This window comes from Paenibacillus sp. NFR01 (genome assembly GCF_900111565.1).
Classification (GTDB): domain Bacteria; phylum Bacillota; class Bacilli; order Paenibacillales; family Paenibacillaceae; genus Paenibacillus_AQ.
Genome location: NZ_FOIK01000005.1, coordinates 1 through 115,343, shown reverse-complemented (window position 1 = coordinate 115,343; position 115,343 = coordinate 1). Strand labels below are relative to the sequence as shown.

General features: G+C 55.1%; 97 protein-coding genes, 10 tRNA genes, 1 rRNA gene and 1 other RNA gene (1 of these 109 running past the window's edge). 28 read left to right on the top strand and 81 right to left on the bottom strand.

Translation table 11 applies throughout. The annotated features are described in order from the left end of the window. The 4 genes from BMW84_RS19825 to BMW84_RS19805 all read right to left on the bottom strand — a co-directional run. Positions 1-2,536 carry the 5' portion of a galactose-binding domain-containing protein gene (locus BMW84_RS19825; protein WP_091071366.1) on the bottom strand. Its footprint begins 188 nt before the window's first position, so 2,536 of the gene's 2,724 nt are visible here — the first part of the coding sequence; the start codon lies at positions 2,534-2,536; the stop codon falls past the left edge of the window. Positions 2,537-2,730: 194 nt separating this feature from the next. Further along, complete coding sequence (locus tag BMW84_RS19815; protein WP_091071362.1) at positions 2,731-3,990, bottom strand: PucR family transcriptional regulator; 1,260 nt, start codon at positions 3,988-3,990, stop codon at positions 2,731-2,733. Positions 3,991-4,239: 249 nt separating this feature from the next. Next, a complete protein-coding gene (ald, locus tag BMW84_RS19810) occupies positions 4,240-5,373 on the bottom strand; it encodes an alanine dehydrogenase (RefSeq protein WP_091071361.1) in 1,134 nt (377 codons plus the stop codon). 297 nt (positions 5,374-5,670) lie between these two features. Continuing rightward, a complete protein-coding gene (locus tag BMW84_RS19805) occupies positions 5,671-6,897 on the bottom strand; it encodes a Zn-dependent hydrolase (protein ID WP_091071359.1) in 1,227 nt (408 codons plus the stop codon). A 139-nt stretch (positions 6,898-7,036) separates the two neighbouring features. Between BMW84_RS19805 and BMW84_RS19800 the strand changes: the two genes are divergently transcribed. From BMW84_RS19800 to udk, 8 genes are all read left to right on the top strand, one after another. Further along, positions 7,037-7,909: an aldose 1-epimerase family protein gene (locus tag BMW84_RS19800; RefSeq protein ID WP_091071358.1), complete on the top strand. Its 873-nt coding sequence runs from the start codon at positions 7,037-7,039 to the stop codon at positions 7,907-7,909. Positions 7,910-8,037: 128 nt separating this feature from the next. After that, entirely contained in the window at positions 8,038-8,943 is a 906-nt protein-coding gene (locus BMW84_RS19795) for a glycosyltransferase family A protein (protein WP_091071356.1), read from the top strand. A 35-nt stretch (positions 8,944-8,978) separates the two neighbouring features. Further along, positions 8,979-10,034 (top strand): glycosyltransferase family 2 protein, encoded by a 1,056-nt coding sequence (locus BMW84_RS19790; protein ID WP_091071355.1) that lies wholly within the window; start codon positions 8,979-8,981, stop codon positions 10,032-10,034. Continuing rightward, positions 10,031-11,161, top strand: a complete 1,131-nt coding sequence (locus tag BMW84_RS19785) for a polysaccharide pyruvyl transferase family protein (RefSeq protein ID WP_175498922.1) — start codon at positions 10,031-10,033, stop codon at positions 11,159-11,161. The genes BMW84_RS19790 and BMW84_RS19785 overlap by 4 nt, the downstream gene beginning before the upstream one ends. Next, on the top strand, positions 11,151-12,680 hold the full coding sequence (locus BMW84_RS19780; protein ID WP_091071352.1) for a lipopolysaccharide biosynthesis protein: 1,530 nt from the start codon (positions 11,151-11,153) through the stop codon (positions 12,678-12,680). The genes BMW84_RS19785 and BMW84_RS19780 overlap by 11 nt, the downstream gene beginning before the upstream one ends. A 43-nt stretch (positions 12,681-12,723) precedes the next feature. Next, positions 12,724-14,043 carry a glycosyltransferase family 2 protein gene (locus tag BMW84_RS19775; RefSeq protein ID WP_175498920.1) on the top strand — a complete coding sequence of 440 codons (1,320 nt, stop codon included), beginning with the start codon at positions 12,724-12,726 and terminating at the stop codon, positions 14,041-14,043. 210 nt (positions 14,044-14,253) lie between these two features. Then, the gene (locus tag BMW84_RS19770) at positions 14,254-15,237 is read left to right on the top strand and encodes a glycoside hydrolase family 43 protein (protein ID WP_091071348.1); all 984 of its coding nucleotides are present in this window, start codon (positions 14,254-14,256) and stop codon (positions 15,235-15,237) included. Between the two features lie 234 nt (positions 15,238-15,471). Continuing rightward, positions 15,472-16,116 carry a uridine kinase gene (udk, locus tag BMW84_RS19765; RefSeq protein WP_091071347.1) on the top strand — a complete coding sequence of 215 codons (645 nt, stop codon included), beginning with the start codon at positions 15,472-15,474 and terminating at the stop codon, positions 16,114-16,116. Between the two features lie 77 nt (positions 16,117-16,193). On the opposite strand, the gene BMW84_RS19760 is transcribed toward udk, so the two are convergent. Further along, entirely contained in the window at positions 16,194-17,285 is a 1,092-nt protein-coding gene (locus tag BMW84_RS19760) for a threonine aldolase family protein (protein WP_091071345.1), read from the bottom strand. A gap of 257 nt (positions 17,286-17,542) precedes the next feature. Here BMW84_RS19760 and BMW84_RS19755 point away from each other — a divergent pair, with 257 nt between their 5' ends. The 3 genes from BMW84_RS19755 to BMW84_RS19745 are packed head-to-tail and all read left to right on the top strand — an operon-like array spanning position 17,543 to position 20,880. After that, positions 17,543-18,535 carry a LacI family DNA-binding transcriptional regulator gene (locus tag BMW84_RS19755; RefSeq protein ID WP_091071344.1) on the top strand — a complete coding sequence of 331 codons (993 nt, stop codon included), beginning with the start codon at positions 17,543-17,545 and terminating at the stop codon, positions 18,533-18,535. Positions 18,536-18,540: 5 nt separating this feature from the next. Then, complete coding sequence (locus BMW84_RS19750; protein WP_091071342.1) at positions 18,541-19,533, top strand: N-acetylglucosamine kinase; 993 nt, start codon at positions 18,541-18,543, stop codon at positions 19,531-19,533. Between the two features lie 9 nt (positions 19,534-19,542). Then, on the top strand, positions 19,543-20,880 hold the full coding sequence (locus tag BMW84_RS19745; RefSeq protein ID WP_091071341.1) for a 6-phospho-beta-glucosidase: 1,338 nt from the start codon (positions 19,543-19,545) through the stop codon (positions 20,878-20,880). Between the two features lie 71 nt (positions 20,881-20,951). Here the strand turns inward: BMW84_RS19745 and BMW84_RS19740 are convergent, their stop codons facing one another. The 5 genes from BMW84_RS19740 to BMW84_RS19720 form a co-directional block, all read right to left on the bottom strand. Continuing rightward, entirely contained in the window at positions 20,952-22,199 is a 1,248-nt protein-coding gene (locus BMW84_RS19740) for a helix-turn-helix domain-containing protein (RefSeq protein ID WP_175498918.1), read from the bottom strand. A gap of 161 nt (positions 22,200-22,360) precedes the next feature. Next, the gene (locus BMW84_RS25175; RefSeq protein WP_091071337.1) at positions 22,361-27,799 is read right to left on the bottom strand and encodes a S8 family serine peptidase; all 5,439 of its coding nucleotides are present in this window, start codon (positions 27,797-27,799) and stop codon (positions 22,361-22,363) included. A gap of 331 nt (positions 27,800-28,130) precedes the next feature. After that, on the bottom strand, positions 28,131-29,537 hold the full coding sequence (locus BMW84_RS19730) for an MATE family efflux transporter (RefSeq protein ID WP_091071335.1): 1,407 nt from the start codon (positions 29,535-29,537) through the stop codon (positions 28,131-28,133). Between the two features lie 100 nt (positions 29,538-29,637). Further along, positions 29,638-29,722, bottom strand: a tRNA-Leu gene (locus BMW84_RS19725). Between the two features lie 208 nt (positions 29,723-29,930). Next, positions 29,931-31,229: a hypothetical protein gene (locus BMW84_RS19720; protein ID WP_091071333.1), complete on the bottom strand. Its 1,299-nt coding sequence runs from the start codon at positions 31,227-31,229 to the stop codon at positions 29,931-29,933. 139 nt (positions 31,230-31,368) lie between these two features. Here BMW84_RS19720 and BMW84_RS19715 point away from each other — a divergent pair, with 139 nt between their 5' ends. Further along, positions 31,369-31,752 carry a hypothetical protein gene (locus BMW84_RS19715; protein ID WP_091071332.1) on the top strand — a complete coding sequence of 128 codons (384 nt, stop codon included), beginning with the start codon at positions 31,369-31,371 and terminating at the stop codon, positions 31,750-31,752. Positions 31,753-31,822: 70 nt separating this feature from the next. Here BMW84_RS19715 and BMW84_RS19710 read toward each other — a convergent pair whose 3' ends face one another. The 9 genes from BMW84_RS19710 to BMW84_RS19670 all read right to left on the bottom strand — a co-directional run bounded on the left by BMW84_RS19710 (position 31,823) and on the right by BMW84_RS19670 (position 46,485). After that, entirely contained in the window at positions 31,823-33,424 is a 1,602-nt protein-coding gene (locus BMW84_RS19710; RefSeq protein WP_091071330.1) for an alpha/beta hydrolase, read from the bottom strand. Between the two features lie 29 nt (positions 33,425-33,453). Continuing rightward, positions 33,454-34,473, bottom strand: coding sequence for a FecCD family ABC transporter permease (locus tag BMW84_RS19705; RefSeq protein WP_091071328.1), 1,020 nt, complete (start codon positions 34,471-34,473; stop codon positions 33,454-33,456). Then, positions 34,466-35,473, bottom strand: a complete 1,008-nt coding sequence (locus BMW84_RS19700) for a FecCD family ABC transporter permease (protein ID WP_091071327.1) — start codon at positions 35,471-35,473, stop codon at positions 34,466-34,468. The genes BMW84_RS19705 and BMW84_RS19700 overlap by 8 nt, the downstream gene beginning before the upstream one ends. Before the next feature lie 117 nt (positions 35,474-35,590). After that, positions 35,591-37,216, bottom strand: a complete 1,626-nt coding sequence (locus BMW84_RS19695; protein WP_091071325.1) for an AraC family transcriptional regulator — start codon at positions 37,214-37,216, stop codon at positions 35,591-35,593. Between the two features lie 147 nt (positions 37,217-37,363). Then, on the bottom strand, positions 37,364-39,502 hold the full coding sequence (locus BMW84_RS19690; RefSeq protein WP_091071323.1) for a methyl-accepting chemotaxis protein: 2,139 nt from the start codon (positions 39,500-39,502) through the stop codon (positions 37,364-37,366). Between the two features lie 170 nt (positions 39,503-39,672). After that, positions 39,673-42,459 (bottom strand): glycoside hydrolase family 3 C-terminal domain-containing protein, encoded by a 2,787-nt coding sequence (locus BMW84_RS19685; RefSeq protein WP_091071322.1) that lies wholly within the window; start codon positions 42,457-42,459, stop codon positions 39,673-39,675. 252 nt (positions 42,460-42,711) lie between these two features. Continuing rightward, positions 42,712-42,900: a hypothetical protein gene (locus BMW84_RS19680; RefSeq protein ID WP_091071320.1), complete on the bottom strand. Its 189-nt coding sequence runs from the start codon at positions 42,898-42,900 to the stop codon at positions 42,712-42,714. A 214-nt stretch (positions 42,901-43,114) separates the two neighbouring features. Further along, entirely contained in the window at positions 43,115-45,502 is a 2,388-nt protein-coding gene (locus tag BMW84_RS19675; protein WP_091071318.1) for a phosphoketolase family protein, read from the bottom strand. Positions 45,503-45,756: 254 nt separating this feature from the next. Continuing rightward, the gene (locus tag BMW84_RS19670; protein ID WP_091071317.1) at positions 45,757-46,485 is read right to left on the bottom strand and encodes a GntR family transcriptional regulator; all 729 of its coding nucleotides are present in this window, start codon (positions 46,483-46,485) and stop codon (positions 45,757-45,759) included. A gap of 149 nt (positions 46,486-46,634) precedes the next feature. On the opposite strand from BMW84_RS19670, the gene BMW84_RS19665 reads away from it, so the two are divergent. Continuing rightward, on the top strand, positions 46,635-48,032 hold the full coding sequence (locus BMW84_RS19665) for a putative DNA modification/repair radical SAM protein (protein ID WP_254773062.1): 1,398 nt from the start codon (positions 46,635-46,637) through the stop codon (positions 48,030-48,032). Continuing rightward, entirely contained in the window at positions 48,025-48,843 is an 819-nt protein-coding gene (locus BMW84_RS19660) for a TIGR03915 family putative DNA repair protein (protein ID WP_091071314.1), read from the top strand. Before BMW84_RS19665 ends, BMW84_RS19660 begins: the two co-directional genes overlap by 8 nt. A gap of 33 nt (positions 48,844-48,876) precedes the next feature. Here the strand turns inward: BMW84_RS19660 and BMW84_RS19655 are convergent, their stop codons facing one another. Then, positions 48,877-49,479: an SDR family oxidoreductase gene (locus tag BMW84_RS19655; protein ID WP_091071311.1), complete on the bottom strand. Its 603-nt coding sequence runs from the start codon at positions 49,477-49,479 to the stop codon at positions 48,877-48,879. A 104-nt stretch (positions 49,480-49,583) separates the two neighbouring features. Further along, complete coding sequence (locus tag BMW84_RS19650; protein ID WP_254773056.1) at positions 49,584-50,528, bottom strand: AraC family transcriptional regulator; 945 nt, start codon at positions 50,526-50,528, stop codon at positions 49,584-49,586. A gap of 137 nt (positions 50,529-50,665) precedes the next feature. On the opposite strand from BMW84_RS19650, the gene BMW84_RS19645 reads away from it, so the two are divergent. From BMW84_RS19645 to BMW84_RS19630, 4 genes are all read left to right on the top strand, one after another. Next, positions 50,666-51,406 (top strand): SDR family oxidoreductase, encoded by a 741-nt coding sequence (locus BMW84_RS19645; protein ID WP_091071308.1) that lies wholly within the window; start codon positions 50,666-50,668, stop codon positions 51,404-51,406. 205 nt (positions 51,407-51,611) lie between these two features. Further along, positions 51,612-51,791: a DUF5808 domain-containing protein gene (locus BMW84_RS19640; RefSeq protein WP_091071306.1), complete on the top strand. Its 180-nt coding sequence runs from the start codon at positions 51,612-51,614 to the stop codon at positions 51,789-51,791. Positions 51,792-51,890: 99 nt separating this feature from the next. Further along, the gene (locus tag BMW84_RS19635) at positions 51,891-52,820 is read left to right on the top strand and encodes a phosphotransferase family protein (protein ID WP_091071303.1); all 930 of its coding nucleotides are present in this window, start codon (positions 51,891-51,893) and stop codon (positions 52,818-52,820) included. Between the two features lie 180 nt (positions 52,821-53,000). Beyond that, positions 53,001-55,382, top strand: a complete 2,382-nt coding sequence (locus BMW84_RS19630) for a glycoside hydrolase family 94 protein (RefSeq protein ID WP_091071302.1) — start codon at positions 53,001-53,003, stop codon at positions 55,380-55,382. Positions 55,383-55,481: 99 nt separating this feature from the next. Here BMW84_RS19630 and BMW84_RS19625 read toward each other — a convergent pair whose 3' ends face one another. Next, positions 55,482-56,480, bottom strand: a complete 999-nt coding sequence (locus BMW84_RS19625; protein ID WP_091071300.1) for an amidohydrolase family protein — start codon at positions 56,478-56,480, stop codon at positions 55,482-55,484. 12 nt (positions 56,481-56,492) lie between these two features. Further along, complete coding sequence (locus BMW84_RS19620; RefSeq protein ID WP_091071299.1) at positions 56,493-57,245, bottom strand: SDR family NAD(P)-dependent oxidoreductase; 753 nt, start codon at positions 57,243-57,245, stop codon at positions 56,493-56,495. 164 nt (positions 57,246-57,409) lie between these two features. Between BMW84_RS19620 and BMW84_RS19615 the strand changes: the two genes are divergently transcribed. Further along, positions 57,410-57,805, top strand: a complete 396-nt coding sequence (locus tag BMW84_RS19615) for a VOC family protein (RefSeq protein WP_091071298.1) — start codon at positions 57,410-57,412, stop codon at positions 57,803-57,805. Between the two features lie 82 nt (positions 57,806-57,887). Here BMW84_RS19615 and BMW84_RS19610 read toward each other — a convergent pair whose 3' ends face one another. Continuing rightward, positions 57,888-58,547 (bottom strand): type 1 glutamine amidotransferase domain-containing protein, encoded by a 660-nt coding sequence (locus tag BMW84_RS19610; RefSeq protein ID WP_091071295.1) that lies wholly within the window; start codon positions 58,545-58,547, stop codon positions 57,888-57,890. A gap of 167 nt (positions 58,548-58,714) precedes the next feature. On the opposite strand from BMW84_RS19610, the gene BMW84_RS19605 reads away from it, so the two are divergent. After that, the gene (locus BMW84_RS19605) at positions 58,715-59,587 is read left to right on the top strand and encodes a LysR family transcriptional regulator (protein ID WP_091071293.1); all 873 of its coding nucleotides are present in this window, start codon (positions 58,715-58,717) and stop codon (positions 59,585-59,587) included. A 119-nt stretch (positions 59,588-59,706) separates the two neighbouring features. Here BMW84_RS19605 and BMW84_RS19600 read toward each other — a convergent pair whose 3' ends face one another. After that, positions 59,707-60,468, bottom strand: coding sequence for an SDR family oxidoreductase (locus BMW84_RS19600; RefSeq protein WP_091071291.1), 762 nt, complete (start codon positions 60,466-60,468; stop codon positions 59,707-59,709). Further along, positions 60,465-60,854: a MerR family transcriptional regulator gene (locus BMW84_RS19595; protein ID WP_091071290.1), complete on the bottom strand. Its 390-nt coding sequence runs from the start codon at positions 60,852-60,854 to the stop codon at positions 60,465-60,467. Before BMW84_RS19595 ends, BMW84_RS19600 begins: the two co-directional genes overlap by 4 nt. 154 nt (positions 60,855-61,008) lie before the next feature. On the opposite strand from BMW84_RS19595, the gene BMW84_RS19590 reads away from it, so the two are divergent. Both BMW84_RS19590 and BMW84_RS19585 read left to right on the top strand, forming a co-directional pair. Continuing rightward, complete coding sequence (locus BMW84_RS19590; RefSeq protein WP_091071288.1) at positions 61,009-61,941, top strand: hypothetical protein; 933 nt, start codon at positions 61,009-61,011, stop codon at positions 61,939-61,941. A gap of 84 nt (positions 61,942-62,025) precedes the next feature. Next, positions 62,026-62,868, top strand: coding sequence for an aldo/keto reductase (locus tag BMW84_RS19585; RefSeq protein WP_091071286.1), 843 nt, complete (start codon positions 62,026-62,028; stop codon positions 62,866-62,868). 72 nt (positions 62,869-62,940) lie between these two features. Here BMW84_RS19585 and BMW84_RS19580 read toward each other — a convergent pair whose 3' ends face one another. The 16 genes from BMW84_RS19580 to BMW84_RS19505 form a co-directional block, all read right to left on the bottom strand. After that, on the bottom strand, positions 62,941-64,014 hold the full coding sequence (locus BMW84_RS19580) for an SGNH/GDSL hydrolase family protein (protein WP_091071284.1): 1,074 nt from the start codon (positions 64,012-64,014) through the stop codon (positions 62,941-62,943). 80 nt (positions 64,015-64,094) lie between these two features. Next, a complete protein-coding gene (locus BMW84_RS19575; protein ID WP_139209653.1) occupies positions 64,095-64,817 on the bottom strand; it encodes a uracil-DNA glycosylase in 723 nt (240 codons plus the stop codon). Positions 64,818-65,190: 373 nt separating this feature from the next. After that, positions 65,191-66,108: a VOC family protein gene (locus BMW84_RS19570; RefSeq protein ID WP_091071282.1), complete on the bottom strand. Its 918-nt coding sequence runs from the start codon at positions 66,106-66,108 to the stop codon at positions 65,191-65,193. 3 nt (positions 66,109-66,111) lie between these two features. Beyond that, positions 66,112-66,537, bottom strand: a complete 426-nt coding sequence (locus BMW84_RS19565) for a VOC family protein (protein ID WP_091071592.1) — start codon at positions 66,535-66,537, stop codon at positions 66,112-66,114. Positions 66,538-66,710: 173 nt separating this feature from the next. Then, the gene (locus tag BMW84_RS19560) at positions 66,711-66,923 is read right to left on the bottom strand and encodes a cold-shock protein (RefSeq protein ID WP_091071281.1); all 213 of its coding nucleotides are present in this window, start codon (positions 66,921-66,923) and stop codon (positions 66,711-66,713) included. 80 nt (positions 66,924-67,003) lie between these two features. Beyond that, positions 67,004-67,204: a cold-shock protein gene (locus BMW84_RS19555; RefSeq protein ID WP_091071279.1), complete on the bottom strand. Its 201-nt coding sequence runs from the start codon at positions 67,202-67,204 to the stop codon at positions 67,004-67,006. Positions 67,205-67,456: 252 nt separating this feature from the next. After that, positions 67,457-67,820: a transfer-messenger RNA gene (gene ssrA, locus BMW84_RS19550) on the bottom strand. A gap of 178 nt (positions 67,821-67,998) precedes the next feature. Then, positions 67,999-68,478: an SsrA-binding protein SmpB gene (smpB, locus tag BMW84_RS19545; RefSeq protein WP_025699468.1), complete on the bottom strand. Its 480-nt coding sequence runs from the start codon at positions 68,476-68,478 to the stop codon at positions 67,999-68,001. 365 nt (positions 68,479-68,843) lie between these two features. Next, entirely contained in the window at positions 68,844-71,744 is a 2,901-nt protein-coding gene (gene rnr, locus BMW84_RS19540) for a ribonuclease R (protein ID WP_091071591.1), read from the bottom strand. A gap of 211 nt (positions 71,745-71,955) precedes the next feature. Continuing rightward, positions 71,956-72,189, bottom strand: a complete 234-nt coding sequence (secG, locus tag BMW84_RS19535) for a preprotein translocase subunit SecG (RefSeq protein ID WP_091071277.1) — start codon at positions 72,187-72,189, stop codon at positions 71,956-71,958. Positions 72,190-72,389: 200 nt separating this feature from the next. Beyond that, the gene (gene eno / locus BMW84_RS19530) at positions 72,390-73,676 is read right to left on the bottom strand and encodes a phosphopyruvate hydratase (RefSeq protein WP_091071276.1); all 1,287 of its coding nucleotides are present in this window, start codon (positions 73,674-73,676) and stop codon (positions 72,390-72,392) included. 45 nt (positions 73,677-73,721) lie between these two features. After that, positions 73,722-75,266, bottom strand: coding sequence for a 2,3-bisphosphoglycerate-independent phosphoglycerate mutase (gene gpmI, locus BMW84_RS19525; protein ID WP_091071274.1), 1,545 nt, complete (start codon positions 75,264-75,266; stop codon positions 73,722-73,724). Between the two features lies 1 nt (position 75,267). Then, positions 75,268-76,020, bottom strand: coding sequence for a triose-phosphate isomerase (gene tpiA / locus BMW84_RS19520; RefSeq protein WP_091071273.1), 753 nt, complete (start codon positions 76,018-76,020; stop codon positions 75,268-75,270). A gap of 27 nt (positions 76,021-76,047) precedes the next feature. Further along, positions 76,048-77,229 carry a phosphoglycerate kinase gene (gene pgk / locus BMW84_RS19515; RefSeq protein ID WP_091071271.1) on the bottom strand — a complete coding sequence of 394 codons (1,182 nt, stop codon included), beginning with the start codon at positions 77,227-77,229 and terminating at the stop codon, positions 76,048-76,050. 111 nt (positions 77,230-77,340) lie between these two features. Next, a complete protein-coding gene (gene gap, locus BMW84_RS19510; RefSeq protein ID WP_091071270.1) occupies positions 77,341-78,351 on the bottom strand; it encodes a type I glyceraldehyde-3-phosphate dehydrogenase in 1,011 nt (336 codons plus the stop codon). A 115-nt stretch (positions 78,352-78,466) separates the two neighbouring features. Then, positions 78,467-79,519: a sugar-binding transcriptional regulator gene (locus BMW84_RS19505; RefSeq protein ID WP_091071268.1), complete on the bottom strand. Its 1,053-nt coding sequence runs from the start codon at positions 79,517-79,519 to the stop codon at positions 78,467-78,469. A 259-nt stretch (positions 79,520-79,778) separates the two neighbouring features. On the opposite strand from BMW84_RS19505, the gene BMW84_RS19500 reads away from it, so the two are divergent. Both BMW84_RS19500 and clpP read left to right on the top strand, forming a co-directional pair. Beyond that, a tRNA-Arg gene (locus BMW84_RS19500) sits at positions 79,779-79,853 on the top strand. A 286-nt stretch (positions 79,854-80,139) separates the two neighbouring features. Then, positions 80,140-80,736 (top strand): ATP-dependent Clp endopeptidase proteolytic subunit ClpP, encoded by a 597-nt coding sequence (gene clpP / locus BMW84_RS19495; protein WP_091071267.1) that lies wholly within the window; start codon positions 80,140-80,142, stop codon positions 80,734-80,736. Positions 80,737-80,812: 76 nt separating this feature from the next. On the opposite strand, the gene BMW84_RS19490 is transcribed toward clpP, so the two are convergent. The 23 genes from BMW84_RS19490 to BMW84_RS19380 all read right to left on the bottom strand — a co-directional run bounded on the left by BMW84_RS19490 (position 80,813) and on the right by BMW84_RS19380 (position 101,795). Next, complete coding sequence (locus tag BMW84_RS19490) at positions 80,813-81,451, bottom strand: GDSL-type esterase/lipase family protein (protein ID WP_091071265.1); 639 nt, start codon at positions 81,449-81,451, stop codon at positions 80,813-80,815. A gap of 179 nt (positions 81,452-81,630) precedes the next feature. Next, positions 81,631-82,734: a PdaC/SigV domain-containing protein gene (locus tag BMW84_RS19485; RefSeq protein ID WP_091071263.1), complete on the bottom strand. Its 1,104-nt coding sequence runs from the start codon at positions 82,732-82,734 to the stop codon at positions 81,631-81,633. Positions 82,735-82,933: 199 nt separating this feature from the next. Continuing rightward, a complete protein-coding gene (locus BMW84_RS19480; RefSeq protein WP_091071262.1) occupies positions 82,934-83,692 on the bottom strand; it encodes an SIMPL domain-containing protein in 759 nt (252 codons plus the stop codon). 104 nt (positions 83,693-83,796) lie between these two features. Next, positions 83,797-84,321 carry a GNAT family N-acetyltransferase gene (locus tag BMW84_RS19475; protein ID WP_091071260.1) on the bottom strand — a complete coding sequence of 175 codons (525 nt, stop codon included), beginning with the start codon at positions 84,319-84,321 and terminating at the stop codon, positions 83,797-83,799. Positions 84,322-84,395: 74 nt separating this feature from the next. Next, entirely contained in the window at positions 84,396-84,665 is a 270-nt protein-coding gene (locus tag BMW84_RS19470; protein WP_091071258.1) for an HPr family phosphocarrier protein, read from the bottom strand. Between the two features lie 92 nt (positions 84,666-84,757). Further along, entirely contained in the window at positions 84,758-85,687 is a 930-nt protein-coding gene (gene whiA, locus BMW84_RS19465) for a DNA-binding protein WhiA (protein ID WP_091071256.1), read from the bottom strand. A gap of 31 nt (positions 85,688-85,718) precedes the next feature. Continuing rightward, positions 85,719-86,660 (bottom strand): gluconeogenesis factor YvcK family protein, encoded by a 942-nt coding sequence (gene yvcK, locus BMW84_RS19460; protein ID WP_175498938.1) that lies wholly within the window; start codon positions 86,658-86,660, stop codon positions 85,719-85,721. Positions 86,661-86,717: 57 nt separating this feature from the next. Then, positions 86,718-87,617 carry an RNase adapter RapZ gene (rapZ, locus tag BMW84_RS19455; protein ID WP_091071253.1) on the bottom strand — a complete coding sequence of 300 codons (900 nt, stop codon included), beginning with the start codon at positions 87,615-87,617 and terminating at the stop codon, positions 86,718-86,720. 44 nt (positions 87,618-87,661) lie between these two features. After that, a complete protein-coding gene (locus BMW84_RS19450) occupies positions 87,662-88,612 on the bottom strand; it encodes an ROK family glucokinase (RefSeq protein ID WP_091071251.1) in 951 nt (316 codons plus the stop codon). Positions 88,613-88,776: 164 nt separating this feature from the next. Beyond that, positions 88,777-90,030, bottom strand: coding sequence for a DUF438 domain-containing protein (locus BMW84_RS19445; RefSeq protein ID WP_091071249.1), 1,254 nt, complete (start codon positions 90,028-90,030; stop codon positions 88,777-88,779). Between the two features lie 39 nt (positions 90,031-90,069). Further along, positions 90,070-90,300 carry a DUF1858 domain-containing protein gene (locus BMW84_RS19440; RefSeq protein ID WP_091071246.1) on the bottom strand — a complete coding sequence of 77 codons (231 nt, stop codon included), beginning with the start codon at positions 90,298-90,300 and terminating at the stop codon, positions 90,070-90,072. A gap of 197 nt (positions 90,301-90,497) precedes the next feature. Beyond that, positions 90,498-91,451 carry a thioredoxin-disulfide reductase gene (gene trxB, locus BMW84_RS19435; RefSeq protein WP_091071244.1) on the bottom strand — a complete coding sequence of 318 codons (954 nt, stop codon included), beginning with the start codon at positions 91,449-91,451 and terminating at the stop codon, positions 90,498-90,500. 196 nt (positions 91,452-91,647) lie between these two features. Next, positions 91,648-93,003 (bottom strand): tetratricopeptide repeat protein, encoded by a 1,356-nt coding sequence (locus tag BMW84_RS19430; RefSeq protein WP_368086732.1) that lies wholly within the window; start codon positions 93,001-93,003, stop codon positions 91,648-91,650. Positions 93,004-93,264: 261 nt separating this feature from the next. Beyond that, the gene (locus BMW84_RS19425) at positions 93,265-94,212 is read right to left on the bottom strand and encodes a ribose-phosphate diphosphokinase (protein ID WP_091071242.1); all 948 of its coding nucleotides are present in this window, start codon (positions 94,210-94,212) and stop codon (positions 93,265-93,267) included. Between the two features lie 22 nt (positions 94,213-94,234). Beyond that, the gene (hisJ, locus tag BMW84_RS19420) at positions 94,235-95,062 is read right to left on the bottom strand and encodes a histidinol-phosphatase HisJ (RefSeq protein WP_091071241.1); all 828 of its coding nucleotides are present in this window, start codon (positions 95,060-95,062) and stop codon (positions 94,235-94,237) included. Positions 95,063-95,078: 16 nt separating this feature from the next. Beyond that, positions 95,079-95,756, bottom strand: a complete 678-nt coding sequence (gene hisIE, locus BMW84_RS19415; RefSeq protein WP_091071239.1) for a bifunctional phosphoribosyl-AMP cyclohydrolase/phosphoribosyl-ATP diphosphatase HisIE — start codon at positions 95,754-95,756, stop codon at positions 95,079-95,081. Beyond that, positions 95,753-96,511, bottom strand: a complete 759-nt coding sequence (gene hisF / locus BMW84_RS19410) for an imidazole glycerol phosphate synthase subunit HisF (protein WP_091071237.1) — start codon at positions 96,509-96,511, stop codon at positions 95,753-95,755. The genes hisIE and hisF overlap by 4 nt, the downstream gene beginning before the upstream one ends. Positions 96,512-96,526: 15 nt before the next feature. After that, positions 96,527-97,264, bottom strand: coding sequence for a 1-(5-phosphoribosyl)-5-[(5-phosphoribosylamino)methylideneamino]imidazole-4-carboxamide isomerase (gene hisA, locus BMW84_RS19405; RefSeq protein WP_091071235.1), 738 nt, complete (start codon positions 97,262-97,264; stop codon positions 96,527-96,529). A 41-nt stretch (positions 97,265-97,305) separates the two neighbouring features. Beyond that, on the bottom strand, positions 97,306-97,929 hold the full coding sequence (gene hisH / locus BMW84_RS19400; RefSeq protein WP_091071233.1) for an imidazole glycerol phosphate synthase subunit HisH: 624 nt from the start codon (positions 97,927-97,929) through the stop codon (positions 97,306-97,308). Between the two features lies 1 nt (position 97,930). Then, positions 97,931-98,539 carry an imidazoleglycerol-phosphate dehydratase HisB gene (gene hisB / locus BMW84_RS19395; RefSeq protein ID WP_091071231.1) on the bottom strand — a complete coding sequence of 203 codons (609 nt, stop codon included), beginning with the start codon at positions 98,537-98,539 and terminating at the stop codon, positions 97,931-97,933. Continuing rightward, entirely contained in the window at positions 98,529-99,836 is a 1,308-nt protein-coding gene (gene hisD, locus BMW84_RS19390) for a histidinol dehydrogenase (RefSeq protein WP_091071229.1), read from the bottom strand. Before hisD ends, hisB begins: the two co-directional genes overlap by 11 nt. A 42-nt stretch (positions 99,837-99,878) precedes the next feature. Continuing rightward, a complete protein-coding gene (gene hisG, locus BMW84_RS19385) occupies positions 99,879-100,526 on the bottom strand; it encodes an ATP phosphoribosyltransferase (protein WP_091071228.1) in 648 nt (215 codons plus the stop codon). Positions 100,527-100,577: 51 nt separating this feature from the next. Continuing rightward, positions 100,578-101,795 carry an ATP phosphoribosyltransferase regulatory subunit gene (locus tag BMW84_RS19380; protein ID WP_091071589.1) on the bottom strand — a complete coding sequence of 406 codons (1,218 nt, stop codon included), beginning with the start codon at positions 101,793-101,795 and terminating at the stop codon, positions 100,578-100,580. Positions 101,796-102,146: 351 nt separating this feature from the next. Here BMW84_RS19380 and gnd point away from each other — a divergent pair, with 351 nt between their 5' ends. The 4 genes from gnd (at position 102,147) to gntK (ending at position 107,023) form a co-directional block, all read left to right on the top strand. Then, positions 102,147-103,046, top strand: a complete 900-nt coding sequence (gene gnd, locus BMW84_RS19375) for a phosphogluconate dehydrogenase (NAD(+)-dependent, decarboxylating) (protein ID WP_091071226.1) — start codon at positions 102,147-102,149, stop codon at positions 103,044-103,046. A 140-nt stretch (positions 103,047-103,186) separates the two neighbouring features. Then, entirely contained in the window at positions 103,187-103,858 is a 672-nt protein-coding gene (locus tag BMW84_RS19370; protein ID WP_091071225.1) for a GntR family transcriptional regulator, read from the top strand. Between the two features lie 164 nt (positions 103,859-104,022). Further along, positions 104,023-105,384, top strand: coding sequence for a GntT/GntP/DsdX family permease (locus BMW84_RS19365; RefSeq protein ID WP_091071223.1), 1,362 nt, complete (start codon positions 104,023-104,025; stop codon positions 105,382-105,384). A gap of 88 nt (positions 105,385-105,472) precedes the next feature. Next, positions 105,473-107,023: a gluconokinase gene (gntK, locus tag BMW84_RS19360; protein WP_091071222.1), complete on the top strand. Its 1,551-nt coding sequence runs from the start codon at positions 105,473-105,475 to the stop codon at positions 107,021-107,023. Positions 107,024-107,088: 65 nt separating this feature from the next. On the opposite strand, the gene BMW84_RS19355 is transcribed toward gntK, so the two are convergent. From BMW84_RS19355 to BMW84_RS19280, 16 genes are all read right to left on the bottom strand, one after another. Beyond that, positions 107,089-108,255 carry an acyltransferase gene (locus BMW84_RS19355; RefSeq protein ID WP_091071220.1) on the bottom strand — a complete coding sequence of 389 codons (1,167 nt, stop codon included), beginning with the start codon at positions 108,253-108,255 and terminating at the stop codon, positions 107,089-107,091. Positions 108,256-108,266: 11 nt separating this feature from the next. Beyond that, a complete protein-coding gene (locus tag BMW84_RS19350; protein WP_175498916.1) occupies positions 108,267-108,779 on the bottom strand; it encodes an acyltransferase in 513 nt (170 codons plus the stop codon). After that, on the bottom strand, positions 108,776-109,429 hold the full coding sequence (ppaX, locus tag BMW84_RS19345; protein ID WP_091071218.1) for a pyrophosphatase PpaX: 654 nt from the start codon (positions 109,427-109,429) through the stop codon (positions 108,776-108,778). Before ppaX ends, BMW84_RS19350 begins: the two co-directional genes overlap by 4 nt. Before the next feature lie 8 nt (positions 109,430-109,437). Continuing rightward, positions 109,438-110,481 (bottom strand): prolipoprotein diacylglyceryl transferase, encoded by a 1,044-nt coding sequence (gene lgt / locus BMW84_RS19340; protein ID WP_091071217.1) that lies wholly within the window; start codon positions 110,479-110,481, stop codon positions 109,438-109,440. A gap of 12 nt (positions 110,482-110,493) precedes the next feature. Continuing rightward, positions 110,494-111,432: an HPr(Ser) kinase/phosphatase gene (gene hprK, locus BMW84_RS19335; RefSeq protein WP_091071215.1), complete on the bottom strand. Its 939-nt coding sequence runs from the start codon at positions 111,430-111,432 to the stop codon at positions 110,494-110,496. Positions 111,433-111,722: 290 nt separating this feature from the next. Then, the gene (locus BMW84_RS19330; RefSeq protein WP_091071213.1) at positions 111,723-112,844 is read right to left on the bottom strand and encodes an ABC transporter ATP-binding protein; all 1,122 of its coding nucleotides are present in this window, start codon (positions 112,842-112,844) and stop codon (positions 111,723-111,725) included. Between the two features lie 109 nt (positions 112,845-112,953). Further along, positions 112,954-114,072 (bottom strand): PucR family transcriptional regulator, encoded by a 1,119-nt coding sequence (locus BMW84_RS19325; RefSeq protein WP_254773055.1) that lies wholly within the window; start codon positions 114,070-114,072, stop codon positions 112,954-112,956. Positions 114,073-114,207: 135 nt separating this feature from the next. Then, positions 114,208-114,280, bottom strand: a tRNA-Lys gene (locus BMW84_RS19320). 8 nt (positions 114,281-114,288) lie between these two features. Further along, positions 114,289-114,374 (bottom strand) — tRNA-Tyr (locus BMW84_RS19315). Between the two features lie 5 nt (positions 114,375-114,379). Beyond that, a tRNA-Phe gene (locus BMW84_RS19310) sits at positions 114,380-114,455 on the bottom strand. 30 nt (positions 114,456-114,485) lie between these two features. Next, positions 114,486-114,562 (bottom strand) — tRNA-Asp (locus BMW84_RS19305). A 10-nt stretch (positions 114,563-114,572) separates the two neighbouring features. Then, positions 114,573-114,648: transfer RNA gene (locus tag BMW84_RS19300), tRNA-Thr, on the bottom strand. A gap of 37 nt (positions 114,649-114,685) precedes the next feature. Further along, positions 114,686-114,761: transfer RNA gene (locus BMW84_RS19295), tRNA-Val, on the bottom strand. A gap of 7 nt (positions 114,762-114,768) precedes the next feature. Beyond that, positions 114,769-114,845, bottom strand: a tRNA-Met gene (locus BMW84_RS19290). Between the two features lie 26 nt (positions 114,846-114,871). Beyond that, positions 114,872-114,963, bottom strand: a tRNA-Ser gene (locus BMW84_RS19285). A gap of 80 nt (positions 114,964-115,043) precedes the next feature. Then, positions 115,044-115,343: ribosomal RNA gene (locus tag BMW84_RS19280) — 23S ribosomal RNA — on the bottom strand; the annotation flags it as partial.

Here is a 115,343-nt window from a genome sequence, read left to right as displayed (position 1 = left end):
CCGGCTCTTCGATGAATATCCCTTCGTAGGTGCTGTCCTGGATCGTATTGCCAGATACCGCAACAGTCAGATTCTGAGCCTTGCCGCTGTTGTTCAGCCAATACGCCCAAACCGCGCCGATGGGGTAGCCGTAATCCCGGTGGGCGGAGCCGGTCCGGAGCAGCAGATTATTCTGAATGGTTAAGGTGCCGGTCATGGAAGGCGGGTTGAAATTGGTGCCAAAGGCAATTCCGCCGCCGGTGCGTACGGTATCCGCAACCAGGTTGCCGATCACCTTATTGTCCTTGCCCCCGTAAATCGCGATATTGTTCGCAAGCGTAGGGAGCTGCACTGTATTGTAGCTGAACGTATTGTTGGTATCCAGGTAGGTGTCCGACCACATGGCCAGCCCGTCGTCGCCGCTGTTGCGGACCGAGTTGTTGGTAACGATGCTGTTGGAAGTGCCGCGATGCAGATTCAAGCCGTCCGCCCAAACGTTCCTGATTCTGGAATTCGAGACAGTGGCATTGTTGGTCTGGTTGGTCAGCCAGACGCCTACCTTGGTATGCTCGATCCAGAGGTTGGTGATGGTGGAGTTCGTGGCGACGCCTTCCACGCCCGTCACGCCGTTATAGTCGTCGCGGATTACGTCATTGCCGCTGATTTTGAAATCGGAAATCGTCGCGTTTCCGCCTCTCAGATAAATACCCGCATAGTTGCCCGCGAGCGTGGAATACCAAATTCCCGCGCCTTTGACGGAAATGCCGCCGTCGAGATACAGCCGGGTGCCTGTTCCATCCCAGGCCGCCCCTCTGTTCCCATTGTTCAGATTGAAGGTTCCCGCCGGAATCCAGATGCCTTTATACGTTCCGCCGGCGTTTTTGACGGCATTGATGGCGTTGTTGATTGCCGTGGTATCATCTGTTCCGTCGTCTGGGGCCGCGCCGTAATTCGCAATGGACACATAGCCTGAAGGGATCGTCAATGCGGCAGGCACCGCCTCCGCTTCCACCAGGTCAATCGTCACGCTCGCCGTAGAGGCAAAGTTCAGGTTAGAGGCATTTCGCTGAAGCTTGATCAGGGTACCGGCCGGATACTCTTTATCGAGCAGAACAGATACCTCATCATACATATGGGCGGGCGTCGTCGACGCCGCATTTGGATTGTTGGACCAGTGGATTTCTCCGCCTTCCGTGCCCCATTCGCCGTAATTCCAGCTGTATTTGGAAGTCAGGCTGACCTCTTTGGACAGCGTTCCTCCGGTATACAGGCTGATCGCGGAATCGATACCCGTGCCTGCAGCGTTATCCGGAATGGAATAACGGATAGTCAGGCCCCGTGCTGCTTTGGTCAAGGCAAACTGCACGTATTGGCCGGCCGAGGTCAACCGGACGGCCTTCCGCCCGGAAGCTTCGGAAGCGATATTGCCCGGCGTTGTGGAGGAACCGACTACTGCTCCTGTATACGCCGCATTTTCCGCTTCATAAGTAACGTACGGCATCGTTGCGCCATATGCACCCGCCGTAGCTGTCGGGCTTGGGGTTGGTGTCGGGCTTGGGGTTGGCGTAACCGTCGGGGTCGGCGTTGGGGTAGCCGTCGGCGTCGGCGTGGCGGTCGGCGTTGAAGTCGGCGTCGGCGTAGCCCCGACTGTTCCATAGACCTCGAATTCGGCGGCCTGCCCTCCGGTCGCTCCGCTGTTGGCCGTAAAATTAATCCTTACATATCTGGCCGAAGCCGCCGCAAATGTAATTTGCACTTTGTTATTCGAGGCAGGGTTGAACGTATAAGTCTGCGAAGCCGCAAGTACATTATAGGACGTGTTGCTGGTGCTGCCCTGAACCGACAGCGTCTGGGTTCGGGTTCCCCAAGAAGCGGGGAGCTTCAGAATTACGGTATGGACCGCCTGCGCGCTGCCAAGATCCACCGTCAGCGTATTCGGGTAGCTGTTCGCCGCGCCTTCATAGTAGGTTGAAGCGTTGCCGTCCACCGCATAACCCGCCGGAAAGCCGGAAAATGTATTGTTCGCGGCGATGGTCTTGCCCAAGGCCAGATTCGTCCCAAGCGCCGCATCTACCGTAAGGTTGTCGAGATTGACGTTCCCGGAATCGGCGGCATCGAATTTATACATTACCGTGTTGCTGCCGGCATTCAAAGATACGGTCTCGGTCTGCACGGACCATGCATTCCAGTCTGCCGTGGCCGGAAGTGAAATCTGCTTCAGCCGGATCCCATTGATGTACAGGCTCAGCGTTTGCGCCGCCCCCGTACCATTGGAGTATCTTAATGCCGCCGTGTAGCTTCCTGAAGAGGAAGCGCTTACAGAAAAGTGGGTATAGGCGCTGCCTTTATTGGCATCCGTATATCCGCCGACGAAGCCGGTCCCCGTATACCCGGTATGGTCGGCAGCGACAACGGTTCCCCCCGAAAGCGCAGCGGTCTCTGCTTCATACGTTTGAGCCGCCGCAGATACCGTATAGGCCCAAGGCATCGGAATGGCCAATAAAGATAAAACAAGCAAGTACGCCAGGAACTTGTTGACTCTTAATGTTCTGAGCATTGCATTACCTCCATAGTTTTCGAATGGACTGCACCGGCCGTCGTTCAACGGCCCGCTGCTGAAAGTATAAGAATGCCTTCCATTCTCCGGCTACTCCGATAATGACCTGTATCGTCAAAATTGTGACCATGCTTGTGATTTCCTGATTATTAGCCCCAAGAATCTGTTCCGGACATGCAAACGGCAACCTTTCTTTACTCCCTGCCCCCCCGAAACCATTCATTCAGCTGCTCCGTCTCCTCGGTCAGCAGATCCAGATATACGGATAGGCGGTAATGGGTTTCCTTGAGGCTCCGTCCGGTCAGCTCGGCAATCCGGCTAAGCCGGTACATCAGCGTATTGGTGTGGATATGCAGGTAAGCGGCCGCTTCCTTCAGGTTGCCGTCCAGCGATAAATATACGGCGACCGTCTTGAGAAAATCGCTTTTATGCTCCCGGTCATGTTCGATAAGAGGCATGAGCAGGGAACTGCGGCGGCTCTGGCGCCGTTTTTGCTCCAGGATTGCCGGAACGTAGGCCCAAAAGCCGACCGTTTCGTAAAGCAGCAGCTCCCGCGTATGGTACGGCAGCAGCTTCTTGAGCCCGAGAATCGCCAGGGCTTCCCTGTAAGCCGCTTCCGCCGAGGCGTATTCCCGGTATTCCCGGCTGCAGGCCGCGTTGACCCCGGCGGCATCCGGGCGGCCGGGGTCCCGCTGCAGTTGGCCGATCGCCTGCTGAAGCTGCTGCGCCTCCCGGACCGGATAGCGGAACGAAAACAGCGCAATCACCCGATTCTGTTCGGCGGTCAGAAATAGCGGAAGGAAACCGGAGATGCTCTCCGCCCGGCTGCGGAGCCGCTGCAGCAGGGGTTCATCCGCCGCTTGGCCGTATTCGATCACGCCGATATAGTAATGCTCCGGAAGGGCAATCGATTCGGCCTGCGCCTCCAGCCGGATGCGCGGCTCCGTATCGAAATGCGAGGTCAGCAGCTTCCAGAAAAAATCCTCCTGCGCCTTCTCCTGCTTCAGCTTCCAGCCCCGCTGCTTCAGCAGGTAGCGGGCGGCAATGCCCGCCGCTTTGGCAACGATGCGCTCGGCGTGCCCCTCGGGAAGATTGCCGCGGTCTACGACCCAGATATACCCGAGGATCTCCTGCTGGTGTTTGATGCATACCGCCAGGCGCGGGCCCAGCCCGACCTCCATGACGGCGGGGATGCGTTGCGGCTGCCCGGAAGTCTCCAGGCGCTGCATCACCCCTTTTTTGCGCAGGCCGATGATGACCGCGCTGGGCACGACCTTGCCGATAATCGTCGATATCCGCGCCGGATCGCTCTCGAACTGGTGCGAGCTGTAGCCGATCACATGATGATTGCTGTCTTCTATAGTCACCTGGGCCATCAGCGATTCGCTGATGGCGTCCGCCAGACCTTCCATGCTATCAAAAAATTGATCCAATGCCGGTTCGAATTCGTTCAAACGCCCCACCCCAACCCGAAGAATGCCTAAGCTCAAAGAGTGATTTTATTATAGTCCGGCGACGGGCGGCATGACTATAGGACAACGCAAATTTTTCGCAAGTTTTATAACAAGCCATGTCAGGTGTTGAGCAAAAAAAGATCCGGCGATCTTTCGCCGGACAAAGGGGGACTTGCTGTGTGGATAGACAGTACGCCTGTTGCAGCTTGCAAAGCCCAATTCTATATTTCAGCGCGTGAACGCGTACGCCTAAATCAGGGTGAATTCCTGTTCCACGGCTTGCTCCACCGTGAAGTACTCCTCGCCCAGCGCTTCCGCTACGGCCTGGCAGGTGATTCTGCCGTTGGCGACATTGACGCCGCATTTCAGGCCGGCATTGTCTTCAATCGCCTGGAACACGCCTTTGCCGGCGATTTCAAGCGCATACGGAACGGTTACGTTCGTAAGGGCGATGGTCGACGTCTTGGCGACGGCACCCGGCATATTGGCTACGGAATAATGCAGCACGCCGTGTTTTTCGAACACCGGATGATCATGGGTCGTTACCCGGTCGATCGTCTCCACGATGCCGCCCTGGTCGATCGCCACGTCAACGATGACGGAGCCCGGCTTCATGGCCTTGACCATTTCTTCGGTCACCAGCTTCGGCGCTTTCGCACCCGGGATGAGCACGGCACCGATCAGCAGATCAGCCTCGGCAACCGCTTTGGCGATATTGTACGGGTTCGAGATTAGCGTGCTGATCTGCGCTCCAAAGATGTCGTCCAGCTGGCGCAGTCTGTCCGCGCTGAGGTCGACGATCGTCACTTCCGCGCCAAGGCCGATGGCCATCTTCGCCGCGTTCGTGCCGACAACCCCGCCGCCGATGATGCTGACCTTGCCTCTGCTTACACCCGGTACGCCGGAGAGCAGGATCCCTTGGCCTCCGTAGTTCTTTTGCAGGAATTGCGCGCCGAGCTGCACGGCCATCCGTCCGGCCACTTCGCTCATCGGCGTCAGCAGCGGCAGCGTCCGGCCCGAAACAACCGTTTCGTATCCGATGGCAAACACGCCCTTGTCTTTCAGCGCGGCAGCAAGTGCCGGTTCAGGTGCCAGATGCAGGTACGTAAAGAGGATCAGGCCGGGACGGAAGTACCCGTATTCGCTGGGCAGCGGTTCTTTGACCTTCATGATCATTTCGGCGGCGGCCCATACCTCGGCGACCTCCTCGATCAGTTCGGCGCCGGCGGCGGCGTACTCTTCGTTCGGAAAACCGCTGCCGAGACCGGCTCCGGCTTGTACGAGCACTTTATGTCCTTCGGCGACAAAGCTGACCACGCCTGCGGGGGTAATCGCTACCCGGTTTTCGCTGTTTTTGATCTCCTTCGGTACTCCGATAATCATTGTTCATCGCTCCTGTCTTTTGTCGTTCTTTATGTGAAGAATCATAACACAACCTTTAAAGGCTCATTTTGGTAAAAACTAAAAAATTTATCTGCCATGATTGTGTTTTTACACAATGGGCGCACGGAAACAGGGCAGTCCGCGTGGTGTTAAATCCCGATATATAGGCATGTGTACCGCTTTCAGACCTAAGCGCAAAAAAGGACACCGTAAGCGGTGTCCCGGTTTCGTTCGGATTAGCGATTGCTGCCATCCCGAAAAACGCTGAAAATTTAGTGTGAAGTATCCTAACGTATATTACCCGTTCAAAATCGACAACACCGTCTCCAGCACGACGTTGACGCCTTTTTCACAGTCTTCATAGTAGGTAAGCTCCTCTTCGCAATGACTTTTGCCGTTCACGCTCGGGACAAAGATCATCGCCGACGGCAGGAAACCGGCGACAAACTGGGCATCATGCCCGGCGCCGCTGGCTATTTTTCTTGCGGAATAGCCCAGTGCCTGCGCCGCCTGCTCCACCTTGGCGCAGACCTGCGGATCGAACCAGACCGTATCGCGGCCCCACAGCTTGGTGCGCCCCACCGTACAAGAGAGCACTTCTTCCGGCAGCCCGAGGATGATCTCCTCCACCGCCCGCACCTGGTCCATGTCTTTGTGTCTGGCTTCCACGGTAAAGATCACTTTGTTCGGAATGACGGTATGGATATTCGGCAGCACATTCAGCCGTCCCATCGTATATACCAGCTCCAGGTCGAGTGCCCCCAGCTTGCCGCGCAGCTCAGCAATGATCTCCGTCGCGGCAAACAGCGCGTCTTTGCGCATGTCCATCGGCGTCGTACCGGCATGGTCCGATTCGCCCGTCACTTCAATCTCGTAACAGGCCATGCCGACGACGCAGTCAACGAGGCCGATCGAGATGTTTTCTTTTTCCAGCACGGGCCCCTGTTCGATGTGCAGCTCCAGGTAAGCGGTCGCCTCCTTGATCCGGTTGCTTTCGTCGCCGGCAAAACCGCTCGCAGCCAGCGCTTCGGCAAAGGTCGTACCTTCGGGATCTTTCTTCTGCAGCATCACGGCTTTATCGAACTTGCCGGACAGCACGCCGGACGCCATCATCGACGGCTCGAACCGCGCGCCTTCCTCATTGGTGAAATTCATGACCGTCACCGGCAGCCGCGGCTTGATGCCATGGTCCACCAGCGTCCGCACGACCTCCAGACCCGCAAGGACGCCAAGCACGCCGTCGAACCGGCCGCCCCTCTTCACCGTATCCAGATGCGAGCCGATAACGACCGGCGGCCCTGCCTGGGCGCCTGGAAGCGTGGCATACATGTTGCCCATGTCATCCGCCGTCACGCTCATGCCAAGTTCTTCGCAGCAGGCGGCAAAATAGTTCCGTACCTGCACATCCTGCTCCGACAAGGAGAGCCGGGTCACCCCATTCCGCTCCGTCCGTCCGAAGTCGGCAAACGCCTCAATCGTGTCCTTCAACCTTCCGCCGTTCACGAATACCTGCTGCAGCTGCATGGTTTGTCCCTCCGCTTCGTTCTCATGGAATATTAGTTATCTATATATGTTACTGCAAACTTTTTGATTTTCATTTGACACACTGTAAAATGTTTGTAGCTAAACCTCTACATCCGAACCTTCGAAAGGGGCATGAACGATGAACACGATTCTGAGAAGCAAAGAGACCGAAGTACAGATCAACCCGCTGGGCGCGGAGCTGGTCAGTTTTATCACCAAAGGACAGGAATACATGTGGAGCGGGGACGCCGCATTCTGGACGGGCCGCTCGCCTGTGCTGTTTCCGATCGTCGGCGCGGCGCGGAACGGGCAGATCAAGGTGGATGGCACTGCCTATACCATCGGCAACCACGGCTTCGCCCGGCGTTGCCTGTTCACCTTGCTGGAAGCGGATGACACCCGGGCAGCCTTCCGGCTGACCGATAATGAAACGACGCACGCCAGCTATCCGTTCTCTTTTTCCCTGGATCTGATCTACACGCTGGACGGACAGTCGCTGAAGATCGAGTATGTGGTCCGCAACACCGGCGACCGCGAAATGCCGTTTCAACTCGGCACGCATCCGGCGTTCCTGTGCCCGCTGCACGGCGAAGGCAGCCTGCCGGACTACTTCCTTGAGTTTGACCGGCCGGAGCAGCTGGAGCGCCTGTTCCTGAACGAATCCGGCCTCATCATCGAAGGCAAGGCAGAGCCGCTTGCCCTGGTCGATGGACGCCTGCCTTTGAACCATGAAATGTTCTACGGGGATGCCCTCGTCTTCCGTGATATCGCTTCCCGGCGCATCACGCTGCGTGGAGGCAGCTCCGCTTCCCGCGTGGCCGTCTCCTTCGAGAACTTTCCGGACCTTGGCATCTGGCAGCGCAAGGATGCGCCGTTCCTGTGCATCGAGCCTTGGCACGGCATCGCCGACGACGAGCATTTTACCGGAGAACTGGGCGAAAAAACGAATGCGGTCACGCTTGCTCCAGGGGGGCAATTTACAGCGTCCTTAACGATTGATGCAGGCGAATAACCTGTGGAACAAGTAAACTAAAGTAGTATATACAAGCTTTCTTAGCCAATAGTAAGCTTAACTTAGCTTATATTCCCATGTGAAATTACAGAGAGATGTACGGGACATTGGATAAGGGAGGAGAGTATATGCTAAGTTTGTCCGTGGCCATTTGCACCCGCAACCGGATCGCCGATTTGACGCGTTGCATCCGCTCCATCGCCACTCAAAACATCGGCCAAACGCAACCGGTTGAGGTCATTATCATAGACGACGGTGAAATCCCCCAAGCTACACTCCATCAATTCGAAACTTTACTCGCTGCCCGAGGTTATCCCCTGGTCTATTTCAAGAAAAATGACCGGGGGCTCTGGCTGTCGAGGATCAAAGCCGTGGAGCTGTCCGCCATGGACATCATCCTGTTTCTCGATGACGATGTCGAGATCCCCGACCATTATTTATCCACGCTGCTCCAAACCTACCTCGATCACCCGAACTGCGCCGGCGTCGGCGGAGTCGCCATCGGAATGCGCAACAGCTTCTTCGGTACCCTTCGCTGCCTGTTATCCTTTCAGCAATCCTTATCGAGCGGCAAGCTCTCGTTAAGCGGCCAGGCCGGCTCCATGTACAACTGGCATAAAGCACGGCGGATCTTCCGCACGGAATTCCAGCACGGCTGCAATATGTCGTTCAAAACTTCAGCGATCCGGGGGCTTCAGCCGATTCCCTGGCTGACCAGCTACAGCGTCGGCGAGGATATTATGCTGTCCCGCATTGCCCAGCGTTCCGGCCCGCTGTACATCAATCCGGAGCTCAAGCTGCTGCATCATGAATCCCCGGCTTCGCGGGACAATCTGGAGGTTGTCGCCTATACCCGGGTGATGAATCACGTGTATTTGCTGAAAGACAAACGCTCCGGCCCGGGCGGCTATCTGGCGCTGGTCTGGACGACGCTCTATCTGATTCTGCGGGAGCAGCCCAAGAAAAATTTCGCCGCGATCAATGGATATAAGCGGGGACTAAAGGAGATTTTCTCCCGGCGGATTGCCGATTAAATGCCTAATCTCAGGAAAGGGGGAGGAGGGGCCACATGACCGTAAGCATTGTCGTTCCCATGTATAATCTGGAATCTTACATTACTACGCTGCTGGAATCGCTCCTCGCCCAAAGCGATAAGCGTTTTGAGCTGGTACTCGTCAACGACGGGTCCACCGACCGGACGGCGGAGGTAGCGGCGGCATTCCTCTCGCAGCATCCCGTGCTGCGCTCCAAGCTGATCACCAGAGCCAACGGCGGCGTCAGCGCCGCGCGCAATGCCGGCCTGGCGGAGGCTGAGGGCGATTATGTGATGTTCCTGGACGGCGACGATTATGCCGACCGCCTGCTCGTGCAGCGCATCGAGGAACAGACCCGGGACGGGCAGCCGGACGCCCTCTGCTGGGGGTACGATCTCGTCCGCGAGGATAAATCGCCCATTGCCAGTTTCGTGTCGGAGCCTGCCGACATTACCGGCGGGGAAGCGCTGCAGCGGATCTTCGTCAAGCGGAGCCTGCGGGTGTGGACGGGCAGCATTGCCTTCCGCCGGCAATTCCTGCTCGAGCACGGCATCCGGTACACCGAGCGCTGCGCAAGCGGCGAGGATCAGGAGTTGATCTACAAAGCGTTGACCCGGGCGCAGCGCGTTGTCGTGCTTCCCGATGTGCTGACGTTTTATGTGCAGCGCAAATCCTCCATCACGGGAAGCTATAATGTCCAGAAATTCGATGTCGTCGATGCCTTCAAACGGGTGGACGGCTACTTTAAAGCCCATCCCTTCCGGGAGGCCGATGCCATATCGGAGCTCTTACTCGGCCGGGAGCTGACCGAAAATTATTTCTACAATTTACGGACCTGCCTGACCGGCACTGCCCGCGTGAACATATGGCAGCTTCTGCGCGATATCGACAGCTGTTATCCCGCGCTGAACAGTGAGCTGCAGAGCGTAATGCGGCGTTATCCGGGCGATGACCGCCAGCTGGCGCTGCAAATCCGGGCGTTCCGGATTTCGCCCAAGCTGTACCAGTGGCTGGTGGCGGCGGACGGGAAATGGTCGGGCTTCAAACACCGCATCAAAACGGCGATCTTCAGAAAGGAAATCAATGTATGAACAAGCTACTGATCCGCGCATATACCGAATTTAATCTGGGGGATGACCTGTTTATCAAGGTGCTCTGCGAACGTTATCCGGATAAAAGGTTCATTCTGATTGCCCCCGGCGAATACAAGCGAGTCTTCGGCGACCTGCCCAACCTCAAAATTTATGCTTCCGACGCGCTGTGGTTCCGGGGCGTCAACTTTGTCTTCAAGCGGCTGAAGCTGCACAAGCAATTCATGCAGCAGCTGATCGGCAATCTCTGCGGCGGCACGGTACATATCGGCGGCTCGATCTTCATGCAGGGCGAACATTGGCGGGAGTACACAGCCGAGATGGAAGACCTGCGCAACAAAAGCAAGCCGTATTACGTGCTCGGCGCGAACTTCGGCCCGTACACGGACGAAGCGTATTACGACACCTACCGGCGCCTCTTCGCCGAATACACCGACATCTGCTTCCGCGAGCAAGCTTCCTATGAGCTGTTTCAGACGCTCGGCAACGTCCGGCTGGCGCCGGATATTATTTTTCAAATGAAGGTTCCGCCCGCACGGGGACCCGAAACGGCGCGTAAAACGGCGGCAATCTCCGTCATCCGCCCTTCCTCCAAGGCATTGGCCGGCTTTGACGACCTCTATTATGAAAAAATGAAAGAGATTGCAGTTTATTTCATCCGCCAAGGGTATGCCGTGCAGCTGCTCTCCTTCTGCCGCCATGAAGGCGACGAAGAAGCCGCCGAAGCGATCCAGACGCTTGTTCCGGCAGACCTGCAGCGCGAGATCGGCATTGTCCGCTACCGGACCCGGATGGATGAGATGCTCGCCACACTCGCCGCCGCCGATTGCGTGGTTGCTTCCCGCTTTCACGCCATGATCCTCGGCTGGGTACTCGGCAAGCCGGTATTCCCGGTCGCCTACAGCAAAAAGATGGTCAACGTGATGGATGACGCCGGCTTCCACGGCGGGTATGCCGATTTCTCCCGCCTGGCCGCGCTGCAGCCGGAAGAGGTCTACGCCGCGATGGCGGCCGAACCGCTGGACGTTTCGGCACTGGCCCGGCAGGCGGAGAATCACTTTGCGCGGCTCGACGACGAACTGTCGGCCCAGCCGTTGCCGGAAGGGAGAAGAAGCTATGAAAGCTAAACGGAGCATGCTTAACCTCGGCTTCGGTTTGACGAGCCAGGTCATCACGATTATTCTCGGCTTTTTCATCCCGCGCCTTATTATGGTCAACTACGGCTCCGAGGCCAACGGCCTCATCGCCTCCATCGTGCAGATCATCAGCTATTTCGCCTTGCTCGAAGCGGGCATCGGAGCGGCATCGCTGCAGGCGCTGTACAAACCATGCGCTTCCGCAGACCGCGCCGGCATCAGCTCCATTCTTGCCGCCAGCAACAGCTACTACAGAAAAACCGGGATCTATTATTTTATCTCGGTGGTGCTGCTCGCCATTGTATATCCGCTGCTGATTCATTCCGAAATCGATAAGCTGAGCATCGCGGTCATCATTTTATTTTCCGGCATGGGCGGAGCGATCAATTACTATTACCAGGGCAAGTTCCGCGTGCTGCTGATCGCCGAGGGCAAAAGCTATATCGAGACGTCCATTGTCACGATCGCCAACATTCTGAACAATGTCGTGCGGATCACCCTGCTGCTGCAGGGGGTCGATATCATCGCGGTGCAGGCGTCCTTTTTCGTGCTGACCGTTCTGCAGATCGTGGCCTTCTACGTCTACATGAAGCGGAATTACCAGTGGATCGACCCCGCCGCCGCACCCGACTTCGCTGCCATCGGGCAAAAGAATTCAGTGCTTGTCCATGAAATCTCTTATCTGGTATTCCGCAACACCGATGTGTTGATTTTGACGATTTTTACGAATCTGAAGATTGTAAGCATCTACGTCATGTACAACATGATTTTTACGATTGTCGACAATATCGTCCAGACCATCAACGGCAGCGTCAAATCGGCCCTCGGGCAGAGCTATCATGGCAGCAAAAAGGAATTCGTCAAATTTTACGATGCCTACGAAGTCTATTTCATGAGCCTGATCTTTGCCATCCTGACCGCCGTCTATCTGCTGATTCTGCCGTTCATGCGGCTCTATACGGAAGGCGTCAACGACGTGAACTACATCGACTTCTGGCTGCCGGTGCTCTTCGTTGCAATCAAGCTGCTGACCAATGCCCGCACCACCTCCAACAATCTGATTACGATTGCCGGCCATTTCCGGAGCACGCAGTTCCGCTCCATTTTGGAATCGGCCATTAATATCGGCGCTTCGGTCGTATTCGTCATCTATTTCGGCATTTACGGCGTGCTGATGGGCACGATCTGCGCCCTGCTGTACCGCTCGATTGATATTGTCGTCTATGCCAGCAAAATGCTGCTGCAGCGAAGCCCGTGGGTGACGTTCCGGCGCTGGCTGGCCAATGTCGCCGTATTTGCCGCCACCGTGTTTATCAGCCGCCGGATGGAGCTGCATATCGATTCGTATGCCGGCATTATTCTGTGGGGCATCGTGTTTGGCGCCGTGCTGCTGCCGCTCTACGTGCTGGTCGGCTCCTTGCTGGAACGCGAAGCCTTTGCGACGGCCCTGGAATATGCCCGGCGCGGCGCCGCGAAGATGCGGCGGAAAGTATCGGCGGAGCAGGCGTAATCCTGCAATCCGCCCAGCATCCATGAACAGGGAGGAACGGAACATGAACCCAAGCGAAACCTTGCAAGCTTCCGGAAGGCAGGCGCTAAAGCGCCTGCGGGAATTGCTGGAGCAGGCAACGCCGGAGAATCGGGACCGCGCGAAGCTCCTCGCCGCGTTCCGGCAGCATACCGAGCGCGAGCCGGCGGCTGCGGCGCGGGAGATTCTCGGCACGCTGGCGCAGACGGTCGACGCTTATCTGCGCGGCGGCGCCTCTTCCGACGCGCTGCAGTATTATCTCGCCGCCCAATTCGGCATCGCCGGCCCGGAGCTTGGCGATCTGCCGGAGCGGCTGGACCCGTTGCGCGACCCCCAGCTTGCACCGGAAATTCAGGCTTACACCGAACGGGAACCGGCCAAAGAGCTGCCCAAAATCAGCGTGATTATCACGACCTATAACCGCAAGGACTATTTGCGCCAGGCCGTCGAAAGCATTCTGCGGCAGGATTATCCGCATTTCGAAATCGTCGTCATCGACGACTGCTCGAGCGACGGAACATGCGAGATGGTCGAGCGACATTTCAGCGGCGAGCCCCGCGTCATTTATATGCGCAATCGGCAGAACCGCGGTCCCGGCCATAACCGGCGGCAGGCGCTGGCCGCCCATGGCGACGGGGAGCTGATTCTTTTCCTCGATGATGACGACTATTTGATCGACAGCGGTTATTTCACCCGGGCGGCGTTGTTCCATTTGCAGCATCCGGACATCTCGTTTGTGGCGGCCAATGTGTTCCTGGAATATACCGCGGGCGGACGGTTTGCCGTCTCCAGCCTTCAGCTCGACCGCATTACGCCGCAGCGCAATTACTTCAGGCATTTCGAACAACCGGGTTATCCGAAGCCAGCTTCGACGCTGACCGCCGTCTTCAAACGCGAAGCGCTGATGAAGATGGATATTCTGAACATGAAGATGGTCAATGACGCTTCCATCTATTTGCGGGCGCTGCTAATCGGCGATGCCGGATTTATCGACACCTTGGCCGGCGTCTACCGGATTCACGGCAATAACATCACCTTCCATCTCAGCCAGTCGTTCCTGATCGAGAACCTCGAGGAGAAGCGGCTGATCCGGGACATGGCGGCAGATCGACTGGGTTTTGGCCGCGCGGAGCTGAACGAATGGTTCGCCCATAATGTGTACGATACCGTTTCGTATTACCTGCTTAATTCGGCCAAGAACCACAGCGACTATAAAGCGATGTACGACTGGACCCGGCTGCACTGCCCGGACGCCTACCACCGGCTGAAACGCAGCTTCCGCACAAGACTGATGAAAAAGCAGCTGCTGCGCGTGTCCTTCGTCCGGGCTTTGCTCGGACGGTGATTCCTTACGACTCGCCCCTGAGTCCGGCCTTCACGGCGGTTCGCAATCCTTCCCCGGCGGCGTATGCCTCCGGGGCTTGTCAGGAATGACAGCGTTTTTATGCAGATCGTACGAAATTGTTGAAATGACTTTATTCCTCGCGGGTTGTCTGCTAAGATAAGGACAGCAATAAAAATGTACGTGCGTACATTACTCGAGGAGGAACCCGAAATGAGCAAAGCTTCAAAGCGCAACGAACCGCTGGTGACCCATATTTATACTGCCGACCCTTCGGCCCATGTGTTTGACGGCAAAATCTATATCTATCCTTCCCATGATCTCGATCACGAAAAAGTCTCCAACGACAACGGCGACCAATACGATATGGAGGATTACCACATTCTGTCCATGGACGGCATTACGGCGGAGTGCGTGGACAACGGCGAAGCGCTGCATGTCAAGGACGTGCCTTGGGCAACCTCACAAATGTGGGCCCCGGATGCCGCCTTCAAAAACAATACCTACTACCTTTATTTCCCGGCTCGCGATAAAGACGGCATCTTCCGCATCGGCGTCGCCACTTCGGCTAATCCGGCCGGACCGTTCGAGGCTCAGCCGGATTATATCCCGGGCAGCTACAGCATCGACCCGGCCGTACTGGTGGACGAAGACGGCCGCGCCTACATGTATTTCGGCGGCCTTTGGGGCGGGCAGCTTGAGAAATGGCAGACCGGCGCCTTTAATCCGGACGGCGAAGGCCCGGCGGCGGATGCTCCGGCGATCGGTCCGCGCGTAGCCGAACTGAACGAGGACATGCTGACCTTCAAGGCGGCTCCGCAGGAAATCTCCATCGTCGACGCTGACGGTAAGCCGTTGACGGCAGGCGACGAAAACCGCCGGTATTTCGAAGGCCCGTGGATGCACAAATATAACGGCAAATATTATCTGTCCTACTCCACCGGCTCCACGCATCAGATCGTGTATGCCATCGGGGACAGCCCGGTTGGGCCGTTCACTTTCCAGGGCACGATCCTGACGCCGGTCATCGGCTGGACCACGCATCATTCCATCGTCGAAGTCGAAGGGCAATGGTACCTGTTCTACCATGACAGCTCCTTGTCCGGCGGCGCAGACAACAAGCGCAGCGTCAAATACACCGAGCTGCACTACAATGCAGACGGCACGATCCGCACGATCGATCCTTACAACAATTAAGCCGGATTTCCGGCAGCTTTTAGGCGTTTTCGCCCTAATAGATCACCGGAGATCTCTTACCCGATAGACAATAAAAAGACGGAGCGCCGATGCGCTTCGCCTTTTTTTGTCCAAAATCGATATATTTTGCAAACTTTCCGTGAGAGATGGGCTTTCCGGGATGAAATCGCTTGTCCGCTATGCTACAATATTGGAATTGTAAAGGCAACAGCTTAGGGAGGTTTATGAACAACCATGCTCATTATTGGGATCGCCGGCGGCACCGGCTCCGGCAAAACGACAGTCGCCCGCTCCGTCATCGACCGTCTGGGAACGGACAAAGTTACGTTCATTTCTCAAGACAACTATTATAAAGACCACTCGCACCTCGACATGGAGGCGCGTGCCGAAATCAATTACGACCATCCGCTCGCGTTCGACAACGACCTGCTGATCGAACACCTGAGCCTGCTGAAGACGGGTAAACCCGCTTCGGCTCCGGTATACGATTTTACCGTGCACGCCCGCTCCACAAGCCATACCATAGAGCTGCAGCCTAATAATATCGTGATTATCGAAGGCCTTCACGTGCTGTCCGACGAAAAACTGCGCGAACAGCTGAACATCAAAGTGTTCGTCGACACCGACCCGGATGTGCGCATCATGCGCCGGGTGCTGCGCGACATCGAGGAACGCGGCCGGACCATCCGCTCCATCAACACCCAGTATTTAACCACCGTCAAACCGATGCATGAAGCATTCATCGAGCCGTCGAAGAAATACGCCGACCTGATCATCCCCGAAGGGGGCCAGAACGAAGTCGGCATCGAGCTGCTGTCCGTGCTGACCGCCAAATATTTGTCGGGCGACCAGCAGTGGAACAGCGCCGGACGAAACTGATATTCTCCAAAAAAGCGACTCCTAGGAGTCGCTTTTTATATATTTTCCGTTCCATTTTTCCAAGTTCAAGGATTTACTTAGGCCTTTGCCAACAATCCGCTTAGGATGCCGAACGCCTCTTGGAGCTTGTCTTTGCCGATTGCGCCGTAACGGTCGCCGATGTTTAGCTCGAATTTGCAGGCATCCGCGCCGGTCTCCCGCAGGCCGCCGGTTAATCCGACGCCGGTCTCTTCGCACAAGCGGATCAGCAGCGGCTCCACGCGGTCCTTCGCCATGGCAAAATGCACATGAAACATATTCGATACCGGCTCCGCAGGCAGCGTCGATACCGCCGGCAGAGCGTTAAATAACGGTGCCAGCTCTTTCGCTTCGGCATAATACTGCGCCATCTTGCCTATCCGCTGTTTGTAATAATACGCCGAAGTCACAATATACGGATACAGGCTAATTAGATCCCCGCCGTGCCGCCGTTTCCAAATCTTCGATTCTTCTGTAAAGTCCGGGTCTCCGGCAAGCACGGCTCCGGCGATAGCGCCGATGCCTTTATAGAAGGAGATATATACGCTGTCAAAAAGCGCGCATACTTCGGCCGCCGTCTTTCCGTAATAAGGCAGCACTTCGAATAGCCGCGCCCCCTCCAGATGCAGCTTGATCCCCTGCTCGCGGCAGTAGGCGGAGATCGCTTCAAGCTCGGCGTAATCCGGCAATTGCCCGCCGATCTCCCGCTGCGGCAGCTCCAGCAGCAGGCAGGCGATATCGCTGCCCATCCCCTTTACATCCTCCAGCGTAATCAGGTTATGCTCGTCGCAGAGCAAAACCGGCTCCAAATGATGCAGCTCCTTCAACCCGTCCTGCTCATGGATTTCCAGATGGCACAGCGGATGATAGGCTACCTTCCGGCTTCCTTGACGGTCGCTCCAGATGCGCAGCGCAATCTGCTGGGCCATGGTGCCGCTCGGAAAAAAGACCGCCGCTTCCTTCCCTAATACTTCAGCCATCTCCGCCTGGAATTGTTCAATGACCCCGCCGGCACCGTACATATCGGACGCCGCTTGATCCTCCGTCTCCGCAAACGCCGCCTTAAGCACGCCGAAATCGCGGTCTCCATGGCCCGGCAGCTTAAACGGAGCCGCCTGGAAAGCTTCAGCCAGTGTTTTTTGCTCGTTCATCAAATAACCCTCCTCCAGAAATAGAGCCGGATCTACCCCCGGCCCGCAATGGTTGCATTATATCATTTTATGCCGATAAAAAATAAAGCTGGATTTTTGGGAGACCATCCTTTATGATGGTCGCGGATAGAGCTTTAAAGTTAAAGCGGTTAAACTTTTAGGTCGCACCGTCCGCAATTATTCAATTAAATCCAGTAGGATTCACTTCGCTCACGCAATAGAGTTAAACCGCTTAAACTTCAGGAGGAGGAAGAACCCTGTCGAAGATCAATATTCACGACGTCGCCAAGAAATCCGGCTTATCGGTCGTAACCGTCTCACGGGTGCTGAACGGCGCAGCTTCGGTCCGGGAAAGCAACCGGCAGAAGGTGCTGGCCGCGATGAAGGCGCTGGATTACCATCCCAGCGCAGCGGCACGCAGCCTGGCCAGCGGTCGCACCGGCGTCATCGGCCTGATCGTCAGCACGCTGAACGACTCGTTTTTTGACGAGGTGGTCAAGGAAGTAACCGGACTGCTGGCGATGCACGGCTATTATCTTGCCATTTCCGTAACGCCGGAGACCGATACGGACAACGACCACTATCTGATCCGCGAAGACCGGGTCGATGGCATGATCCTGCTCTCCCCGCTGGCCGAGGACCGCTACGTGCCGGAAATGAAGCGCCGCGGCATTCCCTACGTGCTGATCGACAACCAGGAAGCGGAGAATGACGTCCACGCGGTGAACGTGGACAATTTCAAAGGCGGCTATCTCGCCGGCCGCCATCTGATCGCGCAAGGCTGCCGCTCCATCGCGCATCTTTGCGGAAGCGAAAGCTTCCGCAGCACGCGGGAGCGGCGGGCCGGCTTCCTCCGCGCGCTGGAGGAAGCCGGGATGTCGCCGTTCGAGGTCGCGAGCGGCGACTACGACATCGCCGCCGGCTACGCGGCGGGGCGGCGCTGGCTGTCCGGCGGCCGGCTGCCGGACGCCGTGTTTGCCGGCGACGACCATCTCGCCCTGGGGCTGATCAACGCCCTGAGGGAAAGCGGCGTTGCCGTGCCGGGCGAGGTATTGGTCATCGGGTACGATGACCAGTACCTCGCCTCCCGGCTCCGCCCGCATTTGTCCACCCTGCGCCAGCCGGCGGACCAAATCGGGCGCGCCGCCGCCGAGCTGCTGCTGAAGCGGATCGGCGGCAAGCAAGTGCGCGGCTCCGGCGTTGTTATTGAGCCGGAGCTGATCATGCGCGAATCCACCACGAAGGAGTGAACGCGATGGCTTATGTGCTGGGCCTCGACGGAGGCGGCAGCAAAACCTATGCCCTCGTAGCCGATGAACACGGCAACGTGCTCGGCAAGGGGCGGAGCGGCAACGGCAATCATCAGCTCGGCGCCGGGCAGGCGGCCCGGAGCATCCGCGAAGCGGCGTTTGGCGCACTGGCACAGGCAGGCATCGGTCTGGCGGATGTCCGGCATACGTTTTTCGGCCTCGCCGGCGCGGACCGCAAGGCCGACTATGATATCCTGCACGGTATCATCGGCAGCCTCGGCTTCAAGGACTACACCGTGGCCGCCGATACGATTATCGGCCTGCGGGCGGGCACAGACCGCCCTTACGGCGTCGCGCTGATCTGCGGCACGGGCACGAACGCTGCAGGCATTAACCCTGCCGGCCGGCATTATCAATGCGGCGGCTTCGATTATATGTACGGCGATTTCGGCGGCGGCGGGGCGCTGAACATCGAGGTGTTCCGCACCGTCATCCGCGCCTGGGACGGTCGCGAGGCGCCGACGCTCCTGACCGGGCCGCTGCTCGCGCTGCTCGGCTATTCCTCGGTCGAGGATATGTGGAACGATTTCCTCGACCATGGCAAGCAGGTGCCGCTGGAAGCCGCGCGCCTGCTCTTTCCGGCCGCCGCCGAAGGCGACCCGGCGGCGCTTGAGATCCTCCGCCGCCAGGGGTCCGAGCTGGGCCGCTCGGCGGCGGCGGTCATCCGCAGGCTGGGGATGGGGCACGACCGTTTCGATGTCGTGCTCGCCGGCAGCCTGCTGACCCGGGGCGACCGCGGCTGGATCCGCGGTCCGATTGAAGCGGCCGTGCGGGAAGCTGCCCCGCAGGCCGCCGTTGTGACGCTGACCGCAGAGCCGGTCATCGGCGCCGTGTGGGCCGCCATGGAAGCCGGCGGCGGAAGCGTCGCACCCGAGGCTGCGGAGCGGATGCGCGCCTACCGCGATTTTGAGACCATTCCCATTTGGAGACAGGAGTGACTTAAGAATATGACAGCAACCGAAGGCTTAAAAATCGCCGTGATCGGCGGAGGCTCCTCTTATACGCCCGAGCTGGTGGAGGGCTTTATCAACCATTATGATGCGCTGCCGGTACGGGAGCTTTGGCTGGTAGATATCGATGCAGGCGCGCGCAAACTCAACATCGTCGGCAATCTGGCTAAACGCATGGTGGAGCGCTCGGGACTGCCGATTACCGTGCACCTTACGACCGACCGCCGGCAGGCCATATCCGGCGCCGACTTCGTCAGCACCCAGATCCGCGTCGGTCAACTTGACGCCAGAGCGCGCGACGAAGCGATTCCGCCGAAATACGGCGTCATCGGCCAGGAGACGACCGGCCCGGGCGGCATGCTGAAGGCGCTGCGCACGATCCCGGTCATCCTGGACATCTGCCGCGATATCGAAGAGCTGGCCCCGAACGCCTGGCTGTTGAACTTCACTAACCCGGCCGGCATGGTGACCGAAGCGGTGCTGCGGTATTCCAAGGTCAAGACCGCCGGGCTGTGCAACGCTCCGATCGGCCTGATCAAACAGGTGTCCGGCAAATACGGCGTCCCCCCGGAGCAGGTCTACGCCGAGTTCGTCGGCCTCAACCACCTGCATTGGGTCAGCCGGGTCGAAGTCGGCGGCGAAGACAAGCTGGAGGAGCTGCTTGCGGATACTTCAGGCTACAGCGCAGCCAATGTTCCGGCCCGGGAATGGAATCCGGTCTTTCTCCGTTCCTTGCGGGCACTGCCTTCCTACTATTTGAAATATTTCTATATGACCGACGCCATGCTGGAGGAGCAGCTGGAATCGCTCGGTTGCGGCGAGAACCGCGCCGAGGTCGTCAAACGCGTGGAGGAACAGCTGTTCACCCTGTACAGCGATCCGGAGCTGAAGGAGAAGCCGAAGCAGCTGGAACAGCGCGGCGGCGCTTTTTATTCCGAGGCCGCGGTCAATCTGATGGTCTCGCTGCATAACGGAAGAAACGATATCCAGACCTTGAACGTGGCGAACCGCGGGATCATCGACTTTTTGCCGGATGACGCCAGCATTGAGGTCAATTGCGTCGTCACCAAGACCGGACCGCTGCCGCTGCCGATTACAACGTTCCCGCCGATGGCCAAGGGCCTGATTCACGCCGTCAAAACCTACGAACGGCTGGCCATCGACGCCGCCGTTACCGGCGACCGCGACCTGGCCCTGCAGGCGCTGGTCCATCATCCGCTCGTTCCTTCCGTGCAGACGGCGATGAATCTGCTGGAGGAAATGCTGGAGGCGAACAAGGCGTTGCTGCCGAAGTTTTTTGCGCCCGGAGAGGACGCTCCCGCCGTCCGGAATTAACCCCGCCAAAGATTGCCGCATGCAGACCCTGTTCTGCGTGCCGGCAATCTTTTTCAATATGCGGGAATCCTTTAATAATCCTCCAACCCGGTGCTTATGGCGCCAATAATGGAAAGCGAAAGATCCAGCGCCTTATCGCGCTCGCCGCTCTTCAAGTAATGGTCCAGCAGTTTGCGCTCATAACGCTCAATCTGGTAAGTATCTCCATGGCTGCGGAAATGGGGCAATGCCTCTTCTTCAATATATCGGTAATACGTTTGCCATTCCTCCTTCAGCGACAGGACCAGCAGGTTGAAATTAATGGTCCGGTTGTCCTTTCGCTCCAATGCCAGTGTCAGCCCCTGATAGGTTAAGGCCAGCAGTTCGGAGACAGGCAACCGCTTTGCGCCAGCACAGGAGGTAATATAGCAATCCAGCGCCGTCAGGTAGAACGGGTGATTCGAATCGGACACCAGCTCCATCACCTGGCGGAACAGTCCGGCTGCCGCGTCGTACAGCCCCCGGCGCATATGCTCGTAGGCCAGATTATGAAGCAATTTATATTTACGGTCCATTGAACCGCAGAGTTCGCAAGCTTTGATCAAGTTCTCATACGATTGCTTGGCAATCGCAAAATAATGTGGCTCATTGACGCTGAGCTGAATCAGCAGCAGGCTTTCGGTATCGATAATCCGAACCAGATTCAGCGTCTTCCGGAAATATTGCAGTGCTTTTTCCCCATAATAATAGGCAATGATATTGGAATGGATCGAATGGTAGGCGAGTGCCAAATGATAGTAAAACTCCTGTTCGGTATACTCCGACTCGTCGATGTCTGTCAGAACGCCGATACAGTCCAGAAATTTGCCCGACAAAAAATAATAAATCCCCTGAAGATGCTTGAAATAATTCCGCACATACGTCGAAGCGTATTCTTCCTTCTGAAACTCGCGAATCAGCCGCTGAGCCGGCTTCAAGTCACTATTGTAGAGATGGTAGCGGATCAGCAGCAGCGGATACGGGATTTTGTAATCAGGCAAATCCTTAAGGGGCTCCTGCTCGATCTGCGCTTTCAGCGTCTCCGCTTCCTTTGACCGCTGCATCACCATCGCATTATGCCATTCATTCAATTGGCGTTGGGTCTCGTGGAACCGTTCTACCTCTGTGGCCATTTCGATATGGAGGCGCTCACACAACAAGTCGATGATTTCCGGAGAATATTCGGTGATCCCCCGTTCTATTTTGCTTAAATGAGTAACGGAACAGATCCCCTGGCCAAGCTCCCGTTGGGTTAATTGCTGCTTCTCCCGGTAGTGCTTGATAATTTTGCCCTCAGTCATTCTCCAGTCCTCATTTCCGTGAAAATACAGCCGTAAGCCTTTCTCCATTATACAACGCTCAGAAAATGAGCCAATAGTCAGTTAATAGAAAAAGCCGGGCAATTACCGCATTTTCAGCGGTAATTATTCCCGGCTCTTCCCTTAATCCTTGCAATATGATGTTATTTTTCTGCCGCGCTCAGCAGGTTATAAATGGTTTGCGCCGTTTCCGCACGGCTTGCCGCTTCTTTCGGAGCGAACAATCCGCTTGCGTGCCCGGACATGATGGAAAGCGCAGCCGCTTCGGCGATGCGGTCCGCCGCCCAGGAAGAAATCGCGGCCTGATCCTTATATTGCTGTTCACTTGCCGGTAAGCCTGCTTGCTTGGCGGTCGCATATTCATATGCCTTCATGGCGATAACCGCCATTCCTTCACGGGTAATGCTCTTGTTTGGCGCGAAGGTTGTTTGCGTAAGTCCGTTCACCAGTCCGGCTGCATGAGCCGCGGCAATCTCATCCGCATACCACGCTCCTGACGCAACGTCGCTGAACTGGCCCGCAGCAGGCGCTTGCGCCTTCAGTCCCAGCGCCCGCACGATCATCGCTACGAACTCCGCGCGCGATGTCTTGGCATTCGGAGCGAACTTCGTATCCGACTGCCCGGTAACGATATGCTTCGCAGACAATGCCTTAATGGCTCCCGCCGCCCAGTGAGAAGCGGAAAGATCGGTGAAGCTCTTATCGTAGGCCAGTACACCATAAGTGCTGAAGTGGCCTACGTTTGCGGTGATAGTGTGCTGTGCCGCGTTGACCTCGCCGCCGGTATATTCCCAAGCGGAGGTCTTTTCGTTCAGATAGTAGATACCCGCCAGATCGGCATTCAGACTGCTGTCGTAAGACAATGTCAGCTGCGCGTCTTTCGGGAAGGCTGCAAGCCGAACCACTTCGCCGTCCGCTTTCTTGTAGGACAGGTTGAAATCATAAACGCCGCCAGAGGTCAGCGCTACACCCGTTTCAGCGGATGAAGGCGTTACTGCCTTCGCAGCAATCGTTAAGTAGACATTGCCTTGATGATTGTCATTCGCCTGTGCCGCCAGTGCCTGGAGTACTTCAGCCGGAATCGTTACCGTTCCGGCATCGGTCCGCACTGCCAGGCTGTTGCCTTTAAGCAGTTCTCCCGCATTGGCCGGCAGCTTCAGCGGAATACCCGTTTTACCTTCAATGGTTACTGCACCGCTAGCTACAGCCGCCAAATCGGAGGCGGATACGGTTTGCTCGGAAGCAGTGTCGACGGTGCCACTATTCAGCGCACGGCTCTTGATGATCTCCAGCATCGCATCCAGGCCAACGCCTCCGATGTTGTCCTTAGCCACCGCATCGGCTGCGGCATTCTGTCCAAGCTTGAGGAAATTGCTCACAATGAACTGGATATCCTTGTCATCGACGATTCCGTCCTGATTGATGTCCGACTTGAAATTGCTCGATTTGTAAGCCAAACCAGCCTGCTCCAAATCCAGAATATCGATCACTTCGTCGCCGTTCACGTCGCCGGCTAGCGCGCCATTCAGGTTCAGCCGCTGCCGTGCTCCGATTAGCTTGCCATTCTCAATCTTATAATCCACCGTCGAATAGGTGACGGAGGTATGCCCCGGTGCTTTGAAGGTTACTTTGATAACGTCATCGGTGACGGGAATGGACGTAATATTGTATTGGGCGCTATTGTCAATCGTTGCCGTATATTTTTCGCCCGAGGCGGTTTCCGCATACACGTTGAAGTTCATCTTGCTGTAATCCTTGCCGAATTGACGATCCCCGTTTACCAAAAAAGCTTCCGGAATTACGTTTCCATAGAGGCGCGAAGTGTGGGAGACGAAATCCATATAATCCGTTGTGTAAGACGGCGTATATACGGTTTCCTCCGCTCCCGCTTGCGTCACGGTAAGGCCGGTCGCAAGAATGGTCGCCACCTTTTCATAGTAGTCATCGGCGGTCACCTTGTATTTGAGGGTCAGCAGCGGCACATCGCCGTCGATTCCCGCGAGGTTCTCCCCTTCCAGTTTCACTTTTACATTGCTATAGTATGGATTTGACGCCTCTCGCTGAATGTCTATCGTTGCCCCTTGGTCAGCCGCGAGCGCTTTGAATTGGTCCGTTGCTTCCATGGATTCCAGCTTAAAGTCGCCGGAGAAATCCTCAAGGGTAAACTCGGCTCCGGTGAATGCCTTCAGATTGTTCATGTTGATTGTAGCCGTGAAGGTATCGCCTACTTGCACCGAAGTCTTATCCAGCTCGGTCAGTGCGTAAGTGGTATCCGGAGTCAGAAACACATATTTGTTGCCGAGCCAGTCCGTTCCCACCGTTGCAGGGTCCCAGCCAAAGAGCCGCAGCTCATAAGGTTCCGATGCGAAATCCTCCTTAGTGATCCCGAAACGGAAGTCACCGTTCGAATCCGGTGTAAAGTATCGTGAAATGAACGGGCTGCCGTATTCATAAGCGGCTACTGTATTGTCGCTTTGATCATAGTCGTACCCCGCCTCCTGGAGCGGCGTTATGCTGTTGTCCGTAATGTTCGCATGTACCCAAATGGCGGAAATTTCTTTGCCTTGGTACGTTTCTGTCGTGAACAGCGAATCATCGTTCACTTCAATGACCTGCGGAGTCAGTGCAGTAGTGTCTCCGGCAGCATTCGTCGTCTGAAGCGAAAGTTCCGGAGCTGTGTTATCTACCAATATCATCGGAGCTTCCACCTGATAGGTTTCACCGTCCGCAGCTGTAGCGAACGCCTCCAGTACATATTCGCCCTCCTGAACAAAACGGGAGATTTCGGAGATGCTTCCGTCTTCCGTAAACGGATAGACATAACCCTTGAATATATTCATCAAATAGAGATCTTTGCCTGCCGGAAGACTCGAAGCATCCATCATACCCAGGAAACCGAGCACTTCTCCGGTGTTGTAATCCTTAAGATAGAAATCGATCGTCTCCATTGGACTCTTAAGACCAAGGTAAGTCATGCTGACCTCACTTGAGAAGGCGTGTTTCACATAGTTATTGGAAATTGCAGGTGAAGCCATTTCCAGGTAATCAACGCCTTTGTCCGATACCCGGATGAGCAGCGGCAATTGGTATACATCCGCAGCATCGTCTATATTGATTACATGAAGATATCCTTCATAGGTTCCGTTCGGCACCGTTTGATTGACCTGCAGCTCGGCATTGTACGTGACGCTGGAATCCGCAGGTACGGATACTTCATTGCTGCTTAGGGTAATCGGTGCGCCTGAAGGCAGCTCCAGCTCCAGGTGATACGACTTGGCGCTCTCGGCCCGGTTGTCCAGCTCCAGCGTCTTACTGACCGAAGTGGTCTTGCCTTCCTCGGTATACACGCTTCCGTAATTCAGGGAACCGGTAATATCCTGAATATCTACGTAATTATTGTCAGCTGAAACACTGGTGGTTGTATCCAGCACTTTAACGGTTGTATCGGCATGAACTGCGCGGTAAGCATCAACCCGTCCAGCACCGACTTCATACACCGAATAGTCCTTATATAAGTCAACACTGGTATTCATCAGCGCAGCTTTTACATCAAAAGGCGTATAATTCGGATGCTTTTGAAGAATCAAGGCGGCGATGCCGGCCACATGCGGAGTCGCCATGGAAGTACCCGACATCCGCGTATAGGCGATATCGTAATTGCTCTGGTTCACCGGATCGTTCATATACACCGGATAGGTGGAGAAGATCGCCACACCCGGAGCTACCAGGTCAGGCTTGATGTCATCTGTTCCAGCTACCGGTCCCCGCGAGCTGAAATCGGCCAGCGCATCACCTTGGGACAATGTATCGCTCGCATCCGTAAAGCGGATATAGGGCTTGGCCATCTTCTTCAGGCTCTCGCCGTCCGCCTGCAGGATCTGGAAGGTCGGAATAAAGCCCGAAGCCTCGCCCAGATAATTATCGATATAACCGGTTGTATTATTATAGATAAGAGCAGCGGCCGCACCGGCTTTGGCGGCATTTTTGATTTTGACATTCAAGCCGATCTCCCCGCGCGCGATAAGCGCAACCTTGCCGTTTACATCCAGGCCGGTGAAATCCTCCGCCTTGCCCAGGCCTGCATAAACGACTTCCAGTTCCGTACCGACAATGCTGCTAGGTTCATAATTGAACTCTTCGCCGAACAGCTTCATGGTCAGCGGCTGGTAGACCGTATCCGTTACCGTAGCAGACTCGTCATCTCCGGCTGCCGAAACCGCCGCATCATATACGGAAGCTGTAACCGTAGGAATGTGTATCGGCACGCTGGAGGCACCGACAGTGATACCCAGTGCGCTGGCACCCGGTGTTCCGAGCGTACTCGCCTTTGGACCGTCGTTGCCTGCGGCAATTACGCTGACTACGCCGGCAAGCATTGCGTTATTGATGGCTATAGACGTCGGGTCGAGCGGATCATTCAACTTTGAACCGAGCGAAAGGTTGATCACATCCATTCCGTCCTGCACCGCTTTGTCGATTCCAGCAATAATGCCGCTGTTGGCGCCAGATCCATAGGGCCCGAGAACACGGTAGGAATACAGTTCGACTCCGGGCGCAACGCCCAGGGCGGCATAATCGACACCATTGGCCTGCTGACCGGCAATGGTCCCGGATACATGCGTACCGTGGGAAGTATAATATTCTTCCGATGCGGATTCCGGCTTACCCGCTGCCTCCCAATCTTTGTATGTGGTCTCCATCGGATCGGCATCATTGTCGATAAAGTCCCAGCCCTTGACGCTGGCTGGATCGACAGCCGCCGGATTTTCACCTTCGGTCTTACGGTATCCGTGATAAACATTGGTTAAATCAGGGTGATTGTAGTCAATCCCGGTATCCAGAACGCCTACCTTGATGCCTTCACCGGTCACACCTTCGTCATGCAGCTTGTCTACCCCGATGACCGGAAAACTTTCCATCATCTTCTTGTCGTTTCCGCCGCCTTCTTCTCCTTCAGTCCCAACCAAGGAGGCAGCATCCCCTGTAAGATCGGTAGGCACAACCGAATCCTCCGGCAATTGAACTGTAGTATCTTTCCAGATCTTTTTGACCAGCCCTGAACTCGCCAAATCCCCCACAGCCGTCCCCGGCAAGGTCACAGCCGCGCCATTAAATGCTTCGCGGTACTCCTGATAGATCGAAATTCCCGAGGGATTGTAAGCGCGTGCGCTGCCTCTCTGAAATGTGCTGATCTTCAGTTGATTGATAAACGTCTTGAAGTCCTTATGGGACTGCTCTACCTGGTCCTCCGCGGAGGTCAACGAAAATTTCCGCGATTGTCCGGAACTTTCCAGTCCGGCTACTGCAGCTGGTTCAGGGATAAACTGGACGATGACGTTGACAAGATCCGAACTCTCGGTGTTAATTCCGGGCGAAATGACCGGCCCGGTACTGGCACTGACCTTCTCCAGCGCCTGGCGTTGTGCCGGGGTCAGATTCTTGAGAATAGCTGCCGCCTGTTCTGTGGTGAGCTTGCCGCTGGCGGAAGGCGCCGCAAAAGCGGCAGGGGCCAGCAAGGTAGAAACCAGCATCCCCCCTGCGATTGTGCCGGAAAACAAACGTTCCATTGTTCTGCGCTTCATTTGACTCCTCCATTACCTCATAATGAATAGATGAATTTCTGCTTTCTGCTGCTAAACTACTAAACTGTTAAAGTGCTTGGACCCAATTTTTTTACTTAATATAATCTGTAGGTTTTTAGATGTAAATTGGGGTAATCGTATGATAAAACGCACAGAATAAAAGGAAATATAAGGAGAATAAACGCCGTTTTTCCGAAAAAAGCGAGGGTACGAAGAGAAAAACGCACAAAAAAACCGCTTTCTGCTGAAAGCGGCCGAATGGTCTGCTCTATTTTTACCCCAAATAGTGGAGTAAAGAAAAAATATATATAACATTTAGTCCTGACTTTGGCTAGATTAACTTATGCTTTACCCATTTATCCCCGTAAAAGAAACGCCGTAGGAAGATAAAGCCCCGCACGCCCCACTCGCAGTTCATCGCCAGCCACACCCCGACAATGCCCATATGGAACACGATGCCAAGCAGGTAGCCGAGCACGACGCGGAACAGCCACATCGACAGCATGGAGACCATCGACGTATATTTGGCATCGCCCGCCGCCCGCAGGGCCGAAGGCGTGATAAAGCTGACCGACCACAGCGGAATCTGGGCAATGGTATTGATCAGCCAGACGATGAAGATATCGCGCACGATCTCTTCCGGCGGCTGGAACAGCGACATCAGAGGATGGAACAGCGGCAGCATCAAGAGGCCCATCAGCACAAAGGACAAGCTCGACAGCCACAGGTACGACTTGACGAATTTGCGTGCATCCCCGGCATTTCCGGCACCGATACATTGGCCGACTACCGTAATGAGCGTCAGCGACAGCGCATTGGCCGGAATCTGCATGACGCCGGCGAGCGACGAACAGATTGCATTGGTGGCCAGCGCGTACGTGCCGAGGCTGACGATGAAGATCTGGGTGAGGATTTTCCCCCCGTTAAAAAACATTTGCTCCGCCGCAAACGGCATGCCTACCGACATAATCCGCTTCAGCATCCCGAAGTTGACTTTGAGCAAGTCGCGAACGGCCACATGCAGGCTGCTGTCCAGACGGAACAGGTACACCAGCGCGCACGCGGCGGCCAGATATCTGGAGATATTGACGGAAATGGACAACCCCAGCACGCCCATATCCATACCGGTTATCAGCAGCAGATTCAGCAGCACATACGAAAAGTTCATAATCAGCGACAGCACCAGCGAAGCCCGGCTCCGGCCAATCCCGCGCAGCGCGCCGCAGACCGCTTCTACCACGGCGATGCCCACATACGAGAAACCGCTGCCGATCAGATACGTACGCGCATTGTCCGTTACCTCCGGCGACGCCGCCCCGAACAGCAAATGCAGCAGAGGGTTATGAAACACAATGCCGATCAGGCCGATGAGCAGCGCAATCAGCGATACCGAAGAGACCGCCCCGGCCGTCGCTTTGGAGACCATGGCTTCATTGCCGCTCCCTTTATACTGGGCCACCACGACCGTTCCGCCCGTTGCCACGGCGATAAAGACGCTGATTAGAAAAATATTCAGGGAATCGATCATATTGACCGCGCTGATAGCATCCACGCCCGAGGAGCTGACCATCGCCGCATTGATGAGGTTCAACCCGACGATAAAGGCCTGATCCACCAGGATCGGAATAAACAAGGAGATCATCTGGCGGTAATCCATCGTTTGCCCGGTAAAATATTTGTCCAGCAGCCTCGGGATCCGTCCCTGGGGCGCCGGGCTTATCTGTAAATTCGGCTCCATGCCTCTTTCACTTCTTTTGTGTTTGACTTTGAAAAAATACCCCTAAAATAGAAAAAGGCTCTTCGTAGTCGAAGAGCTGTCCTGCAAGGTAAAGCTATGATGCGGTCGAGAGGACTCGAACCTCCACGGGGGGTTAGCCCACACGGACCTGAACCGTGCGCGTCTGCCAATTCCGCCACGACCGCATATTCATGTTTTGCAAGACAAGAAATAATATATCATGGATTTAGGAGGAGAGCAAGCATTATTTTTTGTTTTTTTCGAGATACGCCGGAAGACCCCGATTCCATCCGCGGGGAAGGAGGGGGCCAACCTTTGGCGAGCTCCGCTGTACCATCTCGTTCCACTCACACACCGAAGGCTCCCTCCTTTCCTCTTGAATTGCAGAAGGGCTTAACGTCTGAACAGCTTTTTGCCCAGCTTGAAAATTGCGCCGGCGGCCACGCCGACGGCAACCACCGGTGCCGCGGCTACGGCCGCTGCCGCAATGGCCCCGCCCGCCGCTACCGCAGCTCCGGTAGCGGCTGCTCCGGCGGCGACGGCTGCGCCGCCCACGGCCGTGCCGGCAATCGCCGAGCCGGCTGCGGCTACGGCGCCGCCGACCGCCGTGCTGGCGAGCGCCGAAGTGACGGCCGTGCCCGCAGCCGCCACGGTGCCGCCGACGGCTGCGCCGGCCGCCAGCGTCGAGGTCACCGCCGCAGTGCCGGCGGCGCCGATCGTGCCGACCACCGCGCTGCCCGCCGCGATGGCCGCTCCGCCGAACGCGGTGCCCGCGACGGCAGTGGTGGCCGTGCCGATCGTGCCGGCTACGGCTGTCCCTACCGCCGTCTGTCCCACGGCGGTCGCAATCGCGCCGGCGGCGTAGCCGATGCCCGTGGATACCGCAGTATCCACGGCAACGGCGGCTGCGGCTTCGCCGATTTTTTTGTCGCCGGTGAGTACATCGACGGCATTCGAACCCAAACTGAAGCCGCCGCCGAATTGTCCTCCTGTTCGGGCCGACTGCATTCCCGCCCGGTGTGACTCTTTGGCGATGTTCATCGCTGCCTGCGTTTTGGGGACCGCGACGGCATTCGCTTTTCCGGTAATCCGGCTCTCCATCTGCATCTGCTTGGCCAGTTTCCCGGCTTCCTTTGCGCTGATATCCGATTCAACGACTTCGAGGCCCGCTTCCTTCGCTTTTGCAATCAAGGCTGTATTTCCTTTATCCACGACCAGCGTCTGTCCCCGATACGCGGAAAAATCAATGCTGCCGCTACCATACCCGACTTTGGCCTGCGCATATTTCAGGCTGCCGTCCGCCTGGAGGATTGCGAAGTCCGCGATTCCGTTATTGTTAATGACCGTCGTCGCCTGCCCTTTAAGCGTTTCGCTCGTCGCGTGCATTTCTTCAAATACGAAACCTTTGAAACCCTTCGGACCGCCACGCATCGTATTCAGTTTGCCGAGGTTTTCGGCGAGCTTGTTGTGCAGTCCCGCGTTTTTAAGGCCTTCAGCGATCGCTTCCTTGGCATAAACCGCTGCGGCTCCACCCTTTACTAAAATCTCCATGTTTTCGGCCGCTTCTTCGGGACTCCAGCCCGTCTCCTTCAGCAGCTGCCGAACTTCCGCATCATTAAAACCGGTATTCTCCCGAATTTGCACAAGAGTGGTTAAATCCTTCAGCGCTTTGCTCAAATCAGCCAACGACATGCTTGCACGCTCCTTATGTATGTTCCGTAATTTAGGCGTATCTTCCCAATTTTACCTTGGCTTGTTATACATGCACAGGCAATACCGCGGAAATTTCGTAAAATAAAGTAAAAAATCCAATCAGCGAGGTGCTGGAACGATGGGAAATTCGGCAAAAATCCGTCATCAGGCCAAACGGCTGCAAGGCCGTAAGGTCGTCATCACGCTGCATGACGGGCGGACGTATGTGGGGTGGATCAGCGGATTGAAGGAAGAAGGGCTGGTATTGACCCGGCCGCATTACGGCAAACGCCGGACCCGGAGCCGCTCCGGCAAGCCGGATGCGTCCGTATCCGGGCTGTTTTCGCTGCTCGGGGCGGGTGGCGGTCTGGGGGGAATAGGGGCACTGGGGGGCGCTTTCCGTTTTTTCGGTTTTATGCAAAGGGCAATGCCCGTCATGAAGATGGGCTGGGGCATGATTAAGACCATCAAACCGTTTATGAGCGGCCTCAAAGGGTTAATGGGACCGAACAATCAACAATAGCCAAGACCAAACGCAAAGCAGTGATCCTCCCTATGGAGAACCGCTGCTCTTCTTATTTCTATGGGACCACCTATTGCGCCGGCGCTTTCAGCCAGAAGCGCAGCAGCCCGCTGAACAGCGGCGGCAGGACGGAGAGATGCCCCTCCCCTTCGAATCTGCGGTAGGTCAACGCAAAACCCGGCCCGCGCAGCGGTTCCAGCCGCCCGGCCAGATGCTCCGCTTCGGCGAGCATCGCCGGCTTCTCTTCGCTGCCGATGCCGATATACAGCGAAACCGGCGGCAAGTCAGCCTCTTCGGACTGCTCGGCCAAATGCCGCGACAGGCTGAGGGGCAGCCGGGCCAGCAGCGACGAGCTGTTCCACCAGATCGAGGGACTGCCGGCCGCGTAATGCGTGAAGGCCAACGGCCGCTGCGCGAGCACGTACAGCGCAAACCAGCCGCCCAGCGAATGCCCGAATAATGCCTGCCGGCTGCGGTCCACGGGAATGCGGCGTTCCACCAGCGGCTTCAGTTCTTCTTCGATAAACGCCAGGAACGCCTCCGCCCCGCCGATCGCCGGCCAGGGCGAGCGGTCCGGCCGAACCGGCAGCCTGGCCGGATCCGCCGGTTCGGTATAGTCATACATCCGGCGGTCCGTGACGATCGGTCCCGCCGCCGGGTAGCCGATGCCGACGATAACGCCGGGCTCATACCCGTGCGGCGGCCGCGTCTGCAGCCGCATCGTTTCGGCCAGAGAGCCGAAGACAGCGTTGCCGTCTAGCGCGTACAGCACCGGGTAGCCGCCGGGCGGCGAAGGCGTTTCGGGCACATACACGAAGATGCGGTATTCCGCGCCGCTCCGTCCGGCGTGGACGGTCCACTGCTTCGTCCCGGGAATCCGAAACGGCTGCTCTTCGGCGGCCAGATCGAGCGTCTCGGCGGCCGCTTGTTCAGGCTCCTGCGCGAACAGCCACCCCAGCGCTTCCGGCAGCCTCTCGGCCATGCATAGAAGATCATGCGTGCCGCCTTCCGCGGTCACGAAGCGCATCCGCGCCGCAACGCCGTCCTGCTGCAGCCAGGAGGCATGAACCTGCCTGGTGTTCTCCACCATCTTCCGCTGGATGCCATTCTTGTAGATCCCTTCGCAGGTACCTACCGACAGGTAGAAGCGGGTAGGCTCCGGCAGCGCTCCACGCGCTGCAATCTCCTCCAGCACGCCCTCATACCAGAAGGAGGCGGAGAGCATGCCGATGCGGCCAAACACCTCCGGCCGCCGGTATCCGGCGAACAGCGAGACCAGTCCGCCCAGTGAGCCGCCGATCATCGCCGTATTTGCGGCTTCCGGCTTCGTCCGGAACATTTCATCGATGCTGGGCTTGATGTTATCCGCCACTTCGTCGATATAAGCCTCTGCCCCGCCTCCGAAATCCGGGCGGCCCGCGACCAGGGCAGCCGCAGGCCACGGCGTATACTCGTCGTTGCGGTTATAGGGCATGATGCCGACCATAAGCATCTCTACCAGCTTACCTTGCCGGAACAAATGCTCCAGATAATTCAGACGGCTGTTAAACAGATCGCCGCCATCCTGGACATAAGCGACCGGATACCGGACTTCCGGCGAATCTTGGTAGGACGGCGGCAAATAAATCCGCAGCTTTCGTTCACCTACGGTGTGCTGGATATACCTTACCATGGACTGGGCTCCCCCTGTATCTTAGGCGCTTAGCGTGCCCGGATCAGCAAAAATACAAAATACGGCACGCCGATCAAAGAAATAACGGTGCCGGCCGCCAGCTCCGTCGGCGCGAAGAGGGTCCGCCCGATATAATCCCCGGCGACAACCATTAGCGCTCCCGTCAGCCCGCTGACCGGCAGGCTCCAGCGATGCTGCAGCCCGACGAGCCTGCGGGCGATATGCGGCCCGATCAGCCCGACAAAGCCGATGCTGCCGGATACGGACACGCTTGCGCTGACCAGTCCGATGCTGCCGAGCAGCAGGAAGTTACGCTCGCGTTCAACCCGGACGCCGAGGCCCCTTACGCTTTGCTCCTCCAACTGGAAGACGTCGAGCACCTTCGACCGGGTCAGCAGCAGCGGTACAAAAACCAGCATCCACGGCAGCATGAGGACGACAAACTTCCAGTTTGCGCTGTAGATGCTTCCGGAGAGCCATACCGCCGCCTTCTCGAAATCCTGCGAATTCATCTTCAGCGACAGGTAAGTCGTCACTGCGCCGAAACCCGAGGCGATGGCGATGCCGACCAGAATAAGGCGCTGCGGCTCGATCACGCCGTGATGCCGGGCGAATACATAGATTAGCGCCGTTGCCGCCAGCCCGCCCAGCAGCCCGAACAGCGGCATCGCCAGCACGGCGGACCCGCCCGTGCCATCCATACTGCCCTGCAGCAGGAACATAAACAATACGACCGCCGTTCCCGCCCCGGCATTGATGCCGAGGATACCGGGATCAGCCAGCGGATTGCGGGTAATGCCTTGGATAACCGCTCCCGCGAGGCCCAGCGAATAACCGACCAGCAGGCTGAGCACAATCCGCGGCAGGCGGAACTCGAAAATGACGAGGTCGTTCTCAGGGACACGGTCGAGCCGGAACAGCGTCCGGAGGACCTCCCGCACGGACAGATCGTACAAACCGCTGGTCAAGTTGATATATCCGACGACCAGAATGACGGCCGCCAAAGCGATCATGACGAGCCAAAATCTTGATTTGCTGCCGTTAGGCATTTTTCCCATCCCCTCTCGTACGGATCAAATAGAGAAAGAACGGAACGCCGAACAAGGCGGTAACGACGCCGACCGGCGTCTCGAACGGGTAATTCACGAAGCGGGACAGCAGGTCGCACAGCGGCAGGAACAATCCCCCAAGCACACCCGACAGCGGAATGATCCAGCGGTAATCGGCTCCGGCGAACATCCGGGCGATATGCGGGATGATCAGGCCGACAAAAGCGATTTTTCCGACCAGCGCCACGGATACCCCGGTTAAAATGACTACCGCCAGCATTGCCAGCCCCTTAACCAGCTTGGTGCGCACGCCCAGACCGGCCGCCACATCGTCCCCCAGCGAGACGGCGGTGACCGAGCCGGAGACGGCTGCAGCGAGAACCAGCCCGACCAGCGCAAACGGGATGGCAATGCGGATCAGTTCGGGATCGAGCTGGTGCAGTCGGGCATTATACCAGAGGCTTACGCCGAGTGAGACCTGAAAATACGAGGCCAGCGTCTGCGAAAGCCCGCCGAGGAACGTCCCGATGACCGTCCCCAGAATCGCCAGCCTTGCCGGCGTCATTCCGCGCGGAATGAGCCAGGCCAGTCCAAACACAATGCCTGCGCCGCAGGCCGAACCAATCATGGATATGGCGATCAGGCTGACCGAGCCGCTGTCCGGCATAAAGACCATGCAGACCGTCACCAGAAACACCGAACCGTCGGAGACGCCCATAATGGAAGGCGAAGCGAGGTAATTGTGGGTGATGCCCTGCATCAAAGCCCCCGAGACGGCAAGAAAGACGCCGATAAGCATGGCGCCGATAACCCGCGGAAGCCGCGAGATCCTAATAATCTGATGATCGATATTGTTCTCGTCGAAATGAAAGACGGAATCCCAGATCTCCTTAGCGGAAATCTCTTTGGCGCCGTAGCGCACCGAGACGACAACGAAAAGCAGTGCAATCACAGGAGCGATGATCAAGATGAATGCCGAAAGCTTCGCTTTTTTGGACATAAAAACACGCCTTATCCCTAGTTTGATGATGAACCCCTCTGTAAATGAGAATGAATATCATCACGAACGATGATAAGGCATCCACCGGCGGCAGGCCATGGACATTTCCTCCGGAAATCATGGACGTTTTGCCGCAAAAAGCGCTTCGGCGCTGTCCAGCATCCGGTCTACCGCACTCGGCGAGTACTCCCTCCACGGGTCGGAAGGAATGATCTGGACCCGCTTTTCCCGGACCGCGCGCAAGGACAGCCATTCCGGCGACTCGGAGAGCGTCTTCCAGCCCTGCAGCGTCTCCGTCTCCTGGCAAATCAGCAGCAATAGGATTCCATCTCCCGCTTGATCCAGCTCCTCCAGCGAAATGGGAGCATCAAAAGGCATGGACGCCTGCGAGCAGGACAATGATGCGCCCAGGCTGTCAAACAGCACATCCGCGATCCCCCGGTTGCAGTGTACATAAAACTGCCCCTTCAGCAGCCGAAGCGGCAGAAGCGGCGTGGTTCGAAACACAGGAGCCAGCTTCTTCCGGATTCGCTCGGCTTTCCATTCAAAAGCCTCGATGAAGCGTTCCGCCTCTTCCCGTTCATCCAGCCGCTGCGCTACGGCTCGCAGGCCCGCGCGCCAGCCCTCGCTCTCCGCCGGCAGTTCATAAAGCTCAGCCAGCCCGGACAACGATGCCTTCTCCTTCGGCTCCAATCCGGCAGGGCATAGAATCAGCTCCGGCTTTACTTCCGCCAGAGCGGGCAGGTTAACCGGCCGGTTCTGCTGATTGCGGAAAGCATCCAAGTGTACGGCAATGTCGGTGCCGAGCTGGTTATAATAGTACCCTGTCCATTTCGGATGCAGCGGCGCCGCTGCCGGGGTGATGTTCAGCGGGAGCAGGTAACCGAGCAGCGCGGGAGAGCCGTATACTGCAAGCCGCGTTTTCCGTTTCTTGATGTAAGCCGTGGGGGAGAGGCCAACCAATTTCCGGAATTTGCGGCTGAAATAAAATTCATCCTCATAGCCCACCTCATGGGCGATATCCTTCAGTTTCATGTCCGAGCCGAGCATCAGCCGTTTAGCCCGGCTGATCCGCACCCGGGCCAGATAGTCCGGGGCGCTGATGCCGTAATGCTTTTTGTAGGCATTGGCAAACGACTTCGGGCTCAGCTTGACGATGCCGGCCAGCCGCTCGATGTTCAGGTCCTCGCCGTAATGCGCATCAATATAGGCTTTAGCCTGCGCTGCGGCATCCAGCCCTTTGTCGGCGAAGCGTTCGGACCGGTTATGTACAACTTCATACAGCAGCTCTTGAAAGGTCAGCTGGGTCCGCCCGCGAAGGAGGGCATCCCGGCTTTGACGCTGTTCCCAGAGCGTCCGGCATAAAGCGCTCAGACGCCCGGCGGGGCGCAGAGCGACGCCTTCCGCTTGAAATACCGGCTGCTGCGCCCGGTCAGACAGCAGCACACCCCGGCTTTGGCTGGACTCCCGGTACAGCTCAAACCGGATAACCGCCAGCTGCGTGCCTTCCCGGACTTCGTCAAAGCCGAAGGTACTGTAAGCCGGAGTGAAATACGCCGCGTCTCGCCGCATAGGCACGGCATCCTTATCGCGCTTCAGCCTGCCGCTGCCGCTTAACAGCACCAGCATCACCGGGCCGTTGGTCAATTGCGGCACGATCCCCGCTGAACCGGCGACAATTTCAATATCCCATAACCTCGCCGTCAGCTGCTCCAGACCGGCGGATGCAAGCAATGTATCCATATGAACACCTCAATCCCAATCAATAACAATGATAATCATTATCAATTAAGTGTATCAAAAATTGCCGCCCTTGAAAATACAAATATCCCCTTTTGCCCGTGCTGCAGGCTAAAGGGGATCGAAAGCGATAGGATTTAAGTTACACGGCTACAGCTTGAATTTATCGACGGCGTTTCGCAGCTCCTCGGCCATCCGTGTCAGATAGGACGAGGAGGAGGCGATTTCCTGCATAGATGCCATTTGTTCTTCCGTAGATGCGGAGACCGATTGTGCCAGGGTTGCCGTAAGCTCGGACACCTCGGTGATCGTATCCATGGCCTGGACAACCTGCTGTGACCGGGAAGAAATATGGCCGGTTGTATCGGATACCTCGGCCACCTGGCGGTTGACCTCGGCGACGGATTGCTCGATTTCGGCAAACAGGCTGCCGGCGGTATGCACAACGCCCATGCCGAGCCCCACCTCTTTGGTCGCGGTACGCATCGACTGTTCGACTTTCCCGATCTCCTCGCGGATGGCGACGATCAGCGCCGCCACCTGCTCCGTGGAATCGGTCGACTGCTCGGCCAGCTTCTTCACTTCACCGGCGACGACGGCGAAGCCGCGGCCGTGCTCGCCTGCCCGTGCCGCCTCGATAGCCGCATTCAGGGACAACAGATTCGTTTTCTGCGACAATTCCGAGATAACTTCAATAATTTGCCCGATTTCCTGCGAAGCGTTCACCAACCGGCCGATCACGCCGGCCAGCCCATTTACGGAACCGCTGATGGAATCCATCTGCAAGATGGCGCTCTGTACCGCCTGTCCGCCTGCCGTAGACTTTTCCGCCACAACCGCCGCCGTGTCCGCCACATCCGCTGCCCGCTCGGCGATATGCGTGATTGCTTCGGTCATTTCAAGTGTGATCTGCCGGCTTTCGGTAATCCGTTTCACCTGCTCGCCGGCACCGTCCGACATTCGCTCCGTCGACCCGGAAATGTATTCCGTCGCCGCCGACGTCTGGTCGGCATTGGCCGAAAGCTCTTGCGAAGCGGCCGCGAGCTGGCTTGCGGAGTCGTCCACCTCGGAGACCACGGATCGCAGCGAATCCACCATCGCATTAAAGCTTGCGCCCAGTTCGCCGAACTCATCCTTGGCGTTCACCATAACCCTCTGGCTGAGATCGCCCCGGCTGATAATCTGGGAAGACCGGATCAGCGCCTTCAGCGGGCGGGTAATCGAACGGATCATGAAGGACATCAGGATGGCGCCGACCAGAAGCGCGATACCGATTACGATTAGGGTGTTATGCAGAATCGGTGCGGCGGTATGCGTCACCTCGATCGGCGAACGGTCGCCCGCAATCTTCCAGCCGGTCAGCGCATTCGTAATATAGATCAGGTTACGGGTGGTTCCTTCCGGCGATACCTGCGTAATCTGTCCAGATTCGCCGGTAAACATGCCGCCCGGCTGGCCGCCGCCTTCGCCGCCGGACGGCTGTCCTGCGCCGGTCCCCTCCGGCGCGTCTCCATCAGTCGGCGTTACGCCGGTTCCGTCAGCCGGCACTGCTCCGCTGCCGTCCGCCGAAGCAGCGCCTTCCGCTGCGGGCGGCGCACCGCCTTCGCCAGCAGCGCCGGCGTCCTGGCCGCCGGTGCCCCAAGGCGGCGACACGATGGAAGATCCGCTGCTGCTGAATACTACGACGAAGCCATCCTGCCCGATTTTGAGCTCGCCCACAAGATCCTGCAGCGACTTCAGGCTCAGCACGACGACGGTTGCGGATTGGCCGTCCGTACTGCTTTTAGCTACAGCGACAACGGTATTTCCCGTCGTTTCGGACGTATACGGCTCCGTCAGAATAACGGTCCCTTTGTTCTCAAGCGCTTGGGTATAAAAATCGCTGTCCTGCGCCAGCTCGCCGGAAGTGGCCGCGCCGCCTCCGGCCGAAGAGAGGTATTCTTTTCCCGACTTCACTATGCCAGCTTCTTCAACTTCGGAGTGATTGCTTGTATATGTATGTAAAATATCATCTATGTTATCGAGGCTGCTTTGTTCCAGCAAGGTGCCGACATCATTCATTTTCGGCTGAATGAACTGATCGACGGTGTGGCTGACCAAGGAGATGTCGGTTGTCGCCAGATTAGCCAGCTGGTCGTCGACTTTGTTCTCGGCGGTCTTGTAGGCGAAGCCCCCGATCGCCAGACTGGGCACAAGCAGCAACAGGACAAACGAGACGATCAGCCTGCTTTTCACCGAACTCAGCTTGATCCGCTTCGCGGCGCGGAGAGGCTTGACTGTTATTTTCATAGAGGTGGTCTCCTTCTTCTGATAATCTTCCACCAAAGTATAGAGCAGCCGCCTTTAATGAACCTGAAATTCCCCTGAAGCCCAACTGAATATCTCCTGAAAATGACACCCTGCATAAAAAAAGACACCCCGAAGGGTGCCTCTCACCGGCGTTAAGCCAGCATTTAGACTTAGACTTGTCTGAATTCGAGCCAGCCGATGTGCAAGCCGGGTTTGATATGATCCAGCGTCAACTTGTATGTTCCGGCTTCCAGCTCGGCCTTGCCCAGCTTCAGCGTGATCCACTGGCTGTCCGTACCGTTGGTTTGCACGGTAGTGAGCGCCTGGCCGTTCAGGCTTACGTTGCAGGCGCTTTGCGCCAGGTCGGTTCCCGGCGACATCGTGCTGACATACATCCGGTATACGCCTGCCTGCTCCACATGCAGCAGCGCTGTGCCTTCCGCCGAAGGTACGATCCGTGCTTCTCCCGTCAAGGATTGAGCCTGTTCCGCACTCAGTGCTGGGTCAGCTTTCAGGACGGCTACGGTCTCTTGCGTCAGCTGCCCTCTGGCGAATACCGGCGCCTGCAGCAGGAACTCGCAGATATTGATTGCGCTGCGCTGCAGCTCTCCGCGGGTCAATGTACCGTCGGCCAGCGACGCAATGGTATTGTCGTCATAAGCGTTTGTCTCGGCGCCGTAGTTGCTGACGACCATGTACAGGTCGTTTTGCGCCCGGACCATAAAGTTCGTATATTTGCGGGACGGCTCGCCGCCGTTTGCCGTGTCGTTCATCACCGCCCACCAGTCGGTCATGACGATGCCTTTATAACCCCACTCTCCGCGCAGAATGGTAGTGTTCAGGTCATAGTTGGACGCCGACCAGTGTCCGTTGACCGGATTGTACGCCGTCATGATGGAGTTGGCACCGCCGACCTTCACGGCCATCTCGAAGCCTTTAAGGTAAATTTCCCGCACCGCGCGTTCGGAGAGGACCGCATCCACTTTGCTGCGGTATTTCTCTTGGCTGTTGCATGCGAAATGCTTCAGCGTCGCGCCGGAGCCGCCCTTCTTGATGCCGCGGGTGCAAACCGCCGCGAATACGCCCGTTACGAACGGATCTTCCGAGAAATATTCAAAGTTGCGCCCGTTCAGCGGGCTGCGGCGAATATTGAGACCGGGACCGAGCAGCGTGTCGATGCCGTTGCGCAGCAGCTCTTGCCCTTCAAGAACGTATAACTCTTCCACCAATTCCGGGTCCCATGTGGCTGCGAGCAGGGTGCCGATCGAGACCTGGGTCGCTTTGTGGCCGCTGTCCATCCGGATGCCGGATGGGCCGTCGGCCGTACAGCCGACAGGAATGCCGAAGCCCAGCAGGCTGTCGGTTACGCCGCCGAAAGCCGAAGCCGTGCCCGGCGTGACGAGCGGGCTGACCATGCCTTCGCCGCGGACGATGGCGGCAAGGTCTTCATCGCCGAGTTGGGCGATAAACTGCTCCATGCTGACTTTGCCCTCGTGCACATCGCGCAGCTTGTAGCCTTGATCGCCGGTCTGCAGCAAGGTTGGCGGCAGATTCTCGGCGATTCGCTCGGCTAGGGAAATCGTCTGCGTCGGCACCGCCTCATAGGTCAGCTCATATGTGCCATTCTCGCGTCTTGCGCCCGGTTTCATCCGCTGGAAAGCCTCCGTAGGCGCCAGCGCCTCACCCAGCTGCTCTACCACTTGCAGCGCCTCCAGCGTGTATCCCTCTTGCCCGTCGACGGCAATCCAGCTCGCGTTTCGCACGCTGGTACCGGCATACAGGCGGTAGATGCCGGCTTCCAGCACATACGCCCAGCGCGTGCCGGTAGCGCCGCCGTCATCATAAGCGGCCATGCGGCTCACCGGAAAGCCGATTGTCAGGGTCTGCGATTCGCCCGGCTGAAGCAGCCGGGTCTTGCCGAAAGCGGCCAGACTGCGGGCCGGACGGCCCAGCTTGCCCTGCGGCGCTTCATAATAAATTTGCACGGTTTCCTTGCCGGCATACAGGTCTCCAGTATTCGTTACGGCAACGTTCAGTTCCAGATGCGGTTCGCCGTCTTTGACCGTCAGCTTCGCTTCGGAAGCCTCCAGCGCAAATTCCGTATAAGACAAACCGAAACCAAACTCGTAATGTACCTTCTCCGGACAGAAGGTTTCGAAATAACGGTATCCGACATAAATATCTTCCTGGTAGAAGTTTCTGGTCTCATTGCCATAGTTGGCGGTGGACGGATAATCCTTCAGATCATACGCAATCGTATCGGTCAGCTTGCCGCTTGGCGTCACGTCGCCGGCCAGCACGTCGGCGATGGCGTTGCCGCCCTCCATGCCGCCATGCCAGGCGTAAATAATCGCCGAAACCGGATTCGAATAATTAGCATCCTCGATCCAGCTCATGTCGATAATATTGGATACGTTCAGGACCACGATGGTCTGCTCAAAGTAGCGGGTCACCATCCGCAGCATTTCTTTTTCTTCATCGTTCAATTGATAGCTGCCCGGCTCGTTGGCATTGTCCTGGTCTTCGCCCGCCGTGCGGCCAATGACGACAACGGCCTTCGCGGAACGTTCGCGCGCCGCGGAGACGATCTCCGCCGTAAGCGGCATTTCTTTCTGATGCCAAGGTTCGGCCGCCCAGCCGCCTCCGCCGTTGTCGAACGGATTGCGTTCGATCCAGGCTTCATAAACGGCAGCCAGCTCTTCGTTTACTGCAATATGGGCCTTGCTCCGCAGACCGTCCAGCAGGTTGGTCGTGTAGGCAACGTTGACACTGCCGCCCGAGCCGGTGCCGCTGCGGTAATAGTTGATCTGGGTGCGGCCAAACACGGAAACGGTTTCGTTTTCGCGCAGCGGCAGCGCTTGTCCGTCATTTTGCAGGAGTACGGCGCCTTCCGCAGCCACCTTGCGGCTGAATTCGGCAAAGCCCTCCAGGGGAATTCCCAACTTCTCAATACTCAAAATGCTTCTCTCCCTCTGTCTGTGTGATGTCTCCGCGGCGGCAATAACATTTTATTAAAAGTTATGTATCCCGCGCGATTTTGTTCTAACGTTGTGTCTAGTGTACCATGCCAACCCGGGATTTCAAGAAGAAACGGCTTTGCCGCCCTCCATGGGAGGGTACCCGTTTCTGCGGGAAAGTTATTATATTTCAAGAAAAAGACACCCGAAAGAGGTGTCGTGAATCGGCTATCGCCCGTGGCTCCGGCTTGTTTATCTCCGTCTGCGCTTCATCATCCGGTTGTACGTAACCAGTCCGGCAATAATCATGGCGATCATCGCCAGGCTGCTGGCCGATTCCGGCGACATCCCGAACATTAGGCATACGCTGTTTACGAGAAGTCTGGTAAGCAGCGCAATCGCGATCAGCATGATCGGTCGCGAAATATTATATCCTCTCATTCCTGCACTCCTCTGAACAAAATAATCATGATGGCGCTGTCATTGCCCTGATTAGTGCAATTATAGCACAAAAGGAGCAGCGTTCGCATATCTCGGGCGGCTTGCAAGCTAAGGCCCCTTATAATTCGTATTGGCGCGCGGACCTTTCCGTATCAAAAAAAGCGCCGCCGGGGAAGTTCCCCGGACAGCGCCGCTTCGGCTTGCTCCGCCAGACTTAGCGGTTAAGGCCGGTCCATTTCCAGTTCTCCACTTCCGGAAGGTCGAACCCTTCCTCGCGGATGTATTGATGATGCTTCTTGATCACGGCATCCATTTCGTCGGCAATCGCCTTGTATTTCGCCGCTTCCGGCAGGCTAAGCACCGCTTCCTTCGCCAGATCGAAACGGTCCATCTGGTTCAGCACGCGCATATCGAATGGAGTGGTGATATCGCCGTTTTCCCGGTAGCCATGCACATGCAGGTTGCGGTTGCTGCGGTCAAAGAACAGGTCCTTGATCAGGCCTTCGTAGCCGTGGAACGCGAAGATGACCGGTTTGTCTTTTGTGAAAAATTGCTCAAACTCCTCGTCGGACAGGCCGCGCGGATCGAGCTTTTGGCTTCTCAGCTTCAGCAGGTCCACAACGTTGATATAACGGATTTTGAGCTCAGGCAGACGTTCATTCAGAATCGAGATCGCGGCCAGGGCTTCCATCGTCGGCTCCGTTCCTGCGGAAGCAAAGACGACATCCGGCTCTCCGCCTTGGTCGGTGCTCGCCCAATCGATAATCTTCAGCCCTTTGTCCACCAGTTCCTGCGCTTCAGCGGCGCTGAACCATTGCGGACGCGGATGCTTGGAGGAGACGATCAGGTTGATTTTTTGCCGGTCGTTCAGAATGGTATCAAATACCGCCAGCAGCGTGTTGGCATCGGACGGCAGGTATTCGCGGATGAATTCCGGTTTCTTGTCGGCCAGATGTCCGAGCAGACCCGGATCCTGGTGCGTGTAGCCGTTATGGTCCTGCTGGAATACGGTCGAGGTTGCTACGACGTTCAGCGACGGAATATCCGCACGCCAGCCTTGATCGGTCGCTTTGCGCAGCCATTTAAAGTGCTGGGTAATCATGGAGTCCACAACCCGCAGGAAAGCTTCATAGCTGGCGAAGAATCCGTGGCGTCCAGTCAAGACATAACCTTCAAGCAGGCCTTCCGCCTGATGCTCGGACAACTGGGAATCGATGACGCGGCCGTAAGACGACAGGAATTCATCGTTTGGCTCCACGATCCGGTCCAGCCATTGGCGCCGGGTAACTTCGAATACCGGTCCGAGACGGTTGGACATCGTTTCATCCGGTCCGAAAATGCGGAAGTTGCGGTTCTCTTCATTTAATTCCACAACATCTCTGATATATTTGCCGAGTACCATCATATCCTGCGCGATGATTTGGCCCGGTGCGGCATTGTCCAGCGCGTAGTTGCGGAAATCCGGAAGCTTCAGGTCCTTAATCAGGTTGCCGGCATCGGTAACCGGATTTTTGCCCATTCGGCGGTCGCCTTGCGGGAGAATTTCCGCGATATCGGCATTCAGCTTGCCTTGTGCGTCGAACAATTCTTCCGGTCTGTAGCTGAGCATCCAGTCCAGCAGCGCCGGTGCATGTTTCATGTTCTTTTGATCAACCGGAATCGGCACCTGGTGGGCACGGAACGAGCCTTCGTTCGGCACATGGTCCCATTCCTTCGGACCGGTCCAGCCTTTCGGGGAACGGAAGACCAGCATCGGCCATGCCGGACGGGTGAGATCGTTGTTGTCGCGGGCATTCTTTTGAATCGCCTGGATTTTCTCAACGATTTCATCGAGCACTTTGGCCATTTGCGGATGCATCAGCGCCGGATCTTCGCCTTCTACGAAGTAAGGTTCCCAGCCCATACCCTTGAAGTAAGCTGTAATTTCTTCCGTCGACTGACGGGACAGAATGGTCGGATTGCTGATTTTGAACCCGTTGAGATGCAGAATCGGCAGTACGGCGCCGTCGGTAATCGGGTTAATGAAACGGTTGGAGAACCACGAAGCGGCCAGCGGTCCGGTTTCGGCTTCGCCGTCGCCGACTACGACCGCGGAAATCAGGTTCGGATGGTCGAGGATAGCGCCGACGCCGTGGGACAGCGAGTAGCCCAGCTCTCCGCCTTCATGGATGGACCCCGGCGTTTCCGGTGCCGCATGGGAAGCCACGCCGCCCGGGAAGGAGAACTGTTTGAACAGCTTTTTCAGGCCGGGAATATCCTGAGTAATCTCAGGGTAAATTTCGGTGTAGCTGCCGTCGAGGTAAGAGTTCGAGACCATGACCTGGCCGCCGTGGCCCGGGCCTTCAATATAGAACATGTCAAGATCATATTTCGTAATGACACGGTTCAAATGCGCATAGATAAAGTTTTGTCCGGGAATGGTGCCCCAGTGTCCGATCGGTTTAACTTTGACGTCCGCATCCTTTAGCGGTTCTCTGAGCAGCGGATTGTCCTTCAAATACAATTGCCCTACGGAAATGTAATTCGTCGCCCGCCAGTACGCATCAAGCTTCTCCAGATACGCTTTAGAGGAATAATCCACCTGTGTAGCTGTTAATCCCATTTTCTCCACTCCTTGTGTATATCGATCTTTATATTCCAAAAGCTTCTCTCCACATTTACATCATACTGCTGCCCGAAATAAATACAATCCTTTTCTGCAATTGATACGGTCCAATTTTGTGAAATTTTGAACATACTATGAATACCGCCGTTAATTCAATGTAAAATCGACATGATTATGGAGCTGTCACCAATGAATTGCTTTCAAATTAACCCGAAAAAGATAAAAAAAATAAGGCATGAATGATTCACACCTTATCCTTTGTCTACAGAGACGAAAGTATTAAATTTCAGATAATTATAATGGAACCGCATATGCGAGAATTCAAACGGCGTCCCGTTATCGAGGAAAAAAATGCCCTCCATGATGCTGACCGGCTCATGCTCGCCCAGATTCAGCAGCTCCCGGTCCTCCGGGTTGGACGGTTCGGCATAGATGGACAGGAACGATTTGGTCACCGCCAGATTGCGCGAATCCTCCAGGTAATTGAAGATGGAGCCTTCGATAATCGTCTGGTTGAGGTCCTGCACGATCTTGATTGGTATGTAGCCGGTTTCAATCATAAAAGGAATATCGTCGAACAGGCGCAGCCGGACGATCTTATAGACAAAATCATGGGTATCGAGGAATAAGTCGCGGCGCAGCTCTTCGGTTGGGGCAACCACCTCAAAGCTCAGCACCTTTACGCTCGGCTTCTGGCCATGCATCTGAAAGTTGTCGGTAACGCCCAGATTAGAGCCTTCATAGTTGAAGATGGATTCGTTTTTGACATACAGCGGATTGATGAACGTGCCGGAGCCGCGTTTTTTGAAAATAATCCCCACATGCTCCATCTTGGTAAGCGCCCGTTTGATCGTACTGCGGCTGACCTGGTACGTTTCGCTTAAGCTCCGTTCATCCGGAAGGCGCATATCGGCGTATTTACCGGCGAAAATCTTCGTTTTGAGATCGTCTATAATCTGCTTGTACACAAATTGGGTCATGGAATACTCCTCTACAGGTCATCTTTGGCAAGAGGCGGCGATCCGCATCCTTATCTATCATAACATGTACGCAGGAAAAATAGTCGGCCTTTTGACAAGAACATTTGTTCGGGTATATACTTTCTCAAGAGGAGGAATCGTTCGTGGATATGATGAAAAAGCTTGAGATTTTGACCGGCGCAGCCAAATACGACGTTGCCTGCACCTCCAGCGGCTCCAATCGTCCGAATGAACCGGGCGGCATGGGCAATACGGTCAGCATGGGCATCTGCCACAGCTTCGCGGCGGACGGACGCTGCATTTCGCTGCTCAAGGTGCTGATGACCAACGGCTGCGTCTACGATTGCGCCTATTGCGTCAACCGCAAATCGAACCCCACGCCCCGCGCGGCTTTTACCCCCGAAGAGCTGGCCGACCTGACTATGCAGTTCTACCGGCGCAATTATATTGAGGGCCTGTTCCTGAGCTCCGGCATTATGCGGAATCCCGACTATACGACCGAGCAGCTGATCGCTGCGCTTACTTTGCTGCGGGAGAAATACCAGTTCCGCGGGTATATCCATGTCAAGGCCATTCCCGGCGCCGATGAGCAGTTGCTCTCGCGGCTGGGCCTCCTGGCCGACCGCATGAGCGTCAATATTGAGCTGCCTTCGCAGCAAAGCCTCGGCGTCCTCGCCCCCGACAAAAGCAAAGACTCGATCCTGAAGCCGATGTCGCTCATCCGCGAACGCATTACGGAGAACCGGGCGGACATCGTGAAATATAACCATGCGCCCAGCTTCGCACCGGCCGGCCAAAGCACACAGATGATCGTGGGTGCCACGCCGGATACCGACCGGCAGATCATCAACCTGACCGAAGGCTTGTACCGCAAATACAAGCTGAAGCGGGTGTTCTACTCGGCGTACACGCCGGTGGTCGAACATTCGCTGCTGCCGGCGCTCGATACGAAACCGCCGCTCCTGCGCGAGCACCGGCTGTATCAAGCAGACTGGCTGCTGCGCTTCTACGGCTTCAAGGCCGGCGAGCTGCTGGACGAAGCGACGCCGAATTTCAATCCGCTGCTCGACCCGAAATGCAGCTGGGCCATTAACCACCGGGAGGAGTTCCCGGTGGAGATCAACCGCGCCCCGTATGAAATGCTGCTGCGCATTCCCGGGGTCGGGGTGCGCAGCGCGCAGCGGATCGTCAAGGCGCGGCGGACGGGGCCGCTGGATTTCCACGCCCTGAAGAAGCTCGGCGTTGTGCTGAAGCGCGCCCAATTCTTCATTACCTGCAAAGGCAAGATGCTGGAGGGCCTTAAGGTCGGCGAGCATACGCTGATCCGTTCGCTGATGTCCGGGCAGAATCTGCTGCCCTACGAGCAGCCGCAGCTTCAGCAGCTCTCTTTCTTTGACGATGCCGAGCTGCTGGCACTGACGGCACAGGCCGCACTCCCGGCGGTGCCTGCCGCATTTCCCGCAGCCGTGGCTGCCGGTGGAGCTGTGGATGCCGATACAGCTGAGGCGGGCACCGCTGCTCTGGAAGGGGCGGCCTTCGATGTTTAAGATCTCCGCGCTCGCCTACACCTATGACGGCAGCTTCGAAGGGCTGCTGTGCTGCGTATTCGAAAGCTTCGCCTGGAAGGAGACGCCGCTCGCGGTCCATTCGGAGCAGGAGGGCCAGGGGCTGCTGCTGGAGGCGCGCTGGATCGAGACCGATGCCGCCAAGGCGGAGCGGGTGCTCCGCTCCATCCCGCAGAAGATCGGCGCCGAGGCGGAGGAATGGGTGCGCCTCGGCTTCTGGTCCGGCGTGCCGGAGAAAGAGCTGCTGCTGATCCGCTTCCTGCAGCTCGGCTTCAAGCATGGCCGCCAGGTGATGAACATGCTTGCCGACGAGACGGTCCATGCCCTCGGCAAAGCCGTCCAGCACCTCCAGCGGGAAAGCCACAAATATATGGGTTTTGTCCGTTTCTCCGTATACGGACGGGTGATGGCCGCCGTCATCGAGCCGCAGGGCTACGTGCTGCCGCTGCTGCAGGATCATTTCTGCGACCGGTTCGCCGGGGAAAGCTTTATGATCTATGACAGCGTCCACCGCGTGGCGCTCATCCATGAGCCCGGCCGCCAGGCAATCATTCCGCTCGATGAATGGACTCCGCCGGAAGCCGATCAAACCGAGGAGCATTACCGGAGCCTCTGGACCGGGTTCTATCATGCCATCGGCATCGAGCCGCGGCGCAACGAACGGCTTCGTGCCTCGCTGATGCCGAAGCGGTACTGGAAGCAGCTGCCCGAGATGAACGGGGGCGGCACGGCCTCATTCCGTTTGGGGAAGAAGGACCATGAGGAGCGGCGCCTGCCGGAAGGACCGGAATGAACGCTTTCAGCATTGGGCAGAGCCTTCAAAGGATTACAGCTTATACGACCGAATGATCTCGTCCGCCAAATCCCGCACCGCGACCGGCTTAAACCTTTGCATCCCTGGAAGCATGCCCAGCAGCTTCACGAACGGGACCATCGGGGCAACCTGCGGTTTATCGCCGTAAATTAGGCTGGGCCTAAAGATGGCAATGGATTTTCCGCTGTTTCTGGCGAGCGTTTCCGCGTCTTGCTTGCTGCGAACGAATGCTTTATGGGTCAGCGGCAGACCCATTACGCCGGAGACATACCCGCCATGTTCGATGGATAAACGGTCCATCAACGCGATCATTGTCTTTACCGGCCCCACGTTCATCCGCGCAAATTCTTTGGCGGTCCGGGCGAAGACCGTTCCGACAAGATCGATGATAACTGCAATGTTTGCGGGAAGCTTATCGCTGAAAGAATCAGGCTCAAGCGCATCCCCTGTAAGCCAGTGCATCCGCTCGTTCCCATTCAGCGCATCGGAGAGCGTGGCGGGCTTTCCGCGCCGCGATACGCTGTAGATATGGACCTCCGGCTCGGCGCGGAGCCATCTTTCGCACAAATGCTGCCCGACGTATCCGCCGCCTCCAAGCACAACTACATTTTTCATCCCGCATCCTCCGTTTCTCCGTTTCTTAAGCTGCCCAGCCCGTCCTCTGGAACACTTACTTCGATAGATCCTACCCTATCCGCAAATCCCTGACGGTAATTTCGCTATTCCACGCCTACCGTATCCTTCAACCGTTTGATATCGCTGATCGGCGGCAGGCCGAACATCCGGGCATATTCCCGGCTGAACTGGGAGGGGCTTTCATATCCGACCTGGTAGCTGGCATCTGCCGCCTCCAAGGATTCGGCAATCAGCAGGCGCCGCGCCTCTTGCAGACGGATCTTCTTCTGATACTGCAACGGACTCATCGCCGTGACCTGCTTGAACTGATGGTGCAAGGCGGAAGGGCTCAGATTGATCGCTTTGGCCAATTCGTCAATCCGCAGCGGCTTGGCATATTCCTGGTTAATCAGCGCGATCGCCTTGGAGACCGACTCCGCATTCCCGCTGCTGACGGCAAGTTGACGGATCAGCTGGCCATGCTCGTCCTGCAGAACGCGGTACAGGATTTCACGGATCACGAGCGGCGCGAGGAAGGGAATGTCTTCGGGCGTATCGAGCAAAGACACCAGCCGCGTCACCGCGTCAAGCAAGCCCGGACTTGTCCGGCTGACCACAAGTCCCCGCTCCAACGGGGCTTTACTTCCCGCCGGCTGCGGCGGCAGGTCCTGCATGATCTCGATAATTTGATCCGCCGTAAACCGCAGCTTTACGCATAAATACGGCCTTTCCGGGCTGGCTTCGATAATCTGCCCCATGATCGGCAGGCGAACGGAAGCCACCAGATAGGAGTCGGTGTTATACATGTAACTCTCTTCGCCGAGCGTCACGATTTTGGCGCCCTGGGCGATCACATACAGCGAAGGTTCATACAGCGCCGGCAGCGGCTCCGAAACGGCGGTCGCGCGCAGGAAGCTCAGCGCCGGAATCGCCGTCGGCTGCACGCCCTCCCGGTCCGTCAGCCGTAGGACAAGCCCGGACAGCTTCTGCCGCGCCGAATGCGAAGGCGGTTGTTCTATTGGCGGTTGTTCTTCCCGGTGTAGTTCCATCCTCAGTCCCTCCTTTATTAAACCGATCATAATCCTTCATGCAGGATTGGGCAAGAATCGGGGAAGAATAGGCTACCTGCCTAAGCCTTGGCAAATCTATAATCAACTTAAATCTTAAACAGAGAGGTTGATTGCAGATGAAGACTTTAACGGGAAAAGTAGCAATCGTGACCGGCGCCTCCAGAGGTATCGGCAGCATGATCGCCAGGCAACTGGCCGCGCTCGGCGCCAAGGTGGTCGTCAATTATTCCAGCAGCCCGCTTCAGGCGATGGAGGTCGTGAAGGAGATCACCGGTGCAGGCGGCGAGGCCGCCGCGGTTCAGGCTGATGTCAGCAAGCTGGCCGACGTGGAGCGGCTGTTTTCTGAGAGTATTGCCCTGTACGGCAAAGTCGATATCCTGATCAACAATGCCGGGGTGATTTTGTATAAACTGCTGGCCGATGTTACCGAGGAAGATTTCGACCGCTTGTTTGCCATTAACGTGAAGGGCACCTATTTCGCCTGCCAGCAGGCGATGAAATACATGTCGGACTATGGGCGGATCGTCAATTTCTCGACCTCGATCAACGGGACCATGTCCCCGACTTACAGCGTTTATGCAGCTGCCAAAGGTGCGGTCGAGCAAATTACCCGGCAATTGGCCAAGGAGTTCGGCCCGAAGAAGATTACAATCAATACGGTAGCACCAGGACCGGTGAATACCGAGCTGTTCACTGTCGGCAAAACCGAGCAGCAAATCGCTGCCATTACGCAGATGAATTCCTTCGGCCGCTTGGGTGAACCGGAAGATATCGCGAACGTTATCGAGTTTCTGGTCAGCGATCAGGCCGCCTGGGTGACCGGTCAAACGCTGCGCGTGAACGGCGGCTACGTATAAAATCAGGATAAACAAGGGCTTCTTCGGCTGCCGGATTCCGGCTTAGCTGAAGAGGCCTTTTTCATTACAAAATAAGGAAGCTGCGTGGTACACTAAGTTTGCCATAGTCCATCGGCGGAAGGAGTGCCCGCTTTGAACATCGTAACGACCCAACCGTTGATCCGGCAGGTATGCCTATCCATATTAATCAGAGGAAGTGAAGACCATGATTAAATGGTTTATATTAGCCTGCGCATGCTCGCTTGCGCTTTACGTCTCCATCTCCCCCAACAAGAAACAGCGACTCTTCGTTCCGCGAAGCTCGGGGCTGGGCTGGTCGTTTAATTTTGCCAACCCTTATTCCTGGATCGTGCTTTTTTTGCTGATTGCGGCGGCTGTGCTGTAGGAAGAAGTAGAGTATTTTTCATAGTCGAATGATCCCGTTCATGTCATCCGGGCTGCTCTTATAATAGATATATCTTACAGAAAAAGGGAGGCCGCGCACATGAACCATCTATTCCGCAAAGAGATCAGCGACTGGAACGACTGGGGCCGGGTTTATCAATCCATTCCGGATTTCCGCGGGCTGATCGCGGCGATTTTTCAAAATGAAGGGCTGGCCGGACACGAGGCCATCTCTCCCCTGACACCCGGCACCAATGCCGTCTTTAAGGTTGGCAGCTATGTCATCAAGCTCTTTGCCCCCAAAGAGTCGGGCGCGGATACGGACAACGATTATGCGGCTGAAGAACAAGCGATGTTGCGGGCAATCGCCCAGGGCATACAAACGCCGAAGATCATTGCCGCCTCCACCATTCACGACAAATATGAGTTCAAATATTTCATCATGGAATATATCGACGGGCAGGATGCCGGGGAACGGCTGCCGGCGTACACCCAGGAGGACAAGCGCAAATTTGTGGAGCAGCTTAAGGATAATCTGCGTAAAATCAACGTTCCCCCGCCCGTGGCTATGAATTGGGAGACGTTCATACATAGCGCAATCGGCCAGCCGCGCTGGCAAATGTTCTCTGACGGCTTTCAGGCGCAGCGCGCGGAGTATCTCCGCAGTTGCGGCAGCGCTCCTCTGCTCTATGTCCATGGCGATGTTACGGCCGAGAATGTCCGGATCGCGCCGGACGGTCAAATGTATCTTATCGATTTTGCCGACAGCACGATTGCCCCGGCCGAATACGAATACCCGCCGATTGTATTCAGCCTGATGGACTCTGATCCGGATTTCATTCATCTTTTTCGCGGAGAAATGGACGAGGAGACGTTTGCCGACCTCCTGTTCCGCGGCCTTATGATGCATGCCTTCGGCGCTTTTTTTGTTAGGGACCTGTGGACAACATATACAAGCAGAGCACTTGCCGAGTTATCCACTCTAATAGAGGTGAAGGTACTGCTTCAGTCTGTGCTTTATCCGAAATAGTTAGTTTTTGTTTGTATAACATTCAATATTTTTAATAACTTTTTGCAAATTGTTTTTATTTACGGCTTAACCGCTGCTCCAAACTATTCTATAATGAGGTTGGGCGCACCTACGACACCCGTTTGTGAACGCGCGTTTATAGTTTTTGCCCGCCACCCACTATTTGTAGGAGGAATGGTCATGCAGTACGGATATTTTGACGAAAAAAACAAGGAATATCTCATCACGAAACCCAATACGCCCGCCCCTTGGGCCAACTACCTCGGTTCGCCTGAATACGGCGCCATCATTTCGGGCAACGCCGGCGGCTACAGCTTTGTAAAGTCCGGAGCGAACGGGCGGCATGTGCGCTATCATTTCAATTCCAAGGATGAACCGGGCCGTTACATTTACGTACGCGACCTGGAGAACGGAGATTACTGGTCGGGCTCCTGGCAGCCGGTCGGCAAGGATCTGGATCAATACAGCTCGGTGTGCCATCATGGAACCGGATACACGAATATTGTCTCCGACTACGACAATATCCACACGGAATCGCTGTATTATGTGCCGCTGAACAAAACCTACGAGGTATGGCGCATGAAGGTGCGCAACAATGACTCCAGAACCCGCAAGCTGGCGCTGTTCGGATTCGTCGAATTCACCAACGATAACAACTACGAACAGGATACCGTCAACCTGCAATATACGTTGTTTATTTCGCGGACCCACTACAAGAACAACAAAATCCTGCAGGTCATCAATGAAAATACGCCGGAAGGACAGTCCTGGCGATTCTTCGGCGCGGCCGGCGCGGAAGTCACCGGCTATGACGGCGACCGGGATACATTCCTCGGAGACTACCGTAGCTATGGCAACCCGCTGTCCGTGGCAAATGGCCAATGCAGCAACTCCTTGAATTATAATACGAACGCCTGCGGCGCGCTGCAGATCAACGTCGAACTCCAGCCGGGCGAGGAAAAAGAAGTTGCCTTCCTGCTGGGCCAATACGACGAGGAGGGTGCCTCCGAAATCCTCGCCCACTACAGCGATTTGTCCGTCGTCGACAAGGAACTGGAGGAGCTGAAGCTTTTCTGGCACAGTAAACTGAACCGCTTCCAGGTACAGACGCCAAGCGATAACCTGAACAACATGATCAACACCTGGAACGCATACCAGTGTTTCATCACCTTTATTTGGTCGCGGGCGGCTTCCTTCCAATATTGCGGTCTGCGCAACGGTCTTGGATACCGGGATACGGTGCAGGATATTCAGGGCATTATCCACCTCGACCACGAGATGGCGCTGGAACGCCTGCGGCTGATGATCTCCGCTCAAGTCTCCAACGGCGGCGGTCTGCCGCTCGTGAAATTCGACCACAATCCGGGCCATGAAGGCACGCCGGACGATCCGGAATACGTGCGGGAGACCGGCCATCCGCATTACCGGGCCGACGATGCCCTGTGGCTGTTCCCGACTGTCATTAAATATTTGAACGAAAGCGGCAACTGGGCCTTCACCGACGAAGTGGTTCCTTATTCTGATAAGGGCGAAGCAACCGTATACGAGCATCTGCGGCAGGCGCTGCAGTTCAGCCTTGACCGTATGGGCGTGCACGGCATGCCGGTTGGGCTTCATGCCGACTGGAACGATTGTCTGCGGCTCGGCGCCAAAGGCGAATCGCTGTTCGTGGCCTTCCAGCTGTACATGGCCTTCCGTATCTTCATGGATATCGCTCGTACCAAAAACCGGGAAGCCGACATCGAGTGGGCGCAGGGCCTGCTGGATGAGCTGGACGCCAATATCCAGAAGCATGCCTGGGAGAACGACCAGTTTGTCCGCGGATTTACCGAGGACAACTATACGGTCGGCTCTTGGGAGAACGACGAAGCCAGAGTATGGCTGAATCCGCAAAGCTGGGCCGTCCTGAGCGGCGCCGCCCGTCCCGAACAAGCGAAGCTCGCCATGGACAAAGTATACGCCAATCTGCGCACCGAGTACGGAACGATGCTCTTCTATCCGCCGTTCCGCAATTACGGCCTGCCGGTAGCCTTGATGGCATTGTTTAACGCTTCGACCAAAGAAAATGCCGGGATCTTCAGCCAGCCGCAGGGATGGCTCATTCTGGCGGAAACCATGATCGGCAACGGCGACCGCGCCTTTGAATACTTCCTCGATTGCAGCCCGGCCAGCATGAACGACAAAGCCGAGGTCCGCAAGCTAGAGCCTTACGTGCACGGGCAGTTCGTCGAATCCAAAGACAGCCCGTACCAAGGCCGGGCGCATGTACACTGGCTCACCGGCACCGCGTCGACGGTAATGGTGTCTCTCGTTGAAGGTATCATGGGAATCCAGCCGCAATTTGACGGTTTGCGCATCAACCCGTGCGTGCCGGCAAGCTGGACCAACTTCTCCATGGTCCGCGAGTTCCGCGGCAAGAAGCTGAATATTGAAGTCGAGAATAAAAACGGCGTGCAAAAAGGCGTCACCCGGATCATCCTGGGCGGCGAGGAGATTTTGGGCGATACCATTCCAATGTCCAAAATGGCTGACGAGAATACCGTTAAGGTCATTATGGGATAACATAAGACAAACAAGCCCGTCCGTGCATGCTGCACGGACGGGCTTTTGTTTTTAAATAGCTGACTCCTTGGGAGGCTACTCGCTATCATACGATAAGGCTTACGCTTCTTCCAGCCCGATCCGGCGGATATCGTCCAATTCTTCCGGCGTCATCAGCCCAGAGGTGTACAGGTTACGGTATTCCTGGGAGACGCTCTGGTTAAAAATCAGCAGATCATCGGTGTTCACGGTTACGGGAACACCATGATCGTACAGCTTGCGGATCGGGTGCTTGCCATAGCTCTCCGCCACTCCAAGCATCACGTTGCTCGTCGGGCAGACATGCAGCCGGATCGCATGACGGGCCAGCCAGTTCATGATCTGCGGCGAGCCGGCGGCCGCGACTCCATGATGAACCTCCTGAAGCTCCAGCACTTCCACGGCCTCCATCACATCGTCGGCGGTGCCGAATTCGCCCACATGCACTTTGCAGACCAGCCCCGCAGCATGCGCCGCCCGGTAAATCGGTTTGAACGCGGAAATGGGCTGCGCCAGTTCATCATGGCAGACATCAATGGAGCGAAACCACTGCGCGGCAAAAATTTCATACAGCCGGGTGCCAACCTGCTCCACATCGCAGGCCCGGTCCAAAGACAGCTCCGGCCGGAAATCCGTATCCGGCGCATGGCGGCGCTGCAGATCATCCATGGTCTGCATAAACGACTCCATCCCGCCCAGAGCTTCAATTTCGTCAATGCCGAAATTCAGCGCCAGCTTGGCAATTCGGTCCTCGCGGGCCTGCACGAAAGCAGCTTCAACACGTTTTAAATATCCTTGTTTACCGGGACAATGGCGTTTTACATTCACTGTGTACCAATTCTGCATTTCATGGAGCGAAGCAAACGGCCTGGCCGGCGGCTCGATAACCACCTTTGCCCACTCGCCGATATAGGCCATCGTTCCTCCGCGACCGGCATGATTATGCCAATCGCTTTTCGGGACCGCCTGAAGTCCCGGGAGGGAATCATTTTTCAAAGCTTCGATAAATGCCTGACGATCCGATCCAACGCTGTGTTCAACGACCGACACATGTATCCGCCCTTTCCCACCTAAAATCATTCCGCTCCATCCTTAAATGACGTACGGCTTCGCTTCCATCGTCTCCGCTTTGGCAACGGCTTCTTCCAGCGTCATGCCGGTATAATCCTGTGCGGCAAAATAACGCGCGCTGCGTCCATCGTCCACGAAAGCACCCACGGCAATGCCGGGGATGACCGACTCGACCGCGTGATGGGCATGCGGTCCGCCGAGATCCGTGCGGCACCAGCCCGGGTCTGCCAGGTTCAGCAGCACATTGCTGCCTTCCAGCCTGGAAGCCAGGTCCTTGGTGAACTTGTCCAGCGCCGCTTTGCTGGCTGCATACCCTGCCTGCTCCGGCTCGTTGCGAATGCCGCTGGTCGTATTGATGACGCGGCCGAAGCCTCTTTCCAGCATTTTAGGAATAAAGTGGTGGCAGATCGTCGCAATCGAAATAAAATTGATTTGAAAGCTTTGAACAAAATCCTCTACCGGCGTCTGCCAGTAATCCTTGCGGTAGGCAATTTGCACGGCGGCATTGTTGAACACGATATCGACCGGCGTCCCTTTGGCATCGATTTCACGCAGCATAGCCTCCACATCTTCTTGGCGGGCCAGCTCGGCCTGCACGCTGTAGGCTTCGATACCCAGCGCCTTAACCTCTTCCTCCAGCTTTGCCGTGTTCTCCAGCTTCCGGCTATGCAGAATCAGATTGCAGCCCTGCCGCGCCATAAACAAAGCGGTTTGATAGCCGACGCCGCGGCTTGCTCCCGTAATCAGCGCCCATTTTCCCTCTACTTGAATCATGTTGAACCTCCCGGTGGTTAATTGAGTATGTAAGCGTTATTTTTCGCTCTTTCTTTATTCTATCGCATCTTCTGCCAAAAGGCTCGTCTATGAAATTGAGGTATCAAACCTGCGTCCCGAAGGTAATGATAGAGAGCAGGACATCTAAAATTAGGAGGGACCTTATGGGCAGAATTCTTCATTTTGAAATCCATGTCGACGATATGGAGCGGGCCAAAGCTTTTTACGGAGAGGTGTTCGGCTGGACGTTCGAGGACTGGAGCGAATACGCGGGCATGCCCTACTTCGGCGCCATTACCGGAGATGCCAGCCAGCCCGGCATCAACGGGGCGTTAATCAAACGGCAAGGGCCGCCGCCGCAGGAAGGGCAAGCCGTCAACGGCTACGCCTGCACCCTCGGAATAGCGAATTACGATACTACCGAGGCCGCTATTCTTCAGCATGGAGGCAAGCTCGCCTTGCCGAAACATGCGCTGCCGGGCATGGCCTGGCAGGGGTATTACCTCGACACCGAAGGCAATCTCTTCGGGATTCATCAGCCAGATGTGAACGCGAAATAGACGTCTTGGCTAAAACGAGAAAAAGCGTTCCTGCTAAGCCGCGGCAGCGGCCGGGCAGGAACGCTTTTTTTGATGGGTTTAGTTATCCCAGCTTCGCGATTATTTCCTTGGCTACTTGGAGGGTGGATTGCGGGTTTTGCCCGGTAATCAGATTCCCGTCGATTTCCACATGATCCGACCAGTCCGGATGTGCAATAAAAACAGGACCTGCTTCACGCAGCTTGCTCTCCAGCAGAAACGGCATGCTGGCTGCAAGCCCAGCCGCATGTTCTTCGGAGTCGGTAAAAGCCGTAATCCGTTTGCCTTCAACCAGATACCTGCCGTCGGATAGCTTGGCGTTAACCAGACCGGCCGGTCCATGGCAGACCGCAGCCACGATTTTACCCGCTTCGAAAAATGTCCGCAGCAGCTCCTGCAGCTTCGCATTGTCCGGGAAATCAAACATCGTTCCATGGCCTCCCGGCAGCAGGATCGCATCATAATCCTTGCCGGTTACTTCATTCAGCGGCACCGTGTTTTCCAAATGCGCTTGCGTAGCCAACAGCTCCGGAGACAGCTCATCGTTTAAGCTGCCCGGGTCGATCGGCGTCCGGCCGCCCAAAGGACTGGCAACGGTAACCGCATACCCCGCTTTGCTGAATTCCACGTACGGCTCGGCGAACTCCGTCAGCCAGAGCCCGGTTTTTTTACCGGAATGAATCTCTGAAGCCGAAGTTACCACGATCAATATATTTTTTGCCATTTTATTCGCTCCTTTTTTAGATAGAGATGATGAAAACGGAAGAGTTAAATTGATTATAAGCAGACACCATCAATAAATCTAATTATATAATTTGCGAGTAATCATAAATATATTTATAATTAATACCTGATGAAAGCGATGAGTCCCAGCAAAAGGAGTGTGCATCTATGGTCGATTTCGAGTGGTACCGGAGCTTCGTAGCCATCTACAGACATTTATCCGTCTCCGAAGCCGCCAAGACGCGGATGATGACACAGCCGGCGATGAGCCAGCATCTGGCAGCGCTTGAAGCCGAGGTTGGAGAGCCTTTATTTACCCGTTCGTCCCGAAGACTTGCGGCGACGGAACGCGGCAAAGAGCTCTATTCCCGTCTGGCCCCGCTGCTGGAATCGCTGGAGACCGCTACCGCTGAACTGAAATCCGCCTCCTTGCCCCATTCCAGAGCCATTCGTATCGGTTTGGCCCTTGAGTTTTTCCAGGAGCAGATCGTTCCGAGGCTGCAACGCGCGGCAATATCCGTCACCGCTTCCTTTGGAACGGCAGATCAGCTGATTGAGCAGCTGAAGGAAGAGCAGGTAGACCTTATCGTTACTTCCAAAAAATATGCCGAGCCAGGGATTAACTATCAGTTCCTATATCAAGAGACGTTTGCGATCATCGCTCCGGCTGACCTCACCGTTCCATGTCTGAACAGCCTGAAGGAAATGGAGGAATGGCTGTCGGCACAGCGCTGGATATCGTATGGCCCGGAGCTGCCTATGATAAGAAGGATTTGGAGAGAGCATTTCAAGAGACGTCCCCTGATCCGACCGATTCATATCCTACCGAACCTGCACGCGATCCTGAAAGCCGTCGGCAGCGGCGCCGGTCTCAGCGTTGTTCCAACATATATGCTCTCTTCTCCGGCAAGATTCGGAGTCCAAGTTCTGCTGGACCGTTACATGGTCGACAACGAATTGTACATTGCCTACAAAAGCAAATATCAGCATAATCCCGAACTGAGGGAGATGATTGAGTTCATCCGGGATGAACAGAACTAGCGGCGCAGCAGCCGCTAAAGCTCAGGGTCCTGCCGCAACGGCAGGACCCTGAATAAAAGCCTGTGGATTATAGCAGAACGGCATATCTTCCTCCTCAGATCAGAGGCTCCCTGGTCATGTTATTCCACCATATTTTTCGTGGACTGATACATATTTGCCGTATACTTATCGATGTCATCCCGCGACATCCGCAGGCGGGCCTCGGAAGTGCCGTACCCGATCTCGACCTTCCCTTCTGCCAATCCCGCAAAAATCCCGTCGGCAAAAGCGTCCAGCGGTTCGCCATGGGTATGCAGTCCTGAGCCGCCCAAATCCGTGTTCACCGCCGGCGGCGCTACCTCGATCACCTCCACGGCCGTTTCCGACAGCTGATGCCGGAGGCTCATCGTAAAGGAATGCAGCGCAGCTTTGGTCGCCGAATAAATCGGCGCAATAGCAAACGGCGTGAAAGCTAGGCCTGAGGTTACATTGATGATCGCTCCCGCTTCTTTTTCTGCAAAATACGGAGCGAACAGCAGCGCCAAATGAACCGGCGCATCCAGATTCGTAGCAATCTCCTGATGAAAGTAACTCCAATGATCCTTGGCGCCCGATTTGAGCACGTTAAACCGCTGCTGGGTGCCGGCATTATTGACCAGCACGTTCACTTCGGGGTGATTCGCGGTAACCCAATCGAACAAGGCAATGCGCTCCGCCTCCACGCTCACATCGCATAAACGGGTAATCAAGCCCGGCAGCTTTGCTTGCGCCGCTTGAAGCACCTCTTCGCGCCGTCCGCACACAATAACCCGATTTCCTGCCTTTACGAAACGTTCTGCAAAAGCCAGTCCGATTCCGGCGCTTCCCCCGGTAATCAGAATCGTATTTCCCGTCAGCTTCATGATTTAGCCTCTTCTCTGTTTTTATTTTTGCGGGCGTTCATATAACGCGCAATCTTCACATCTATTCCTTCCAGCGCTTTCGTCATCAGCGACATTTCCTCTTGCACCGCAGCCTTATGCTTTTGCATCATCTCCAGCCGCAGCTCCGTGGTGCTTTCACCCTCTACTACCCAATCAATGTACTGCTTGATTTCACTGATCGGCATATGCGTCTGCTTTAAGCAGAGTACCATGCCAAAAAGCGCAATTTGATCCTCGGAGAAACGCCGCCGGCCGGCTGCATCCCGCTCCATGAGGGGGAGCAAACCTTGTTTTTCATAGTACCTGAAACGGGACTCCGGAATACGGAACAGTGCCGCCGCTTCGCCAATGGAATAATATTTCATCTGAAGGCCTCCAAACCGATCATTCATTGTCGACAGGATTAGCATACGACTTAAACCATGGTTTAAGTCAATATAAAAATTTTGTTGAAACGCTCCTCCAAATTTCTCCGTACATACCAATGAAAAACATTACATCTTCTGGGGGAATGAATCATTGAAAACAAAACTTGCCATCCTTTTGCTTCTGACTGCCGCAGCACTAACCGGGTGTGGATCCGATAACAACGGAAATAACACTGATAAATCCAACAATGCTTCGTCTCAACCGGTAAACGGGCAGGCAGCGGCGCCCAGCAAAGCGCCCAAAAAATTGTCCGCCGCTGAGAATGTCGCGCTGGACTACGTGAATATTTTTCTGAACGGTTCGGATGAGGAAGCGAAAAAGACATTTATCCAGGATCACGTCTACCCGGACGCCCAGCCGCTGTTCCAGCTCGCGCAAGCCATCGAAACGCCGGACGACCACAAACTGAAAGACCCTCAGGTGATCGAATCCGCCGATTATTCCAAAGAGGACAACATGAAGGTAGAAGCGGTTTTGATTCAAGGAGAAGAAGGCAACAACCCGCAAAGCGAGCTCATCGTGTTTATCACTGATAAAAAAGTGCTCATGGCCAGCAATTCGTCCGACGAGGAGTCGTTCGGCCAAGCAAGAAGCGCATTCAAAACACCGGTACCGGAAACCTCCCAGGCTGCCAATAAGCCAAGCGAAAAGGACATGCTGCGGGAGATCAAGAGCTTCGTTATTGACGATTTGTGGAATGATGCCTTCGTCGAAATCAGCTGGTATATCCACAGCGGTACCAGCAGCACCGGGGAGAGCATCGATATTAACTTTACCGTTCAGCAATTAGGCAAAACCATGGAGAAAAAGAAAGAATACGATACTTATATGAGCGGCCTTGGCACAGAGTACGATTCCGTGAAAAGCGTATGGGCCAAGCTCTCCGGCGAATCCGATCGCCTGTACGCGCTGATCCAGCAGCATCCGCCCAAAGCCAACGACAGCAGCTCCGATTACGATGCCAGCATTCTGAATCAGTACACGGACGCCTTCGAGAAAGAAGTCGATGCGTTAACCGAATAAGCGGAGTATTCCGATCCCCTTTTGCCTGCCCCCGGGATAAGTGCTATCCTAAAAAAGTGGATACTGCTTAAGGAGGCGCACTAGATGAACAAGAGGATTCCGGAAAAAGCATTGAATGACGGTTTGAAGATCCCTTCCATCGGCTTCGGGACGGCTTGGATTAAAGGAGCTGCCGGGGTAGAGGTACTTATCCATGCGATGGATGCCGGCTACCGGCTGATCGATTCGGCGTTTAACTACGAAAATGAAGGCGCGGTCGGACAAGCTATCCGCAAGTCTTCCGTTCCGAGAGATGAGCTGGTCATCACCTCCAAACTCCCGGGCCGTCATCACGCTTACAAGGAAGCGCTGGAGACCATCGAAGAATCCCTGTTCAGAGCCGGACTGGATTATTACGACTTATACCTGATTCACTGGCCGAACCCGATCACGGACCGGTACGTCGAAGCCTGGCAAGCCATGATCGAAGCCAAAAAACGCGGATATATCCGCTCCATCGGCGTCAGCAATTTCCTGCCGGAGCATAATGAACGTCTGGTTCAGGAGACGGGCGTTGCGCCAAGCGTCAATCAGATCGAACTCCATCCTTATTTTGACCAAACAGAACAACGGGCCAAGGATGACAAATACGGCATCGTGCCCGAATCCTGGAGCCCGCTTGGCCGCGGCCACGACATGCTGAACAACGAGGCGATCAAGGGCATTGCCGCCGCTCACAGCAAAACGCCGACCCAGGTCATTCTGCGCTGGCATATTCAGCTTGGCGCCATTCCGATTCCGCGGGCAAGCTCGCTTGCGCATCAGAAGGAAAACCTGGACATCTTTGACTTTGAACTGTCGGAAGCGGAAATGCATATCCTTTCCGGGTTTAATCAGCCGGACGGCCGTTTGTGGAATCAGGACCCGGCGGTGTACGAAGAAATGTAAACCGATTGACGTTGGCGGGAATAGAAAGAGGACATTGGCGGGATGCCAATGTCCTTTTTTTTGCGCGTATCCTTAATTCCAGCCCATAAGCTCCCGGATATACGCGGTCAATTTATGCGCGGCTTTCTTATGCGTAACCTGCGACGGATGGAAATCTGCGGCGTAGCCGTCTTCCTCCAATTGAACATCAAACTTCATCGTGGCGATGCGTGTATCGCCCGTTTCCTGCATATAGCGGACAACGGCCTGCTCTACGAACGGGAACAGCCTGTCTCCCATGATCCCCAGCGTGCACAATATCTGTGCCTCCGGATTGTTTTTCCGGACCATTTTCAAAAACTCGGTATACTGCTCGGCATAATCCGCCTGTAGATCGGCAAAATCCTTGGTATAAGAGTCATCGTTCGTGCCCAAGTTAACGACGATCAGCTCCGGCGTAAATGCGCTAAAGTCCCAGCTTAACGTCAGCGGGTCCAGCGTACCGTCCAGGCGGCCTTCGGATTTGGCAACCTTCTCATAATAATCGGGGATCAGATGGGTCAAAAGCTTCTGGTCATTGTCCGTATATCCGGAGATAATGCCATACCCGCTGTATGACACCATGCTGTAATCGGCCTGCAGCGCTTGCGCCGTCAGGTAAGCATAGGCTTTGGTCACATCTTCCGTACCCGTTGAAAAAGGATGCAGCGCCACCTCGTCGTCCACCCCATACCCGCAGGTAATCGAATCGCCGATAAATTCGATCGTATGTACATTGGGCGAAGCAGGCCGAATGCCCTCGGCGGCATCGACAATGATCTCCTGAATGCCAACTGTGGACATGGCCGCTTCCGACAGCTTGATGATTTTTACCGTAACCTGCTGCTCCGTCTCGCTCTCGAATACGGTGTAGCTTCTCAAGGGCTGATCGATCTGCTCATCCACAACCCGCTTGCCGTTCACCTCGATGGCAATACGGGCCAGATTGGTCTCGCCTTGCGCGATTTGATCACCTTTAATCGTTACGTGAGCTTTGGTCCCAAAAAACGAAAATTCCACTCCGCTCCCGGACAACGCCAGCCACAATGCATCGTTGTAGTAATGAGTTCTGCCAATGATTTTGACGTATTCCTTCGTTGCTGTATAAACTTGCGTAGTCTCTGACATTTTATGCCTTCCTTCTCTAGCTTTATATCAGTAACAGTAGCAGAGAGAGCCGGATATTGGCAATGGACTGGATTACGCAATTAGTGCCCGGCGGCCGAGTCGAGGATATTTTTCAATGCACTGCGAAAAAGATTGGCCCGCCCGTTAGCCGGATGGGGTACACTGAGATGATTCACGTGATGGAGCATCAGCGTCTCTGCGGCTTTTCGGCCGATCGCAACAATTTCGGCGCCGGGGCTTAAATTAAATAACTCATTTGCGACCTTCATTCCTACACTTAGCTCTGCCGAAGTCGGGGTACGGTTCGTCATCATGTCCTGGCTGGACTTGAAGGGATGGAAGGGATAGATATTCCAAAAGATGAAGTCCGTCGGTTCCCATTGGCCAGAAGCCAATGCCGCCTCCCACACGATGGAGGCCGTCGGTTCCGAGAACCCGTAGGCCGCCTGCATCCGGTTTGGTTTGGGCAGATCAGGCAGACTGGTACGCCCGCCCGGGCCGCCGTCAAAAATCATCGGAGGCTTCACAAACGGGTGATTCCCCGTCACCATCCGTTCCGATGTTAAAGGAACCCCCGAGAATCTGGCCCCCTGATATCCGACGGCTTCGGCAATCAAAATAAACCGGGCGACACATATTCTTGGAGCCAGATATCGCAGCAGCTGATTTCGCCGGATCTCTACGGCCTCCGGGCCAATATCATACCCGTCGACGTAATCTTTCCAAGGGTTGATAACATTTTCGAGCGTAGCGTAGTCGCTTACCCTTTTGATAAAAGCTGCCGCGAGGTTATGCCGGTCCATTGGACTACCTCCAATATTGTTTATGTTATCCGGAGTAACTGGTATAATTTCCTAGAGGGAGGTTTGATATTATGGGTATCGCATTGTGTGCACTGGGTCTGATCGTTGTGTTTGGCAGTCAATATCTTACCAAACGCAGAAGCTAACCCATAAGTTTTAAGCCTGTCTGCGCCGGTTGAGGATGACCACGAGACGTAACCCTACCTTCCGCTCAACCGGCTCACTAACTTCCATAAAAAATTATAGCTCCACTTCCGCCGACCATAGGCGTGGGCTGCAGCATACATCAAAAAAAGCGGTGAGGCTTTGCTCTCATCGCTTTTTGCATTACTGTAACTATGCTATCCCTGATAGAGCGCTAAGGGTTACGCTCTCACCCGCCCCGATAAGCCTCACGCAGTGCGGCAAGGTCGAATTTTTTCATCTGCAGAAAAGCCTTCGTCACACGCGCAATTTGCTCCGGTGTACCTTTCCCCAGCATCTCGTCCATCTCCGCCGGAACAATCTGCCACGACACGCCAAACGGATCGGTCAGCCAGCCGCATTGTTCCGCTTCGGGAACCGCGGAAAGCTTCTCCCAGTAGTGATCAATCTCCTCTTGCGAATCGCATTTCACCATAAAAGAAATCGCTTCGTTGAAACGGAATTGATGATTGTGCGCGCTGTCCATGGCAGTGAACCACTGATTCTCCAGCATAAAGTCAGAAAACATAATGTTTCCTTCCCGGTCAGGCTCCATGCTTTGCGGATAGCGGACAATCGCCCCCTGCCGCGAGTTGCCAAATACGGACAAATAGAGAGTCATGGCCTCTTCTGCCCTGCCGCATTGATCCCCCACAAACAAAAACGATGGAATAATCGCCGGACGCTCCTCGCCTTCCGGATTCGTAAGCATCAGCTGCCAGGACACGCCGAATTTATCCTGAATCCAGCCATACCGCTCACTGAATGGGTACTTATCAAGCGGCATAAGTGCCTGTCCGCCCTCAGATAATTTGTTCCAGACCTCGTCTAATTTCTGTGCAGCGTCCTTTTCGCGTGACGGATCAAAATTAACGAAGAAAGACACAGACGGATTCAGCTTAAAATACGGCCCTGCGCTGATGGCCATAAACTTCTGTCCCCATATTTCAAAAGAGACTTGATCGCAGTCGCCCGACGGCGTGTCATGAAGGGTTGTCACACTCGTAACCTTGGATTCGGGAAAAACAGCGGCGTAAAAGTTAGCGGCTTCGACCGCTTCTTTGTTATACCAAATATGCGGAACGATCTTGGAGTTCGTATTTGTCATCCATCATACCCCCGCAACATTGATCTGAAAAGTAACACCGAACTTGTCCTTCACAATCCCATACAAAGGGCTCCAATCCGTCTTTTGCAGCGGCATGAACACTTGGCCGCCGTCTCCCAGTGCGGCGAAAATCTCCCGCGCGTCCGACTCTTCCGTAGGATGGATGGCAATCTGAACCGTATCCCCGTCCGCCTGATGCGACGTACCCGGAAAAGTATCGGAGAACATGAGATCCGCATCACCGACCTTCAAATGCGCATGCATTACAAGGGCCTTCATCTCATCGGTCAGCGGATGATTTGGATCTTCCGGCAAATCCCCGAACGTCATGATTCCGACCACGCTTCCGCGCAGCGCTTTTTCATAGAAATAAAGGGCTTCTCTCGAGTGTCCATTAATAACAAAATACGGGTTCAAACGGATTGACATCATGCTTCATCCCCTTTGGAACAAGTTGGTCAGTCAGCTTTATTATACACAATAATTGAAGGAAATAAACGGATTTCACGAACGTATGATCGCTTTATTTTTCGGGAAAAAGAATATCTTCAGAAATGAAAAAAAGACACCCCGTAAGGTGCCTTCAGTGATCCTCGCTTAATTTAGCGTTTGGTCTGAGTTGGACTTGTATTCGCCAGTATCGGCAGCATCTTCTCGCTTTTTTCCATTAAGGAATTGCACTGGCCACAGAGCGGTTGAATCGAAAATACAAAATTATCTCTCGTCCAGCCGTTGCACTTATCATTGGTGCATGACCATATCGTTGTCATTTCCTCTGGAAGATCAATCAGCAGTCTTTTCCGTGAATAGTACAAGCGGCATCCTTCTTTCCCTTTTGGAATAATGAGCGAAGAAAAAGCCCCAACGTCAAGTTTGGGGCTTCCGAACAGCAGTTTTACAGTTTAACAACATTCTCGGCTTGTGGGCCGCGGTTGCCTTGGACTACGTTAAATTCAACGCGTTGACCTTCGTCCAACGATTTGAAACCGTCGCTAACGATTGCACTGAAGTGAACGAATACGTCACTGCCGCCTTCAACCTCGATAAATCCAAAGCCCTTGTCTGCGTTAAACCACTTAACTGTTCCTTTTTCCATGATTTATTACCTCCATATTTGTATTTGTACATGATCTTCAAATTCCAAAAAAAATCACATATTGTACAAGGTTATAGAATCAAAATTATAACCCTCTACAATATGTGACTCAGGTCGAAATTCCAATAAACTAACTATAACATAACTGGGGCTGAGTTACAACTTTAAAGCTGATTGAACTCTAGGCCGGAATTCAACACATACCAAAAAGCCACCAGCCAGAATACTGGCTGATGGCTTTTTACTTACTCCATATGGAGCCGAGGGGAGTCGAACCCCTGTCCGAAGGCAACGCCACACAGACTTCTACGAGTGTAGTTACAGTTTTGATGTCACCCGAGTAGCGCCCCGTAACCGGCTATACGTTGGGTCAGCCTGATTATCTTCTTCCGTTGACCCCAGGCGGAGACCAGACGGCGTATCCCACTAAAGTTGAGCCCCTAGCCCGCCACATGGGCGATGGAAGGTAGGAGCTAGCTCACAGGTTATTAAGCTGCGAAAGCTAAGTTGTTGTTTTGTTTGCCGTTTAATTGGCTTTAGCGTTGATGAAGCGGACGCGTCCCCACTACTCGCTATCCATGCTCGAACTACCCCCGTCGAATCCAAAAACGGCCCCTCATTATAAGGGCTTCTTGGATGAACGGAATCGCCGGCAAAAGTCGATCCATCCCCGTGACAATCTCCGCCTGAAAGGCGCAGGATCACTTGAAGCATTAGTGCTACAAGAAAGAGTATATCACATTTTGCAGCATAATCACAAAGATGTTGCAGGAAACGCAGGCGGAGTTTGGCAGTTACCTCGCGACCTTCTGTTTCTCCCGCAGGGCCCGCTGGATGTCGCGCTGCGCGTCGCGTTTAGCGGCGGAATCGCGTTTGTCGTATTGCTTCTTCCCTTTGCCGATGCCGAGCAGCAGCTTGGCGTAGCCGTTGCGGACATACACCTTCAGCGGAACAATCGTATAGCCCTCTTGCTTGGAATGTCCAAGCAGCTTGCTGATCTGCTCCTTGTGCAGCAGCAGCTTGCGCGTGCGCGTCGGATCGTCCGGATTGGCGCGGTTGCCCTGCTCGAACGGGCTGATGTGCATGTTGTGCACAAAAATCTCCCCGCCGCGGATCGTCGCAAACGCATCGCCGATATTGGCCCGGCCGTTTCGCAGCGATTTAATTTCGGTTCCCGTCAGCACCATGCCCGCCTCGTAGGTATCCTCGATAAAATAATCATGGGAAGCTTTTTTGTTCTGGGCGAGCACTTTCCCGTCTGCCTTTTTACCCATCACAATCACTCCTTGAAAACATATTGCGGCGTCTGAATGCGCTGGTTCTGCGGCCAAACGGAATCCTTCCCAAACGTCCGACCTCTATTGTAACAAAAGCGCTCACGCAAACGCAAGGAAGGCTAAAGCGTTTCCCTGTACAGTTTAATTTAAAAAATCGAAGGCCAGCCGTCCCACAAAAAGCGCCCATTTTGACAACAGGTTGTCAGGAAGTTGAAGTTTCTTACTGCATAATCCAAAATAAAGAAAACGCTTACATTTATATCATAACATTCCTTTTTGACAACTGGTTGTCAGGAAGTTGGTTGTGGAAAAGAAAGCGCCAGACCCGAAGGCCTGGCGCTTGGAGGTATGGGGAAGAAATCCTATTCCTTGGATTTCTTCTTTTTCTTCTTGCGGCGGGTACCGCCTTCGGCCTGGCCCTCCGGGGCCGGAGCTGCCGAAGGGCTGAATACGCCGCTAGGGTTCTTTTTCGTGCGGCGGCTCTTGCCTTTGCCGCCGGCTGTGCGCTCGCCGGTGCCGCCGCCCGCACCGAAGCTGCCGCCGCGGTCCTCGCGGCTGCGGAAGCGCGTGCTCGAGTCGACGCCGCGCAGCTCGCCCGTGTCGGCGCCGTAGCCGCCCTTGCCGGAGCCGAAGCTGAAGCTGATGCCGCGCCCCGCGGCACCGCTTCCGCCGTCTCCGGCGCGGCTCCGCCCGGCGCCGCTGCCTCCTGGAGCGCCTCCGCCGCGCTCCAGGACCTCAAAGGCCCGGCGCGCCGCTTCGGCCGGGCCGCCTTTGCGCCGGCGGCCGCTTCCGCCGCCGGCATTGCTTTCGCCGCCGCGTTCGCCCGCGGCCGGCGCACTGTCAGCGGCGCCTGCACCGGCGCCGCCTTCCGGGCTGCCCGTACCTGCGGGCAGCCAGCTTCCCCGCGGCTCGCCGGCGAAGCCGGAGCCGCCGCCTTTGCCCGGCTTCCCTTTGCCGCCGGGCTTGCCGTTCTTGGCGGCTTTTCCGCCTTTGCCGCCCCGGGCCTCCCCGGCTTTGCCCTTACCGGCTTTGCCGGCAAACTTGCCGGGAGCGCCGCCTTTTTTGCCGCCAAAGCCAAACCCGCCGGATCGGCCGGTATAGCTGCGATGCTCGCCCGCCGCGCGCGGCTTCATATCGACCAGCTCGAAGTCGATCGTATGGTCGTCCATATTTACCTTGGCTACGCGGATCTTCACCTCGTCGCCGATGCGGAACACCTTCGACGTCCGCTCGCCGATAAGCATCATATGGGCTTCGTCGAAGTGGTAATAATCGTCGGTCAAATTGCTGAGCCGGATCAGCCCTTCCACGGTGTTATCCAGCTCGATGAACATGCCGAAGCTGGTTACGCTGCTGACCATGGCATCGAATTCCTCGCCCACCTTGTCCAGCATGTACTCCGCTTTCTTGAGCTGCTCCGTATCCCGCTCCGCATCCACCGCGACGCGCTCGCGCTCGGATGACTGCTGGGCGATGTCCGGCATTCGGCTGGACAGGTACTCCAGCCGTTTCGGCGTTAGCGCCCCGCCGCCCTCGAACACCTCGCGCATCACGCGGTGAATGACAAGGTCGGGATACCGGCGGATCGGCGAAGTAAAATGCGAATAGTATTCCGCTGCCAGCCCGAAGTGACCAGTGCTCTCAGCGTCGTATTTCGCCTGCTTCATGGAACGCAGCATCATCGTGCTGATGACGGTCTGCTCCTTGGTGCCCTGGATATCCTCCAGCAGGCTTTGCAGCGCCCGCGGATGAACGGAATTGCCGCGGCCTTTGATGTGATAGCCGAAATTGGCGGCAAACGCCATAAAATTCTGCAGCTTCTCCGGGTCCGGATCCTCGTGAATCCGGTACAGGAACGGCACCTTCAGCCAGTGGAAATGCTCCGCCACGGTCTCGTTCGCAGCCAGCATAAACTCCTCGATGATCTGCTCGGCCACCGAACGCTCGCGTTTGACGATATCGTATGCTTTGCCGTTTTCATCGACGAGGATTTTGCTCTCCTGGAAGTCAAAATCGACCGCGCCGCGCCGCATCCGCGCCCCGCGCAGCTTCATCGCCAGCTCTTTCATCAGACGGAAATCTTCGATCAGCGGACTGTACCGCTCCAGCAATTCCGGGTCCTCATCCTCGAGGATTTTACGGACATTCGTGTAGGTCATCCGTTCTTTGGTCCGAATTACGCTGGTAAACACGTCATGCTTGACGACCTTCATATGTTCATTGAATTCCATCTCGCACGACATCGTCAGCCGGTCCACCTGCGGGTTCAAGCTGCAGATGCCGTTGGACAGACGATGCGGGAGCATCGGAATGACCCGGTCGACCAGATAAACGCTGCATCCGCGGTTGTACGCTTCCTTGTCCAGTTCGGAGCCTTCGCGAACGTAATAGCCGACATCGGCGATATGCACGCCCAGCTTATAATGGCCGTTTGGAAGAAGCTCGACATTCACCGCATCGTCCAGGTCTTTGGCATCCTCGCCGTCAATGGTCACGATGTTCAGTCCGCGCAAGTCGCGGCGGCCCTGGGCCACGATCTCTTCTTCGGTTATGGAGTCCGGCGCCGCTTCCGCTTCCGCCATCACTTCCGCGGGGAACGCCTCCGGCAGCTGATGCTTGCGGATGACGGACAAAATATCGACGCCCGGGTCATCTTTATGCCCAAGAATTTCGATAATCTCCCCTTCGGCCGCCGCCCGGCCTTCCGGGTAGCTCACAATGCGCACGACGACTTTCTCGCCGTCCACAGCGCCCTTGAAGGACTCCTTGGGTACAAAAATATCGCGGTTGATCCGCTTGTCATCGGGCAGTACAAAACCGTACGTTTCGAAGCTTTGGAACACCCCGACCGTCTGCAGCACGCCGCGGCGGACAATGCGCACGACTTCGCCTTCCATCCGGCCGCCCGAAGGACTGCGGGACGTAATGCGCGCAAGCACGATATCGCCGTTCATGGCGCCCTTCAGGTCATTGGCATGAATGTATACATCGGGATGATCCTTATCGTCGGGAATCAAGAAACCAAAACCCTTCGCATGCGCCTGCAGCCGGCCGCGGAGCAGGTCCATCCGTTCCGGCACGCCGTAACGGCCACTGCGGGTCAGCACGATTTTTCCATCCTGCTCCAGATCGCGAAGCAGTGCCTCAAACGCCGTAAAATCCGCCTGTTGTTCAATTGCAAAATGGTTGATCAATTCATCATAGGTCAGCGGCTTATAAGCCGTTTCTCGCATGAAATCAAGCAGTTGTTGTTCTGTAATCAACATGTTCACCTCAACGCTCCGCAGCAATAGCATTGCCGCGAATATATGTATATCCCGGTCAGCCCGTACATGCTGGAGTTAAATTTAACCTTTATATACTCATACCCTAGTATACACGAAATCAATCCCGGGCATCCCTGCATTGCCCTAACAAAAAAGCCCTCTGCTCCATTCCTTAGAGAACAGGGCAAAGGGCTTGCTTTAGGTATAGTTATTTCACGATAATGGCAACGACGATCGCCAGGATAAAGAATCCGGCCGCCAGTCCTACCGTTACCCGCTGCAGCACGAGATCCATGCCGCGCGCTTTCGTTTTACCGAAGAGATGCTCTGCGCCGCCGGAGATGGCACCGGAAAGTCCCGCGCTTTTCCCCTTTTGCAGAAGAACGACCGCAATCAAACCTACGGAAAAAATCAGGAGCAACACTTTGAAAAAGATTTCCATTCACTTCCACCTCCTACGTGCAAGCATCACTATCTATGGGAATTTAGATTTCACGTTTCATAAACAGCATTTTTATTTTATCATAGCGGCCCAAGGAACACAACCAATCTATTTGAATTCATGCTACTTCGACCCTTTAATGCATAGAAAAAGAGCCCGCCGTAGCCGGCAGGCCCTTTCCTTGCTTATTATGTCGGCAATTATCTCTTCAGGTTGTAGAAGGATTTCAAGCCGTTGTATTGAGCCAATTCGCCCAGTTCGTCTTCGATGCGGAGCAATTGGTTGTATTTCGCGATACGGTCCGTACGGGAAGGAGCACCTGTTTTGATTTGGCCGGCGTTGGTCGCAACGGCGATGTCAGCGATGGTGCTGTCTTCGGATTCACCGGAACGGTGGGAGACAACTGCAGTGTAACCTGCGCGTTTAGCCATTTCGATGGCGTCGAAGGTTTCAGTCAGCGTACCAATTTGGTTCACTTTGATCAGGATCGAGTTACCGATTCCTTCTTCGATACCTTTGGAGAGACGTTCAGTGTTGGTTACGAACAGGTCGTCGCCAACGAGTTGGATTTTGTTGCCCAGTTTTTCAGTGAGCAGCTTCCAACCTTCCCAGTCGTCTTCGGAGCAGCCGTCTTCGATCGTGATGATTGGGTATTTATCAACCCAGGAAGCCAGCAGGTCAACGAATTCAGCCGGAGTGAAGGATTTGCCTTCGCCTTCCAGGTGGTATTTGCCGTCTTTGAAGAATTCGGTGGAAGCAACGTCCATACCGAGGAATACGTCTACGCCTGGTTTGTAACCAGCTTTTTCAATAGCTTCCATGATGGAGGACAGAGCGTCTTCATTGGAAGTGAAGTTAGGAGCAAAGCCGCCTTCGTCGCCAACTGCAGTGTTCAGGCCTTTGCCTTTCAGAACGGCTTTCAGCGCGTGGAAGATTTCAGCGCCGGTACGCAGAGCTTCTTTGAAGCTAGGTGCACCAACTGGCAGTACCATGAATTCTTGTACGTCAACGTTGTTGTCGGCATGAGCGCCGCCGTTAACGATGTTCATCATAGGAACTGGAAGTTGTTTAGCGTTGAATCCGCCCAGGTAAACATACAGAGGTACGTCCAGAGCAGCAGCAGCAGCGCGGGCAACAGCCATGGATACGGCCAGGATCGCGTTAGCGCCCAGTTTGCCTTTGTTGTGCGTTCCGTCCAGCGCGATCATGGCTTTGTCGATGCCCAGTTGGTCCAGAGCGTCCATGCCGATGACTTCAGGAGCGATAATTTCGTTTACGTTCTCAACAGCTTTCAGAACGCCTTTGCCCAGGTAACGGGATTTGTCTTCGTCGCGAAGCTCAACAGCTTCGTGAGCGCCGGTGGAAGCGCCGGATGGAACGATTGCGCGGCCTTTAGCGCCGGATTCCAGATATACGTCAACCTCTACAGTTGGGTTACCGCGGGAGTCAAGGACTTCGCGAGCATAAACATCAGTAATAATCGTCATGTTAATTTAATCTCCTTTATACTTGATTTTATTCTGGGGTCAAGCTTATTTGCGGCTGGCGATCATCGATTGACCGGTCATTTCCGCAGGTTGCGGAATGCCCATCAGGTCGAGAATCGTTGGAGCCACGTCAGCGAGGATGCCGGATTCACGCAATACGACGTTCTCGGAAGTCACGATGAACGGAACCGGGTTGGTTGTATGCGCCGTAAACGGACGGCCCTCTTCGTCAAATACCATATCGGCATTGCCGTGGTCGGCGATGATGATGGCTACGCCGCCTTTAGCGACAACCGCATCCACGACCTTGCCCACACATTCGTCCGTTACTTCAACGGCCTTGATCGTTGGCTCCAGCATGCCGGAGTGCCCAACCATATCAGGGTTTGCGAAGTTCAGGATGATGGCATCTTGTCTGTCCGCTTCAATTTCCGCTACGCAGGCCGCCGCCACTTCGTATGCGCTCATCTCAGGCTGGAGGTCATAGGTTGCCACTTTCGGGGAATTGATCAGAATGCGGGTTTCACCCGGCAGTTCCTGATCGCGTCCGCCGCTGAAGAAGAAGGTAACATGCGGATACTTTTCGGTTTCCGCGATGCGCAGCTGCTTCTTGTTGTGCTGAACCAACACTTCGCCCAGCGTGTTATCCAGGTTCTTCGGCGAGTAGGCCACGTAGCCTTGCACCGTTTCGCTGAATGTGGTCAAGCAGACGAAATGCAGGTTTTGCGGGAACAACGGACCACGGTCGAAACCGCGGAAATCGGAGTTCGTGAACACTTGGGACAACTGGATGGCACGGTCCGGACGGAAGTTGAGGAACACGACGGAATCGCCGCTTTCCACTTTCGTTACCGGGTTGCCTTCGCTGTCGACAATCACGCTTGGCTCCACGAATTCGTCATAAACCGAATTTTGGTAGGAAGCCGTGATCGCTTGCAGAGCATCGGTGTATTTCGGACCTTCGCCGTAAACCATGGCGCGGTAAGCTTTCTCTACGCGTTCCCAACGTTTGTCGCGGTCCATTGCGAAATAACGGCCGGACACGGTAGCGATGGTGCCTACGCCCACCTCTTCGATTTTGGCGATCAGATCTTGAATGAACTTTTGACCGCTGTCCGGCGGCACGTCACGGCCATCCATGAAGGCATGAATGTAAACTTCATGCATTTCTTCTTTTTTGGCCAGGTCGAGCATCGCGAACAAGTGTCTGATATGGCTATGTACCCCTCCGTCGGATACCAGCGCATACAGGTGAAGTTTTTTGCCGGTCGATTTTGCGTTTCTTACCGCAGCAACCAGCGTTTCATTGTCGAAGAATTCCCCGTCACGGATGGACTTGTCAATCCGGGTCAAGTCCTGATATACGATACGGCCTGCACCGATGTTCAGGTGACCGACTTCGGAGTTGCCCATTTGTCCTTCCGGAAGACCTACAGCTTCGCCGCTTGCGGTAAGCGTAGTGTTCGGGTATTGCTTCAGGTAACGATCATAGTTCGGCTTGTTGGCTTGGGCAACGGCATTGCCTTCATCGGTGTTGCGCAGTCCGAAGCCGTCCATGATGATCAGTGCTACAGGTTTTGGTGCAGACATCTTACTTCGCCCCCTCAACGAGTGCAACGAAGGAAGCAGGCTGCAGGCTTGCGCCGCCGACGAGCGCGCCGTCGATGTCGCTTTGGCCCATGTATTCGGTGACGTTCTCCGGTTTTACGCTGCCGCCGTATTGAATGCGGACCGCTTCTGCCGTAGGCGCGTCATACAGATCCTTCACAAGGGTGCGGATATAAGCAATTACTTCATTCGCATCTTGGGAAGTGGAGGATTTGCCAGTGCCGATCGCCCAGATTGGTTCATAAGCGATAACGACTTGTGCCGCTTGCTCAGCGCTCAGGCCGGCAAATGCCGCTTCGGTTTGCACTTTGCACACTTCTTTAGTTTGATCGGCTTCGCGCTCTTCGAGCTTTTCGCCGACGCATACGATCGGAGTCAAGCCATGGCGGAATGCCGCATGCATTTTTTTGTTGACGATTTCGTCGGTTTCGGCGAAATACGCACGACGTTCGGAGTGTCCGATGATGACATACTTCACGCCCAGGTCTTTCAGCATTACGCCGCTGATTTCTCCAGTGAATGCGCCGTTGTCTTCAAAATGCAGGTTTTGCGCGCCGATTTGGATGCTGGTGCCTTTTACCGCTTCTACCAGGGCCGGCAGGTTGGTGAACGGAGCGCAGATTACGGTTTCTACGCCTGCTACTTCCGCCTTGCCTTTAACGTCAGCGACAAAACTTTCAGCTTCCGGAACGGTTTTGAACATTTTCCAGTTGCCTGCGATGATTGGTGTTCTCATAACTCGGTATGGCCTCCTTCTTCGGTCTTACTTGTCGTTCAGTGCTACTACGCCAGGAAGCGCCTTGCCTTCCATGAACTCCAGGGACGCGCCGCCGCCTGTAGAGATGTGGTCCATCTCTTGAGCCAGCTGGAACTTCTCGGCAGCCGCAGCGGAGTCGCCGCCGCCAATAATGGTGTAACCTTCGGTTGTTGCGCAAGCTTGAGCAACCGCTTTGGTGCCTTCAGCGAAGACGTCGATTTCAAATACGCCCATTGGTCCGTTCCATACGACCAGCTTGGAGTTTTTGATGATGTCGGCGTAGATTTCGCGGGTTTTCGGACCGATGTCCAGACCTTCCCAACCTGCAGGAATTTCAGTTACATCTACGATTTTAGTGTTGGCATCTGCGCCGAATTTGTCGGCAACGAGAACGTCAACAGGAAGAACGAAGTTTTTGCCGAGCTTTTCAGCTTTGGCGATGAACTCAAGCGCAACATCCAGCTTCTCGTTATCAACCAGCGAGTTGCCGATTTCGTAGCCTTGGGCTTTGGTGAAGGTATAGGACAAGCCGCCGCCGATCAACACGTTGTCAGCCAGTGTCAACAAGTTGTCGATTACGTCAATTTTGTCCTTTACTTTGGAGCCGCCGATAATCGCAGTGAACGGACGCTCAGGGTTGGAGAGGGCTTTGCCAAGAACGCTCAGTTCTTTCTCCATCAGCAGACCGGATACAGCCGGCAGGAAATGCGCAATGCCTTCTGTCGAAGCATGGGCACGGTGAGCGGCGCCGAATGCGTCGTTTACGAACAGATCAGCCAGTTCTGCGAATTGCTTCGCCAGTTCCGGATCGTTCTTTTCTTCGCCTGGATAGAAACGCACGTTTTCAAGAACCAGCACGTCGCCGTCTTTCATTTCGGCGATTTGCGCTTTTACGGCTTCGCCGATGGCTTCGTCGGCTTTGGCTACCGGTTTACCGAGCAATTGGGACAGACGCTCAGCGGCAGGAGTCAGACGCATGGAATCAACGAATTGGCCTTTCGGGCGGCCCAGATGGCTCGCCAGAATCACTTTTGCACCGTTTTCGATCAGGTATTTGATCGTCGGCAGCGTTTCACGGATACGCGTGTCGTCGGTAATCTTGCCGTCTTCCAGCGGAACGTTGAAGTCCACGCGCACGAATACGCGTTTGCCTTGTACTTCTACATCACGGACGCTTTTTTTGTTCATGAATAGTTTCCTCCACACCCGATTGGGTTCCAATATGAATTCATTCAGAAAGAGCGGAAACAAGGAAATACTGTTTCCGCTCTATGGATGCCACTGCTATATGAATCGGTATTATTGAGCCAATTTAGCGAAGTGTTCGAGGGTACGAACGAGTTGTGCAGTGTAGGACATTTCATTGTCGTACCAAGCAACGGTTTTAACCAGTTGTTTGTCGCCGACAGTCAGCACTTTGGTTTGTGTTGCGTCGAACAGGGAACCGAAAGTGATGCCTTTAATGTCGGAGGATACGATTTCGTCTTCGGTGTAGCCGTAAGTTTCCGGATCGGAAGCGGCTTTCATTGCAGCGTTGACTTCGTCAGCAGTTACGTTCTTCTCGAGAACAGTAACCAGCTCAGTCAGGGAGCCTGTAGGTACAGGTACGCGTTGAGCTGCGCCGTCGAGTTTGCCTTTCAGCTCAGGAATAACCAGGCCGATCGCTTTAGCTGCGCCAGTAGTGTTAGGAATGATGTTCTCAGCAGCTGCACGAGCGCGTCTGAAGTCACCCTTCGCATGCGGAGCGTCCAAAGTGTTTTGGTCGCCAGTGTAAGCATGGATTGTAGTCATCAGGCCTTCAACGATGCCGAACTTGTCGTTCAGGACTTTCGCCATTGGAGCCAGGCAGTTGGTTGTGCAAGAAGCGCCGGAGATTACAGTTTCGGAACCATCAAGGATATCATGGTTTACGTTGTAAACAACGGTCTTCATGTCGCCAGTAGCTGGAGCGGAGATAACGACTTTTTTAGCGCCGCCTTTAAGGTGTTTTTCAGCAGCTTCTTTAGTTGTGAAGAAACCTGTGCATTCCAGAACGATGTCTACGCCCAGCTCGCCCCAAGGAAGTTCTTCAGGGTTGCGGTTAGCCAGAACTTTAACGTCTTTGCCGTTTACTTTGAAGAATCCGTCATGTACTTCAACTTCGCCTTCGAATTTACCTTGAGTTGTATCATATTTAAGCAAATGAGCAAGCATCTTAGCGTCGGTCAAGTCGTTGATTGCTACCACTTCGATACCTTCTACATTTTGGATTCTGCGGAATGCAAGGCGGCCGATACGTCCAAAACCGTTAATACCTACTTTTACACTCATTGAATAGTTCCTCCTAAATTTCATTTTATTTATTCAAGACAGGCGGTTAAGCTTGTCATGACAACAATGTTAGTATAATTCAAAATGGCGACAAATGCTTCCCGAATATTGGAAGTTACCCGATTAAACTTGCTGTTTCGTCAATTTCCTTACCGATGATGACGGCTGCCGCTTCGTCAGTAACCAGAATATCTTCCTGGCCGAAACGCAGCATGGCGTGAATGGCTTTGGCTTTGCGTCCGCCCCCGGCGATCCCAATCACGACTTCGGTGCGGAGAATGTCCTCCAGCCGCAGTCCCATCGTCAGCATGGTGTGAACCACTTTGCCTTCTTCATTAAAATAATAGCCGAAGGATTCAGCGACTGCGCCGTCTCCCTGAATATCCGCGGTTGTCAGTTCATCCAGCTTGCGTCGCCGCGTCATTTCCATCGCATCGCCGATGCCGTGCACGATAATCCTTGAGCTCCGGATCAGACGTACGATTTCGCCGATGTTGGAATCCAGTGCCAGCGACTGGTAAGCATCCTCGCTGAGCAGATCTGGCACATGCAGCAATCGGTAGTTGGCTCCGATTCGCTTAGCCATGGTGGACGCGATCGTGTTCGCCTGTATTTCCATGCTCTCTCCGAGTCCCCCGCGCGCCGGAACGATCCAGGCGTCTTTGTAGGAGGGAGAGATCGGCGGCGTAAGCTGGTCGGCCATTTCGGCAAGCGTTGTTCCGCCGGTAACCGCCACGGTATCGCCCTCGCGCATAACGCCGAGAAGCGCCCGCGCGCCCGCGCGGCCAAGCTCGCGCTTGGTGAACGCCGATGACTCGCAATCGCCGGGAACGACGATGACTTTGCTCAGACCATAAGCCGTACGAATTTTCTCTTCCAATTCGTCCAGCCCGAACAAGCTTTTGGCTACCGGTTCCAGCATATCAAGCAGCCCGCGTCCGGCGGGACTGATTCGCATGCCCACACTTTCAATCTCGATGAGGCCCTGCGATTTCAGAAGATCCGTCTCGGCGCGCAGCACCCGCTCTGTCATATCCAGCGAAGCGGCCAGCGTCCGCCGCCCGATAATATCGGACAACATAATTTGATGCAGTATCGTATACCGCCGCTTCAAGGTTTCCATGAGGTCGGGCAGAAGCTGCTTTTGAATCTCCAATAAATTACGCATGCTTTCACTCCTGCAACTTCTTGTTTCCCTATTCCCTTGTTCGTGGTCTTAAAATGTCCCGGGATAACTTTTTAAGTCCCAGCTATATTTTACCGAAATCTGACGCGTTGCGCAAGTCATCCGAATGTATAATTCTCAACCGGTTTTCAAGTTATACATTAGCACGGGCTTGTCTCCGCATTGTCAAAACAAATGCCTATTTTTGAATGCGATTCATTTATTGCATTTCTTGTGTAAGTGGTATATAATAATTTCTGTTGCGCCCGTGGTCCAATGGATATGACGTAGGCCTCCGAAGCCTGAGATCCAAGTTCGATTCTTGGCGGGCGCGCCACTTTCAGCAAAGCACCTACTTTATTTAACCAATCTATAAAACATGACCCGCAGGGACGGATTCTTCCGCCAACTCCTGCGGGTCTTTTTGTTGTTCGGCTCCAGTATATTGGCTGGTTTTCAGAAGGGTAGGCATACTAAATCATCTAGTCCATGCTACCTGGAAAAACTTTAAAAAATGAGTTTGACTTTCTTTGACTTTTTGTTTGAATAAGTTTATCATGTGGTTAATACGGTAACAGTAAAAATGAACCCATCTTCATTCACAATCCAAGGAGGTTTTCCACGTGAGTTATATTCCTATGGTAGTCGAACAAAGCAGCCGCGGCGAACGCGCCTATGACATCTATTCTCGCCTTCTGAAGGACCGCATTATTTTCCTCGGCACGGATGTCAATGATATTGTTGCCAACTCCATCATCGCTCAAATGCTCTTCCTGGCCGCTGAGGACCCGGAAAAAGATATCCATCTCTACATCAACAGCCCGGGCGGCTCCATCACAGCCGGCATGGCGATCTTCGATACGATGCAGTACATCAAACCGGATGTATCCACGATCTGCGTAGGCATGGCCGCGTCCATGGGAGCGTTCCTCCTGAATGCCGGCGCCAAGGGCAAACGCTTCGCGCTGCCAAACAGCGAAATCATGATTCACCAGCCGCTGGGCGGCGCCCAAGGGCAAGCGACGGATATCGAAATTCGCGCCCGCCGCATCCTGAAGCTGCGCGACAAGCTGAACCGCATTCTGGCTGAACGTACCGGCCAGCCGCTCGAACGCATTGAGAAAGATACCGACCGCGACTATTTCATGACCGCTGCCGAAGCTGCCGACTACGGCATCGTCGACAAAGTCATCGAGAAGACGCTGCCTACCGGCGTATAAACCGATACAACGCAAAAGGCCTGCTCTGACCTTAAAGGTTGGAGCAGGCTTTTTGTGTGTTTCATGAGGATGAAATTTATCCGAGATGGCCGTAACCCAGCCCGTTCAGCTTGGCAGCAATGACCTGATACCCCCGGCCATTCGGATGCAGGTGGTCGATGAACAGCAGCCCCCGCTCATTGCCGGCAAATTCCTGGTAGATTGAAGCGAAACCGCACACCATGCTGCTGTAGCCGGCAGCGTGCCGATTGAATGCTTTGACCCACTGCGTTGCTTCGGCAATCTGGGGGTACGGATTGTACAATCCAACAATGCGGATAATGTACGGCTTACGCAGTCCTGCCTTTAACTGGGCGACCGTACCCATAATATCGCCGAAATTGCGTTTGCAGTTCCGCAGCGCCTTCTCCAGCAGCGATGACAGCTCGCCGGCACCGTTTCCCGCCGCCTTGGCCGCCTTGATCAGATCGTTGCCGCCGATCGACAGCGTAACAATATCGGCATCACGAACGGCAAGCCGGTAGTTATAATCGTTCTTGAGCCGCTGCTCCAGGCCGTCCGTGGTGAGGCCATTGACGCCCAGGTTCGTCAGGTTGACCGACGTATGAAGCCGGCCTTCGGCCAGCCGTCGGTAGACCGGAACGAACCCGTTCCCCGGAAGCGCCCCGAACCCGGTAGTCAGGGAATCGCCAATCGCCGTATAATGATAGCTCATCCATATCCTCCTCCCGCTTGAAGCCGCTTCTTGTTACAGCTTATGTGCCGGAACCGCGGGACGCAACGGGGAGATGTCCGGGTCCGGCCTGGGACAATGGTCCAAAGAACGCAAAAACCCCTTTTGCATACCCGCTTAGCAGCGGGAGCAAAAGGGGTGGCATCTGCATCATCGACCCTTTATTTCAAGGAAGCAAACGGGCTTTGTCCGCCTGGCAACAGCTGCTTGAAGGTATAGGAGTACTGAGGGAAGCCTGCGGCATAAGCCGTGTATTCATATGGCTGGAAGAAGACCGTGACCTTGCCGTCCTGAAGGAAAAATTGTTTTTCCGTATTCAGACCGACAAATCCGCCAAGATACCCGCCGTTGGCTTTCAGATCCTTCGATAGCAGACTGTTCAGCGTCTTCTTATAGTTCGAATTGGCGCCGAACAGATCGCCCAGAAGGAGACGTTTGCCGTCTTTCAGCGAGAAGGTGAAGGCGTTCCAGACCGTATTGCCGTGCGCTCCGCCGGTATACCCGTAATCGCTGAGCACCAGACTCAGCACGCCGTCCTGATTGTATTTAATGATATAAGTCCCGTCGAACTCGTATGGATTATACTGCGGATCCATATTGGAAATTTCCGCCTCGGCGTTTGCCGCATAATTCATGATGGTCTGCTTGATCGTATTGTTGATCAACTTTTCCGCTTCGCTGTTGGCAAGTCCGCTGATTTGCGGATAATCCAGCTTGATCGGCGCCTTCGGGTAATCCTTGGCATACGTGGCTGTTGTAACCGTAAGGGCGTTTTGCGCTTTCTTCAACACGTTTACCCGTCCGGAGGCCGCGTCCCAATCGGCTTTATAGCCGAGATAATCGCTCAGAAGACCGACAGGCACATACAGCCGGTTGTTGTCCATCATGGCGTTATATTCCAGCAAAAAGAAATCGTTAACGGTAATCGAGATGTCATAAGGCGATACGATCAGTTTGGTTTTCATGTAGCCTTGCCCAAGCGTATACGTGGTATCGGCTTTGCTGTAGCTTAACGGCATACCCAGCGTATCCCGTAAAAAAGTAACCGGTACCCATACCTTGCCGTCCCGGTATACCCCCTGGCTGGACACGATTTTTCCGTTATATTTCAGCACAACGGTTTTTTGCGCCGGTGCCGGTGCCGCCGCTTTAGCCGCAGCCGCCTCAGTCGTGTGTGCCGCAACATTCACGCCTCCCAGCAAAATGCCTGCCGCCAGCATCGCTGTGCCCATCTTCCGCAGTTGTTTCTTGGTTGTCTTGTTCATCTTGTTTCTCCCTCCGTTGATGAAAGTCGTAGTCCCACTTGTTCCATTATAAAGAAAGCCCGGGCCGGGGTTGTTACAATATGCCTTACAGTTTCTTAAACAAATCTGCGCGGATTCTACCTTCCGGTTACATAAATGTAAAAAAGAAGACGCCGCCCCCAATCTGGGGCAAACGGCGTCTTGCTTGGGCTTAGCCTGATTATTTCAGTTCATACGTCACGTTCAATTGGGTAGTTACCGATACTTCGCCGGGCTGTACAGAGGTTCCGCCGGCCATGTCGGCTGCGGCTTTGGACGACATCGAGGCGGCTTCGGCGTAGAATACCGGATTGTTGCCGTCATCGTTTTGAATGACGGTAACCACTTGGCCTACGCTGCGTTTAGCGGCTTTGGCGATTGCGGCGGCTTTGGCGTCGGCGTTGGCCATTGCTTTTTCAATGACTTGAGCTTCGAAAGCCGAGGTATCCTCGATGGCAAATCTGGCGTTGCCGATGTTGTTCGCGCCTGCGGCCGAAGCGGCATCCAGCAGTTCACCGACTTTGGCCAAGTCGCGGTAGGCCACTTGCATCGTGTGCTGGGCGATGTAGCCTTTCACTTGCTGTCCGTCTTTCTCGGAGTAGGTATAGTTCGGTTGAACCGAGAATTGGGTGCTTTGGATATCCTTGTCGGCAATTTTCCAAGTGTTCTTGAACAGGGCTGTCAGCTTCGCAATTTTGCCCCCGTTGCTCTTTTGCGCTTCTTCCGCCGTTGCCGCCGTTGTGCTTACGCCGATGGACAGGTATACAATATCCGGTTTGATCGAAAGCTCGCCTTTACCGACGACGCTGACGATATTTTTCTGTACATCCTCAGCGTAAGCCTTTTCAGGACTTTGGAATGCGCCGCTCAACGCCAGGCCTCCGATCAGCAAACTTCCCGCCAGCAGCACAGCCCCCAGAGATTTACCCCATTTGTTCATGATTGATTATCCCCTTTCAAAGGTACAAAATGTTTGGTTGGTACCCTCTAGACGAACCGGCTTGGCAAAAGTTGCATATGTTTCGTCCGATGCAGATTATTTTTTCAGGGTTCAATCCAGAACCGCAAAATGACGTTGCCGTCCGGCTCAATGAACGGTTCTTCGGGAACGCCGCCGTTTGCCCGGATGGTCCGTTCCGACCCGGTATTCACGGCGTCGCAGACGACAAGCGCTTGCAGGATGCCCAGCGCCTTCGCCCGCCCAAGCGCGAGCTTCAGCATCAGCTTCGCATAGCCCTTCCGCCGGGCGGAAGGCACGATCCCGTAACCGATATGCCCGCCGCTGGTGCGCAGACGTTCCGTCAATTGATGGCGGATGTTGACCGCACCGACCACCTTCTCTTCGGGCGTTACCAGCCAGTATGTTGAACTGGCCACAAACCCGGCAGGGATGTTTACCCCTTCGGCATTATTCCGCAAAATCTGCAGCATCGCCGGAAAATCGGAGGGATCCATTTCAACGACCCAAGGCACGATATCTTCGCCGCTGGCAACCCACTCCTTATAAAAATCAAGATACTGCGCTTTCAGCCGTTCCGTCGGCTCGACCAAAATGGCCTGCTTGTCCATGCTCAGGTCCTCCCGAAGATAATAAAAAAAGCCCCGCAGGGCTTTATTTATAGCAAAAGTAAGGCTTTGCAAAATTATTGATTTTCCAGCTCTTCCTTGCTTACCAGATTCATCAAAGCGGTTACAGCCTGATCCGCATCGGCGCCGTCCGCGCTGATATGAATCTCCGTACCGGAACTGATCGCGAGGCTCATAATGCCCATGATGCTCTTGGCGTTAACTTTTTTATCGTCCTTTTCCACGAAAATCTCGGAAGAAAACTTATTGGCTTCCTGCACGAACAATGCGGCCGGGCGAGCGTGAAGCCCCGTTTTCAACCGTACGACTACCGGGTGCTTTGTCATGAAACGTTTACCCCCTAATTAAGATCTGCCCAAAAATCTCACATAATTTTATAACATTATATCATTTTAACGTCATCCACACTAGAATAATTTCAGCTGCCCCGCACCTTTTCCGCCAGCTCGTCGATTTTGCGCAGCCGGTGGTTCACGCCGGATTTGCTGACGTTTCCCTTCAGCATTTCGCCGACTTCCTTAAGATTGATTTCGGGATGGGCCAGCCGGATCTCGGCGACCTCGCGCAGCTTATCGGGAAGGCTCTCCAGCCCTACCTCGCGCTGCAGCAGCTTGATGTTCTCGATCTGGCGCACGGCGGCACCGATCGTCTTGTTCAAATTGGCGGTTTCACAGTTGACGATCCGGTTCACGGAATTACGCATATCGCGCATGATCCGCACATCCTCGAACTTAAAGAGCGCTTGATGCGCCCCGATCAGGCTCAAAAACTCGATGATTTTCTCGCCTTCCTTAATGTATAGGATGAAGCCTTTTTTCCGCTCTATGCAGCGGGCGTTCAGGTGAAATTCTCCAGCCAGCTCCACCAGCGCTTTGCAGTGCTCCTCATACATGGAAGCGATTTCCAAATGATAGGAGGAGCCTTCCGGATTGTTCACCGACCCGCCGGCCAGGAACGCTCCGCGCAGGTAAGCGCGTTTGCAGCAGTTTTTGGCGACGATTTCGTGATCAATGCCGTCGGTAAAAATAAAGCCCTCCGACACGATCCGCAGATCTTTCAAAATTTCCTGAACATGGCTCGGAATCCGGACGATGTAGACGTTATTTTTCTTCAAACGCATTTTTTTACGCACGAGCAGCTCGATATGGACCTGGTAATATTTCTTAAGCAAAGAATATACCCGTCTTGCAATCGCGGCGTTCTCCGTCGAAATGTCAAGAACCACCTTTTTGCTGGACAGCTGAACGGAACCGTTCATGCGGATCAGTGCGGACATTTCCGCTTTTTCGCAGCAGGGCTGGCTCTCCACCATCGTCAACTCTTTTTTGGTCAAGGCCGCAAAAGACAAGGGGCTCACCTCTTTCAGATTTCAAATCAGATTAATGACCTCTGGAGATCCAATCCTGGACCAGCTGGTAAATATGATGGCTGAGCTTGTCAGTATCATGACGCAGATAAGTTTTGAACAGCACCAGCTTGTCGGCAATGACCTTATAGCCGTTCTCGGCCAGGGCATCCTCGTCGAGCTGTACCGGGCGTGCGCCCTTCTCCGCGTATTTTACCTGAACCTGTTCCGGAATTTCTCCGTCGTTCACGATAACATAATCAAACAAATGAAGACCGATATGGTCATATACCGCCTGCAAGTGGTCGCTGACCGTGTAGTTGTCGGTTTCTCCCGGCTGGGTCATCACATTGCAGACAAAAATTTTGATCGCCTGAGACTCGACGACCGCCTCTGCCAGCTTAGGCACCAGCAAATTTGGCAAAATGCTCGTATACAGGCTGCCCGGACCGAGCAGGATGGCGTCGGCCTTGCGAATCGCTTCAAGCGCTTCCGGCAGCGGCTCGACATCGGCGGGCTCCAAAAACACCCGTTTGATCACGCCGCCGGCTTCGGGAATCTTTGATTCCCCGGTAATAATCGTGCCGTCGGCCATTTCCGCGTGCAGCACTACAGCGTCACCCGCTGCAGGGAGCACCCGGCCCCTTACCGCAAATACCCGGCTCAGCTCGCGGACCGCCGTTACGAAGTCGCCGGAAATGTCCGTAAGCGCCGCCAAAATCAGGTTGCCGAGGCTATGCCCCGCCAAGCCTTCTCCCGTGCTGAAGCGATAACGCATAATTTCCGCCATTAGCGGCTCCACGTCGGCCATCGCCGTCAACACGTTGCGGATATCGCCCGGAGGCGGCATCTGCAGCTCATTGCGAAGAATGCCGGAGCTGCCTCCGTCATCGGCCACCGTTACGATCGCCGTAATATCGAGCGGCTTTTCCTTCAAACCGCGCAGCATGACAGATAGCCCGGTACCGCCGCCCATGACGACGATACGCGGACGCTGTCTTTGTTCTTCCGCCACAAAAGTCCCCTTCTCTCGTTAATGCCGGTCGCGCTCGGAATCGCGGTGACTGACGGTTACCGCTTCGGTTTCGCTCACGCCCAGCATTTTGCCCAAGTATTCGGCGATGGCTACCGAACGGTGTTTGCCGCCCGTACAGCCGATCCCGATAATAATCTGAGCTTTGCCTTCCTTATGGTACTGCGGAATCAGGAACTGCAGCATATCGAGCAATTTAGCCAAAAAGGTCTGCGTCTCCGTCCACTTCATCACATAATCGTATACTTCGCTGTCCTGGCCGGTTTTGGGACGCAGTTGGTCCACATAATGCGGATTCGGCAAAAAGCGGACGTCAAAGACGAGGTCTGCATCAATCGGAATGCCGTACTTGAAGCCAAACGAAGTGATGTTGACGGAGAGCAGGCTTTTGCCCAAATGGGAGAAACGCGAAACGATTTTCTCTTTCAGCTGTGCCGGCTTCATGCTGCTCGTATCCAGGCAGAGCGTTGCCGAAGCCTTCAGGTCCTCCAGCATCTGCCGCTCCAGCTTGATGCCGTCCAGCGGCATGCCTTTCGGCGCCAGCGGATGGTGGCGGCGGCTTTCCTTGTAGCGCTGCACCAATACGGAATCGGTGGCATCGAGGAATAAAATTTCGCAGCCGATCGACGATTCGTTTTTGATATACGCCAACGATTCGGACAGCGCGGTAAAAAACTCGCGCCCCCGCAGGTCGATGACGAGCGCCACTTTGGAGATTTTTCCTTTGGACTGCTCGATCAGCTCGGCAAACTTGGGAATCAGCACCGGCGGCAGGTTATCAACGCAGAAAAAGCCGAGATCCTCCAAGCTTTGCACGGCGATCGTTTTACCCGCCCCCGACATCCCCGTAATAATGATCAGGGTGGCACCACCGGGCGGAGATTGCTCCAATTCGGTCACAAGGCGTCCCTCCCTAAATGTAGTATATGAATGATTCCGGTGGCTTAAGAACGCAAGAGCAGGCCCGCAGCTCCGATAATGCCGGCGTCGTTGCCCAGCTCGGCCGGAACGATGGTTACGCCGGTTTGCAGCGGAGCCGGTGTCAGCTTCGCGAAGACGCGGCGGATTTCGTCAAACAGAATATCGCCGGCTTTGGATACGCCGCCGCCTACGATAAAGGTTTCCGGATTCAGCACGGTTGCCACAGCAGCCATGGATTTGCCCAGGTAGAACGCCGCGCGGTTCACGATGCGGATCGCCACTTCGTCGCCGGCTTTCGCCGCATCGAAAACTTCCTTCGCGGCAATCTTCTCGACGAGCGCCAGGGACGTACGGTCTCCGCGCGCTACGGCGTCGTTCGCCATGCGGATGATGCCTGTTGCGGAAGATACGGTCTCCAGGCAGCCCATGTTGCCGCAGCCGCATTGGATGGCTTCAAGGTCAGGCACGACGGACATATGGCCCAGTTCTCCGGCCAGTCCGGCAAATCCTTGGTATACCTTTCCGTTTATAATAATACCGCCGCCCACGCCTGTGCCCAGGGTGTAGCAAACGCTGTTCTCCACGCCGCGTCCTGCGCCGCTCCATGCTTCGCCCAGAGCTGCCACATTGGCGTCGTTGTCTATTTTGACCGGCTTGCCCAGCCGTCCTTCCAGGATGGAACGAATCGGCACGTCTCTAAACCCTATGTTCGGCGCAAGGATGATGATGCCTTCACGAATGTTCGTAAATCCGGCCAAGCCCGCTCCCACACCAGCCAGCTGATCCCAGGAGTACGGCGAGTCCTCCACAATCTGGCGCACATACTTTTCGATGTTGTCGATGACGGCATCGACGCCGTCCGCCGTTCCGGTTGGTCCCTCGTAGGTATGCAGCAGCGTACCTTCGGCATTGCAAATCCCAACCTTGATTGTGGTTCCACCTAAATCCACGCCAACGTAGATATGTTCAGACATGTAACAAGCCACCTTTTTCTATGCTATAATTGTTAATCCTACGTACCCACTATAATAGAAGCATTCCCCGCGGTCAAGGAAAGGCTACATAGCCGGGCGTATCATACAAAAAGAAGCCCCTTGTCTTCCGGAGACAAGAGGCTTCCCGGCAATTCATGCCGTCACTATTCCGACAAAATGCGTTTTTGACCCTCAAGCGCGCGGATCGGCGCGATATTCTGGGTGAACTCCAGCGTGCCCATATAACGGCCTTCGGCATCGCGTACGGCGAAATAGCGGATATAGATGAATTTATCTTTGATGTTGATCCAGAAATCCTCGGCGTCCTTGCGGCCGGACTTGAAGTCCTCCAGCAGCTTCTCTACGACATGCACGCTTTGCGGCGGATGGCAGTTCTGCACAGTGCGGCCGATAACGGCTTTGGTGCGTGCGAAGATGCGTTCTTTGCCGTGCGAGAAATAGCGGACCACGTCGTTCTCGTCGATAAAGGTAATGTCCACCGGCAGGTGGTTCAGCACGGTCTCCAGCTGATGCAGCGACAGGATGCCGGTCTCGAAGCGGATAAAACCCTGCGGTGCTGCTTCGTCTTGCGGCGTTTCCGCCCCCGCCGGCTCCGGCGCGCGTTCCGGAATCCACTCCCGCTCCGGCGCGGCGAGGCAGAACCCGATCTCATCGCTTTCGCGGGCAATTTTGACCCACTCGTCCTCCGTCAGTTTATCCAAAGCCATCGGCAGCAGAATATTTTCTTCCTTAAAGATCATTTCATTGACTTCGCGGCTGACCTCCGCAAGCTTCTGTCCGATTTCCTCTTTATTGCCGTCATAGTGGGCCAGCGCATTTTTTACATCCTTGATCATTGCGCGGATGCCGTCGTCGACACCCCACATGACTTTGGTCGGACCGTAGATGCCGTACTTCTCCAGATAAGGGAACAGCAGATTTTCCTTGCGGCTATAATGCTTGTCGAGGTCGAGCAGCAGGCTCAAATCCTCCAGCAGCTTGAAAATGATTTCTTCGTTGTCGTTCTTCTGGAACTTGCTCGCATGCAGCTCCAGACGGAAGTTGACCAGCCGCTCGATTTCGCGATTCTCCAGCTTGAAGGTATGCACCGGATGTCCGGGTTGTTCTTCCGGTTTCGAGGACCGGTGAATCTGCTCGATCGAGCCTTTGAAGATAGCCGTATGCACGGAGCAGAGACGCTGCACTTCCTCCACCGGAATGCCTTCCTCCGTCATCAGCGAGTGCTCCATCGCCGAAATTTCCTCCACGGTTACATCGCCGACGGCTTCGGCAAAACGCGCCTTAACTTCTTCCACGCTTTTGCCGGCATGCAGCTCCTTGATAATTTCTTTCAGCATTTCCTGGCGGCGGGTCTGCTCTTGTGCGCCTGCTTCGCGGTTGTTGATCAGTTCACTCATTGTCGTTCGCTCCTTGTAGGTTGTTTTTGGGACTGCCGTCTATTCGGTAAGGTCGAAGCCATGCTGCAGAAAAGTCTGCTTAATGGCGCCGACGTCGATTTTTTTGAGTTTTGCGCCTTTGGACAATGTCATGAACCGGCCTGCGGTCTGCAGCATCCCCGGTTTGGCAATATCGCGGAAGCCCAGCTCGACCATAATGTCGGCGATCTCCGGATGCCGGCTGACCAAATCAAAGATGGATTCATCCATTCTCAGCACTTTGTGCTCCATCTTCCCATCCCCTTATTAATGAGAATCTTTCTCAAATACAGCCTAGCATAGGGAATAGGGCAGGATTGTGATTTTGCGCACTAATTGTGAAAAATAGCGCCGGTGACGCCAAAAAGCCGGAACCCCTGTCCGGGTTCCGGCTTTTTGCCGCTATTCCACGTATATCCAAGCGCGCCGCCTAAACGGCTTCCGCACGGTTATTTGTCCAGCGTTTCGCTCCAGTCATGCACCATGGCGCCTTCCAGAAACTTCTCGGCGTCCATGGCCGCCATGCAGCCGGTTCCCGCCGCTGAGATTGCCTGGCGGTAACGGGTATCCTGCACGTCCCCGCAGGCGAAGACGCCGGGAATGTTCGTCTCCGTCGTGCCTGGGCGCACGACGATGTAGCCGTTCGCGTCCGTCGTGACCTGTCCGCCGAGGAAGGCCGTGTTCGGCGTATGGCCGATGGCGACAAACACGCCGTCCGCCTCCACCAGCTCCTCCTGTCCGCTTTCGTTGTTGCGGACGAGCAGTCCCTTTACGCCGGTCTCCGAGACGGCGACCTCCAGCGGCGTGCGGTTCAGCGCCCACGCCACCTTGGCATTTTCGCGCGCCCGATCCTGCATGATCTTGGAGGCGCGCAGCTCGCTGCGGCGGTGCACCAGCGTGACGCTGGAGGCAAACCGCGTCAGGAAGCTTGCTTCCTCCATCGCGGAGTCGCCGCCGCCGATGACGATGATCTTTTTGCCGCGGAAGAAAAAGCCGTCGCAGGTCGCACAGGTGCTGACGCCGCGGCCGACATTCTCCTGTTCCCCGGGGATGCCCAAATATCGGGCCGAAGCTCCGGTAGAAATAATTACCGATTCGGCTTCCAGCACGCCTTGGCCGTCTACGGTAATTTTGAACGGGCGCTGCGAGAAATCGACCGTTTCCACCCAACCGTTACGGAACTCGGCGCCGAAGCGCTCCGCCTGCTTCCGCATGTTATCCATCAGGTCAGGACCAAGTATGCCTTCAGGAAAACCCGGGAAGTTCTCCACTTCCGTCGTCGTCGTCAATTGCCCGCCCGGCTGCAAACCCTCGATTACGAGCGGATTCAAATTGGCGCGCGCCAGGTAAATTGCAGCCGTCAGCCCCGCCGGGCCGGTACCGATGACAATCGTTTTGTACATCCAAGTAGCCTCCTTGCAATGGTAGGGTATGTGTAAGATCCGCCGCCCGGCTTCGCCGAAGCCTTACTGCGTTTCTGTGGACAATATAAGGATACAATAATATGCCCGATTTATACCTTTCGTCCCCTATGGGACCCATTAACCTTTACCCAAGCTGGCCGGCAATGACACCGCATTGGCAAGCGCGAGGGCAAACTCACAACGCCGGATGCTCTTCCGCGCCGCCGATCAGCCGCTGCAAATGCAGCAGCGACGATTCCTGCAGCGGCGCGTCCGGCTGCGTCTCCTGCTCCAGCGCTTCGCGCATGAGCTCGCGCAGCTCCTCGTCCTCGATCCAGCGCAGCGCTTCGCCGACCTGCGAACGGGTCGCGGCATCGCCGTAGCGCAGTGCCCAAAAGAACGATGCCCGCAGCAGCGGATTGTTTCGCACCTCCGCCGTAAAGGCGCCGGCATCATCCTTCCACCGCTTAAGCTGCTCCTGGAAAGGGAGCTGGTAGTTATAGCTCACCTGCGGCATCGGTTGGTGATCGGCTATCGCTTTCTGCAGCTGCGCCGCAAAAAAACGCGGTACAACCGAGCCGGGGTCCAGCCGCTCGGCCTGCCTCCAGCAGCGCAGCGCTTCCGCATACAGCCCGCTGTTGCTAGCCGCAGCCGCGCAGTAATGATACAGCACGGCGTCTCCCTCCACCGCTTCATCTTTCAGCAGGCGGCGGAAATGGGCGTACGCGGTACGATGGCCGCCGAGAATGCCCATGGTCGTTGCGATTTTGAATACATGCTCTCTATGGAACGGCACCGTCACTTCCAGCAGATGGAGCAAGGCGGGCAGCTGTTCGCGGTCCCCCTCGTATTGGAGGAAAATCGCCAAGTTGCAGAGCGCATGCAGATTGCCGGGATCCCGCTCCAGCACTTCCGCAATACATTCTTTGGCTTTCGTAAATCTTCCCATATAGAAGTAGGCCAATGCCAGATTATTGTGTGCAGCCAGAAAATCGGGAGTATTCTCCGTGATTTCTTCCAGCAGCTTTACCGCTTGCGTAAACTTGCCCTCCTCCAAAAGACTGCGGGCTTTGTCATGCTCCACCACGCCTTCCCGGCTGCGGATGCGTGCCAGCGGCGCCGGACGGTTCAGCTCGTATTGCAGCAGCTCCATTAGCTCTTCGGATTCGGCCATATATTCGCCCTTCGCATCTTCTTCGAGATACATCACGAGCTCGCGTTCGGCTTCTTCGTAGTTCTCCATATTGGCGTAATTATTGGCCATAAAGAAATGGCACTCCGTCATCTGGGGATCAATGGTCTCGAGCACATGCCGCAAAATCCCGTTCGAGCCTTCATAATCACCCATCTCCGATAATATCCCCGCCATATTGCAATGGTTCACGGGATTCTCCGGTTCATATTCAACGGCCTTGCGAAAATTTTTGAGCGCCTTTTCATATTGGAAGCGGTCCAGCGACCGTACGGCTCTTTCAAAGAAAAAATTGGCGTCCAGAGTGACCGGAATGACGTTGCCGACAGTCCCGTCCGTCTCTGAAGTTCGTTCAATCATGGAAGCGAGGCACCTCCTTTGTTTCAGCTTCCTAACGCTACGGCGAAAAATAAAAGGGCCTTACCGGACAAACGTACGGGCCCCTATTGTCACGCCTTCTATCTGGTTGGGTCATGCTGCCTAAGCATCTTCACCCAGTATACCACAGGTTGCAGGGGGGTTCTCAAGGTTTGCGGCAAACATTGGAGAGGAAATTGCAAGCAAAAAAGCCCCACAATGCGGGGCTTTGGCTGCAAAGCTATGAAAACAGACCTGCGGCTTTTATAGATCCGTATGCCGGAACAGCTTATCGATCGAGCCGCCTTCGATAATGATCCGCGTCGCTTCGGCAAGAATCGGTCCGACCGACAATACCGTGAACCGGCTGGAATGGTCATCCGGCAGCGCAATCGTATCGGTGATGACCACCTCGTCGATATTGGGATGCTCCATCCGGCTGAGCGCATCCGCCGAGAATAAGCCGTGGGTCGCGCAAATGATGCTGTTCTTCGCGCCCCGCTCCTTGAGGCCCTCCACCACGTTGACAATTGTGGTTCCGGTATCGATCAGGTCCTCGATGATGACCGGCGTCCGTCCGGCGACATCGCCGATCACATGCGTAATGACCGATTCGTTATGCGCCGGGCGCTTCTTGATCATGATCGCGAACGGCGAATCCAGGCGGCTGGCCAGCTTCTCGGCCATGGAGGCCCGGCCGGCATCCGGCGAGACGACTACCGGATCGGCGATATTTTTCGATTTCAGGTAGCTGCTGATCAAATCCAGTGCGGTGACATGGTCCACCGGAATATTGAAAAAGCCTTGGATGGCGGCTGCATGCAGGTCGACGGTAATGACACGCGTGGCTCCCGCGGTGGTCAGCACATCCGCAACCATTTTGGCCGAAATCGGCTCACGCGGAGCGGACTTGCGTTCCTGACGGGCATATCCGTAATACGGCACGATAATGTTAACGGTTCTTGCCGAAGCGCGTTTGGCTGCATCGATCATCACCAGCAACTCCACGAACAGCTCGTTGATCGGATGGGCCAGCGACTGCACCAGGAACACGTCACAGTTGCGGATGCTCTCTTCGTAATGCACATAGATTTCACCGCTTTTAAAACGGGTCAGCTTGATCAGTCCCAGCGGCGCGCCGAGCCGCTCAGCAATATCGGCAGCCAGCTTCGGATTCGAGGAGCCTGAAAAAATTCGCAATTGGTGACGCATAATACCCTCCCGGTATTTGATATTAAGGTTGAAACGGAATCATTCGGCGTTGCCTTCCGTCAAACACGGCCAGCTCGCGGAAGCCCAGTTGATGCAACTGTCCGCGTGCGATATCCAGTCCTTCGCCCAGCTTCCGGGGATCATGGGCATCCGACCCGAGCGTCAGCGGAATCCCCAGCGCAAGCGCTTCCCGCAAAATGTGCTCTGCAGGGAACATCTCGGCGCAAGGCTTGGTCAGCCCGGAAGCGTTCAGCTCCATGGCTATGCCGCTTTGCGCGATGATCTGAAGCGTCTCCCGTTCCAGCTTCCGGACCTCGGCGTGGCCTTCCGGTGTTTGCGGACCATAACCAAACCGTTTGATCACGTCCATATGTCCTATAATATCATAGATTCCCGATTGTGCGGACTTCCTTACGGCATCGTAATAACGGCGATAGACCTCAAGCGGGTCCTGCCCTTCCCAACCGTGGACCTGCCGGAAGTCGGTAATGTCCCACTCCCCGAGAAAGTGAACGGAACCGATCAGGTAATCCCAGGGATACGGGGCCAGCAGCTCGCGGATTTGTTCCTCGTAGCCTTCGATATAATCAGCTTCCAGCCCCACTTTGAGGTCGATTACACCGCGGTAGCGTTCCTTCAAGGTAAGGCATTCTTCCACGTAATGCGGAAGCTCGGACAGCGGCATCGCCATCTCGGGATAATAGCTGTCCGGATCGACATGGATCAGCGGCAGATGGTCGGACAACCCAAGCTGGTCCAGTCCGAGCGCTATACCGCGCTGGACGTATTCCTCCAGCTTGCCTACCGCATGTCCGCAGCGTTCGTGGTGAGTATGGTAGTCGATGCGCATGCCGTCTTCCTCCTTTCTAATCACGGCGCGGACGTTCGTGGCGGGCACTCAGCTCCGCCATGATTTCGTCCAGCGGCAGCTTGCGCTCCTGCAGCAGTACGAGCAGGTGATAGATCAGATCACTGACTTCGAGCCGCAGCTCGGCGTTGTCTTTATTTTTGGCGGCGATGATCGTTTCCGAGGCTTCTTCGCCCACCTTTTTCAAAATTTTATCGACGCCTTTATCAAACAGATAGGTAGTATAAGCGCCTTCCGGACGTTCGGTTTCACGCTCGGCGATGACGCGCTCCAGCTCGGCCAATACGGCAAACCGTCCTTCGCCCGCTGCCGGTGATACAGCCTGAACAGGCGCAGCCGGCCGCTCCAGCGGAATCTCCCGGTAGAAGCACGAGGTCTCGCCGGTGTGGCAGGCCGGCCCCTCTGGAACTACCTTCAACAGCAGTGTGTCATTGTCGCAATCGTAATGAATCGAGGCGATCGCCTGCGTATTCCCTGACGTTGCGCCTTTGTTCCACAACTCGCCGCGCGAGCGGCTCCAGAACCAGGTCTGCCCGCTCTCCAGCGACAGGCGCAGCGACTCCTCGTTCATATAGGCCACCATCAGTACTTCCAGCGTGCTTGCGTCCTGCACAACGGCAGGGACCAGGCCGGCTTCATTCCAGCGGATGCCTGCAATCCATTCCTGTTGACTCATCGGATTTCTACCCCTCTTTGCTTGAGATCGGCCTTAAGATCATGAATGGCAATCTCTTTATAGTGAAAAATCGTCGCGGCCAGGCCGGCATCGGCTTTGCCTTCCGTAAATACATCATAGAAATGCTCAATCTTCCCGGCGCCGCCGGAGGCGATCACGGGAATGCTCAGCAGATCGCTGACCGCAGCGGTCAGCTTCAGGTCAAAGCCGTCCTTCGTTCCGTCGGCATCCATGCTTGTCAGCAGAATTTCGCCGGCGCCCAGTTTTTCCGCTTCTTTGGCCCAAGCCAGCGCCCGGATACCGGACGGTTGCCGTCCGCCGTGCGTATACACTTCCCATTCGCCCCAGGCTTCATTGTATTTGGCGTCGATCGCCACCACAATGCACTGGGAGCCGAAGCGCTTAGCGCCTTCAAGGATCAGCTGCGGATTCTTGACCGCCGCGGTGTTGATGCCGATTTTGTCAGCGCCGGCGCGCAAAATCACCTTCATGTCCTCCGGCGTCGAAATGCCGCCGCCGACGGTAAACGGGATGGCGATTTCGCCGGCGGTCTGCCGCACCACTTCCACCATCGTAGCCCTGCCTTCCACCGAAGCAGAGATATCGAGGAAGACGAGTTCATCCGCGCCCTCGCGGTCATACAGCGCCGCCAGCTCCACCGGATCTCCGGCATCGCGCAGGTTGACGAAGTTGACGCCTTTCACGACCCGGCCGTCCTTCACGTCCAGGCAAGGAATAATGCGTTTGGCTAACATCGCGTTTCCCCCTGTCTACTTCCGGCCCAGCGCCAGAAGCGCTTCGGGCAGCGTAATATTTCCGGTATACAGCGCTTTGCCGACAATGGCGCCGCCGATGCCGCTGGCATGATGTGCACTCAAGCGCAGCAGATCGTCCAGGCTCGTCACACCGCCGGAGGCGATCACGGTTTTGCCGCATGCCGCCGCCATCGCCACGATGCCGTCCACATTGGGTCCCTGCATCATGCCGTCGCGGGAAATATCGGTATAGATAAATGTCTCCGCCCCTTTGGACGCAAGCTCCACCGCCAGATCCTCGGCCCGCACCTCCGAGGTGCTCAGCCAGCCGTGCGTCGCTACATACCCGCCGCGTGCATCGATGCCGATGGCCACTTTATCGCCGTATTTCGCCAGCACTTCTTCCGTAAAAGCACGGTCATTAATCGCCGCCGTGCCGATAATGACCCGGCTGACGCCCAGTCCGAGCAGCTTCTCCACATCGGCCAGCGTCCGTAGGCCGCCGCCGACCTGAACCGGCACCTGCACGCTGCCGGCAATTGCTTTAATGATCTCATCGTTTACCGGATGGCCCGCTTTGGCACCGTCCAGGTCCACCAGATGGATATATTGCCCGCCCTGCGCCTCCCAGGCCTTGGCTACCTCCAGCGGACTGTCGTTATAGATCGTTTCCTGGTTGTAATCGCCCTGCTGCAATCTGACGCATTTGCCATCCCGGATATCAATGGCCGGATAGACGATAAATGAAGACATAGCGCTCCCCCTGCTTTCGTGACAATATCGTTAATGCGGGTCTACGCCCGCTCTCCCTTTAGCTTCAAAAAGTTACCGAGCAGCTTGATGCCGAGCTCTCCGCTTTTCTCCGGATGAAACTGCATGCCGAAGACATTGCCGCGTCCGACCACGGCAGTGACCGGATGCCCGTAATCCGTGACCGCCAGCAAATCGCTGTCTTTCTCCATCAGAGCGTGGAAGGAATGCACGAAATACACGTGGCCTTCCTCAAGTCCTTCAAGCAGCGGATTGCGCGGCTGCAGGAACTCCAGCCGATTCCAGCCCATATGCGGCACCTTGTACCCTTCGCGCGGAGCAAAACGCACCACGGATCCGGGCAGCAGGCTTAAGCCTTCGTGCTGTCCGTGCTCCTCGCTGCCGCTGAATAGCAGCTGCATGCCAAGGCAGATGCCCAGCACGGGAAGCCCCGCCGCTGCCGCCTCCTTTACCACTGCGTCCAAGCCTGTGTCCCGCAGATGCTCCATCGCATCGCCGAACGCGCCGACGCCCGGCAGGATGACGCTGTCCGCGGCCATGATCTCAGCCGGATCGCCCGTCACCAGGCTCGCGTAGCCGAGACGCTCCACCGCTTTGCTGACGCTGTGCAGGTTGCCCATGCCGTAATCGACGATGGCTACGGTCATGCTACAGCACTCCCTTCGTGGACGGCACGCCCTTCACGCGCGGATCGATCTGGGTAGCTTCGTCGAGCGCGCGGCCGAGCGCTTTGAACACCGCTTCGATCATGTGATGGGTGTTGGCGCCGTAATGCACGATGACATGCAGCGTAATCCGCGCTTCCAGCGCGAATTTCCACAGAAACTCATGCACCAGCTCCGTCGAGAAGCTGCCGACCTGCTGGGACGGATAGGACGCCCGGTATTCAAAATGCGGACGGTTGCTGATATCAATGACGACCTGCGCAAGCGCTTCGTCCATCGGGATAAAGACATTGGCGTACCGCTTAATGCCCTTTTTGTCGCCTAGCGCCTCGCGCAGCGCCTGTCCAAGACAGATGCCGATATCCTCGACCGTATGATGATCGTCGATTTCGATGTCGCCTTTCGCCTGCACGGAAAGGTTAAACTGGCCGTGTTTGGTGAACAGATCGAGCATATGGTTTAGGAACGGCACATCCGTCTCCAGCTCGGCTTCGCCGCTGCCGTCCACTGCCAGCTTCAAGGCGATATCCGTTTCATTTGTTTTGCGGCTGAGGCTCGCCTCGCGTACCGCCTGTTCAAGGTTATTCTCCATTTCCGTCTCCACCCTTTCCTTCGTTCTGCAGCCGGATCTCGATCGCCCGCGCATGCCCTTCCAGACCTTCCCGTCTGGCCAGTTCCATAATCGTCGCTCCGTCGCGCAGCAGCGCTTCTTTGCTATAGTAAATCATGCTTGATTTTTTAATAAAATCGTCGACGTCAACCGGCGAAGAAAATCGCGCCGTGCCGTTCGTCGGAATGATATGGTTCGGCCCGGCAAAATAATCGCCGACCGGCTCCGAACTGTACCGTCCGAGGAAGATCGCTCCGGCATTCTCGATGCTGCCGAGCAGCCCCATCGGGTCCTCGGTCACGATCTCCAGATGCTCCGGCGCCAGCCGGTTCACGACCGAGACGCCTTCCTTCAGCGATTCCACGACGATAATCGCGCCGAACTGTTCCACCGAGGCGCGGGCAATGGCTTCGCGCGGCAGCTCGCTCAGCTGTCGCTCCACTTCCGCCGCCACCGCATCGGCCAGCGCCTGCGACGGCGTGACCAGAATGGCCGAGGCCATCTCGTCATGCTCGGCCTGGGACAGCAGATCGGCCGCGACGTAGGCCGCATCGGCGGTATCGTCGGCGAGCACGACGATCTCGCTCGGCCCGGCAATGCTGTCGATGTCGACCGCGCCATACACTTCGCGTTTGGCGAGGGCGACATAGATGTTGCCGGGCCCGCAGATCTTATCGACCGGCGCGATGCTCGCCGTGCCGAAAGCCAGCGCGGCGATGGCCTGCGCCCCGCCGACCCGGTAGATCTCGTGTACGCCGGCTTCGGCCGCGGCCACGAGAATGTACGGGTCGATGCCCGCTTTGCCGCCGGTGGATGGCGGCGTCACCATCACGATCTCCGGCACGCCGGCAATCTGTGCCGGAATCACGTTCATCAGCACGCTGGACGGATATGCGGCTTTGCCTCCCGGCACATAGACGCCCACGCGCTTCAGCGGCCGGATAATCTGGCCGAGAATCGTTCCGTCCGGCTGCAGATCCATCCAGGAGTTGCGCTTCTGGCGGGCGTGAAACGCCCGGATATTGGCCGCAGCCTCGCGGATCGCCGTTACAAACGACGGCTCCACCCGCGCGTATGCCGCCTGCAGCTCATCCGCCGTTACACGCAGCTCCGGCGCCGTCAGCTTGGCGCCGTCCAGCTTCTCCGTATAGCGGAGAAGCGCCGCATCGCCTTCTTTTTTAATGTCGCCGACAATTTCCTTCACGATCCGGTTCTGCTCCGGCGTACCGTAATCCACTTCGCGCTCCAGTTTAAACGTTTTGCTTGATTCAACCTTCACCGTAGGTTCCCCCTTGCCCCGCTTCATCTATTTCCATTTGGTTCATGAATTCTTCAGCATCTCCGGTTCGGGTATAACCGATTGCAGCCGGTCGCAGAGCCGCTGGATCTGCTCGTTCTTCATCCGGTAGCTGACCCGGTTGGCCACCAGCCGGCTTGTGATTTCAAAGATGCTCTTAATCTCCACCAATCCGTTCTCCCGCAGCGTCTGGCCGGTCTCCACCATGTCGACGATCCGGTCGGCAAGGCCGATCAGCGGCGCAAGCTCGATGGATCCGTTCAGCTTGACCACTTCCACCTGTTGGCCCTGCTCGCGGAAATAACGCGAAGCGACATTCGGATATTTCGTCGCTACGCGCTGCTGAATGCCCGGCTGCCAGTTCGGCAGACCGATGATCGACATCCGGCAGCGGGCAATGCCAAGGTCCAGCAGTTCATACACGTCCCGCTCCTCTTCGAGCAAGACGTCCTTGCCCACAATCCCGATGTCGGCAACGCCGTATTCCACGTAGGTCGGCACATCCACCGGCTTGGCCAGAATGAACTCCATTCCCGCCTCAGGCAGCGCAACCACCAGTTTGCGGGATTCCTCCCCCTCCGGCGGAATCGGCAGACCTGCCTGCCGGAACAGCTCCGCCGCTTTATTGTATATTCGGCCTTTCGGCATCGCTACTTTCAGTATTTGCGACATTCACGTGACCTCCGTTCCATTGTTCTTTCAGGTTTATCGCTTGTACCCCGCTCACCCATGCTCGCTGACGAAGGAGACGAAGGTGAGGATCTCACCGAAGCGCTCTCCCTCGGCCTCCAAGGTATCGGTATCCAGCCGTTTCACGTCCTTCAGGTCCTCAGTCGCCGCGACAAGCCGTGTAACCGCCATACGTCCTTCGGCGCGCAGACGCGCCGCTTCCTGCAATCCTTCGGTCCGCCGGAGGGCATCATACTGTATCAGCACCGGCAGCTCCTCTTCCTCTCCGTCCCCGGCAACGCCGTCGAGAATCCGATTGGTTTTCAGGGAGAAACCTGTGGACGGAACCGGCCGGCCGAACTGCTGCAGCAGATTGTCGTAACGACCGCCGCTGCACACGGGAAAACCAAGGTCGGCGGCATAACCTTCAAACGTCATGCCTGTATAATAGGAGAAATCTCCGATCATCGTCAGATCGATTAATACATGTTCGGATACCCCGTAAGCCACGAGCACCTCCCACACCTTGCACAGATGTTCAATGGATGCACGGGCCAGCGGATGGCTGCTCAGCTCCAGCGCCTGGCTGCAGATCTCCTTGCCGCCGCGCAGCCGAAGCAGCCCGCTGAGCTCATTCTTTTGCGCTTCCGGAAGCTCAAGCCGCCGCAGCGTCTCGCGGAAGGCCACGTAATCGCGCCCCAGCAGATGGCTTTTCAGCTCATCCTGCGCCTCCGGGAGCCCTGGAACGGCTTCCTGGAACAGACCATTCAGAAAGCCCACATGGCCCATGGCGATCTTAAACGATTTGACGCCCGCCGCCTGAAGCGATGCAATGGCCAGCGCCACGACTTCGGCATCCGCTTCCGGCGAATCATCGCCGACCAGTTCTACGCCGGTCTGGAAGAACTCCGCCTCCCGGCCTGCCTCTTCCTCAATCGCCCGGAAGACGTTGGCATGATAAGACAGACGCAGCGGCAGTGGCTCATCCTTCAGCAGCGAAGAGACGACACGGGCCACCGGCGCGGTCATTTCCGAACGCAGCACCAGCGCCTGGCCGCGGTTGTTCAGCAGTTTATATAGCTTCTGGTCTGATGTGGAGCTGGCCACACCAACCGTATCGTAATATTCCAGGGTAGGGGTAATCATCTGCTTATAGCCCCAGCGGCTCATGCAGTGCAGCACATCATACTCAATTTTGCGCAGCTTCTTGACCGCACGCGGGAGATAGTCGCGCACACCAGCTGGTTTTTCGAATCCCTTCGGCTTGGACATCTTCATTTGTCACCTCGTCAAATATCATCAAAAGTCCATAAAGGACTTTACTATGGTAAAGTGGTAGTAAAGTAAAGTAGTGGGAACATCGTATCACGGACTATCCTTTTACGTCAATAATACTCTCCTTTATACAGCATAGCCTTCTTTGCCATATAAGATGAACGTTCTACATTACTATTAAGCTCCCCTGCAAGTTCACCATAATGGTACAACAGATTTTCACTAAAATAAAATCGCTTACAAATTTACTCTTTACAAATAATTGTGAATCGAAGTAAGATACAAGAAAAGTTGTACACAAGTATACAACTAAGCTTATCCAGAATCTGTTTAAGGAGTGAAGGAGCCATGAGATTAGGCATGATCGGACTTGGCAAGATGGGCTTTAACCTGGTTTTGAATCTACTGGGCCATGGACATGAGGTGGTTGTAAGCGATATCAATCCACAAAAGGGAGAACAGTTAGCCGGGCTGGGAGCACAGCCTGCATCTTCCATTGAAGAGCTGGTCAATAAGCTGGAGCACCCGCGGATTATCTGGATTATGGTCCCTGCTGGCACTGTTGTAGAAGGCGTAATCCATACGCTCTCCGGACTGCTTGAAGCGGGCGATATTATCATTGAAGGCGGCAACTCCCATTATAAAGACTCTGCAGAGCGTGCGGAAAGACTTAAGGAACGCGGCATTCACTTCTTCGATGCCGGCACTTCCGGCGGAACCAGCGGGGCTGAGCATGGAGCATGCTTCATGGTTGGCGGTAATCAAGAGGTCTTCACTGCCATTGAGCCTTTATTCCGCGATCTTGCAGTGGATCAGGGTTATTTGTATGCCGGAGAATCCGGAAGCGGACATTACCTGAAGATGATCCATAACGGCATCGAATACGGCATGATGCAGTCCATTGCAGAAGGTTTCGAGCTGCTTGAGAAAAGCAGCTTTGACTTCAGTTATGAGGACGTTGCGCGCCTGTGGTCTAACGGCTCTGTTATCCGCGGCTGGCTCATGGAGCTTGCACAGAATGCTTTTGCCAAAGACCCAAATCTGGCTGGAATCCGCGGGGTGATGCACAGCTCAGGGGAAGGTAAATGGACCGTTCAGACTGCGCTTGACCTGCAGGCCAGCACCCCGGTTATCGCCCTGTCTCTGCTGATGCGTTACCGGTCACTTGAGGAGGATACTTTTCACGGCAAGGTTGTTGCTGCGCTGCGCAATGAGTTTGGTGGACATGCCGTTGTTCAGGACAGCTGAGCGAAACTGCTTCTAAACCCGGCTCTGGCGCTATCGCCTATGCATTTTAGAACGATGACCCTGCAGGAATTGTATGCTAAAATCGTTAAAGTACAACTAACTAGCGTACTATTCAATCCTGTATAGAGGAGTCGTTAATAATGCAATACCCTTCCGCCTGGCTGCAAGGAGCTTCTCGCGGAGAAGCCATTGCCTGTGAACTTCGGTTACAAATTATAGATGAAAAAATCAAGCCTGGTGAAGTGCTCTCTGAGAACCGGATCGCAGCGGACTTTGGTACGAGCCGCTCGCCAGTCCGGGAGGCGCTTAAATCGTTATCCGCTGAAGGGTTAATCCGGCTGGAAAGAATGGGGGCTGTTGTGGTCGGCCTTAATCTGAAAGATGTTGAGGAACTGTATGATGTGAGGTATCTTATCGAAAGCTTTGCCCAGCAGAGACTCGCCCAAGGAGATCACACAACGCTGATCCAACAGCTTGAGCAAATTATCGATAAGATGAAGCTGGCTGTCAAACACAATGATTTTGTCGAGTTCGCGTATCAGGATTTTTCATTTCATGAAGCTATTGTCATAGAAGCCAAACACACCCGGATACTTCATCTGTGGAAGAGTATTCGTCATATTGTGATGACCGTTATTTTAATCACCACCGAAAAAGGGTTCGAAAGCGGAGAAGAACGGATGAACTGGGTAGCCGACAAACACCGGACAGTAGTAGACGCCCTTCGTTCCGGAAATGCGGAGACCATCCGTAAGGTCGTTCAGGCCTATTTTGCCGACTCGGGAGAAACGTTAATCCGCAGCCTGCCCTAAGCAGGCTGATGGCCGAACTTGCGGCCAGACAATGCTTCTTTTTCCGCCCAACTTGTCGACAAGTATACCGAATATCATTTTATTCATAAGAATTCTCTTGCAGGTTATGTTAATAGCAATCTCTACTTCAGTGAATCCACATAATATTGGAGGCATCGAATACCATGCAAAATTTTCTTGGCCTCAGCCACAACGCAACTTTGCTCCTTTGGACATTGCTTGTCATTGTTTTTCTGGTTATGCTTATCGCTAGATACAAATGGAATCCTTTTGTCACGCTGCTTCTTTCTGCGCTGGTTCTTGGCCTGCTCGCGGGAATGGAATATCAGACACTGATCAAATCTGTCACAGGCGGCTTAGGCGGCACCCTTGGAACGATAGCCATAGTGATCGGTCTCGGGACCATGCTGGGAAAAATGATGGCCGAATCCGGTGGTGCTGAGCGTATTGCGAACACACTCGTCGATCGTTTCGGGGAGAAAAACGTCCACTGGGCAATGATGCTGGTAGGTTTCGTTGTCGGGATTCCTGTATTTTTCGAAGTCGGCGTTATTCTGCTTATTCCTGTGGTCTTTATGGTGGCCCGCAAAACCAAGATGCCGCTCCTGCAGATAGGGATTCCGATTCTTGCCGGTCTGTCGACTGTCCACGGCCTCGTTCCGCCGCATCCGGCGCCCATGATCGCCATTGATGCCTACGGTGCAAACCTGGGTAAAACGATTATGTATTCTATCCTAGTTGGTTTGCCTACGGCAATTATTGCAGGGCCGCTGTTCGGCAAATTTATAGGAAAACGCATCGAGGTAACACCTCCCGCAGAGCTGGCCGAACAGTTCGCGGCTAAAAGTGTCCGGGAACTGCCCGGCTTCGGCATTACGCTGCTGACGATCCTGTTGCCTGTAATTCTTATGCTGACGGGCTCGGTTGCGGATATCCTTGATCCGTCCGGCGTTCATGCTTTTACGCCCTTCGCCAAGTTCATTGGACATGAGGTTATCGCTCTGCTCATTGCAGCGGTCTTCTCCTTCTTTTCACTGGGATTTGCCCGCGGCTTTAAGAAAGAAGACATCTCACGGTTTACAAGCGAATGCCTCGCGCCGACAGCGTCGATCATTCTTATCATCGGAGGCGGAGGAGCCTTTAAGCAGGTGCTGATCGACAGCGGCGTCGGCGGTGCAATCGCTGCTGTAGCTACACAATCCCATGTGAACATTATTTTCTTCGCCTGGTTGGTAGCTGCATTGATCCGCGTGGCAACAGGGTCTGCTACTGTAGCCATGACAACGGCTGCAGGTATTGTCGCACCGGTGCTGGCCGTAAGCACTGGCGTAAATATCGAGCTCGTAGTGCTGGCTACAGGTGCTGGTTCATTGGTGCTTTCCCACGTCAATGATGCCGGCTTCTGGATGATCAAGGAATTCTTCGGAATGTCTGTAGTGCAGACATTGAAGACCTGGACAGTAATGGAGACTCTTTTATCCGTAGTAGGTTTAGTCTTTATTATAATCTTAAGTGTGTTTGTCTGATTATAACAATACATCCGAGTAACGAAGGCGGACCGCTGAACTTGTTCACTGGCCCGCCTCCGGCTTCGGAAGCAGAAAGAAGGGCCGCATGTTGAGTACACCCTATATGATTGGCGTCGATATTGGAACTACCAGCACCAAGGCCGTCCTCTTTCAAGAGAACGGCCGTATTGTCGCACAGGCGAATGAAGGATATCCGCTGCATCAGCCCTCACCTTCGGTAGCCGAGCAAGACCCTGAACAAATTCTCGGTGCTGTGATCCGCACGGTTGCCTCTGTCATGCAGAACAGCGGCATCCGGCAAGACGAGCTCTTATTCCTCTCATTCAGCTCCGCGATGCACAGCGTCATCGTTGTCGACGCTGCGGGTAAGCCGCTTACCGCCTGCATCACCTGGGCTGACAACCGGAGCAGCGCTGCCGCTGCCCGTCTCAAGAACGAACTGAACGGGCATGAGGTATACCTGCGCACCGGGACACCGATTCACCCCATGTCACCCATTACCAAACTGATGTGGCTCAATGAAGAGCAGCCGGAACTGTTCCGGCAGGCCCATAAATTCATTTCCATAAAAGAATATATCTTTGCCAGGCTGTTTGGACAATATGTGATAGACTATTCCATCGCCTCGTCCACCGGTATGTTCAATCTGGAGAAGCTGGATTGGGATGAGCAGGCGCTGCGGATTGCCGGAGTTTCCCCCGAGCGCTTGTCCCGGCCTGTGCCGACAACCCAGGCTATCCAAGGATTGCTCCCTGGCTTTGCAGAGAAGCTGGGAGTACGTGCCTCAACCCCCTTTATTGTCGGAGCAAGCGACGGTGTACTCTCCAATCTCGGCGTAGGCGCCATCCATCCGGGGGTCGTAGCGGCCACCATTGGTACAAGCGGAGCCATCCGCACTGTGGTTGACCAGCCGCTGACCGACCCCAAGGGGCGGATTTTCTGCTATGCCCTGACCGAGAAGCACTGGGTGATCGGCGGACCGGTTAATAATGGCGGCATGCTGTTCCGCTGGGTGCGCGACGAATTTGCCGCTTCCGAAGTGGAAACCGCCAAACGTCTGGGACTCGACCCCTATGAAGTACTTACCCGCATTGCCGAGCAAGTTGCTCCGGGCAGTGACGGACTGCTGTTCCATCCTTATTTGACCGGGGAACGCGCGCCGCTGTGGAACCCGGATGCCCGCGGCTCCTTCTTTGGCTTGTCGATGAATCACCGCAAGGAGCATATGATCCGTTCCGTCCTGGAAGGCGTCATCTTTAATATGTATACGGTGCTGCTGGCGATGGAAGAGCAGATCGGGCGCCCGCGGCGCATCCTGGCGACCGGCGGCTTTGCCCGCTCCGTACTCTGGCGGCAGATGATGGCCGATATTTTCGATCAGGAAGTGATCATCCCGGAGAGCATCGAAAGCTCCTGCCTCGGCGCCGTCGTACTCGGCCTTTACGCCACCGGCCGGATCGACAGCTTCGACGCCGTATTCCCGATGATCGGTTCCACCTACCGTCATGAGCCGATTACGTCCCATGCCAAGGTATACAAGCAGCTACTGCCGATCTACATCTCCGTCTCCCGCAGTCTGGCCGGCGAATACGAAGCCATCGCTGAATTTCAGCGCGAGCATGCCGGCAAATCCTAACCGCAGCAACAACAAAAGCGCCGGGTACTCCGCAATATGCGGGTACCCGGCGCTTTTCTGATTCATTACGAACGGACCTGTTCGCTTGATATTGCTTTAGGTTTTTGCGGCGCCGAGCCGAACAGCACCCATGCCGCCGGTCTGAAATAACGCTGTACAATCACAACGGCGAACCAGGAAACCAGGAATGCCGCGAGCCATCCGCCGGCGATAAACGCTGCATAGACGAGTGATCCCCCATGGATCGATAGCTTGCGGTATAAGAACAATACCAGCGGATGGATCAGATATATTCCGAAGGAACAGGCACCGACCGATACGAGCAGTCTGGCCAGCAGGCTGCGTCCGGCACCGAAGAGCAGAAACGACAGCTGCCACAGCACCAGGCAGGACAGCAAGGCATGAAGATTGGCAAACCCTTCATACCAAAGGCTGTTGATGGAAGAATGCTTGGTATAGCTGTTAAACCACAGCTCCACATGGACTACGCCGGCAATTACCCATAACAGCCACAACGCAATCCACGTTGCGCCTTTTCCGGTTCGCCATCCTCCGCGGGTGGGCACCAGCCACTTTTTCAATGAAGCGTAATACGAGGCAATGCCCGCTCCCAGCAAAAAATACGAGAAATACGTAATGGCCAGACTGCCTTTCGTCAAATGCCAATACCCGTGGTTCACCATATATTTGTTGAGCAGCACGAATCCCCATTGGAGCGCAAGACCGATCAGCGGCGCCCAGGCCGCGAGGCGTCTGACCTTCTGCAGGCACCATAAAATCAGCGGAAACAAGACATAAAACTGAATGATAATAATGATGTAATATAAATGCGTGTATGCCGTTCCGGTCCACAAATACTTCCACATCTTGGCGGCCTGTTCCTGAAGAGGCATGTCCCACGTATGGCCCGACGTCATCTTAAGGATATAGTAGAGCACCGAGAACACCAGATAAGGCACAATGATATACGCCAATCTGCGGCCATAAAAGGTTCCAAGCGTCTTCCGGTTCAGCGGACGGTCGATATAATTGTAGAACAATACAAATCCGCTTAGAAAAATAAAAGACGGTACCGCAAACTGACTGAACTTGTTGATCAGCAAAAACGGATGAAACAGCGATGTTCCCTGCGTTTCCGCAATCGTGCGCGAAGTCGCATGGATCGCCATCACCGCAAAGATCGCAATGGCGCGAAAAATATCAAGCTGCGGAATTCTCTCTTTCGAAGCCACGCATTTTCCTCCTAAATCTCTGATTCCTGCGGCTCTTCTGTCCCGGAGCGTCGTAATTCCCGAAGCGGATTACCACCGACAAAAGCGCCGGGCGCCACATCTTTATGGACGACCGAGCCTGCGGCGATCACCGCACCGTCACCGATGGTGACTCCGGGCAGAATCGTCGTGTTGGCGCCGACCAGCACATTTTCGCCGATCACCACTTCGCCCAGCCGGTATTCCTTAATTAGATACTCATGCGCCAAAATGGTCGTGTTGTACCCGATAATCGAGTTTTCGCCGACCGTAATTTTCTCTGGAAAAAACACATCCACCATCGCCATCAGCCCAAAAGCGGTATGCTTACCTACTTTCATCCCCAGCACCCGGCGGTAGATCCAATTTTTCACCGGAAGGACCGGACAGTAACGGGCGATCTGGATGAAAATAAAATTGCGCACACCTTTCCATGGGCTGACCGTACGGTAAATATGCCACAAGGAATTATGCTCCTCCACCGGATAACGGGTTATTTTTCTCACAATGGCTTCGTCCCCTGCTCTACAATGTCCAGCAGATCACTGATGTCCTGAAGAATGTAATCGGGGTTGTACCCGCGCAGCGTCTCCTCGCCTTTTAGCGACCAGGATACAGCGGCAGCTAGTACACCGGCAGCCTTTGCCGACTGAATATCGACAGGGCTGTCGCCCACCATCAGCGTCCGGCGCGGATCGACATTCAAATTGCGTACGGCGGTAAGAACCGGCTCGGCATGCGGCTTCGGCTGGGTCACATCGCTTACCGTCACAATCGTCTCCATATATTGAAGCATATCGAACATCTCCAGCGCCTTGATTGTCGTCGGACGGATTTTGGTCGTCACAATGCCCATACGGATGCCGCGGCGGGCCAATGCCTCCATCGTTTCGTTCACCCGCGGGAATGCTCCGACCAGCTCGTCATGATGCGCATAATTGTAGGTGCGGTAGGAGCGCTCCAGCACACTGGTATCCTCCAGCCCGGAAAACGCGCGAAGCTGCTGCTGGAGCGTAGTTCCCATATGGGGGATCATTTGCTCCCGGGTAAGCAGAGGCAGGTTGTTGTCCTTCAGCGCGTAAGCAAACGAACGGAGGATCAGCTCATTCGTATTCACGATGGTTCCATCCAAATCAAACAATACGCATTCTATCATCTAAACGGTTACTCCTTTGTTTCTTTGACCTCGGACTCTTCCGGTTCTTCCACAGACGGAGTTTGCGGAGGAGCTTGCGGTACCGGTGCGGCTGTAGCTGCACTTTCCGGTACTACCGAATCGGCGGCAACAGGTTTGGTACTCACAATCGGATCGGAATAATGATCCTTCGGCTCGCCGGTCATCCGGCGGACGATAATCAACACCGCTGCCACAATGACGAGAAGCAGCGCGAGCAGCTGGGAGGTACGGATATTGCCATAGGCCGGATCAAGGTAGCCTTGTTCAAAACCAAGCCATTCCATCGGGCGCCACAAATGATTCATCAATGTAGCTACCGCATCGTTGCCTTGGAAAGCAAGACTGTCCGTGCGCAGCGCTTCGATAAAGAAACGGCCGATCGAATACCAGATGAAATAGGATAAGAAAATTTCGCCCGCACGGACAAACTTCTGCCGGCGCAGCGCGAACAGCAGCAGGATTCCGACCAGACTCCACAGTGATTCATAGAGGAACGTAGGGTGGTGATATGCGCCATCGATGTACATTTGATTTACGATAAAATCAGGCAGATGCAGCTTGTCGCGCAGGAAAGACTCCTGGACTATGCCGCCGTAAGCTTCCTGATTGACAAAGTTGCCCCAGCGTCCGATCATTTGACCGGCCAAAAGCGAAGGCGCACAAATATCGACGATCCGCCAGAACGGGTAGCCCTTGTAACGGAAGTAAATAATGGCGCAGATGATCGCACCGATCAAAGCACCGTAAATGGCGATACCGCCATTCCATATCTTGAACACGTCGGCCAGATTGTTTTTATAATCATCCCATTTAAACGCAACATAATAGATCCGCGCGCCGATAATCGCCGAGGGCACACCCAGCAGCAGCAGATCCATGAAAAACTCCTGCGGAATGTTAAACCGCTTTCCTTCCCATATGGCCAGGAACAATCCTACCAGTGCGCCTGTTCCCAAGATCAGGCCATACCAATGAACCGGCAGTGAACCGATGGAGAATACAATCGGATTGATCGCCAAACTAAAAAACATGCTCGCACACTCCTAATCCAGATCATCCATGTCTTCAGAGATGGTGGCTGTAAGTTTATTGGTAAATTGTAAGGCCGCATTAAAGCCCATTTGTTTCAGACGGTAATTCATTGCCGCAACCTCGATAATAACCGCAAGGTTCCGTCCCGGACGTACTGGGATCGTCACCAGTGGAACATCCGTATCAATGATTCTTGTCGTTTCTTCGTCAAGGCCCAAGCGATCATATTGTTTATCCTGCTGCCAGGCTTCGAGACGAACAACCAGCGTAATCCGCTTATGGTTGCGAATCGCCCCTGCGCCAAACAGAGTCATCACGTTGATAATGCCGACCCCACGGATTTCCAGCAAGTGCCGAATCAACTCCGGTGCCGTGCCATGCAGTTGGTTGTCCGAGGTTTGCCGGATTTCAACCGCATCGTCGGCGATCAGCCGATGGCCGCGCTTAACAAGCTCCAGCGCCGTTTCGCTTTTACCGATGCCGCTGCTTCCGGTAATCAGCATACCCACCCCATACACATCGCAAAGTACGCCATGAATGGTCGCAGATGGTGCCAATTTCCCTTCAAGAAAGCTTGTCAGACGGCTGGAAAAAATCGTTGTCGCCATGGAGCTGCGGAGGATAGGAAGCCCTTTTTCGTTGCTGATATCCAGGAATTCTTGAGGTACATCCAGGCCCCGGGTAATAACGATACAAGGCGTATTGTCGTTAAAAATACCGCGCACGCGGCTGACGCGCTCTTCCTCCGTCAACATGGAAAAAAAAGCGAGCTCCGTCTTGCCCACCAGTTGAACGCGTTCTTCCGGATAATATTCGAAATAACCGGCCATCTCCAGCCCGGGACGATTTAAATCGTCTACAGTTATCGGCCTTTTCAGCCCTTCATGCCCAGAGACAACCTCCAATTGAAAATGCTGTACCAATTCTGATACCTTAACTTTCTTTGCCATGTTGGTCCGTCCTTTCCTCGCCTGCGGTCTTGTCCGCTTCCGTACCCAATGCAAGCCGTAAACCCTTTGCCAGCCATAGGTAATTCTCCTGCTATCTTAATGGATAACGCCCCTGAATGCAATCGAATTAAGGCAATGCGGTTTTCAGCGAACGCTAAATAACCCGGAATCCCGGGACTGCTAAATCCTTTAACTATGTAGAAAATGTCCTGCTGCCCCACACTCCCGATATTACGAAAAAAAGCCGCCCTTTCAGGCGGCTTTCTTATCGGATGCGGGAGAAATATATCTTATCCCAGCAGTACGTTCAGTTCGGTTTCTTTATCGAAGATATGAACTTTGTTCATGTCGATCGCGAGTTTTGGCTTGCTGCCTTCGCGAGTAGTGGAACGTCCGTCTACACGGGCGATTACCGTTCCGTTGCCTACGCCGCTCAAGTACAAGAGCATTTCGTGACCAAGGTTTTCAGTTACGTCTACCAGGGAAGTGAAGATCGTAGCTGGCGATGCTTCCAGGAATACCGGCTCTTCATGGATGTCTTCCGGACGAACGCCCATAACAACCTCTTTGCCGATGTATCCTTTGTTGCGCAGGATTGTTGCTTTGCCGCCTGGAACTTCAACGTCCAGGTTATCAGCGCGGAAACGTACAGCGCCGTTCACTTCGGACAGAGTGCCAGTGATGAAGTTCATGGTTGGGGAACCAATGAATCCGGCAACGAACAGGTTCTCAGGGTTGTTATACAGCTCTTCAGGGGAAGCGGCTTGTTGGATGATGCCGTCGTACATAACTACGATACGGTCACCCATCGTCATAGCTTCGGTTTGGTCATGCGTTACATAGATACATGTAGTTTCAAGGCGTTTAACCAGTTTAGTGATTTCGGCGCGCATTTGACCGCGCAGTTTAGCATCCAAGTTGGAGAGCGGTTCGTCCATCAGGAACACTTGCGGATCGCGGACGATCGCACGGCCCAGAGCGACACGTTGACGTTGACCACCGGACAGAGCCTTTGGTTTACGGTCAAGCAGATGCTCGATGTCGAGGATCTTGGCAGCTTCGCGTACTTTCTTGTCGATTTCGTCTTTCTTTACTTTGCGCAGTTTCAGACCAAACGCCATGTTTTGGTATACGCTCATGTGCGGGTACAACGCGTAGGATTGGAATACCATCGCGATGTCGCGGTCTTTCGGAGCTACGTCGTTTACGACGCGGTCGCCGATGTACATTTTACCTTCGGAGATTTCTTCCAGACCGGCGATCATACGCAGGGTAGTGGATTTACCGCAACCGGAAGGTCCTACCAGTACGAGGAATTCCTTATCTTTAATATCGAGATTGATGTCCATTACTGTTGCTTTATCGGAACCTGGGTATTTTTTGAAAATATGCTCTAAACGTACGCCTGCCATTGATATTTCCCCCTCGAGAAATTATTAGGATAAAAAATAAATCGCTTTCTTGTACATTTATCTTACCCCAGACGTGCTGCCATGGCTATTTGCATCCTTCACAAAAATCCTATTTTCTTTTCGTCACTTTATACAATAACATGGCAAGCTTCACAATAGCAGCATCTCCGAAGCTGCGCACGTCCGCTCCAGTCTCCTGCTTAATCTTGTCCAGCCGGTACAGTAGCGTATTTCGATGGATATAAAGCTTCTTCGCCGTCTCGCTGACATTGCAATCCATTTCGAAAAAGCTCTCCAGCGTAAGCTGCATTTCTTTATCGGCCAGAACGGATGAGAAATCACCGATCTGTGCCAGCAGTTGTCTTCGCCGATCATCGGGGATGCTATTCACCAGGCGTTCCATGTGAAGTTCCCACGGAAGGTGAATGTAATCGCCGACTTGAAAAACCCTGCCCAGTGCTATCGTCTCACGCAGCAGCGCGAGCGCGGCCGTAAGACCCTTAACCGGAATGAGCGCATGCGATACCGCCAGATGGAAAGCTCCTCCCCATTCGCTGGCAATCAGTTCATGGAGTCCCATACAAGCCTGCGATAGCAGCTCGCCTGCATTCTCTTCCTCATCTTCCTTATCGTCCCCGCCGGTCAGCAGTTCTTTACGGGCCAATATTAGCCATTCTTTTTCAACCAGGGGGATCAATATAATTTCATCTTCAAAATAGCTGCGCAGCAGCTTCGTCAGCGAACGGTAAGAGAGCTGCGGATTGTGGGAGTTCTCGCTGATCAGCAAAAACGGGATCATTTCGGCGAACAGCCGGCTTTTCAGCGTTACTTCATCGGCGATCTCCGAGTCGCTTTTATCCTGCTCCAATTGGGAATTGAGCCAGATGCCGAGTTGCCGGGCTTCGACCTCGCCTTCTTCCTTCAATCCGGTCGCATTAAGTGCAATGGCATAATTACCGGCAGCAAAATTGACAAGCTCCAGTTCTCTTGCCGTCAAACCCTCCATCTCGACCCATATTGCCGTAACTCTTCCGTCACTCTCATACAAAGGAACCCAAAGATGTCCTTCATGCGTAATGGGTTCACCGGCTTCGCCGCCTGTCTCGGTTAGCCGACCAAACAAAGACTTGGAATGTTGTCTCCCAAGCTGTTTGATGCCGGTACGTTTACCGGTAAGCTGCTCAATTTTTTGGCGCAGTGCTTCGCTGTCCATTGCCACTCTATCCACCACTTTTGCTCTTTTCGCCTATTTTAACATATTTTTGACCTTGATGCGGATAAGCCCTCTCAGACAGCCTTACGAAGAAATTCTCCATAAACAACAAAAAAGTCGTTACCCTAGGGTAACGACTTTTTTAACGGATGAGCCATGAAGGACTCGAACCTTCGACACCCTGATTAAAAGTCAGGTGCTCTACCGACTGAGCTAATGGCTCAAAAAACATGGTGGAGGCTGATGGATTCGAACCACCGAACCCGTACGGGAGCAGATTTACAGTCTGATGCGTTTGGCCACTTCGCTAAGCCTCCATGAATGGTGGCGCGGGAGGGAATCGAACCCCCGACACAAGGATTTTCAGTCCTTTGCTCTACCGACTGAGCTACCGAGCCATACATAAAGCCATATTCAGTTAAATTAAATGGCGGAACCGACGGGATTCGAACCCGCGGTCTCCTGCGTGACAGGCAGGCATGTTAGGCCTCTACACCACGGTTCCGCATTTAAAATGGTGCCGGCGAGAGGACTTGAACCCCCAACCTACTGATTACAAGTCAGTTGCTCTACCAGTTGAGCTACACCGGCACGGTGTAAAATGTTTTGTAAAGCTTAATAAAATAAATGGTGGAGGCTGAGGGGTTCGAACCCCCGACCCTCTGCTTGTAAGGCAGATGCTCTCCCAGCTGAGCTAAGCCTCCGGGAATATGGTAGCGGCAGAGGGGATCGAACCCCCGACCTCACGGGTATGAACCGTACGCTCTAGCCAGCTGAGCTACGCCGCCACATTAATAAATATATGGATTGGAAATGGCGGAGAGAGAGGGATTCGAACCCTCGCACCGCTTACGCAGTCTAACCCCTTAGCAGAGGGTCCCCTTATAGCCACTTGGGTATCTCTCCAAACAGTCTTCACCATATACTCCATACAGGAACTTGATTCCTGAAAACTGGATCGAAACGAAACTTGCGTCATAGATGTTTTGGATAAGCCCTCGACCGATTAGTATTGGTCAGCTCCATGCATTGCTGCACTTCCACCTCCAACCTATCTACCTCGTCGTCTTCAAGGGGTCTTACTAATTGGGAAATCTCATCTTGAGGGGGGCTTCACGCTTAGATGCTTTCAGCGCTTATCCCGTCCGTACGTAGCTACCCAGCCATGCTTCTGGCGAAACAACTGGTGCACCAGCGGTACGTCCATCCCGGTCCTCTCGTACTAAGGACAGCTCCTCTCAAATTTCCTGCGCCCACGACAGATAGGGACCGAACTGTCTCACGAC

Bases quoted from the DNA above. Each gene is read 5' to 3' on its own strand.
- ald (WP_091071361.1), bottom strand. From the start codon at position 5,373: ATGATTATCGGAGTACCGAAGGAGATCAAAAACAGCGAAAACCGGGTA.
- BMW84_RS19805 (WP_091071359.1), bottom strand. From the start codon at position 6,897: ATGCAGCTGCAGCAGGTATTCGTGAACGGCGGAAGGTTGAAGGACACG.
- BMW84_RS19800 (WP_091071358.1), top strand. From the start codon at position 7,037: ATGAACACGATTCTGAGAAGCAAAGAGACCGAAGTACAGATCAACCCG.
- BMW84_RS19795 (WP_091071356.1), top strand. From the start codon at position 8,038: ATGCTAAGTTTGTCCGTGGCCATTTGCACCCGCAACCGGATCGCCGAT.
- BMW84_RS19790 (WP_091071355.1), top strand. From the start codon at position 8,979: ATGACCGTAAGCATTGTCGTTCCCATGTATAATCTGGAATCTTACATT.
- BMW84_RS19785 (WP_175498922.1), top strand. From the start codon at position 10,031: ATGAACAAGCTACTGATCCGCGCATATACCGAATTTAATCTGGGGGAT.
- BMW84_RS19780 (WP_091071352.1), top strand. From the start codon at position 11,151: ATGAAAGCTAAACGGAGCATGCTTAACCTCGGCTTCGGTTTGACGAGC.
- BMW84_RS19775 (WP_175498920.1), top strand. From the start codon at position 12,724: ATGAACCCAAGCGAAACCTTGCAAGCTTCCGGAAGGCAGGCGCTAAAG.
- BMW84_RS19770 (WP_091071348.1), top strand. From the start codon at position 14,254: ATGAGCAAAGCTTCAAAGCGCAACGAACCGCTGGTGACCCATATTTAT.
- udk (WP_091071347.1), top strand. From the start codon at position 15,472: ATGCTCATTATTGGGATCGCCGGCGGCACCGGCTCCGGCAAAACGACA.
- BMW84_RS19760 (WP_091071345.1), bottom strand. From the start codon at position 17,285: ATGAACGAGCAAAAAACACTGGCTGAAGCTTTCCAGGCGGCTCCGTTT.
- BMW84_RS19750 (WP_091071342.1), top strand. From the start codon at position 18,541: ATGGCTTATGTGCTGGGCCTCGACGGAGGCGGCAGCAAAACCTATGCC.
- BMW84_RS19745 (WP_091071341.1), top strand. From the start codon at position 19,543: ATGACAGCAACCGAAGGCTTAAAAATCGCCGTGATCGGCGGAGGCTCC.
- BMW84_RS19740 (WP_175498918.1), bottom strand. From the start codon at position 22,199: ATGACTGAGGGCAAAATTATCAAGCACTACCGGGAGAAGCAGCAATTA.
- BMW84_RS25175 (WP_091071337.1), bottom strand. From the start codon at position 27,799: ATGAAGCGCAGAACAATGGAACGTTTGTTTTCCGGCACAATCGCAGGG.
- BMW84_RS19730 (WP_091071335.1), bottom strand. From the start codon at position 29,537: ATGGAGCCGAATTTACAGATAAGCCCGGCGCCCCAGGGACGGATCCCG.
- BMW84_RS19720 (WP_091071333.1), bottom strand. From the start codon at position 31,229: ATGTCGTTGGCTGATTTGAGCAAAGCGCTGAAGGATTTAACCACTCTT.
- BMW84_RS19715 (WP_091071332.1), top strand. From the start codon at position 31,369: ATGGGAAATTCGGCAAAAATCCGTCATCAGGCCAAACGGCTGCAAGGC.
- BMW84_RS19710 (WP_091071330.1), bottom strand. From the start codon at position 33,424: ATGGTAAGGTATATCCAGCACACCGTAGGTGAACGAAAGCTGCGGATT.
- BMW84_RS19705 (WP_091071328.1), bottom strand. From the start codon at position 34,473: ATGCCTAACGGCAGCAAATCAAGATTTTGGCTCGTCATGATCGCTTTG.
- BMW84_RS19700 (WP_091071327.1), bottom strand. From the start codon at position 35,473: ATGTCCAAAAAAGCGAAGCTTTCGGCATTCATCTTGATCATCGCTCCT.
- BMW84_RS19695 (WP_091071325.1), bottom strand. From the start codon at position 37,216: ATGGATACATTGCTTGCATCCGCCGGTCTGGAGCAGCTGACGGCGAGG.
- BMW84_RS19690 (WP_091071323.1), bottom strand. From the start codon at position 39,502: ATGAAAATAACAGTCAAGCCTCTCCGCGCCGCGAAGCGGATCAAGCTG.
- BMW84_RS19680 (WP_091071320.1), bottom strand. From the start codon at position 42,900: ATGAGAGGATATAATATTTCGCGACCGATCATGCTGATCGCGATTGCG.
- BMW84_RS19675 (WP_091071318.1), bottom strand. From the start codon at position 45,502: ATGGGATTAACAGCTACACAGGTGGATTATTCCTCTAAAGCGTATCTG.
- BMW84_RS19670 (WP_091071317.1), bottom strand. From the start codon at position 46,485: ATGACCCAATTTGTGTACAAGCAGATTATAGACGATCTCAAAACGAAG.
- BMW84_RS19665 (WP_254773062.1), top strand. From the start codon at position 46,635: ATGATGAAAAAGCTTGAGATTTTGACCGGCGCAGCCAAATACGACGTT.
- BMW84_RS19660 (WP_091071314.1), top strand. From the start codon at position 48,025: ATGTTTAAGATCTCCGCGCTCGCCTACACCTATGACGGCAGCTTCGAA.
- BMW84_RS19655 (WP_091071311.1), bottom strand. From the start codon at position 49,479: ATGAAAAATGTAGTTGTGCTTGGAGGCGGCGGATACGTCGGGCAGCAT.
- BMW84_RS19650 (WP_254773056.1), bottom strand. From the start codon at position 50,528: ATGGAACTACACCGGGAAGAACAACCGCCAATAGAACAACCGCCTTCG.
- BMW84_RS19645 (WP_091071308.1), top strand. From the start codon at position 50,666: ATGAAGACTTTAACGGGAAAAGTAGCAATCGTGACCGGCGCCTCCAGA.
- BMW84_RS19640 (WP_091071306.1), top strand. From the start codon at position 51,612: ATGATTAAATGGTTTATATTAGCCTGCGCATGCTCGCTTGCGCTTTAC.
- BMW84_RS19635 (WP_091071303.1), top strand. From the start codon at position 51,891: ATGAACCATCTATTCCGCAAAGAGATCAGCGACTGGAACGACTGGGGC.
- BMW84_RS19630 (WP_091071302.1), top strand. From the start codon at position 53,001: ATGCAGTACGGATATTTTGACGAAAAAAACAAGGAATATCTCATCACG.
- BMW84_RS19625 (WP_091071300.1), bottom strand. From the start codon at position 56,480: ATGATTTTAGGTGGGAAAGGGCGGATACATGTGTCGGTCGTTGAACAC.
- BMW84_RS19620 (WP_091071299.1), bottom strand. From the start codon at position 57,245: ATGATTCAAGTAGAGGGAAAATGGGCGCTGATTACGGGAGCAAGCCGC.
- BMW84_RS19615 (WP_091071298.1), top strand. From the start codon at position 57,410: ATGGGCAGAATTCTTCATTTTGAAATCCATGTCGACGATATGGAGCGG.
- BMW84_RS19610 (WP_091071295.1), bottom strand. From the start codon at position 58,547: ATGGCAAAAAATATATTGATCGTGGTAACTTCGGCTTCAGAGATTCAT.
- BMW84_RS19605 (WP_091071293.1), top strand. From the start codon at position 58,715: ATGGTCGATTTCGAGTGGTACCGGAGCTTCGTAGCCATCTACAGACAT.
- BMW84_RS19600 (WP_091071291.1), bottom strand. From the start codon at position 60,468: ATGAAGCTGACGGGAAATACGATTCTGATTACCGGGGGAAGCGCCGGA.
- BMW84_RS19595 (WP_091071290.1), bottom strand. From the start codon at position 60,854: ATGAAATATTATTCCATTGGCGAAGCGGCGGCACTGTTCCGTATTCCG.
- BMW84_RS19585 (WP_091071286.1), top strand. From the start codon at position 62,026: ATGAACAAGAGGATTCCGGAAAAAGCATTGAATGACGGTTTGAAGATC.
- BMW84_RS19580 (WP_091071284.1), bottom strand. From the start codon at position 64,014: ATGTCAGAGACTACGCAAGTTTATACAGCAACGAAGGAATACGTCAAA.
- BMW84_RS19575 (WP_139209653.1), bottom strand. From the start codon at position 64,817: ATGGACCGGCATAACCTCGCGGCAGCTTTTATCAAAAGGGTAAGCGAC.
- BMW84_RS19570 (WP_091071282.1), bottom strand. From the start codon at position 66,108: ATGACAAATACGAACTCCAAGATCGTTCCGCATATTTGGTATAACAAA.
- BMW84_RS19565 (WP_091071592.1), bottom strand. From the start codon at position 66,537: ATGTCAATCCGTTTGAACCCGTATTTTGTTATTAATGGACACTCGAGA.
- BMW84_RS19555 (WP_091071279.1), bottom strand. From the start codon at position 67,204: ATGGAAAAAGGAACAGTTAAGTGGTTTAACGCAGACAAGGGCTTTGGA.
- smpB (WP_025699468.1), bottom strand. From the start codon at position 68,478: ATGGGTAAAAAGGCAGACGGGAAAGTGCTCGCCCAGAACAAAAAAGCT.
- secG (WP_091071277.1), bottom strand. From the start codon at position 72,189: ATGGAAATCTTTTTCAAAGTGTTGCTCCTGATTTTTTCCGTAGGTTTG.
- eno (WP_091071276.1), bottom strand. From the start codon at position 73,676: ATGACGATTATTACTGATGTTTATGCTCGCGAAGTCCTTGACTCCCGC.
- gpmI (WP_091071274.1), bottom strand. From the start codon at position 75,266: ATGTCTGCACCAAAACCTGTAGCACTGATCATCATGGACGGCTTCGGA.
- tpiA (WP_091071273.1), bottom strand. From the start codon at position 76,020: ATGAGAACACCAATCATCGCAGGCAACTGGAAAATGTTCAAAACCGTT.
- pgk (WP_091071271.1), bottom strand. From the start codon at position 77,229: ATGAACAAAAAAAGCGTCCGTGATGTAGAAGTACAAGGCAAACGCGTA.
- gap (WP_091071270.1), bottom strand. From the start codon at position 78,351: ATGAGTGTAAAAGTAGGTATTAACGGTTTTGGACGTATCGGCCGCCTT.
- BMW84_RS19505 (WP_091071268.1), bottom strand. From the start codon at position 79,519: ATGCGTAATTTATTGGAGATTCAAAAGCAGCTTCTGCCCGACCTCATG.
- BMW84_RS19490 (WP_091071265.1), bottom strand. From the start codon at position 81,451: ATGAGCTATCATTATACGGCGATTGGCGATTCCCTGACTACCGGGTTC.
- BMW84_RS19485 (WP_091071263.1), bottom strand. From the start codon at position 82,734: ATGAACAAGACAACCAAGAAACAACTGCGGAAGATGGGCACAGCGATG.
- BMW84_RS19480 (WP_091071262.1), bottom strand. From the start codon at position 83,692: ATGAACAAATGGGGTAAATCTCTGGGGGCTGTGCTGCTGGCGGGAAGT.
- BMW84_RS19475 (WP_091071260.1), bottom strand. From the start codon at position 84,321: ATGGACAAGCAGGCCATTTTGGTCGAGCCGACGGAACGGCTGAAAGCG.
- BMW84_RS19470 (WP_091071258.1), bottom strand. From the start codon at position 84,665: ATGACAAAGCACCCGGTAGTCGTACGGTTGAAAACGGGGCTTCACGCT.
- yvcK (WP_175498938.1), bottom strand. From the start codon at position 86,660: ATGGGCGGCGGTACCGGGCTATCTGTCATGCTGCGCGGTTTGAAGGAA.
- BMW84_RS19450 (WP_091071251.1), bottom strand. From the start codon at position 88,612: ATGTCTGAACATATCTACGTTGGCGTGGATTTAGGTGGAACCACAATC.
- BMW84_RS19445 (WP_091071249.1), bottom strand. From the start codon at position 90,030: ATGAGTGAACTGATCAACAACCGCGAAGCAGGCGCACAAGAGCAGACC.
- BMW84_RS19440 (WP_091071246.1), bottom strand. From the start codon at position 90,300: ATGGAGCACAAAGTGCTGAGAATGGATGAATCCATCTTTGATTTGGTC.
- trxB (WP_091071244.1), bottom strand. From the start codon at position 91,451: ATGTACAAAACGATTGTCATCGGTACCGGCCCGGCGGGGCTGACGGCT.
- BMW84_RS19430 (WP_368086732.1), bottom strand. From the start codon at position 93,003: ATGATTGAACGAACTTCAGAGACGGACGGGACTGTCGGCAACGTCATT.
- BMW84_RS19425 (WP_091071242.1), bottom strand. From the start codon at position 94,212: ATGCGTCACCAATTGCGAATTTTTTCAGGCTCCTCGAATCCGAAGCTG.
- hisJ (WP_091071241.1), bottom strand. From the start codon at position 95,062: ATGCGCATCGACTACCATACTCACCACGAACGCTGCGGACATGCGGTA.
- hisIE (WP_091071239.1), bottom strand. From the start codon at position 95,756: ATGAGTCAACAGGAATGGATTGCAGGCATCCGCTGGAATGAAGCCGGC.
- hisF (WP_091071237.1), bottom strand. From the start codon at position 96,511: ATGTTAGCCAAACGCATTATTCCTTGCCTGGACGTGAAGGACGGCCGG.
- hisA (WP_091071235.1), bottom strand. From the start codon at position 97,264: ATGTCTTCATTTATCGTCTATCCGGCCATTGATATCCGGGATGGCAAA.
- hisH (WP_091071233.1), bottom strand. From the start codon at position 97,929: ATGACCGTAGCCATCGTCGATTACGGCATGGGCAACCTGCACAGCGTC.
- hisB (WP_091071231.1), bottom strand. From the start codon at position 98,539: ATGGAGAATAACCTTGAACAGGCGGTACGCGAGGCGAGCCTCAGCCGC.
- hisG (WP_091071228.1), bottom strand. From the start codon at position 100,526: ATGTCGCAAATACTGAAAGTAGCGATGCCGAAAGGCCGAATATACAAT.
- BMW84_RS19380 (WP_091071589.1), bottom strand. From the start codon at position 101,795: ATGTCCAAGCCGAAGGGATTCGAAAAACCAGCTGGTGTGCGCGACTAT.
- gnd (WP_091071226.1), top strand. From the start codon at position 102,147: ATGAGATTAGGCATGATCGGACTTGGCAAGATGGGCTTTAACCTGGTT.
- BMW84_RS19370 (WP_091071225.1), top strand. From the start codon at position 103,187: ATGCAATACCCTTCCGCCTGGCTGCAAGGAGCTTCTCGCGGAGAAGCC.
- BMW84_RS19365 (WP_091071223.1), top strand. From the start codon at position 104,023: ATGCAAAATTTTCTTGGCCTCAGCCACAACGCAACTTTGCTCCTTTGG.
- gntK (WP_091071222.1), top strand. From the start codon at position 105,473: ATGTTGAGTACACCCTATATGATTGGCGTCGATATTGGAACTACCAGC.
- ppaX (WP_091071218.1), bottom strand. From the start codon at position 109,429: ATGATAGAATGCGTATTGTTTGATTTGGATGGAACCATCGTGAATACG.
- lgt (WP_091071217.1), bottom strand. From the start codon at position 110,481: ATGTTTTTTAGTTTGGCGATCAATCCGATTGTATTCTCCATCGGTTCA.
- hprK (WP_091071215.1), bottom strand. From the start codon at position 111,432: ATGGCAAAGAAAGTTAAGGTATCAGAATTGGTACAGCATTTTCAATTG.
- BMW84_RS19330 (WP_091071213.1), bottom strand. From the start codon at position 112,844: ATGGCAGGCGTACGTTTAGAGCATATTTTCAAAAAATACCCAGGTTCC.